We start from the raw sequence: 115,343 nt of genomic DNA, 5'->3' as shown, positions 1-115,343 counted from the left end.
TATGCTTAAATTATTCGAACGTGAGTCTTTCCAAGCTTCTTTAACAGAAACAGAACGCGAATTACGTTTCGGTCACCCAGCATAAAATGTCTGAAAATATTACGATGACATCGAACAAGCCCTATATTGTTGGGGCTTTTTATGATTGGATTTCAGATAATGAGCTTACACCTTATGTTGTTGTAGATGTAAGTGTTTATGGTGTTCAAGTGCCAATGGCCTTTGTTAACGATGGTCAAATTGTACTGAATATATCTTCTGGTGCGGTTGGCAGTATTGTCATGGGCGAAACCGCTATTGAGTTTTCTGCTCGTTTTGGCGGTAAATTAGAACACTTAGTCGTGCCTTATGGTGCGATTGGCGCAATCTATGCGAAAGAAAATGGCGCAGGTACTTCTTTGCCAATAGAGCATCCAGAAATCGAAGAGGTTGAAGAGGTTAAGGCAACACCGCCTAAGCCGACGTTAAAAGGTGTTGATGCTTGTGAAGCAGCATCTAAAGATGCTAAAGACAGTGATGGCAAGCCCAAAGGTCGGCCAAGTCTTAAAGTCATTAAGTAAAATAAAAAGCAGCTATAAGCTGCTTTTTTTATGCCCGCCATAGTCATTCAATAGTAAATCAAAGCATTTTTCAGCCTGTTAATTTTTATGTGGCTTTACTTTAATTAGTCGTGATGATTATCACGATTTGCCAAAGGTCAATTACTCCCTTTAAACAGCAATATGAGACTTTTTATCTTTAAACGCTTTGTTAAAGTAAGAAGTATTACCCTTTTACTAATATTGTTATGAGTGCTTATTTATTAATTAGAGCAACAATTACTGATCCAGAAAACTTTGCACGCTATTCGGCTGTTGTACCCGGTTTAGTTAGCAAGTTTGGCGGTCAGTATATCGTTATGGACAGAGAGCCTGAACAAATAGAAGGTACGCTAGGCTGTCAAAGTATCGTAATGTCAAAATGGCCAGACAAAGCGGCTGCTCAAAAGTTCTGGGACAGCGAGGAGTATCGAACCGCAATTCCACTGCGGGAAGGTACTGGTGAATTTGATGTAACGTTATTAAATGGTTTGTAGGAGGTAGTGATGACGCCGTATTCAGCTTTAGCATTGCAGGCACGATGCTTTGCCATTAATCAGCAAGATACAAACCAAGCCAGAGAGAAAATATTTGCTAATATTGCACGTGTGGCTGGCCATATTAAAGGTGCTAAAGGGTTTATTGGCCCAAGCGTAAAGCTAGTAGTGCTCCCCGAGTACTTTATGACGAGCTTTCCATTTGGTGAATCGATGACACAGTGGCGGAAAAAAGGCGCTATCGACCCTGACGGTATTGAATATCAAAAGTTGGGTGAAATAGCACAGCAGAACCAAATTTATTTGTCGGGAAATGCCTACGAAACCGATAAACACTTTCCTGACTTATACTTTCAAACCTCATTTATTATTAATCCAAGTGGCGATGTCGTCTTGCGATATCGTCGTTTAGTTTCTATGTTTGCGCCCACACCGCATGATGTTTTGGATAAATATCTCGATATATACGGCTATGAAGGTCTATATCCGGTGCATGATTGTGAACTGGGGCGCCTAGCCTGTGTAGCATCGGAAGAAATTTTATACCCAGAGATTTCTCGTTGTTTGACTATGTATGGTGCTGAAGTTTTATTGCATAGTTCTTCTGAAGTGGGGGCTGTAGAGCTTACGCCGAAAGATATCGCTAAGCGCGCTCGGGCAATTGAAAACTTAGCTTATGTTATTTCAGCAAATTCAGCAGGTATTGATGATATTGCATTTCCCGCTGAATCGACTGATGGCTTATCTAAACTGGTCGATTTTAAAGGGCGTGTGATGGCTGAAGCTGGCTTTGGTGAGTCTATGGTAGCTAATGCTGAAATTGATATTGACTCGCTGCGTAGATATCGCAATAAGCCTGGCATGGGGAATATATTGTCTCGTCAACGAAATGAACTTTTTGCGCCGATGTATAAACAAGTCATTTATCCGGCAAATAATATGTTAGATGGCAATAAACAAGAGAAAGCCGTTGCACGAGAGCACTTTATTCAAACTCAAATCGAGACAATTTCTAAGCTTAAAGCATCAGGAAAAATTAAATAGCATGGCAAATAGTATAGCAATTACTAACCCTAGGACGGGAGAGCCGGACTTTCAGTTAATCTGCCATGAGCTAAGTGATGTGATGGCTAAATCCAAGCAGTTGAGACTTGCACAGAAAAAGTGGTGGCAACTATCGCTTCAAGATCGCATCAAATACTTACAGATATTTGCTCAAGCTATTACAGCACTTAAGCCTAGTTTTGTTGAAGCCTTAATTGACGATACTGGTAGAGCAAATGAATCGATGTTGGAAGTTGATGTTGTGATAGGTGCAATTGACCGCTGGTGTCGTCAAGCTCCCGAGTTACTAGCAACACAAGCCGAACGATCAGGTGAAATTCCTTTTCTAGCGATTAAGCAAAGCTATTTGCCTTACCCTGTAGTTGGAATTATCAGCCCATGGAATTTCCCGTTACTCTTATCATTAGTCGATGCAATTCCTGCGTTACTCGCAGGTTGTTCAGTATTATTAAAGCCAAGTGAAGTTACCTCTAGAGTGACTAAGCCATTGATTAAAGCTATAAGTGAAGTGCCGATGTTAGCGGAAGTCTTTTCGGTTGTAACTGGAGGTGGTCAAACCGGCGAAGCCGTTTCAGAAGTAGCAGATTTGATCTGCTTTACCGGCAGTGTCGCAACGGGTCGAAAAGTAGGTGAAGCCTGTGCAAAGCGTTTTATTCCAGCTTTTTTAGAGTTAGGCGGCAAAGATCCTGCAATCGTCTGTGAAGATGCTGATTTAGACGTGGCGGCAAAGGCTTTATGTTGGGGTAGTATGGTTAATGCTGGCCAATCTTGTATGTCGCTAGAGCGAGTATATGTTAATAAAAACATAGCCGACGCGTTTATCGCTAAATTAGTAACCGAAGTTAAGCAATTATCTCATAATTTTCCAAATATAAATCAGGGAGAAATCGGGCCAATTATTGCGCCGTCGCAAGTTGATATAGTTAAACGTCAGTTGGCAGATGCAAAGGTGAAGGGCGCGCAGTTCTTAACCGGGGGGCGAGTTGTAGAGCTTGGTGGCGGCTACTACTGTCAGCCGACCATAGTTAGCAATATTTCTGATGATATGGACATAATCAACCAAGAAACCTTTGCTGCCATTTTGCCTGTTGTAATTGTCGATACTGATCAAGAAGCCATTCGCAAGGCCAATAATTCTGATTTTGGTTTATCTGCTGCAGTATTTAGCCAGAATGTAGAGCACGCCGAACAAATCGCGCTGCAGCTTGAAGCGGGTGCTATTAGTATTAATGATGCTTCTTTAACTGCACTAGTTCATGAAGCAGAAAAACAGTCATTTAAATACTCGGGCTTAGGTGGTTCACGTATGGGCAATGTTTCTATTCATCGTTTTATGCGCAAAAAAGCTTTTATTAGAAATACTGGTGTGCCATCGCCTTGGTGGTTCTAAACTTTCTTTTTTCAATTAAAACTTATAGTCTAAGAAAACGCCCATTTGAAGAAGTGCAGTAGTTTTTGTTTAAGCTTAAGTTATTCTTACTCATTTTATTATCTTTTTCTTGGGAAGTTCACGCCGAGCGCATTCGAGTTGGGGCTACCGAATGGGTTGGTTACACCAATGCTGATGGTACTGGTATTTATAATGACATTATCAAGCATGTTTTCGCTGATGATGAATTAGAGGTTATTTACGATAGTTACCAGCGCAAACTCCATTATTTTGAAAACGGTAGTTATGATTTAATCATAGGTGTGTTTTTAGAGGATCTTGATAGCGGATATATTCCTTATTGGCACCTAGACTATGAATACCCATTGCTTGCTTTCTACAATAAAAAAAACCAGCACATATCCTCGGCTAAAGATTTAAATGGCGCGATGTTGTCTTGGGTGCGAGGGTACCAAATTGCTCAATATATTGATGTTCCTCACCAATCTTATTTGGTGAGTAATGAGCGAAAAGGTTTTGAACTGTTACTTAATAATCGCATCGACGTATTTATTGATTACGAATATAACTTATTTGATCAATACAGAGATAAAGTGAATTTCTTCGAAGTGCTACCTTCAAGAAAACTATATGTCGCTTTTGCTAATACAGCGAAAGGTAAACGTCTTGCGGAAAAGTTTGACAAGAAAATGCTTTCGCTTAGAAACAACGGCGTGTTGGCTAAGATATATCAGGAAGAATATGGCCGTACGCTTTTTGACAGCCTCGATTTAACTTTCCCTAAAATTGAAATACGTACTCGAGATGTCAATTTATTAAGAGGAAATACTCGTTTACTTGAAAATTCACTCGAAGGATCCGTTTTTTCTTCCGTGATCCAATCGATGGAAAGTTACAATTTCGACTTAGTTAAATATAAGAGCTTTACCGATGACGTTAAAGATTTTGGGCAAAGCAATAATACGTGTATCGCTAACAAAGCTAAAAATGAGAAACGACAGGAACACTTCAATTTTAGTGACCCGGTAGTAATGTATCCAGGGTTGCGAATATATAGTAAAGCACCATTGCCTATTAAAAACGGTAAACAGAGTACTAACTTATCAAATCTGTTTAGTGAAAATGTAAGGCTGACAATTGGAGTTCCGCAAGGACAGTTTTTCAGTACTGTACTTAATGAACAAATTGAACAGTTAGCTGCGCATCAAAAAGTGGCGACACCTGCGGATATTCTTACACAACTTGAAGCACTAAATAGGCGAAGGTTCGATATGAAAATTGAATTTCCGTCAGTGATTGAAAACCGTTGGCAATATATTAGTGATACTCCGTTATTTAGTTACCCACTAGCAGGTGCAAGTTCATTTACACTCGGATATTTAATGTGTAGTAAATCCGAAACGAATGATAAGTTTTTAGCGTCGTTTAATCGCGCATTAGCTAACTTAAAACGGAAAAATATATTTTATCAATATCACAGAAGGGCTGCTAAATCGTTAACTGATAGCGAATTTAACGTGTTATTTGAGCAAGCATATGGCGACCCTAGAAAATAACGTTAGCCCCAAAATCCGCTAGAAATCAGCTTTTGGGGCTAATATTTGTATTTAAACGTGCTTTTTAATTTGGCTGATTAATCCGATAGAAATAATAACTAAGACAACAAAGACGGTGAAAGCCGTCTGATAAGTACCGTGCATATCAAACATTTTTCCGGTTAAGAATATCCCTAAGCCGCCACCAAATGCATCTAGTACTGTAATTGTACCTAATAATCTACCAGAGGCACGCAGTCCAAAGTTATCGACGGCATTGAGTTGCAATAAGGTATAAAAACCACCCCAAGCAAAACCTACAACTGCAATGGTAATTAGCACTGTTGTTTTATCTGCAACCAGTAAGCCGATAAGGCCGAGTAGCATCAAGATTAAATTGGCATATAGAATTTTTTTTCCTTTGATTTTATCGGCAATCATACCGAATAAAAATTTACCGATTAGTGCCGGTGTAAATAGCATAGCAAGACCAGCCGCTGCCGACTTAATATCGAAACCTAAATCTTGTAAATGTAGAATTAAGTTCGCTTGTAAGCCTAATAAGGTATAGAAAGTGAACATAGCAATAAAAGCAATGGCCCAAAATGATCGAGTTTGTATTGCTTCACTGTAAGATAAACCGTGTTTAGAAAGATCCGCTTCTTTATGTTCTTCACTAAAGCCGAATGGCTGCAAACCAACGTCAGTAGGCTTGTTTTTTACTAACACGACGGCAAGCAAGAATAGTATAGAAGGAATAACAGCTGCTAATTGAAACGCATCGCGCCAATGCATGCCATCGGCAATCCAACCACCGAATAGTGGTGCTAGTATCGCACCACCAAGCGATGTACCCATTACCGTAATACCAATGGCAGTGCCTCTAAGTTTCACAAACCAGTTTGACACTAGAATAACCGCAACATTTAAACCACAAGCTACGAGGACAATTGAAAATGCCGCATGAATTAAATACATATGGCTAATTTCAGTGATATAGCCGTAACAGAAAAAAGCAATGCTCAGTACAACTGCACCAACCATCATCAGTAATTTAACACCAATTCGGTCAATTAAAATACCAATGAAAGGTGCCAAAATACCGGTAAGTGCTAAGGTGATTAGTCCACGAAGTTTTAAATCTCCCCGCGTCCAGTTGGTAAATTCAGCTAGCATGGCGCTATCAAAAGCAGTTAGACCGGTAATGACCATGCCGTTTGAAATTAACAAGCAAATCATGGCAATAAAAACCATGGTCCAGTGCATAATCTTGCGCTGTTTACTTGGGGTTGATCCCGTCATTGTTGATTGTGCCTGCATAAAACCCTCTATTTATAATAATTTTCTAGGTGCTTATATTGCTATTTAGTACCAGGCCAGTTTTTTCCGCCTACCCAAGTTCCTGCGTAATCGTTAAATACTTGCTGGCTAATGCTCTGCCATATCCCTGCTTGGTGATAAGGATCTTCACTAAGCACTGCTAATGCTTGTTTGGCGCTGTCTGCTTCTACTACATAAACTGAACCAATAATGTTTTGGCTTTTGCTATCTTTTATTGGTCCTGCAACCTTGATTGATTGCATGTTTTGAACGACCCAATCTAAGTGTTGTTGTAATTTTTTTAATCTAAATTGGTGTGCTTTTTCTGGATTATCTATGCAGTAAAAATGAAACAACATGATAGAGCCCTATAATAATTCGACTTTCAGACTACCAAAATCCCGCAACGAAAAAAGTGCTATTTCTCGGCAAATTTGGCTATTTTGATAATTATCAAAATCAAAATGAACAGAAAAGTTTAGTAATTACTAGCCAGATTGATATTGGTCATTGGCTAAAATTTGATTATTTAACAACAATCAATTTAATGCCAATATGATGAAATTAGAAAGCTATTAATGAATCGTTCGTCTTCCCTATCTGAGCAGCTAGTTGAATTAATTGCTACTAAAAAAATTACTCAAGTCGATTTAAACCAAGCCGCTAGCCATATCAAAGACTGGCTTGCTTGTGCCTATGCCGGCGCAAAGAGTGATATTGGCAGTATATATACTGAGCTTGCCAATAGAGAAAACGGTGAGTTTTCAGCTATTGGTGTTGCTAAAACAAGTTGGCAAGCGGCTTTAGGTTTAAATGCTGCTTTAGGGAATGTCTTAGAAATGGACGACATTCACCGTACATCGATACTACACCCTGGCCCTATCGTTATTCCTGCCGCCGTTACGGCGGCACAACATACAGGTGCATCTATTAGCGAGTTTCTTGTGGCAGTGATAAAAGGCTACGAAGCGAGTATTCGCGTTGGCGAAGCCATAGGGCGAAGTCATTATCACTATTTTCACAATACATCGACCTGTGCGACATTTGGTGCTTGTATTGCTGCGGCAAGTCTATTTAAGTTAAACCAAGAACAAACAATTTGGGCGTTGGGTAATGTTGGCAGCCGCACTGGTGGTTTGTGGCAAATGCGAAATGAAATAGTAGACACCAAACAATGGCATAACAGCGAAGCGGCTAAAGCAGGGCTGCAAGCAGTATTGCTAGCCAACGCAGGTGTTAAAGGGCCTGCTTTTATTTTTGAAGGGCCTCAAGGTATTTTCAATGCGCTTTCTAATGACGCAACACCTGAATTAATGGTCGTTGAATCTAAAAGCTGGCGAATCTACGACTGTAGCTTTAAACCTTGGCCAGCATGTCGGCATGCACATGCAGCAATCGATGCAACACTTCAGTTATTAGCTAAAACTAAAATCGACGAAGCAGATATTGATAAAGTTACTGTTCAGACATATCAAGATGCACAAGTGTTTTGTGATAGGAAAACACCCAGCACAGCGCTAGACGCTAAATTCAGTATTCAGCACGCTGTAGCAAGTTGTTTGTTGTTTGGTGAACCATTGTTGGCTCATTATGACGCTGAATATTATTTAAGTGAGAAAGTTAATGATTTACGTAAAAAAGTGACTGTCGTCGTCTCTTCTACATTTGAAGACCAATACCCTCAACATTATGGCGCTGGGATATCAATATTGTGTAGTTCAGGTGAAGAGGTTGCGTGCTCGACCATTGATACACTGGGCGATCCGGAGCGGCCATTGACAGATGACCAATTAAATGCAAAAGCATCCATGCTATTAAGTTTTGCCAAGGTTTCCCCTGACAACATAGAAAAGATCATGCAATTTGATTGGCAAAACCAAGAACAATTTTCGGCATTTGTCGAACTGTTATCACTTTAACAAAGACTCCTATTTAGAAAGATAAATTTTATGACGATTACTGCTATTGATGCCCTTAAGCACCATATATTGACGCTAGAATATGACGATTTACCAGAATCGACAGTTAACGCCGCTAAAGCATTTATTTTTGATTCTATAGGCGTCGGCTTAAGTGGCTCTCGCGTTAAACGTGTTGAACAAGTTATTCACGCTGTGCAACTTGAAGGTGAAGCAAAACAAGCACAAGTGTGGACAACGGGACAATGGCTAAATTCGGGGGCGGCAGCGCTAGTTAATGGTTATCAAATTCATAATCAAGAATGGGACTGTGTGCATGAAGCTGCCGTCGTTCACCCGATGGCAACCATTTTATCTGCGATGATGGCGATAGGACAACAATATGCAGTGTCGGGGAAACAGTTAATTTTAGGGGTAGTCGTTGCTGTCGATGTTGCAACATTAATCGGCCAAAGCGTTACATCTGGCTTACGATTTTTTAGGCCGTCAATGTGCGGAAGTTTAGGCGTTGCTGCTGGTATTTGTGCGATGTTGGGTGAGTCCGAAGATGTTCTTACTAATGCTCTAGGAATTACTTACAGTAAACTTAGCGGCACTATGCAAGCACATGTCGAAGGCTCGCCGACATTAGCATTGCAAATAGGATTAAACGCTCAATCGGCAATACAAGCTTATAATCTTGCAAAAGCCGGATTTGAAGGGCCAAAAGATATATTAGAAGGGCCATATGGTTACTTTAATCTAATCGAAGAGAGTTACGATTTATCGCCGTTTTGGCATAAACTTGGCAAAGAATTTCAAATTGAACAGGTCAGTCATAAGCCTTTTCCAACGGGAAGAGCTGGACATGGTACGGTTGATGGAATATGTCAATTGATGAAACTACACGCTATTTCACCCAATGATATTGTTGCAATTACCGTAACTGCGCCACCATTAATTCATCGGCTTGTTGGTCGCCCTGCGATAGCAAACATGGATGCCAATTATGCTAAGCTGTGTAATGGCTATATCGCGGCAACGGCAGTGCTAACTGGCACAGTAACCGTAGAGGATTTCAGCCCAGAATGTTTAAACGATTCATCGCGCTTATCACTGGCAAATAAAGTCACTACCTTAGTTAATGATGTCTCTGATCCAAATGCGCTCGCGCCAATAACTGTACAGATAAAAATGTTAGACGATACTGTTTACGGCATTGATTTACCACAAGTGCTTGGTCATCCTAAAAGACCACTTAGCATCGATGCGCAGCGGGCTAAATTTATCTCTGCTTGCCATAGTGCAAAGTATCGATATTCCACTGCGCAAATAGATAAATTGATAAATGGCATAGACCAATTAACACATTTGTCGAATATTAATTCTCTAATTCAATTAATGATCAATACCGATAGTAATCACTAATTTCCATCTTGGTATTTCCAGTAAACGAGAGTTGTCATGACCACAAATAACAGCAGTTATCCCACCTATTTTGAAAGCTTTGATTATAAGCAAATGCTTAACGATTATCCTTTAGGTGACGAAGTATTAAATCGCTTTAAAACCATGTCGAAAGCCGACTTAAAAGCACTGCAAAATATGCGTTTTATGAAAGTGGTAGCGCGGGCTTGGCAAATTCCTTTTTATCAACGCATATGGTGCGCTGCTGGCCTAGTACCAGAAGACATAAAAAGCTTAGATGATATTGAAAAGCTGCCGTTAATTTCAAAATCAGACATTATGGATAGTGTAGAGCGACATCCGCCAATAGGTGACTTTCATGGTTTGGATGATATTCCAGTAGAACAACGTCCCCCCTTGGTGTTTCATACCACCAGTGGCACAACCGGTACACCTCAACCTTTGTTATTTGGTCCTAAGAGTCGAGAAATTCAATCATTGCTAGTTGCTCGTTCCTACCGGTTTATGGGGTTAAAAGCGGGTTCAACTATTCAGTCGTGTTATGGCCATGGCATGATCAATGGCGGACATTATATCCGTGAAGCAGTAACCCACTATACCAATTCGATGTTTTTATCGGCAGGAACAGGTGTCGAAACGCGTTCAGTGCAACAAGTCAATTTAATGAAAACGTTTGGCGTGAATGTGTTAGTTGGTTTTGTTGATTACATCAAACGCTTATCTGATGTCGCAAAAGAAGAAGGAATAAAGCCCGGCGAAGATATCAGCATTGATATGATTATTGGCCACTTGGGTATGGAAAGCCGTGAAGCTATTGCCAATGCTTGGGGGAATGCTGAAAAGCAACCAGAATTATTTGATTGGTATGGTGTTGGCGATACAGGCACTATCGCAGCAGAAGGACCAGATCACGATGGTATGCACGTTTGGGAAGACTGCCAGTATTTAGAAATACTCGATCCTGATAGCAATCAAGTCGTTTCACCCGGTGACAAAGGCAATATGGTTGTTACGTGTTTATATAAAGATGATGTATATCCGATTATTCGTTTCAATACACATGATATTACCGAAGAGGTTACTAGCGAAAATAAAATGGGACTGCCATTTATGCGCATCCGCGGTTTTATGGGGCGTTCAGACAATATGTTGAAATTACGTGGCATCAATATATACCCTCAAGGTGTTGGTCCAATGATGGATGAGCGAGATGAATTTCTAGGTGAATATATCTGTCGTGCGGTACGGGACGAAGCCGGTCGTGATGAAATGATCGTCCAAGTTGAAGTCAGTACGCCAGTTGAAAAGCGTGATAGTATCATTGATGAATATAAAGCATTACTCAAACGAAAGATTGGTATTGAGGTGCAGGTTGAACTTGTCGGCGAAGGTGAATTAACGCCACTTACTCAAGTTGATGTGCGCCAAAAACCAATTCGACTGATAGACAATAGATTTAAGTAGCTTAAACAATTAACAAAGTGTTCGTTAATTAACGGTATAAATAAAGGTATAAATAAACGTATGGCAGATTTATCTTTACTGAGTCAGGACTTTACCGCGCAAATAGAGTTGGTCAGTAGTGGACAATTGAGTTTGTCAGAGTTACATACTGCTCAGCAGCAGTTAATTGAACAGGTAAACCCTAAGCTAAATGCCTTTATCCATCAGCCAGAAACAGCAGAGTTATCTAGCTCAAACGGCCCTCTGGCTGGAGTTTCCATTACTGTAAAAGATAATATTGATGTTTTGGGGATGCCGACCACAGCGGGTCTTGAAACTCGTCGTCACTTTCAGCCACAACAAAATGCTTTCGTAATAGAAAAATTTAAACTAGCTGGTGCTAATATAAGCGGCAAGCTCAATATGCATGAAGGCGCTCTTGGTGCGAGTAACCACAATAGTCACTATGGAGATTGCTTTAATCCTTATGATTTTGATTTAACCTCAGGTGGTTCGTCTGGTGGTTCAGGTGCGGCAGTCGCTAGTTGCATGTCTCCGCTGGCACTCGGAACAGATACTATGGGTTCGGTACGAATTCCAGCATCGTATTGTGGCGTCTTTGGTTATAAACCAAGTCGAGGTGCGGTGAGTAACCGAGGCTCCGTGACTTGTTCTCGGGTAATGGACAACATAGGCCCATTGGCTCGCTCAGCTAGAGACTTAACTTTGGCAGCTAATATAATGCTAGGCTTTGATCCGCATTCGGCAGAATCACAACCTATGCACTTTAGTAAGCACTTTCCAGCTAGCGCCAGATTACTAGTACCAGAAAATTTAAAAGAATTAGGTGTTGACCAATCGATTGTTGAAGACTTTGAAAAAGGCTTGAAAGTATTTGAGCAAATGGGTTTTGAAATTAACACCTTTAGCTTCGATGACTTTGGTGCTAGTGCAGAACAGGGCTATGACTTTGGTGCTGCAAGGCGAGCAGGGTTGATAATTTGTGAAGCGGATATGCGAGTTGAGCATGAGCTTGACTGGCAAAAGAATAATGCGGCTTTTTCACCTTACTTAAACTCACTCTTGTCGTACATTGATAGTAAGTCGCCTATGGATGTGATGAAAGCGGAAAGGGTGTTAGAGGAAGCGGTTGTTACTGCTCGAAAATTATTTAGCTTTGGGCATTATTTATTAATGCCGACAACTCCACAACGGGCATTTTCGATGAGTGCTAGAGTACCGCCTAACCAAGCTGACCTTACAAGTTTTGCCAATCAAGCCGGGCTTTGTGCGGTATCTATGCCTATGAAAACTGAGCGTGAATTACCCGCAGGAATGCAGTTAGTTGGTCCACAAGGGAGTGATTTCCAGTTGCTGCAATTGGCGGAGCAATGGCAGCAACACGCAGGTTATCAATATCAAGTACCAACGGCAATTAAAGCCTTGGTCGATAATTAAATAAAGGATCATTATGGCAGGGCCATTAACTGATATAAAAGTATTAGATTTAAGCCGCATTCTCGCAGGTCCTTGGTCTACTCAAGTGCTTGCTGACTATGGTGCAACTGTATGGAAAATTGAACGTCCGACAACCGGTGATGATACACGTCATTGGGGACCTCCGTATGTGAAAAATGAACAAGGTGAGGAAACTGCAGAATCGGCATACTATTTAGCGGCGAATCGTGGAAAGCAATCGATTGAAGTCGATATTACTTGTCCACAAGGGCAAGAAATAATCAAAAAACTAGCTGTGCAAGCAGATATTGTTGTTGAAAATTATAAAGTCGGTGGCTTAGTTAAATACGGTTTAGATTACACGTCACTAAAGGCGATTAATCCAAGATTAATTTACTGTTCGATAACCGGGTTTGGCCAAGACGGGCCGTATGCACAGCAAGCGGGTTATGATGCAATGATCCAAGCCATGGGCGGCTTAATGAGTTTAACGGGAGAAAAAGATGAGTTACCCGGTGGTGGTCCACAGAAAGTAGGCGTTGCAGTTGCCGATCTGATGACGGGAATGTATGCAGTAAGTGGTATTCTTGCTGCGCTACATCATAGAAATCAAACCGGAGAAGGGCAGCATATTGATATTGCCTTACTCGATACGCAAGTGGCCTGGTTAGCCAATCAAGCAAGTAATTATCTAGTGTCAGGTAACGTGCCAAAACGTTTAGGAACAGCACATCCTAATATTGTGCCTTACCAAGCACTGCCGGTTAAAGATGGGTTTATTTTGCTTGCTGTAGGCAATGATGGACAATTTAAAAAATGTTGTGAAATCATTGGCTGTCCAGAGTTAGCAGATCAAATGGAGTTCTCCACTAACGGACAGAGAGTTAAGCACAGAGAGCAGCTTATCCCTCTATTGGAAAGACAGTTTAAGCAACAACCATTAGTGTACTGGTTAGAAGAACTGTCTAGCGCCCATGTGCCTTGTGGCCCAATCAATACCTTGGATAGAGTGTTTGAAAATCCGCAAGTTCAGCATCGTAATATGCAATTTGAGCTTGAACACCCAACTGCTGGCAAAGTGCCTATGGTGGCAAACCCAGTGAACTTTTCACAGACACCAATTGAATATAACCAAGCACCACCAACGTTAGGTGAGCATACCGAACAGGTAAAGAAGTACTTAAAGTAAAACAATAGCGTCTTTAGCTAGTATGAAGACGTTTTTTCTTTCATTATTCGATAAATTTACACATGCCTAAACCTAATAAAGAACCGTCTCGTACATTGTAGCCATAGCGTTGATAAAAGTTTTCTTTGCCTTTCGCCGACAATAAACCAATAGTAACTCCCGGCAGTGCCGATTTAACTAAATAAGACTCTATTTTCTGCATCAGCATGCCGCCAACGCCTTTTCTTTGAAAACTTGGATCTACCACTAAGTCTTGAATGTAGAAAAACATTGCGCCATCACCAATTACACGAGCCATACCGATGACTTCCTCATTGCTTATGGCGATCACATGGAACAATGAGTTATTGAGTGCAGTTTTCGCTTGCTCTGGACTAGTATTACCCCAGCCAACTTTCTTTCTCAGTTCGTTATATGTTGCTACAGATGGACTGATGGTTTTTATGCAAATATCCAATGTGTTTTTAATTCCTGTTGATAAGTATTTAGAATATTTTCTATTAAACGAAAGGTTGGCTACTCACTAGCTTGGTTAGACGTAAACATCGTTTTTTTTCCTTCAAATTCACTGTACAATTTTTCGTGGGCTGCTTTAGAAAAGGTATCTGAACGAGTAGCGTATTGACTAATCCATTTTATAAGCATATTGAGGTTAGCATCTTGAGCCGCTTTACTTTCATATTTATGAGGCTCCCAAGGGCGTTGTTTTGCATTTGAAACACAGGACTCGATAGGCAAATTTAGAAAAATAATTTCTTCGGTAAAAGGAAGTACAGCTGTCAGTAAGTCTGAGTAGCAACCTTCGATAACCCAATTATTATTTTGGCTGAGAAACTGATCTAACAAGGAAATAGACTCTGCAATAGCTCGACGCTGGGGAGGTGACGTTGGTAGCCAAGCTATGGTATCTAAGTCGAAATGTGCCAAGTTGTTATCTGACGCTAATGCTTTTGCTCGTGTTGATTTACCAGAACCAGAATTCCCAAAAATAACGACTCTTGTCAAAATTGCACCTTACTATTTTTTATAATAACTATATCTAATTTAGATGAATTAGCTAAGTGCTTTTCTATATAGCATTATTTTTTGTGTGATTTCATGTTTTAAATTTACTAATTACAATATTTACCATGGCAGTATTGAATGCTTTGATACAAAAATTCAATTCAATGGATCAATTTGACATTTGTTAATGTGTCTAAATGTTGCGGCATTTAGTCTTGTTCATAGTGTTAATTAAGCAAATAACAATAAGGTCTGCTTATGTCATTTATCGAGTTGTACGAGCTACCAATTTTGCGCTGGGTGCATATTGTCGCCATGGTGTATTGGTTGGGTGGTGAATGGGGTGTATTCCAAACGTCATTCCATGTCATTAATCGAAAGCTAGCGATGGCAGAGCGTCGTCGTCATATGGAAACGGCTTATCGCATCGATATTTTGGCTCGTACTGGCATTATTATTTTATTACCGTTAGGTATGCATATGGGACATATCTGGGGGGTTCAGCCTTATGGTGGCGGTTTCCTTGTCGGCATGTGGGTATTTTATGCAGCATGGTTGGCATTATGTTGGGCAGCCTTTGCTAAGCGAGAAACTGATTTAGGCATCAAGTTAACTAAAGCTGACGAGGCGATTCGCTATGTAGTTATTCCAGCTGTATTTATTAGTGCCGCCACTTCTTTGATGGGCTATGGACCATTCCTCGCTGAGCAAGGCCAACAGTGGTTCTCAATTAAGTTGCTTATATTTTCATTATTATTAGTTATTGGTTTATTGCTGCGCTTTATTATGCGTGAATGGACTACCATGTTCCGCCGCTTAGATGAAGAAGGTGATAACCCAGAAGTTGAAGAAATATTAGAAAAATCAATCCGTTTTGGTCGAAGATTAGCATATATCTATTGGATTGGCATTCTTACCGTAGCTTTCTTCGGCGCTGTAAAACCGATGTAAAAATTCCCCCTCGTCCAACTGGTGAATGTTGCATTTAAGCTAGCCCGAGTGGCTAGCTTTTTTTTGCTTTGCTTCAAAGTGGCAAGATACCGCCGCTTTTCTTGATTACTACTATTTTTTTTTACTTTGTTTAATTTGAGTAAGCGGTGCTCCAAAAAATTAATTTAAAAATTAGCCTTGAGTGTAAAGATAAGTGAAGAATCGTCAGTTAACGTAAGAGCAATGTAAAGCTTGACGTCTGTGGATAGAACTGGTCTTAAACTTGCCGATAAAAAGCTGCTTTTAACAATATTAAGGAGAAGCAAGATGAACGTATCAGGCAACATGCCCATGCGACCACCGATGATGTCACCAGAGAAAGCGCAGGAGCGCTTTGAACAGGCAGATAGCGACGAAAGTGGAGGGTTAACGATAGAAGAAATGGCTGCTTCGGCACCAGAAGGAGCAGATCTTTCCAAACTTGAGGAAAGGTTTAGCCAAATGGACGTCGATGGTGATGGTGAAGTAACAACTGCTGAGCATCAGCAAGCGATGGAAGCTCGAATGGAAAAAATGCAGGAAAGGCAACAAAACGCTGGTTATGGCCAACCGTCTGAAAGTGGCAATATGCTGACGACATTGTTGGAGTCGTTAAGTGAAAATGACAGCCTTAATGACGACCAACAATCTAAGCTGCAACAAGCATTGGAGCAATTGGCATCAGGCAAGTCAAAGGATTCTGTCTCGAACGCCTTTAGTTTAATTGAGGAAATAATACCTACCGTCGATTTAACTGCTTAAGGGTAATTATGGCAACATTGGCTAACGTGAGTTTGTTAGCCAATTTATTTCACAATACTATATTCTTCTTACGTTTTCCCTAACCTTTTTCTCCATACTCTGTAACAAAATCAAACGCATGCATGGATAGTTTTTTATGCTAGATTGGATAAGTTAAAACATGGAGACCAATAATGAAAAAAATAACGGTTCTAGCACTTAGCCTGTCTATCGCCTTTACAGCAAGTGCTGAAGTTCAAACAAGAACGGCAAATAACGGCAATTTGGTGATGGAAGATGTACCTGAAATTCCAGCACAAATTGTTCAAGATCTTAATCAATATCAGAATGTTCGAAGTGCTCCTTTTCGTGGCTTCACTCACGATGGCTCTAGTATTTTAGTGTCGACTCGTTTTGGTGAAGTGAGTCAATTACATCGTGTCGATATGGCCGGTGGTGCTCGTCATCAATTAACTTTCTTTAAAGAGCCTATTGGTAGTGTAACTAAGCAACCTAATAGCGATCTTATCGCTTTTACTATGGATGCTGGCGGCAATGAATATGCGCAGATATTCACCTTAAACTCTAAAACAGGTGTAAGTACCATGCTAAGTGATGGCAAGTCACGAAATGGCGCTTTGCAATGGAATACCGATGGTTCAAAACTAGCTTTTCAAAGTACTAGGCGTAATGGGAAATCTAATGATATTTGGATGATGGATCCAAATTCACCTGATAACGCTAGTATTGTCTTAGAGTCTACCGATGGCAGTTGGTGGGGACCAACAGACTGGAGTAATGACAATAAGAAGTTAATTGCGCAACAGTATGTCAGTGCCAGTGATTCGAGGATTTATCTCATTGATGTTGCCACTAAAAAGAAGCAGCTTTTAGCCGGTAATCTCGAACAAGGTACCGCAAACTATGGTCTAGATTTTGATGCTGATAACAAAGGTATGTTTTTTATTACCAATGAATTTAGTGAGTTTCAGCAGCTCGCTTACAAATCTTTTTCAGGTGGTAAAGTTACAGTAATCACTAAAGATATTAATTGGAATGTTAGTGAGTTTGCTTTAGCACCTAAAGGTGACAAAGCCGCTTTTTCGGTGAATGAGAATGGCTTAAATAACGTTTATTTGCTTGATACTAAAAGTTTTGAATTCGTTCAGGTCAAAGGCTTGCCTATTGGTTTAGTTGGTGGAATCGAATTTAGTGATGATGGCTCAAAGCTTGGTTTAACATTAAATACTTCACAATCACCTAGCGATAGCTTCGTTTTAGCGTTAGGTGAAAAGGCCACTGAATACGGCAAACTTAGCCGCTGGACATATAGTGAAGTAGGTGGTTTAGATACCAGCAAGTTTGCAGTACCAGAACTAATTACCTACAAAAGTTTTGACGATCGCACCATTCCAGCCTTTGTTTATAAGCCTGAAAATAAAGTGAAGAATAAGCTACCTGTGATCATTTCTATTCACGGTGGCCCTGAAGGTCAGTTTAGACCAGCGTTTAGAAGTACTTATCAGTTATGGATGGACAAATTAGGTGCGGCGGTTATTGGTCCTAATGTACGTGGCTCGGCGGGTTACGGTAAAGAATATATTAATTTAGATAACGGTTTTAAGCGGGAAGATTCGGTAAAAGACATAGGTGCTTTACTTGATTGGATTAAGACTCAACCAGATTTAGACCCTGAGCGCGTAGCGGTAATCGGCGGAAGCTATGGTGGTTATATGGTACTAGCCAGTGCTGTACATTATAGCGATCGCTTAAAAGCCGCGGTTGATATTGTGGGTATTTCTAACTTTGTTACCTTCCTAGAAAATACCAAGTCTTATCGACGCGATTTGAGACGTGTAGAGTACGGTGATGAACGCGACCCGAAAATGCGTGCTCATTTAGAGAAAATCAGCCCAAATAATCATGTAGATAAAATCAATATTCCAATGTTTGTGGTTCAAGGTGAAAATGACCCTCGTGTACCGGTAACAGAGGCTACACAAGTGGTTGCTGAGTTACGTAAAAACGGTAAAAACGTATGGTATATGAATGCCTTAAATGAAGGGCACGGCTATCGTAAGAAAGAAAACCGTGATGTTTATCAGCAAGCGGTTGTTCAATTCTTTAAACAGTTTTTATAACCAATCGCTAGTGTTCATCTTTGATGAACTTGCTGCAGACGGTATGCCGATAGTTACTGGTATACCGTTTGTTTATTAGCCGCTAACAGTTTTCATACTTCCAATTTCTTCCTTTGCCTTCACTAATCCATTCAATGGCCGTATTTAAGCGTTTTTCCTTAGTTGTTTGGCGTTTGGCACCGTTAATCCAGTCAACATAGTCTTTTTGTTTTGAATAACTCATTTGTTCAAACTGCTCTTGCGCTATACAGTTTTGGGTAAGTGCTTTTTTTAATTCGCTAGGTAAAGTTAAAGTTGATTTATCTTTTCGAGTTACTGTTTTTTTCGGTTTTTCTTGTCGGTTATACACTATGGCTTGTTGAATAAAATCGATGATGATGTCATCTGCTGGCAAGGTGTCGAGTGAAGTGATTTTTATCGAACCTAAATTATTGTTTTCGTTGTCGGTAAACATACCGCTTTTATCGGTTAAATGTTTACCGTTAAAAAATGAAAAGTTGATGTGTTTTTTAAACGCTGCAGTGGCACAAATTAATCCGTTCTTTTCAAAACAAGGTTGGCGCCATTTGATCACTTCATCGATGTCAGGAGCTGCTTGATGAATTAGCGCTCTAAGCTTAATTAGAATTGGTTGGGCAAAGTTACTCGCTTGTTCAATATATTGTGTTATCTCTTCGTTTTCAGCCATATATCCTCGCTAAATCCTGCACTAAACTGATAAGTATCAATTCACCTATTGTCACTATGTTATAGGCTATCAATATAATCAAATAGGTAGTGAAAAAATGTCTAGAGAACATATCGAATTTATTCAATCACAACAACTTGAATGGCTGGCTCACCCTAAATTAATGGACGTTACATACAAGGTGTTGAGCGAAGCAAAAAATGGTAAAGGGTTGACAGCGCTATACACTATTCCTGAAGGTTGGAGCTCTCATCGAGCATTTACCTTACACTGCGACGAAGAGCTTTTTGTGCTGCATGGTGAACTATGGATAAATGATGTGCTACACCGAGAAGGCAGTTATGCTTATTTACCTAGACACTTTGAGCGAAGCGATATTCACTGCTCAAAAGAAGCTTTAGTCATTCGATTAATTGCCGGTCAAGATACGCCTGTTGTTTCATTTGAGCAACCTAGTGCAGATACTCCAGCAATGTTAGGCGTAGATACCATAACGTTACCTTGGGATCACAGTACGATTGATGGCAACTTAAAACACTTGTGTGCAAGCCGCAAAATTTTGCGCATTTGCCCTGTGACTAAAGCAAAAACATTCCTGTATTCAGTTCTGCCACAGACTTTTCCTGAAAATAACGAAGGTAAGCAAGAATATCACCCAACCCCTGAAGAGGCGCTGGTGCTTACTGGTGATTTAATTGGCCCACATGGCAGCATGCGCACAGGGGCCTATTTTTGGCGTCCACCAATGATCCCACACGGGCCGTTTGGATCAAGAACCGGTTGCACATGCTTAATTCGTTTTGTTGGCGGCGAACATATAAATCATTGGACGGAAGCAAAAACAGGCTTCTCGTTTGAAGCACCATATCAACCAATATTACCCGATTCGCTAGCGCACTTATCTGATAAACCTGCAAGGTTGCGAATTAACTTTTAATAAATAGCTAACTCGCTTCAACTAGCTCGATAAACTCCCCGGCAGGGCCTTTTAATAATAAGACCTTAGTACCAGGGTAGTAGTCATCGTTTATCAAATGAATGTTCGAATTAAATCGCTTTGCTATGGCATCGATATTTTTAGTAACGCAAGTAATCAAACCAATGCCCGAAGGTAAACCATTTTCATTACTCACAATAGCCGATGCTTGTGCCACCTGATCGATTTCGAATAAACACTTCCCGTCAAGCTGCAGTGTTGCAACCGGATATTGATGTTCTAACTCTTGTCTCCAAGCGTTATTTAACACACTGACTTTTGTATCAAACTTTAATCCTTGGTCGGCAGCATTTAGTGTTTGATAAAAGTCTAAAGACTTATCTCTGTCTGGTGTTGCTAACACAGGTATAAATAAACCGGCAGTCTCTGCATTGGTCATTGGCAATTCAAATGGCGGTACTTCGCGTTCAATTTGTGTTAAATATGAAACTTCACCAGCTGGACCAATAACTTGCATCGCCTTAATGGCATCACTGACTTGTAAATATGCAGGCTCGCCGATAATGGTAAATCGCTCATCGGTAAAGCGTTTACGCAAGCTATCGACATTGCCAACATTGGTTTCCAACGACATCCAACCATGGCTTTTTAATGGCATGGCAGGCTTGGCTGAATTATCTTCGACAATTCTAAGCCAGCTATTGCCATCACTTGATGCTAATACGTGAAGGTTTGCCTCTTCTAGCTTAGGTGACTGCCAAAGCAATGCTAATTCTTCGGTGACTTGAAATTGAGCGTGTAAGTTAAAGCCTAAAACTTGTTGGTAGCTTTTCGATACATGTTGAAGGTCACTAGTAATCAGCGTTGCACCAACAATAGGGCCTAATTGTCGATTACTCATCGTTTATTTCTCATTTTCTGTGGCTTGATACTTTTGACCTCGGGAAAGAATTTCAGGGGTACCGAGTAATTCGTTTAATCCAGTTAAATCTAGCATGCGTTCACGGTAACTATTGGTATTTCCATTTTGTTTTAGCGCCGCTAAAAATTCCTGCGCCATATAGGTATAGGCACGTACCATTGCACCTGGGAAAATCACTAGGCTATAACCCATATCCGCCAGGTCTTGCGCTTCTTTGATTGGTGTTGAACCACCTTCTACCATATTGGCGAGAAGTGGTACTTTGTCTTTGAAATGCGCATTTATTTGTTGCATCTGCTCTAGTGATTCTGGTGCCTCAATAAATAATAGATCAGCACCTGCTTGATAATAAGCGTCAGCTCGCGCCATTGCTTTCTCAAATCCTTCTACGGCAATACCGTCGGTACGAGCAATAACCACAGTGTCAGGATTGGCTCGTGCATCTATCGCAGCTTTTATTTTGCCAACCATTTCAGCCTTTGACACTAGCGATTTACCTTTTAGATGACCACAACGTTTCGGCATTTGCTGATCTTCAAGTTGAATTGCTGATGCGCCCATTCGCTCAAATAATTTAACCGTTCGTTGCACGTTAATCGCATTACCAAAGCCAGTGTCAGCATCAACAATTACGGGAATATTAGTACGCTCTCGTATAACAGAAATGGTTTCAGCAACTTCACTCATTGATACTAAACCGATATCAGGTCGGCCAAAGCGTGTGTATGCGATACTTGCCCCTGATAAATACATTGCTTTGAAATCTGCCTTTTCGATAAGCGAGGCGGATAAAGCATCATACCCCCCTGGGGCAACGAGAATGTCTTGAGCGGCGATCAGTTGTCGAAGTTTAGCTGCGTGGGTCATTAATTATCCTGATTTGTTTTCTTTAGCGAACTTTGATTTTAAATAAGGCATCAGGCCACCGGCATTGACGATTGTCATTAACTCGGGAGGGATAGGCTCACATTGGAATGTTTGTTGTTTGGTATGATTAGTAACGACACCTGTTTCAGGATTTACTTCAATTTCATCGCCTTTATCTACATTCTCGATGTCAGGGCAGAAGAGTACAGGTAACCCCAAATTTAGCGAGTTCCGATAAAAAATTCGTGCAAATGATTTGGCTACTACGGCTGCCACACCAAGTTCGACTAACGCTTGAGCCGCTTGTTCTCTTGAAGAACCAATGCCAAAAGCATCACCCGCGATTACAATGTCGCCTTTTTTTACTTGGCAGGCGAAACTGGTATCTATTGCTTCCATGCAATGCGCGGCGAGCTCGGCAAGCGATGCTTTCATATAAGGCCCTGGGGCCAAGATGTCGGTATCAATGTTATCGCCGTATACCCATGCATTGCCGATTATTTTCTTTGAATTCATTTTAGTGTCCTTTGGCATTTCTAGGGTTGATTAGTCAGGAATAATCGCGGATCGGCAATTTTTCCGGCAATTGCACTAGCGGCAACCGTGTATGGTGAAGCTAAATAGACATTTGAATCAGGAGAGCCCATTCGGCCTTTAAAATTACGTGATGTTGAAGAAATGCAGTTTTCCCCATTTGCTATTGCTCCTGCCCCCATGCCAGCACAGGCACCACAGCCAGTTGGTAACATAATAGCGCCCGCTTCTGTCAGTAGGCTAAGTGTGCCGTCTTTTGCTGCCATTTCTGTCGTTTTTACTGAAGCTGGCGCAATTAGTAAGCGAGTACCTTGAGCGACTTTTTGACCTTTTAACACTCGCGCAGCCATATGCAAGTCGGAAAGTTTCGCACCAGTACAAGCACCAATATAGGCTTGGTGAACCGTTACATCGGAAAAAACATCAACATTATCGGTATTTTCTGGGCTGTGTGGTGCAGCGACTTGAGGTACTAAATCACTAGCATTGAAATGATAAACCGCTTCGTATTTCGCCTTGTTATCGCTTTGCCAGTCAAGTGCATCAATATCAACAGCTTGTCCGGTACTTTTAATCCACTCGGTGGTGGTTTCATCAGCCTCAATAATGCCAGTTTTTCCACCTAGCTCAGCAGACATGTTACACAGCACCATACGTTCAAACATCGACATAGCGCGCACAGTTTCGCCGCCAAACTCCATTACTTTATAGTTGTTGTTCATACCAAGCTTTTTACATAAAAACAGCATGATATCTTTGGCACTGCAACCATCAGGGAGTTCTCCCGACCAATTAATTCGAATAGTTTCTGGTACTTTTATCCAAATTTCACCAGTTGCGAGAGCTCCGGTCATTTCAGTTGCGCCAATTCCCACCATAAAGGTAGCGAATGCTCCGCCAGTAGGAGAATGAGAGTCACCACCCACTAAGAACATGCCAGGCTTTAAGTGACCTTGTTGCGGTAGCATGACATGACAAATGCCTTGCATATCGTAAAAGTGGTTCACTAAATTATCTTGGGCCCAGCGTCTGGTTAATGCCAATATTTCAGCGCTCTCAGGGTCGGTCGCGGGCACAAAGTGATCACTAACTAACACAATTTTACTTGGGTCAAATACTTTCGCACCCAAGTCTTCTAATCGAGACTTTACTCGACGAGGGCCGCTAGAGTCGTGCATTAGCACTAAGTCGAGCTGACAAGTCACTATTTCCCCTGGGACTACATGTTGTTTACCACTTGCCTTAGCTATGATTTTTTGTGCGAGCGTTTGAGGCGAATTTATTGACATGCCTGATTCCTGTTTATTGGCTCTATAGGGCAATTGCTAGATCGCAAATACTGCCATGATAAAGCTTGTGCTGAGGCTCAATACAATGATATTAGTTTGAACCAAGATATTAATTTATGTTGTTCCATGGCACTTGTGATTACAACGGTTGCCATACTTTGCTTAGGATTTTTTTGATATATGTCAACGGTAGAATTGCAAGTTACCGGCCCAGTCGCCAGGCTGACCATTAAACGAAGTGAAAAATATAACGCACTTACTCAGCAGATGTGGCAAGACATTGAACAATATTGTCAAACACTCAGAGAAAACGCCAACATTCGAATATTAGTAATCAGTGCTGAAGGCGATAAAGCGTTTTGCTCGGGTGCTGATATTCAAGAGCTTACCGATATTATTCGAGATGAATCTCGATTAGTGAAAAACAATCATTTAGTGCAGTCTGTTCAACAAACAATAGAACAACTGCCATTTGCAACTATAGCGGCTATTAATGGTCTTTGCTTCGGTGGTGGAATGGGTATAGCGCTAAGTTGTGATTTTCGCATTGCCGTAGATAAAGCTAAGTTTGCCATTACGCCAGCTAAACTTGGATTGCTTTATAGCATTGAAGATACGCGCCGAGTAATGAATGTAATTGGCAGTGCACGAACCAAAGAAATATTGTTTACCGGAAAAATCTTAGATGCTGAAACCGCGTTTAATTGGGGCATGGTAACGCAAATATGTACCATCGACGCATTATCAGAACAAGTTGAAGAGCTCGTCGAGTCACTGCTTGCTGTAAGTGGTCAATCGATTGCCGGTGTAAAAACGACTATGGGCTTTATCGAACAGACAAATCAAGCAGCAGAACAAGAGGTTCGTGCATTATTTAATGAGGCATTCTCATCACGTGACTTTAAAGAAGGTGCGCAAGCATTTCTAGAAAAACGCACGCCGGATTTTAATCAATGAATAATCAGTACTTAATTGATGCGGGTTTTGAAGTGTGCCAAAAGCAAGAAGGATTTTCCGAACTGTCTGGGCCTTTTTACGAAAAGAAACAAGGCGGTTATTGGCTTAGAGCATTAGTCATTGAAGCTAAGCACTTAAACCCTGAAGGTGTTGTTCACGGTGGCGTATTGCTGTCGATGACCGACTACATTGTTTATCGCGCAATTGGTGATGAGATAACTCACGATATTCAATTTGCGACGATCAATTTAAATACGCAATTTCTTGCAGCAGCAAAATTAGGTGATGTGATATACGGGAAAGGGAAAATTACCCGTAAAACCCACTCGGTAATATTTGCTGAAGGCGAGCTATATACTAACGAAAGGCCAATAATGTCAGGTACCGGTATCTGGAAAATCATTGGACGTTAACCAAGAACAAAATCGATCGATTGAAAAGAGTTGAAACAAATTCACCGAAGTTAGTTTTCTTGATTTGATAAATCTCAAAGCACAACTTGGTGAATACAGGTTAGCTTGTGCAATCGATAGAAGGAAAAGACAACAATGAAAATAAAAAAGTTACTAACATTTATGCTTGCGACAAGCGTGACAACCGCTGCATTTGCATCACATAAAATAGACTTAACTACCGAAGATGGTAATACCGCTGCTATGCGTAAAATACTATGTTCAATGGAAGACAACAAAGTGTCTTATTATAAGTGGCAAGGAAAAGCGTATTCACGTCGTATGGGTGAAGCAGACAAACACTTATTCAATGTTGAAGGAATGAGTGCTCGCCGTTGTGGTACGGTTGACGGTGGCGTGCAAGGTAAAACCTATAAGCTAGTAACGAGAGAAATTCTTCTGTATACCGATCCTAAAACAGGTCAGCCGTTGGAAAAATGGCAAAACCCGTTTACCGGTGAAGAGCTTGACGTAATTCATGTTACTAATGACCCTGTAAATCAAGGCCCAAGTTTTCCACGTAATAAAGAAGGTAAAACCTACCCTTGGAAAAAGAAATTTGGCGGTAGCGTAAATGGGCCAATTTGGTCAATGATGTTTGATGTGCCTCTTTTCTATCACAATGTTTTAGCGGGAGATTACCAAAAGCAAATTGGTGGTGTTTACCATGCAACTGAAATGTTCGACTTTTCAGGTGATACTAATAGTTTAGTGAATGATGAATTTGCTCATACGCATGTTGACTGGGTTCGTATTTCTGACTGGCTACCGTGGATGATGATGACTGGGCGTGAAGGTACCATTTATATTCATGCCTCAGGTACTAAAGAAGCAGATTTTGATGATTTACAGCCGGTAATGAAAGCGTATATTGAAAAGAATGCGCCAGAATATAAAACAGCGCCACCAGTTTCAGATACGCGTAAAAATGAAACGAGTTGGTCAACGTATAAAGATGATGTCAAAGGTGAAAAATTTAAGCGCCCACGTCGTCATTAGTCATTAAACTAAATGAAAAAGCCGCAATTAGCGGCTTTTTTTCTATTCACTTTTTATGAAAATATCGGTTAAACGTAATAGCGCTTCGTTCCATGCCTGTTTTAGCACTTCATTAAAATCGGGATCAAATGCTTCAATACTGCAAAGTAATGTTAAGCGCCATGTTTGGTAATAACTTTCGTCTAAATTCATTTTCTCATGGCGATTGACTAGTTTTTGCAGATGTTCTGGAATTTTTGCATCAGGTTGAGTAAACAATACCGCATGAGTTAGCGATTGAGAGAGTAATTGTTGTTGCTTTCCGACATCCACGTTCTCCATGATTTTAGCGATTTTTTCGTCGGCATTTACAAAGTTTTCATGAAAATGATCATAAAATGCTGAGCCTGCTTCGTTGATTCGTTTATAACTATCAAAAACTAACTCTCGATTAGTTGTCATAGAACTCCCATACAGCGAACATGTTGGCGCTATAGCGCGGGTCATTTAGGCTGAACAAGTAGATGTGGCATTTAATAATGGTTTTATCCAGCTTTTGATGTGACCAGTCAAAGTCACATTTGCCAGTCACATTCGCTTTTTCAATTAATTGTAGTGCCTTGATTGATGAAAGCTGACCGTCGGGTTGGTATTCTGGTGACAGCATATATGGATGCAGAGAAATAATGTCGTCTGGCGAGCTATAACCTAGTTTATTCACCACTTCATCGTTTACGTAAATTATGCGATCTCCACCATTAAATGACAGACCGAGTTGTTCATTTGTTTTATCGGGCAAATATTCATGCAGTAGTTTATTTGCATCTAACTCCACTTAGCTTTCCTTATTTTGAAAGAAAACGAATAGCGACTAATTATTTACTAGTCACCAACTTCTGATGACTCATTGACGCTAGATTCTTCGTTAGCAGTTTGTAAATCGGTGAGTAATTTTTCTCTAAAGTTGACTAGGCCTTGCTGAACAAAGTCATAAGTGCTGTTAATATCTTCGTCTACTTTGCCTTCTAATACTTTTAAGCTTTCTAAAATCCCACGAGCATCCGCAAAGCCTTTCTCAATACCACCATTAATAATGTCATTGAACTTTTCCAACGCTTGCTCTTCATCTAAATCAGGATTGTTTTCTTTAAACGAGGCGAAAAATGCTGTTGAACCGTCAACGATTCTTTTTGCGGTGGCTTTCGGTGAAAAATCGAGGTCACTTTCATAGGCTTTTTCTGCGGCATTTTCGCCCAAATAAGGTGCTAAATGTTCGTTGATTTCTGTAATAGCCGTTTTAAGTAAAAGCTTTTGTGAATTGTCAGCGGCCTCTGAACTTTGTGACAGATGTGCTTTTAAAACGCCTAAGTCTTTGGTTTTTTTTGACAGTTCATAAGCGCTTAAACTTTCAGTTTTTTGGCTTGACGTTTTGCTTACTTCACCGTGTTGATGAAGTGAATGCGAAGAAATTTGCATAATATGCCCGCTTATTCTGAACTGTTGTTACCTTAAGTGTAGCAAAGCTTATAAAGAAAAATGTAGGAATTTGTATCAGTGTATTCAATCTTAAAAACTGCCTATTTTTTAATGATTGTAACAAATATCTAGAGGAACAAAGAGATATTGATTTTAGTCAATGGCATTTGACTCTGGGTTTACAACAATGAAAAAATTCTAACGATAAAAGTGGCTAAACCATGAAAAACACACTTATTACAGTAGCATTTTCTTTTCTTATGCTGGGCTGTGCCAATACCGATAGTACCAGTGCCAGTCAAACCGTAGCAGAAGACCCGTTAAAAGAGCAGCTGTTTCACCAGTGGTTTGCTGCGGAATTCGATAACTACGAACAAAATTGGCAGGACAAAATCGATAAGGAAAAGGATGAAGCACTGCAAGTTCATGAACATATTCATCATGTTTTTGCGCCATTGCCAACACCTGCGTTGGCAGGTGAAACTTATTTCGTAAAACAATACATGGATGGTGATGCCAGCAAGGTATATCGCCAACGCTTATATCAATTTGTTCGCAATAAAGAAAAAGGCGCGATTCAGCTAAATATCTATCGTTTTAAAGACGAAGCTAAGTATGCAGATGCTCATTTAACACCAGAGCTATATCAATCACTAACTAAAGAAGAAATTACTACTTACCCAGGTTGTGAAGTGTATTGGAAGTGGACAGGGGAATATTTTGCTGGCGAAATGGTACATAACGCTTGTGCAATTAAATCGCGTCGTAGTGGAAAAATGCTTTATTTCAATGACACGCTGCGACTAACCGACAATGAAATTTGGATTGCTGATGTCGCGCATGATGAAGATGGAAAGTATGTTTTCGGCAATAAAGCGGGCATTCCTCATATCAACCGCAAAGTGACCTATTTTGAAGGATGGGGCGGAAATCGCTTAGGTGGAAAAGATGCGCCTGAAGATGCAAAGTGGGGTTTTACACGTAAAATTACGATTCACAATGAAGGGCAAATTGTGCCATTAATTGATGATAAAACCGGTAAGAAAACAGGCTATTCTGTGCAATTGGCCAAGTTAACTTATCAAAACACTAAAAATCCAATTCTTAAATTAGGCATTATTGACAACAAGACAGGCAAAACCGTTACTTATATTTGGTCGGATCGAGAGAATGTCAAAACTGGCTTAAACCTACGTTGGTTACAAACAGGGTTAACTAAGAAAGCTAAACGACCACATTTCGCTTTTTAGTATTAATTTATCGCTAATTTAGATAGGCTGAATTTTATTCAGCCTTTTTTATATAAAGAATCATTATGGATCGCCAAACTGTTGTTTTAGCTACGCTTGTTGCATATAAAGTTTTATTAATTGCCATCGGCTTTTGGGCAAGTAGACGCACCCACAGTAGTGAAGATTTTTTCATTGGAGGCAAAACATTAGGGCCTTGGGTAGCAGCAACTAGTTCTTCAGCTAGCGCTTCATCTGCATGGAGCTTACTTGGTGTTAGCGGCGCCGCGTTTACCATGGGGCTGTCGTCATTGTGGCTATTCCCTGCGGTTGTCTTAGGCTATATGTTTAATTGGCTGTGGATAGCACCACGTATAAGGCACTTAGGCAATAAGACAGGTGCTATAACCTTAACAGAACTATTGGCAGGTGAAGATAAGTACTCCAAACTCATTATTTATAGCTGTACCTTTATTATTGTTTTTTCTTTTGCGTTTTACATTGCTGCACAATTTCAAGCGGCGGGTGGCACGTTTGCCACCACCTTCAATATGAATAGCGCTAATGCCATCATGTTGGGAACCGGAATTATTTTGGTTTATACCTTATTAGGGGGCTTCTGGGCGGTAAGTGTGACTGACACTTTGCAAGGTTTGTTGATGGCGCTAACCTCGATTATTTTGCCCATTGCAGCGTTAGTTGCTGTTGGAGGTTTTGGCGAACTATTTGGTCAGCTGCAACATCAGTTTTCTGATGTGCAATTGTCAATTACTGGTGCTCACTCTGGCTGGTTTGCATTGGCATTTGCCATTGGCTTGCTCGGTGTTGGTTTAGGTAACCCAGGACAGCCACATGTGGTCAACCGCTTTATGGCGTTAAAAGATGAAAACGCTGTTCGGGTAGGAAAATACATAGGCATCGCTTGGCCAATTATCGTAATTGGAGGCATGTTAATACTCGGCCTGTGTGCAAGGGTTTTACTCGCCGATGTTAGCGACAACGAACAAGTACTATTTAGCGTAACTAATTTACTCTTTCCGCCTATTATTGCCGGTATTTTTGTCGCCGCTGTTTTATCGGCAATCATGTCGACTGCGGATAGCCAATTACTGGTGTCAGCGTCATCGCTTTCTTATGACTTAAAGCTTAAAGGTTCACCGGAAAAACAACTGTTATTGTCGCGACTAACCGTAGCTGGTATGTGTATTGTCTCGCTATTTATAGCGTTATATGCACCAGAGGCAATTTTTTCTCGCGTGTTATTTGCTTGGGCTGCAATTGGTTCAGCATTTGGGCCATTACTAATTATCTTGTTAATGGGCTACCAGGTTAAAGGCTCAAGTCGTTTGGCAGCAGTTATTATAGGCTTTTCATTAACTGTTTATTTTAATTGGCAGGAAAACTCTCCCGGCGATATTTTAGAGCGGGTATTACCGTTCTTTGTTGCGCTTTTAGTTGCCTATTTAGGCCGTTATAGAACAAACCAAACAAAGGTTAAATAATGACTCAAAGAGATTATCAAGTCAGTGGATTTAGTGAAGCAGTTTTTGTTGTCGCTGACTTGGTAATGCAAAGAGACTTCTACCTTGAGGTTGTCGGCTGGCAAGAAATAGCGAATGATAACGTTCAAGCAAATGAAGCATTAGCTATATTCTGGGATTTACCTGAAGAAGTGACGGTTAAACAAAGCTTACTCGCGGCCCCTAATAGCAACAGTGGCTTCATTCGTCTTATACAAATCGATGGAATTGAACAAGAATATATTCGACCAAATAATCAAATATGGGATAGCGGTGGTATTTTTGATGTTAATACACGTGTGGTGAATAATCATCAGCTGGCTAAGCAATTACATGCACATTATTGGTTTGGTGTAAATGATCCTGTGCCTATGGAATTCGGTCCTTATAAGGTGATTGAGTGGTTAGCAAAAGGGCCCGATGCCATTACTTTCGCCTGTATTGAACGCATTGAACCACCACTAGCAAACAATGATCAAACGGCACTTTTTAGTGCATTATTTAATTCTTCGCTTATCGTTAACGATCACCAAGCTGAATTGGCATTTTTCCAAGAATTATTAGGCTTTGAAATAGCGGTATCACAGCAAGCGTGTTTTGAAAAAGCTTGTACTAATGTTTTTGGCCTACCGCATAATTTAGTTGATAAAACCCCACATAAATTAAGTATGGTGTGTTCACCATTGCATGATGGGGGGTCAATTGAGCTCGCTAGCTTCCCAGAATTACAAGGTGGCGATGTTAGCGAAAAAGTAAAACCCTACAACATTGGTATTAGCACATTGCGCTTTAAAGTGAATGAAATCGATGCTTTCATTCTTGCCTGCCAGCGCGCTAAGCTGATCATTGTCAATGACCTTTGCTTTGAACTCCCTCATTATGGAATGTGTCGCGTTGTGGCTTTAAAAAGTCCACAAGGTAATTGGTTTGAGTTTTACCAACCAATTAGCAAATAACTAATTAACCATCAATTTAACTTAATAGACCCCTTTGGCAGCATTATGAGCGAACAGTTACCTCCCCAATCTCAATCGTTATTTGATGCGCTTTCAAAAGTACTTGATGCCGATAACGTAAGCGAAGAAAGTGCTCGTCGAGTGCTAATGTCACAAGATGTTTTTACTAAATCCATTATCGCCGATTATGTAATTAAGCCTCAAAACACCCAGCAATTAGCTCAAGCTATTAAGCTCTGCCAACAAGCAGGATACGCGGTCATTGCTCGTGGTGGTGGCATGTCATATACCAAAGGGTTCGTACCCGCGACAGAGAAAAGCGTTATTGTTGACATGAGTAGCTTTGATCAAATTGTCGAAATTAATACCGATGATATGTACGTTACGGTCGGCGCTGGGTGTACTTGGCAACAGGTTTATTTAGCATTAAAAGACACTGGTTTTAGAACGCCATTTTGGGGCACGCTATCTGGCATAAGGGCGACAATAGGTGGCGGACTCTCACAAAACGCTATTTTTTGGGGTTCTGGGCAGCACGGTTTTGCTGTAGATTCAGTGTTAGGGCTAGAAGTTGTTTTATCAAACGGTCAGGTGCTTCAAACTGGGGCAGGAGCAAAACAAAATGGCTCACCATTTCTAAGGCATTACGGGCCAGATTTAACCGGAATCTTTTGCGGTGATAGTGCTGCTTTTGCTATTAAAACACAAGTCACTTTAAGATTAATTAAACAGTCCCCGTACACTGGTTCTCTATCGTTTTGTTTTGAAAACTTTGAACAGCAATCCGCTGTTATGTCAGAAGTTGCTCGAAACGGCTTGGCTTCAGAATGTTTTGGCTTTGATCCGTTTTTACAAGCACAGCGACTAAAACGAGAAAGCTTAGCGTCTGATGTTAAATCGCTTGTCGGTGTAATGAAATCGGCAGGTGGCATAGGTAAAGGCTTAAAAGAAGGGATGAAGGTAGCACTTGCTGGGCGACGTTTTGTTGAAGCAGAAAGTTGGTCTGTGCACTTTATGGTCGAAGATATTACCCAAGCAGGTGTTGATGAACGGCTGGCAAGAATTCGACAAATTGCCGAGCAACATGCAGCTAATGAAATAGAAAACACAATTCCCAAAGTGTTACGTGCCAACCCATTTAATCCCTTAAATAATATGATTGGCCCCAATGGGGAGCGATGGGCACCCGTTCATACACTCGTGCCACATTCAAAAGCTAAACAAGCTCATCAAATAAGCGAAGCAATTTTTAGTAAATATAGTAAAAAAATAGCAGAGTTTGGTATTGGCATAGGTTATTTAGTTGCGACAGTTTCGAGTCATGTATTTGTTTTAGAACCGGTATTTTTCTGGCCTGATGAACTTAATGAGCTACATAATGAAGCAGTGGAAAGCGCACATTTAAAGCGACTGGAAGGTTTTAAAGCTAGCCCAGAAGCAAGAGCGGTAGTTAGCGAAATAAGACTAGCGCTTATCGATGGCTACAATGAATTGGGAGGCGTTCATATGCAAATTGGTAAGAGCTATCCCTTTATTGAAGGTATTGCCAAAGAAAATAGAGCATTAATAAAAGGCATAAAAGCGCTTCTTGATAGCGATGGATTAATAAACCCAAAGGCGTTAGGACTTTAAGTGAACGTTATGGAAATATCTCGTCATTTTGTAAAAATATCGGCGTTAAATCAAAAAATTAACGTTCATTATCGTACCGCTGGTGAAAGTCATTTACCTAAACTCATTGTATTACATCCATCGCCACTATCGTCGGAGTTTATGCAAGGTATTATTGAACAGTTTGCTGCAGAGTATCATGTCGTTGCTTGGGATTTACCAGGATATGGAGATTCGGATAAATTAACCCAGTCATCCTTATCATTAGTGGACTACAGTAATTGCCTAGCAACGTTTATGGAAGTGTTGGGCATTTCCAGCGCCATTATTTATGGCAATGCAACAGGCGCTCAACTGGCGATTGAATTTGCAAAGCTATTTCCACAAAAGTCATCAAAATTGTTATTGGAAAATGTCGCTTGGTTTTATCCACAAGAGCGAGAAACTTTGTTGGCAAATTACTTTCCTGATTTGTCTCCGAAGACTGATGGCAGTCATTTAGCATTGATGTGGAAAATGGCCAATCAGCTTTATCAGTACTTCCCTTGGTATGACACATCTGCACAAGCTAAGTTATCTGCACCGATGCCTTCCCAGGAAGTCATTATGCAAACCTTTAAGGGTTACCTCAAAGCGGGCGAAAGATATAGCGATGCATATATTGCAGCGATTAATAATGAAGATCCTAAGCAATTGGCAGCCGTGCCAATTCCAGTAGATATTCTTGTTTGGCAACATAGTATTATTTACCACTATTGTCAGCGTTTATACGATGTTGAACTTCCGGAAAACATTCAAATTCATACAGAAAGCGGTGATCTAATGGCTCGCTATAAGCAGCTAGTGTTGCTGGCAAAAAATCAAAATAAAAGAGAGACGACATGTCACTAATCAATAGCCAAATTTGTTTGAAGAGCTATCCAGAACATTTACCGACGCCAGAAAACTTTGCGCTAAAACAGTCAACAGTTGATGAACTCAATGAAGGCGAAGTGTTATGTAAAACCCTCTTTTTATCACTTGATCCCTATATGCGTAGTCAAATTGCTGGTCGTCACATCACAGCACCGATTAAACCTGGTGATTTAATGTTTGGTGAAACAGTCAGTGAAGTTATTGAAACACGCTCAACGCAATATAGCAAAGGAGATGTTGTTCGTTGCATGGGAGGTTGGCAAAGTTACTCTATTCACAACGCCAACGAGCTATCAGCGCCCATATTACACCCGCAGCCTTCATACGCATTATCAATCTTAGGAATGCCAGGATTAACTGCTTATGCTGGTCTGATATGGCAAGCACAACCTAAACGAGGTGAGGTTGTTGTCATTCCAGCGGCAACCGGTGGTGTAGGCGCAACAGCTGGCCAGTTAGCTAAACAGGCAGGTTGTAAGGTTGTCGGTATCGTGGGTAGTGAAGAGAAACGCCAATACGCGATTAACGAGTTAGGTTATGACGAATGTATCAATCGTAATGCAGAAGTTGTCGCTGAACGATTAGATGAACTGTGCCCTGATGGAATAAATATTTATTTCGACTTGGTTGGCGGCGAACTATTACATCAGGTATCAACACGTTTAGCCATAGGTGCCAGAGTCATTTTATGTGGCCTAGTAGCAGAATATAACAATAAAGAACGAATGCAGGGACCAGCACCAGCTTTATGGATTAAGTCGCGCGCCACCGTTTTTGGATTAGTTGTTTATGACTTTGAGCCTCGTCGGCAAGAGTTTATTAATGCTTGCTTACCGCTTGTCGAACACGGGGAATTAAAAATGCGAGAAGACATTACTTTAGGAATTGAAAATGCGCCTTATGCGTTTGCTAAGTTAATGCAGGGCAATAATCATGGTAAAACACTGGTTAAAGTCGTGGTATAGAGTGAAAAAGCATTTGTTAGCTATTTTCATTAGCTTAAACAAATGCCTATAATGCTGACTGAATAAACAAAGGTGTTGTAGACGTGAAAAATAAAGGTTTTACGCTAATTGAGTTAGTAGTAGTCATTGTCATATTGGGGATTTTAGCGGCGGTAGCGCTTCCTAAGTTTATTGATTTACAAGATGATGCGCGACAAAAAACTGTATTAGCTACCAAAGCAGCGTTAAAAGCGGGCGTTGATTTAGCTAGAAGCAAATGGCTAGTATTAGGCTCTCCAACAGATGCAAACACCCGTGATGACGTAGAAATTTCCAGTGGCGTTGTGATTGACTTTAACAGCCAAGGCTGGCCCTCACAAAGCTATGTAACCGCTGGCGCTGATGCGCTAACGCTAAATAATGTCAATGATTGTCTATCTACATGGCAAGCCTTGATGGAAGAGAATAGTCAAACGGTTGCTAGCAATACTTCTGAAGATTATCAGGCAAGCTATTTAGGTAGCCAGAATTGCCGATTTGTTTTGGTTGAAGATACTGAGCTGGGCTTTGAATATGACAGCCTAACGGGTGAAATTACTAATTACGTACCAGTACCTTAAGCTGCATTAAAATTAATATTAAATATTAAATATTAAATATTAAATATTAAAAAACGGCACTGGGTAGTCACCTAAGTGCCGTTTTAGTTTATTTAATTGCTAGTTGATCGAAATCTTCCTTTTTTCTGTTTCTTGCTCAACTAATTTAGGCGCCGTTAAGGTTAACAGCCCTTTTTCGAATTTCGCATGGATGTCATTAGCGCTGACATTAGTGCCTAATGTAAAGCTTCGGCTAAAGTATCCGGTTCTGCGCTCCCTGCGGATCACTTTATCTTTTTCAGATTTAGATTCTTCACAAGTTTTTGCTTCGATAGTGAGTATGCCGTCATGTAGCTGAACAGATACATCTTCCTTATTAACACCAGGAAGTTCAGCAATAATTTCATAATTGTCCCCTTTGTCAGTTATATCGACTTTCGGGCTAAAGAATGCCTGACCAGCTTCATCTTTTCTTTTATCTGGAAAGAAATGGTCAAAAAAGTGGTCCATATCGAACCATTGCTCGCGAGGTAATAAGCTCATAATATGCTCCTTAGTTTGTGACTATCCCCTAATAAATGTAGTCCAATGTTGGCGCGCTAGTAACGAATGAAAAAGCGTAATTATTATGGATTTGATCCGGCTCAAAAGTTAAGTTAATAAAGTTGGTTTTACTGAAAGCTCGGTATGAAATTTGAACAGGTATTAGGAGGGGAGACAATGAATAAAGGTAGTTGTTTGTGTGGAGCGATTATATTTGAAGTTGCTAAATTCCAGCCATTAATTGGCCATTGTCATTGCAGTATGTGCCGTAAATTTCATGGTGCGGCCTTTTCAACTTTTGGCGAAGTGAAGAGAGAACACTTGCAGTGGATTAGTGGTGTAGAGTTGTTAAGTCACTTTCATGCGAGAAATGATACAACGCGCAGTTTTTGTCGCCATTGTGGTAGTAGCTTATTGTTTGAATCTAAATTTAACCGTGAAGCTGCTACTGTTGAAATCGCTTTGGCGGCATTTGACGACATAGACGATGTTAATCCAGATGCCCATATTTATACTGAAAGTAAAGTGAGTTGGATAGCGCTTAGCGATAACCTGCCTAAATATAAGGGATATCGAGAAATTTAAGGCTAGCGATAAAAGCCAAAACTTAATAATCGAAACGTCATAAACAGCGTGGCAAGAGAAGCCAATATAAAAAACACTAGCAATAAATTCATCACTATTTTGTATAGTTTAAATCGAATACGGGAAAATAAAGACGCTTTTGCTGAGAGTGGGGGCGGTATCTGTACAAAGCTATGAATAAGCAAGGTCAATAACAGACACCATATCATGACTAGTGCCGATAAAAATAAGTAGCTTTGTGGCTGATTTAGCATGAGTAACACAACAAAACTTATTAAGGCAACACCGCCTGCAATGCCAATAAGCTGGCGAAAGCGAAAAAGCTTGCCAGCGACTTGGTGCAACGTAACCAACATAGTGACTTAATCTTCTGCGTAAGCTTTTAACGCATCATAATTTTCTAAGGTGATCTGATAATTATTTTCGATACTAATCAACCCGTCTTTTTTAAGTTTGCTAAAGCCACGGCTGGCGGTTTCTAAAGACATACCTAAATAATCTGCTATGTCTTGCCGACTCATGGGTAAATGAAAAGTTTGTGTACCATGACCTAAGCGATATTTCATATCGAGTAAAAAGTGTGCTAAACGTTGGTGGGCAGTTTTCTGTCCCATGATAAATAACTGATCAAGAATGAGCGTTAAAATGTGACGAGTTACTTCATGGTAACGCTGTGCAATGGCTGGATATTTATCAAAAATATCTAATATAAGTTGCTGGTTAATTTTAATCACAACTGCATTGGTTAGTGTTTTGGCACTGAAACTGTAATTTTTGTGTTCGGAAATACCTAAAATATTGCCTGTGAATAAGAAGGCAAATACTTGGCGCGAACCAGTTAATGTTGCACGCTCCAACATAACAGCACCAGACACTGGAATATATACATAGTCGCTGTCATCTTTTTCGCGAAAAATATATTCATTAATACCTAAATTTACTTCTTCTGCTTTTTCCGCTAGTTCCTCAAAAAAGTCAGTAGCGCCGTCCATTTCTGTACAATTGCTTCCTAAAAAAGAAGATAGTGACGTTTTAATCGCTACCTTATCAATATCTAAAGACATGTTGCTTTCCGAATTATTATTGTCGTTTTTATTGCGGCAATGATTGGTAAAACTCTAACCAATTGCCGTCGGGGGATTTAATAGCAAGCATATCGACTAAACCATAGGGTGGCAAATGAATCTGTGCTGTGTTAACAATTTGTATACCTTTTAATGACAAGTGCTTTTCAAGTGCAGATAAGTTGTCTACCGGTAAGCGTAAAGTAAGAATGCCAAGGTTTGGCGGGACCGCTAAATGACTGACGTCTTTGCCGACTGCTCCATGAAACTGAAGCAGTTCAATTGAACCTTCATTGATACCATCAGGGTGTAGAATATCGACTGAACGTTCAATGTCTGTGGTTAGATTATAAGGTAATCCTAAGACATTTTTACCTGGTGAGCTGCTAGCTCCTTTATGCTCTAAATAAGGTTTAAACCCTAATACTTCGCGATAAAAGTTAGTAGACGTATTAATGTTTCTTACTACTTGAGTTGAATTAAATGTACGACTGAATTCTTTTACATTAGGCCAGCCTTCAAGTGTTGGTTTAATTCGTTCAATTAATGCGAAACTGATACCATCAGGCCCTGTAACAATCCACTCTTTTACGATAAATGGTCCGAAACTAAATTGAACAGGATCTGAGTCAGCACTCCAACCCAATGTTTGTAATTGCTTGAACTTCTTCGCCATGTTGGTGACACGCATGTTGATATCAAAAATACCACCAGTGTCCCAAGATTGTGTATTTGAACGAATGCGTTGCTGACTTACACCATTAATTTGAACTAACCTTATATAGCCACGCTCTTCACCAATATTACCGACAAGGCGTTGTGTTAGTTTTGCGGTTTGTGGCAACTGCCAAAAAACCTTTAGTGCTTTTTCATCTAAGTGTTTGTTTTTCACTTCCCAGCCGGCAATTTTCGTAAAGAAAGTGGTATAACTGTCAATATCGGAAACAATAAATACCGTCTCGGTAAACCCTCCAATTTTAAAGGGTAGTGGCTTAGCTGCGTGAATAGAATTGCTAACCAATATTAGCAGTACGCCAGTAAAAAAACGTTTTAAAAAAAGCATGTTACTTGGCCTCAAATACTTCAATAAGGAAGCCGTTAGGGGCACGCAATGTCGCCACGCTAGCCTTTCCATAAATGGGGCTATTCACATCAATAGGCATTTGCACAATATCACTACCAAACTGTTTAGCATTAGTGATCACTTGTTTTATGTCAGTAACAGGGTAGGTCCACATACCTAAACCCAAATTCGGTAGTGAAGGTGAATTTTTAGGGCGTTTAGGCTTCAAATTTCTAAAATCTACAAATAGCATATGGCCGGTTGTAGCGCCTTTGCTGTAGACGATTGCAAATCGAAATACCGTGCCATTAGGTAAATTCATGGCACCTTTGTCACCAGCTGATTTAAACTCTCGATCTGAACGAATTTCTAGCCCCAATACATCGGTATAAAATTTAAGATGCTGTTCAGAATCTTCGATAATTTGCGCTGAATACGCAGGGCCTCCTAATCCATTGCCATCAATCGGCCCAAGTTGGGCCATGCCACCACCACGCGTAATCGCTACACCATGAAGAAAGTCAGGGCCATTAAATATAGTTTCATCTATTTGATACGTAGAACCATCAGGGCGGGGAATTGGATAGCTTTCCAATGCGTTAAGCGCGCCAAAGCCAGTGTCACGAATAGTTTTATCTAAGGCAATGGTATCGGTATTTGGAAAACCTAGTGAGAACGGCCCTAGCTCTGTAGAGTCCCAACTATCATGGATACTTGGCATAGCTTTATCTAAAACAAGTAACTGAATATTTATCGCTTCTGGTACTCCTTTACGAAATAGATGATAGGTTTGCCAATTAAGGTCTTTAGGTAATTGCCATAACTGACGTTGCTGGGCGGTTTGCTTATCAGTTAGTGTTATCGGCCCTTTAACTGCAAGCCCCAAAGCATCACGATAAAAAAGTAAGCTTTGCTGTAGTGAAACCGTAGCAATGGTAGCAGTATGAAGTGGGAGGGCTAATGCATCTTCTACTTTTGATTTGGGCGCTAAAGCGTCATTAGACGCAGCAGCATTGCAAATACATGCAATTGACAAAAAAGCCACTGCTACTAATTTGCCAAATGGCAAAAAGTCACACTTTGAGATCATGATTCGTATCCGTAGATTAATTTAAAGCGGTAAAGTGATAGCACGAAACTTAAATAAAGAGATACACAATTATGCGACTTGCCCTATTCGGATTGATATTTGTCATTTTATCAGCCACAACTAAAGCCAATGAAATATCGCCACCCAATACAGGAGTAAGCGGCGTTTATGAGGTAATGATAGGTACAGATGAACCTGAGCCTTTATTAACATTTTTAAATCAGTTTGGATTCGAGGTAATCGACAAAGGCGCGCTTTCTGCGGAGCAAGCGAATAAGGTCTACGGCGTTCAAAGTAAGTTAAATAGCTACCGACTGCAAAATAATGATATTGACAGCCATGGCTTAATCCGGATTTTACATTGGGATAAACCGATAAGTAATGGCGTAGGATATGCGCAGCCTGAAACCGTAGGGCAACGTATGATGGTGATGCGAACTAAAGATATTTTTCATCTGAATGATATTTTTAATGATGCCAGATATTCCGGTGAGAAATGGTTTGCTACACAGCCTGTTTATGATGATCTTTATGATATGACTGAAGGCAAACTGAATGTTATTAATCGTCGCATTGGTGTGCGAGAAATGGCGGCTTATGGAGAGTTGATGAATATAGTGTTTTATCAGCGCTATGGATATACCATTCCTGGTTACGGCACAATTGACGACGATTCTCCTTTGGCGACAAGTGAAATTACCCATAATGATTTTATTCTCGCGGGTTCGTCAAAAGAAGACATGTATAGGCAAACTGATTACTACCGTGACGTTTTAGGATTTAAACCGGAAGGGCCTGTAGTACTTGATGGTGACTGGCAAGCTGGGCCCAAGGCGGTATTTAATATGGCTGATGGTGCTAGCCATTGGTACCGAGGCTTTGTTAGCCCAAATAATATTGCAGGAAAGCTTAAGTTTTTCGTCAATCCTGACCCTCGCCCCGATCGTAGCCATGAACAACGAGCAGGTGCTAAAGGTATTACACTCCACTCAGTATTTACTGACAAGTTGTCGACGATTCATCAGTTGGCAATTAAACATCAGTTGAAAACCACCTCAATTATAGACAATGAATTCAATGAAAAAGCCTTTACTTTCGTTGGTGACGACGGCTCGACTTGGCAAGTTTTGCAACAACCTAAACTCAAAAATCCAGCTGTCACAGAACTAAATTTCTTAAAAAAATAATCGTTTTTGCAAAATAACCCGCCATGAATTGGCTAAATTTCACTCAGGTGCTAGTTATTGATATATATCAAAAACGATAACTAGTGCCGATTTTCTAGTCCCAAGTTTTGTGTAATTGTAAGTTCAGAGTGTTTATTTGCTAATCATTTTGTTAGCCAATTGAACGACCTAAAAATAATAAAAATTAAAATTTTAATAACTAGAATATCTGTCAAACGGGAACAAGGTCATGAATAATTTATCGTCACCCAGCTTTTTAGTGCAGTCAATTAAGGCCGCATTATTAAGCTCTGTATTTGCAATACCAACAGCGTTTGCTGCTGAAAATGATGACGCAGCCAAGGATGAAAATTCAGCTAGTGAAATCGAACATATCGAAGTAACTTCTCGTTTGAGAAAAGAATCAATTGATAAAATTCCAGTCTCGGTAATTTCATTTAACCTTGAAGATATGGAAAAAGCAGGCATGGAAGATATCAATGATATCGCTAGTAATGCTATTGGTTTCTCGATGGAGAAAACTTTCGGTAGACAAGCGGATATCCCTGTAATGCGTGGTGTATCTTGGATACCTGGATTTGGTACGCAAAAAGCTTCTTACTTTATTGATGGCGTATATTTCTCGGGTTCCATACAAAGTTTACCGCTTGACTTAATAGAGCGTGTAGAAATCATAAAAGGTCCACAATCTGCACTGTATGGACGAAGTACGTTCTCAGGCGCGATTAACTTAATTACCCGTAAACCTGGCGATAAAGCATCTGGTTACGTTACGGCAACTTACGGCAAGAATGGAAACCAACAACTTGCTGGCGGTATTTCATCAAAAATTACCGACACATTGTCGTTTAGAGCATCTGGTTCATTAGATCAGTATGACGGCGATTGGAAAAATGAAAAAGAGGGTGGCCCTAGTTTAGGTGGTGAAAAAACTAAATCGGCAATGTTAGGTCTTTACTATAATAGTGAAAGAACTGACGTCGCTTTGAACTTCATCTATAACGAAAATGATGATGAGCACTCTGTGTTCATGTTCCAAGATCCGAGTTACAACAATTGTTACCTAGATACACGCGCTTATTATTGTGGTGAGGCTAAGACGGACTTACCAATTAATATTGGTGGTATTTTAGATAACAGTGATTACGGTTTGCGCTCAGAGCGAGAACATATCAGCCTAAAAATAGATCATTCTTTTGATTTTGGTGATTTGAGCTGGAGCACCGCAATCAACACTTACGATACAGAAAATGGTGTTGACCAAACTTATACTGGCTATGAGCAAGCCTTTAGTTTTGGTTTCTTCTTTGGCGGCCCATATTTCGGCAGTGCAGCAGGCTGGCATACGCTTGGTGAAGGTCAATCAGACGAAATTAGCCATGAAGTGCGTTTTAGCTCGACAGCATTTGATGATCGTTTGTATTGGATGGTTGGTGCATATTATTGGGAATGGGAAGATGATCCAGAAGATGCAGATGCGTTCGTTGCTAAGAATAGCAACCAAGCGTTAATGGCTTCTGTGTCATACGATATTACAGACGACTTTAATATCTCGGTTGAAGCTCGAAAAGCGACAGATGAAATTGAAACCCAAGCTTATGAAAATTTAATTCAAGACCCTACATATGCGGATGTAGACAATGAGTTTGACAGCACGACGACACGTATCATCGCCGAATATAATTGGGACGAGCACTTATTTTACTTAACTCGTTCTGAGGGTAATAGCCCTGGGGACTTTAATAGCGACTCAAATTTGCCAATTGAGCTGATTAAAGTTGAAGAAGAAGAAATGGTGATGTACGAGTTTGGTTGGAAATCAACGTTACTTGATGGCGCGCTTTACCTATCAACAGCGGCATTCTTTATGGATTGGGATGATCAGCAATTAACTGATAGCTATATCGACGAAAGTGCCGGTGGTGGCGATGTACCAATTTCTTATATTTCTAACAAAGGTGAAACTGAAGTTAAAGGTGTTGAAATACAAGGTAAGTGGTTAGTGAATGAAAACTTCGATATTGATTTTGGTTTCTCATACACTAATTCAGAGTTTGTTGAAGCATTCGATGGCAACCATTGTCGCATTATTTCTGGTTTAAGTTCATCAGAATGTAATCAGCCTGCGAATTTAACAACTTATGGTGATATTTCGGGTAATACACCACCTCAAGTACCAGAGAAAGAAGCAAACCTTGCATTCAATTATAAAGGTGAAATAGATGAAGATACGGGTTGGTTTGCGCGTTTAAGTGCAAGTTATGATTCTTCTCGTTATGCACATATCCATAACTTTATTGAAACAGGTAGTCGCACTAAAGTTGACTTGCGAGCAGGCATTAATCATGGCGGCGTTACGTTAACAGCTTGGGCTAAAAACCTTACTGATGATGAAACACCAACCTATATTTTCCGTTACATTGATGCACAGAGTTTTGCGTTTAGTTCTCGCGCATTCCCAATTGCACCATCTCGTGGCCGTGAATTTGGCGTAACAATGAAATATTCGTTTTAAGTATTACGCATAGTGCGAGGTATCGCACAATAAGGTATAAAGGCTAACTGTTACCAGTTGGCCTTTTTATTTTTAGGTGTTTTAGTCAATGATTTTCGATCACTTTAATATCAGTGCCCCAAAAGAATTACTCGCACAAGTACGTGATTTTTATTGTGAGTTATTTGAACTTGAAGTTGGCCAAAGGCCTAATTTTAACTTTGATGGCTATTGGCTATATTGTCAGTCGCAAGCAGTTATTCATTTAACTCAGAGTGATGCTCATAGTGCTAGTAATAGCTTGCATTATCACGATCATATCGCTTTTCGGATGCAAAATTATCAGCAGTTTAAAACTAGATTAACGCGACTAAAAATAGACTTCAAAGAACAAACGGTTCCGGGTACCAATACTATTCAGTTATTTTTTTATGATCCGGCAGACGGTAAAATTGAAGTATTATTTAGGTGAGTGTTCGACTAACTGATTCTGTAAATTGAGAATAGACAAGCGTATTGGAAAGTGCGCTAATAATTTGTAGCGCACTCCAATAGAAAAACTTTTATTTAGCCAGTTCAATAAACGCTGCGGTATACATTTTTAAATTCAACTTAAACTGTTCAACAGTAATAAATTCATGTTCAGAATGACCTGAATACGCTTTTCCTGGCATTGAAGGGCCAAAGCTTACCGCCGTCGGAAATAATCGTGAATTCGTACCACCGCCTATCGCAATAGGTTTCGCATCCTTAATGCCAGTGAAGTGACTAAACACATCCAACAAGGTTTGGGTTTGTGGGGCATTGTCTTGAATAAATGGGTTACCAACATAGTGTTCAAGTTGCGTAGCCGCTACTTGATGCTCTTGCTGCCATTGGTTAAATGCTGCGTTTACTTCTCTTAGCAATTGCTCTTTGGATTTGCCTCTTGGGCGACGAATATTGATATGAACATCAATTGATTTTTCCTGCTGTTTAATCACCGTTGGTGATACGGTCATAGGTCCCATAAAATCATCGCTATAGGCGATATTACCAAATAATTTTCCTTCCAAGCCTAAACCTATATTGGCATTAATAAAATTTACTAATGAACCCGCGCCATTATTCGGCCATTTAATCCCGTCGACGTGAGCTATCTTGGCTAAGTGGGTAATGGCATTAATGCCTTCTTGAGGCTTAGATGAATGTGCGGATTTTCCTCGTGCAGTAATGGTTAATTCGGTTGAATTAATGTCAAATTTATAGTCGACCTCTGTATCCAATTGAGCAACAGCACGTAAAGTTCGTACAACATCGTTCGTGGCGTTTTTTATTACCATTTTAGCATCTTCTGGTATTTGGCTAGCAAAAAAACCACCTTTAAAGTTGCTAATATAAGGCGTTTTTTCCTTTATACTTTTCTTTTCAAACGCAAACTTTAATAACCCCCAGCCTTTTTCTGCTGTAACCACAGGATACTCTGCATCTATTGTGATATTGGTTTGAGGTAAGGAGTTATGCTTAATAAACTCTTCAAGTGGACCCCAATCGGACTCTTCGGCCATATAAACATAAAGCTCAATGCGTTTGTTTAATTTGATTCCTTTGTCTTGAATTGCTTTCATCGCATACAACGCTGTAGAAATTGGTCCTTTATCATCTTCTGTGCCGCGAGCAATTAATTTGCCAGGCTCTGACGTTTTATCCAATTCAAATGGAGATTTTTGCCATTTGCTTTTATCTACAGGTTGAATATCTCCATGGGTAATTACTCCTAAGCGCTCTTTGCTATTTCCAAGGCCGATAATGACGACATAACCGTGATCGCTATAGTCTAATCCTAGTTGCTCTGCTTGACGTTTTAATGCCGCTTTAAAAGCAATATGTACAGGGTTATCGGTTGATTTTACGCCGTCGATTGCAACAGTGTTAAAAGTGACTAGCTCGGCAAGGCTATCAATCATGTCATTTGAATAACGTTCTACCGCGTACTCTGCAGTATTGTTAGCCAAAGGTGATACTGCTGTATTTGCCTGACTGCTAAATGAAATAAATAAAGCGGTGAAATAAAAAGTAATTAAGCGAAAAATTAACACTGTAGCTCCTTTAACGGTAAGTTATAGCAGCATAATAACGACTTTTTTATAACTCGCACAGCTACAAAATTGCATATTTTGTAGCTGCACAGTTGTGGGTTTCGAGTAAAAATTAAAGGTTAATAAATGGTTGGGTACCTAAACCTGGGCCATAAACAATTGCATTTAGAAGTAACCTTGCCGTACCTTTGCTGGCTCCTCTAAAGTTGGGTTCGCCAGCAAATAGTATGATTTGTCCTTTACCCTTTGCTTCGCGAGTTAGGTATGCTGCATTGGTAATACGCTGTGCAGCTTCAGGCCACAATAAGCCGCTCATGCGCAAGTATACGTCGTTTGCTGCAGGAATTGTTGACCAGCCAATTTGGCTAGCCTCTGCTTTACTATTGCTAACGTATTGGCCAAATCGTACGACCGCGTCACTACCTCCTTTACTCATTAACAATGGGAGGTTACTGGTCAATACCGGAAGTTGCTCTGGTACACCATAAGTTAGCCAATGTTTTTGGTCCGTTCGTGTCGCGGTGATTGCGCCAGATGGCATAAAGCGTTGATTCCAGTTGTTCCACTGTTTCAACGCTTTCTCATCCATTGGTTTTAGGGCTTTAATATCTTGCCACGGATACCAAATATCGTTACTGACCTTATTAGCTGCTACTTGCTTAGCGTTTGAGATCGTACTCTGTTTGGCTAACCACTCTTGAAATAAAGCAAGGTTGTATTCTTCACTTTCTTTAAAGCTATCTTTGAGTAATTTAACTTGGGTAAATTTTTCAGTAGCTAATAATTGGTTTGCGGAGCTTCCGCTAACGATTAACGTGCCACCGTTAGTCACCCATTGCCCAATCTGCTTAACGACATGTTTAGGTAATTCGCCATAAAAACGAGACGGTAATACCAATACGTTGTAGGCGCGTAAATCGGTATTTGCTAAAAACTCTTGATTGAGGTGGGAATGTCTAATGCCTAATTCAGTATCAAGCAAGTGCCAAATTGACCCTAGGTCGTAAAAATTAATACCATTTTGCGAGATTAATCCAACTTTAGGTGCTGTTAGCAGTTTAAAGCTTTCACCACCAATATCAGGCAAATCGCCGTCACCTAAACCTTGGTTAATGGCAACTAATGAACTATTTGTCTCGTTTGCCGTTTGCTTAACTAAAGTTTTTAGTTTGGATTTGTCCATTGTGTTGTCATAGTGATAAACAACAACACTGCCTCGGGCAAAACCTTGCTGATTAAATTTACCTTCTTTATCTAATACCCGTACCTTTACGCCTTGCTCTAGTAAACGAGCGGCAAATGCAACAGAGCTGTCTGTAGCGCCATCAACTAAGTAAGCAATGGTATTTTCTCGCTCGGTAAATTGAGGTGTTGGTGCTTGGTAATTCGTTAAGTTTTTGGTGATGTTTTCATTGACTTCTAACGCTTCTAAACCATACATCATGGTAATGTTCCATGCTGTAGTGTCGTACATTACCGAACTGCCGTTTCGTAGTGTTTTTTGACGCTCTTCAATCAGTACTTGGTCTTTTATTTCAGTATCAAACTCTAACAGTGTTGCCAGCAAAGGTGCGTCATATTGACGATTGTTAATGACGATACTACCTTTAGGAACTGTGACTTTAGTTAGGTTTTGACCTAGTTGGTTTTTCGCTTTACTTACGGTAAAGCTTTTAGTGGTTTGCTGGTATTCAAAGCCTTGGATATCTAGCAAATCAAGAAATCGCTGTGTGCGGTAGTGATTACCTGTTGGTAAGACGACAAAGCTACGGTTACTGTACTGGCCTTTAGTCGCAACGTGCCCTTTTCTAAATTGAACGAAATCTTGATACATTGCCTTGCTGTGCTTTGACAGTGTGGTTAGGTTTGCCATTGAACTGGTAAATTGATGATCTACGGCTTCTTTAAAGGTGCGAATTTTACCACTTGCTAGCTTGATGCCGTCTTCATCAGTACTCGCTTGCTCATATAATATATGCATAGAGCCTTTATATTCTGCGTAGTTCGAATAGCCAGGATAGAGGTTTTCAAACCATTCACCGGTGTAATAGGGCCAGTTGTTTTCGTCAAATTTTTCGGCGTGATCTAGTGAAAATACTTTACTCCACTTACGTGTGCTTGCTGGAATATGTACGTTAAGTGGCTCTCGAGGAGGGCCAAATAAATAGGTATCTTGTGGACCCATTTCATGACCATCAATCATTAACTGCGGAAACCATTGGTTAATAGCTTTTATACGACCGCGAGACTCCGGATTTACGGCAAAATAAAAGTCTCGATTAAGATCGAAATAGTAGTGATTAGTACGACCGAAAGGCCAAGTGCCACTATGTAGCAGCGAATTGTCGTCGATGTTAGGCGCTGTGCCTCTAGACTCTTCTAATCGTTTAGTAAATCGTGCGCGACCATCAGGGTTCATCATCGGATCAACCAACACAACCATATTGGCCAAAAGTTCATTTACATCGTTATTTTTTGAGGCGATCAAATGATAAATCAATGCTAAAGCGCCATCAGCACCAGAGTTTTCATTGCCATGAATACTATAAGCCATCCATGCCGTGGCCGGAGTATCCTCAATAAGTTGCTTGATCTTACTAGCAGATAACTTCGCAGGTTCACTTAATTGAGCAATATTGGCTTTAATGTCAGGTAAGCGTGATAGGTTGTTCGGAGTACTTATCATTAAGTAGTGAAGTGCTCGATTTTCGTAACTTCGGGCATATTCGACAATTTGAACTTTGTCGCTTTCTTTAGCCCACAAATTTACTAAAGCATTAATTTGCTCGGGTGATGCTGTACGTTCTCCTAATTTGAATCCTAAAAACGTTTCTGGCGTGGTTATATTTTCCTGGTAAGCACCTGACAAGATATCTGGGTATTCTAACCCTGTTAACGGTGTCGGCTTCATTAGCACTGTGGCATTAGTAAATTGGGTTACTAATACCAAAGCTAAGAAAACAAAGATTAGACGTAAGTTGCTCATGGCATTCCTTTTTATTATTTTCACGATCGTCACTAACTATAGATAGGTTTAGGTTAAAGCGAAAGTATTCAAATGCCTTAGTAACCAGTGGCTTACTACATTCGTCCCATTAAGCCTATATCTTCAAGTGATACGCGTGCAGGACGAGTAAGTACATACTCCGCTGCATCAGCTAAATCGGAAGTCTGCAACCAGCCTTCAGTCATTTCTTTTGAAGATTTAGGTGCTGGTACCTGAGTTAGCGCAGGCATCAGGTTATGTACTTGGATGTTGTAATCCCTAACTTCTTCTTGTAGTGCTTTGGCAAAACCCATTAGACCAAACTTAGCGGCGCAATAAGGGCCTGCGTTTGGGTAACCGTTTTTAGCAGCTTGCGAGGAAATATTAATAATAAACCCAGATTTTTTTTCTATCATTTGGGGCAGCACAGCCTGCGAAACTAAAAAAGGCCCTTTTAATGTAGTATTAATAACTAAGTTCCATCGGTCTTCTGGGCAATCAATTAGCAAGTCAGTTACACCGACACCAGCGTTGTTAATGAGTACATCAATAGTAGAGAACTCCTGTGGAAGCCTGTTTATTGACTCTGTTATTGAATTTTTGTCGGTGACATCCAAGGTTAAGGCGAGTGCGCTATGACTTCGTTGTTGATTTAATTTATCAACTTGAGTGTTAATAAGTGAGGTGCGACGCGATGCGATGATTACCTTCATACCTAAACTATGTAATCGCTCACTAATAGCTAAACCTATACCAGTTGCACCACCGGTGATTAAGGCAATTTGATTCGTTCTATCAATTGTTTCCATATGAATATCTATTTGACCTTTAAGGTAAAGCGTTGCCACGGGCGCTTACATAGAGTTTGTACCAATCTTCGCGTGATAGGTTTACCTCTAGTGCGGCAACACAGCGCTTGATGCGCTCTATGTTAGTGGTGCCAATAACTGGCTGGATATTCGCGGGATGACGCATAAGCCATGCAAGTACGATGGCGTCAGGGTTAGATTGATATTGTTCCGCTAGTTTGTTAACTAAAGTAGATGTTGCTTGAATATGATGAGCTTCGCTGCTGTTATCACGACCAGAAAATAGTCCTTGTGCTAAGCTACCCCATGCCTGAATCTGAATATTGTTAAGCTGACAATATTCCAAAGTGCCGGGGGTGAAATTCCCGTGCTCTCCATTCGGGTTTCCTGCCAATACGCCATGCTCAAGCCAACCCAATTGCTTTAAACTTATTTCAATTTGGTTGGCTACAATAGGTGTTTTAATTGCAGATTGTAGATAGGCTATTTGGTGATGGTTCATATTAGAGGCACCAAAGTGCTTCACTTTGCCGCTTGCTTGTAATTTTTCAAAGCTAGGCGCAACTTCTTCAATATTCATTAAAGGATCTGGGCGGTGAAGCTGTAAAATATCTAAAGTCTCAATATTTAGTCGCGATAAAATGCCATCTACTGATTCTTCTATCCATTTACTTGAAAAGTCGTAACGACCTGGCCCTGATTCATCGTCAAAGCGAATTCCGCACTTTGATTGAATAATCATTTGATCTCTAAGAGTGGGCTGTTCAATTAACACTTGGCCAAAAACTCGCTCTGCTTTGCCTAAGGTGTAGATATCAGCATGATCAAAAAAGTTAATGCCATTTGTTAATGCTGTTTCAATTATTGATTGTGCTTGGTATTTGTCAGTAGAAGCCAGTTCATTGTTTTCCCAACTACCGCCTAAGCCCATGCAGCCATATGCGAGTTTACTGGCACGAGGAAAATGTTGCTGTATTGCGTAAGTGCTCATAGTTTACCTACAGAATTTTGACGAATTAACGTCATTTTAGTTGGACCTCTTCCTTTACCCTAGCAACAATTTGCAAATACATTGTATGATATATAAAACAATTTAAGGTTATTGTAATGTATAGTCGAGAGCACAAAAAGATTGAACGTTTGTTCTTATTTGGTGAAGTGGCAAATCAATTAAGCTTTACGAAGGCAGCTAAAACACTGGGGATGTCAAAAGGGTATTTATCTGCTCAAATTAAGCAATTAGAACAAGAGTTGGCATTGCCTTTGTTAGTGCGTTCTACTCGCAGTGTAAGGTTAACAGCAAGTGGTCGAGATATTGTTAGGCAAATAGCCTCTATGCGTCGCTCTCTTTTGTCTGTTGAGCGATATGCGCGCGATGATCAATCCGAAGTGACAGGCCGATTACGTATTACTGCGCCAATTCAGTTTACCAATGGTGTATTAATTGAGCTATGCAAACAATTTAACCAGCGATATCCTAAAATAAGTTTTGAAATTGACAGTAGCTATACCAATTACGACTTAATGGCAGACGATTTTGATTTGGCTTTTAGAGCGACCAATCAACCGCCAAAAAATTTAATTGCTAAAAAAATAATGTCCTATCGACATATTTGTTGTGCTTCGCCAACATACTTAGCAGAGTTCGGCAGGCCAACAACTCCAGAAGAATTGATTCAGTATCAGTGCTTGCCGTCGTTAGATCATACTATTTGGCAGTTTTCCACAGGCAATATCACAGTAAAAGGTTGGCTGTCCGCTAATGACAATAGCGTTTTAAAACAGCAAGGCATTGATGGCTTGGGGATTGTTCGTTTACCTAGCTATTATGTAGAAAAAGCAATTAACAATAAGCTATTGATACCAATACTTACTGATTTTGAATTAAGAGGCCAGTCGATATATTTATTACAGCCACAGTTAATTCGCCCTGCGCAAAAAGTTGTCACATTTTCACAGTTTGTGCAGCAGAAAATTGCATTACCAGATTGATTGCATAAACTTTAAAACTAGCAATACATAGATAAGGTTAAGGATTTCTTATTGAGTATTAATTATTCTATTCATGGCAGCTCACACATCGTCGCTAAAGGTAATATCATGGTGATAGATGCCGTCGGGCCGTGGAATGACGAGTTCTTCCCGCAGTTACATAAAAAAATTGTTGCTGTTCGTAAACACTTTGATGCTAATAATTATGGTGTTTTACTTAACTTGCACGGAGAAGCTGTTACGTCGCCCAGTAATTTACGCAGTCATATTGCTTTTATTCGTCAAGGAGGTGCGCGGGCAGCAGCTGTGAATATAAGTGACTGTACGACTAAAGCTATTTCTCAAGAGTTAATATCACAAGCCTACGGTAGCATTAACCTTAAATATGCGTTTTTTAATAATAACAGTGACGCCACCATTTGGTTACAAACTTATCTCGACTAAATTTATCATTTTTGTGTATTTCGCATAGGTGAAATATTTCAATTTTGCTACACTAAATGTAAGCGAGTTGCTCAACCCTTTAGATTTCCAATAAAGCTAAAAGTGAAGAAATTATGGAATATGAATTTAGAAATGATCCTACCTCAGGACAGGCGAAAGCGCTTTTTTCGCTAGAGCAACAAATGATTGGTCCATGGTTGGAAGTAGAGGTAGGGCAGAATACCGAAATGCTGTCAGCACTTCTTGTTGCGATTGAAAAAATAGAAAATCAACATCAGCATGAAATCACCGTGACTGGTAGTGAGTACTCGGTAACTTTCACTCATGATGATGTGTTTGTTCAGCCAAATACCAACCTAAATGGCATTGAAGATATGCCTGAAGAGCTTATTTCTGAACAACTAAATATAGACAGTCAAGCAATCAGTGCTTGTGGGTTAGATGACTTTCGTCAAATCTTATTATCTTGGGCAAAGTTTACAAAAAATTAACTGATTGAAATACCGCGTCTTAATAATTAACATATTGAAACTTCTGTTTTTTAACCTTGGTAATATCCATGTCTGAATCTAATTCGCCTACGCAAAAAACTAAACGTATGGTGCCGCTTCGTTACGTATTAACACCGATAGCTATTATCTTTTTGGCGATATTCGTATTGATCATTGCCGGTGCTTTGGCGCCAAAACCTGCGAAAAAGCCGGTTACAGTAAGAGCACCATTAGTGGATGTCGTATCACTTTCTCCAACTGACGTGCAATTTTCGATAAGCAGTCAGGGTTCGGTAATGCCACGCACGGCGACGAATTTAGTGTCAGAAGTATCAGGTATGGTGATGTCCGTATCGGAGAAGTACGTTGTTGGTGGCTTTTTTAAAAAAGGTGAAGAGCTTTTACAAATTGACGACATTACCTACCAGGTTGCAGTACTTCAAGCGCAATCGCGACTTGGTGCAATGGAGTCAGAATTAGTAACTGCGAAAGCTCGAGCAAAGCAAGCGGAAGATGAGTGGTTGTTAACAGGGAAGCCGTTAAGTGAAGCGCCTATTCTGGCGCTGAAAATTCCTCAATTGCAAAAAGCAGAAGCAGATCTTATTGCAGCACAAGCAGACTTGAAAGAAGCTCAAACTAAGTTAGCGCGTACCAGCATTGTTGCACCTTACGATGCAATGTTAAAAGCTAAAAATGTTGATGTTGGTCAGTATGTCACTATAGGTACATCACTCGCTGAAACTTTTGCGGTTGATTATGCCGAAGTCAGGTTACCGATAAAGCAACGTGATGTCGCTTTTTTAAATTTACCTAAGATTAATCAAACAATTGAAAAGTTATCAAACGTTGAATTGTTTTATCAATTAGAAGGTCAGAAATTTACTTGGTCATCAAAAATTTCACGTTATGAAGGTGTAGTCGATACGGCTAGCAGAGTTCATTATATCGTGGCGCAATTAGTAGACCCATATAACGTGGTTGAAGACGATGGAAATCAAAATGAAATTCGTATTGGTACCTTTGTTAATGCCAACATCGGCGGTAAAGAAATTAGTGGAATTACCGCTATTCCAAGAGGTGCTGTACATGGCGCAAATACGCTTTATTTGATCGATGAAGAATATAAGCTGCATATCACAGATGTCGACGTTCTTCGTTCAGATATCGACTATGTATACACGCAACAAGCGATTGATAACGATAAGCGTTTAATTTTAACTAATCTAGAAACACCTGTTGCAGGTATGACACTGCGAGTTAATGGTGAAGTTGAAATCGAGCAAGAAACTGATGAAATTGTAAATCAGGACGAAGATGCTACGGCAGGTGAAGATTCATGAGCCAAGAAAAAGAAGACTTAACTGGCATTATTGCTTGGTTTACTCGCAATAGCGTCGCAGCAAACCTGTTAATGATTTTTATTCTTGTAGCAGGTTTCTTTTCATTTCAGGGACTCAATAAAAAAATGTTCCCTGAATTCAATCCCAATAGTATTCAAATTATCATTCCTCATTTAGGTGCAGCACCGGAAGAAGTTGAGCAATCTGTCATCCTTAAAGTAGAAGAAGCAATTGAAAACATTGAGGGCATAAAGCGATTAACTTCTACAGCCAATGAAGGCATGGGAAGGGTGATCATTGAGTTGCAGTCTGGCTATTCAATGTCAGAAAAGCTTGATGAAGTGCAAATGCAAATTGACACGATAACGACTTTCCCAGAACAAGCAGAAAAGCCAATAGTCACTAAACAAGAATTCAAAGGCCAGGTCATGTGGTTGTCGGTCAGTGGACCAATGGAGCGTCGCGCTCGCCAAGTAATGGCACAAGACATTCGCGATGAAATTATGACCTTACAAAGTGTGAATAATGCGGAAGTGGTAGGAAGTCGAGACTACGAAATTAGTATAGAGATATCTGAAGAAAAGTTACAAAAATTTGGCTTAACATTCGACGAAGTCACGCAAGCAGTGCGCCGTTCATCGATTGATTTGCCAGGCGGTACAATTAAAACTAACGGTGGTGATATTGCGCTAAGGGTAGAAGGCCAAGCTTATACCGGTAAAGAGTATAGTGACTTAGTATTAAGAACTGCTCAAGATGGTACACGCCTTGTGCTTTCAGACATCGCTAATATAGTTGACGGCTTTGTTGAACGTGAAGATTTTGCACGTTTTAATGGAGAAAACACATCGAGCATCATGGTGCAATCAACAGGTGACCAAAATGACTTAGCCATCGCTGATGAAGTACACCAGTACGTAGAAGCAAAAAACAAATCTTTACCACAAGGTGCAAAACTTACTGCGTGGGGCGATTCTTCTTATTATCTCAAAGAACGCCTCGATATGATGATCACCAATATGTTAATGGGGGCAGGGTTAGTCTTTTTAGTACTGACTTTGTTCTTGAGAATACGTGTGGCATTTTGGGTAATGGTCGGTATTCCGATCAGCTTCTTCGGTGCATTTATTTTAATGCCAGTAATGGGGGAATGGTCGGTCTCAATTAATATGTTGAGCCTGTTTGCTTTTATTATGGTGTTGGGGATTGTTGTTGATGATGCAATCGTTATAGGTGAAAGTGCTTATACCGAAATGCAGCAATATGGTCACTCTACCGACAATATTATTCGTGGCACGATGAAAGTTGCTATGCCAGCGACTTTTGGCGTTTTGACCACAATGGCTGCATTTGCACCTTTACTGTTTATAGATGCAACCTTTGCCGCATTTTTTAGGGCTATCGCGTTAGTCGTTGTTTTCTGTTTAATATTCTCACTGATTGAATCGAAGTGGATATTGCCAGCTCATTTGGCTCATATGAAATATGTGCCATTAACAGAAGATAACGCTAACTTTATTGAGCGTTTTCAAATGCGCTTTAAAGATGGTTTAGATAACTTTATTCAGAACGTATATCGCCCATTTTTACATAAAGCGTTAGTGGCGCGTTATAACACGATGGCGACATTTATCGCGGTATTAACGATCTCGGTAAGTTTAATCGTAGCCTCATTGGTTAAAGTTGAGGTGTTTCCGAATGTGCCCGGTGACTTTATTCAAGGTAATTTGACGTTAATTGATGGCAGCGCTGTAAGTGAACGTAATAAGGCGATTGAAAAAGTCATGCAAGCGGCCCACGAAATGGCTGATGAAAATCTGACTGATGGAAAAACGTTTATTAAGCACTCGATGATATTTACCAATGGTAATACTCAAGCAACTTTCTTATTAGAGCTAGTAAAACCAGAACATCGCCAGCTTGATGCCTATGCAATAGAAAAGTTATGGCGAGATAAAATAGGTGAAATCCCTGGCACAAAAGAGCTACGTTTCTTTGCTGGCACGAATGTTGGTGGTGGTGCAGCGTTAGAGTTTCAACTAACAGGTAAAAATGATGTAGAGCTAGAGTCGGCTGCTGAACAGATTATGACAAAACTTGGTGAGTATGATGGTGTTTATGACATACGTAATTCATTTAGCCGAGGCTCACAGGAAATCAAATTAAGTATTAAACCTGAAGCAGAAGTACTTGGATTAACATTGACAGACTTAGCGAGACAAGTACGCCAAGCGTTCTACGGAGAAGAAGCACAACGTATTCAACGTGGTCGAGACGAGCTAAAGGTGATGGTGCGTTACCCTAAAGAAGATCGTTTATCGGTGACTGATCTTGAAGATATGTGGATTCGAACTCAGTCGGGTGAGCAAGTACCATTTTACCAAGTAGCAGATGTTAGTATTGGCCATGGCTTCTCTGCCATCACTCGCGTTAACCAGAAACGTTCAATAACCGTCTCGGCTGATATTGATAGTGAAAAAGTTGAATCGCGCCGTGTACTAAATGAAATGAATGAGCAATATATCCCGGACATACTGGCCGATTTTCCGTCAGTAAGTTATGGCGTTGAAGGCGCGAGTAAAGAACAGGCGGACTTCTTGAGACAGCTTGGTATGGCTGGCTTAGGAGCCTTATTTTTGATTTACGGTTTAATAGCTATTCCAACGAAATCATACGCGCAGCCATTGGTGATTATGTCGGTAATTCCATTTGGTATTATTGGCGCGATAGTGGGGCATTTTATTATGGGGAAAACCATTAATATGATGTCTATCTATGGTTTTATTGCATTAACCGGTGTTGTCGTTAATGACAGTTTGATATTAGTTGACTTTATCAACCGTGCTAAAGGGACTGGTAAGAAAATGATAGATATCGTAAAAGATGCAGGTTGTCAGCGCTTTAGAGCGATATTGTTAACTTCGTTAACCACCTTTTTTGGTATTTTTCCGCTTTACTTTGAAGGTAGTTTGCAAGCTCAATTTATTATTCCGATGGCAATTTCTTTAGGGTTTGGTATCGTTTTCGCGACAGTTATCACTTTGTTCTTAATACCCGCTCTGTATTTGATTAAAGAAGATATACACCGCCTATTTCAAGGCAAAAAAGCTGATGGGCAGTCGCCTGTTGAGCAAAACTAATTTTGTTGAGTAAGATGAAATGTTGCATAAAAAAATAAAGTTGATTGTAATTTCACTTTCAATTCTTTGGATTAATAATAGCTTGGCTTATAAAGAGCAGGATATTGCCAGTGCAAAGAGCGAACAACATTATGTTGCAAATCTCGTTGCAAAAGGTGTTGAAGTTCCTTGGGCAATGGTTCAGTTACCAAACGGCGATATCTTAGTTACTGAGCGCAAAGGTGAACTGAGAGTGATAAGTCAAGGTAAGCTTGTCGCTAAGAAAGTCTCTGGGCTTCCAAATATCCATGCCAATGGTCAAGGTGGCTTATTGGATTTAGTGCTACACCCAGAGTATATGAACAATGGATGGTTATATTTTACTTTTTCAAGCGTTGAAGGCAAAGGTGATGGTAGTAATACAGCATTAATGCGAGCTAAGTTTGACCGTGAAAATATGACATTAACACATCAAGAAATGTTGTATAAGGGCAGTGATAATACGACTTCTACACGCCACTATGGCAGTCGAATTGCGTTTGATAATCAAGGTTATGTGTACTTTTCTATTGGCGATAGAGCTGAGCGCGATAGCAAACCCCAAGATCTAACATTAGACGGCGGAAAAATTTACCGTTTGCATGATGATGGTGCTATACCTTCTGACAACCCTTTTGTTGGTCAAGACGGTGTAAAGACTGCTACTTATTCATACGGGCACAGAAACCCGCAAGGAATGGCAAAGCACCCTGAAACGGGTGCTATTTGGTCACATGAACATGGTCCACGTGGTGGTGATGAAGTTAACATTGTCGCTAAAGGGAAGAACTATGGTTGGCCAGTAATTAGCTACGGTATTAATTACAGTGGCACTTCCTTTACGGACTTAACGGCAAAACCTGGAATGGAACAGCCTATTCATTATTGGGACCCGTCTATTGCGCCATCGGGCATGGTATTTGTGACTAGTGATAAATACCCTCATTGGCAAGGTAAGTTACTTGTTGGTTCGTTAAAATTTCATTATTTAGTCTTGCTTGATGTAGCCGACAATAAAATTGTTGACCAGCATAAAATTTTTGAAGGCATAGGTCGCTTAAGAAGTATCATGCAGGGTAACGATGGTTACTTGTATGTCGGCATCGACGGTGGCGGCATTAAACGAATAGAGCCAAAAAAATAAAAAGACGATTAAATTGAACAATTTTTCTAAGCTTTTCGCATTTATAGCGTTTATGTCAATGTCATTGAGTGTTAATGCCAATAACATTGACATTGAAGACCCTCATATTTGTAAAAATACCTTAGCTAATTTTCCTCAGCCGATTGTCCAGCCTCTGTCTTCCGTGGATGCGTTGATAAATGCGGTCAGGTTACACTGCTTAGATCAACATAAGTCATCAGTCGAAACATTATCGCCGGTATTGACTCAGCCGGGTGGATTATCAACGGCGCAGTTAACCTATGCCTATATTTTGCATAGCATTAATTTGAATAATCTGGCAGATGATCAAAGTTGTGAAGCAGCAAAGTTATCAATGGCACACGCTGCAAATGCGGACAGCGTAAAATTAGCGATAAGGGCTGAGCTGAATTATTTTTCTTTTTGCGATGTATATGACGAAAACACACCTCATGCACTAAAACGTTTGTATGAATTAAGTAAAGTAGCTATCGATATTGATAGCCTTTATTTACAGATGACCATTCACAATCAAATTTCTTATGTTTACTACATGTTGGATCAGAATCAATTATCTGCTGAAGAAGGCGAAAAAGCGCTGGCATTAAGCAAGGCGATGCAATCTGATGACTATTTTATTATTTTGTTTAATTTGATTGATGCATACTTAGATGCAGGTGAAGTTGAACTTGCTGAGCAAAAAATTAGCCTCTTTGGGAAAGATCTTTCTGATAAAAGTACAAAATGGGAACGTTATCTTTACCACTATGCGCAATCTTATTTGGCTTTTCTAAGAAAAGACTACCAGCAAGTATTAGACATAGACCAAGCTCATTTTCAACAAGGTAGTTCAGACTCGGCTTCTTTCGTAGAAAAGCTAGCAGTGTTTAAAGGTATTTCATGTGCGGAACTAAAGAATATGAGCTGTGTACAAGCGACAATTGAGCAGTACTTTTCTCAGCCAGATTGGCAGCAAATAAACCGGTTAACGCTGTTAGAGTTATACATAAAATGGTTTAGTCATCAGCAAGACTTGCCAAATTTATCTCAAGCCCAGCAGCGGTATTTTGATGTGACCTATCAAAAACTAATTAAACAGCAACAAGCTGCTAAAGTGCTTGGTGTCGCGAAGTTGAATAATGAAATCATACGGTTAAACTCCGAAGAAACGTTAAAGCAGCTTGCCTATCAAAATGAGATTAACCGAGTTTATTTAATTGCGCTGTTGTTTGCTGGCGGATTATTGCTGGTATTTATTATGGCTTACGTATTACTTAAACGCAGAGTAAAGCAACAAGTTATTACCGTAAAAAAAAGTAATAAAGCCTAAAGAATATCGTCTAAGTCTTCTAGTAAGTCTTGATAGTCATAATCATCACAATCAAGAACAGTCAAAACCGTATCTTGAATATAGCTCCAGTCAGAAGCTGGCGTAAAATGTTTATGTTGGTGGACAATGTTTTCCGCCATTTTCAATATCGCAAAACAGGTTTGCTCTTCAGAGCCGTCTAATTTATCCAAATATTTACGTTCGTGATGTCTTAAAATCAACTGACACATGTCAGTAGGTAGTCGCCAAGAAGAAGCTACGTAATAACCTATAGTGGCATGACTCACTTTATACGCTCTTTCTTCAAATGAGGTTAGAGAAGCGCTAGGGTTTTTTTCTGCATGTTCAAGGATGGATTGATAATTTCCATATTTCATTGCCATGACAGGAATACCGCAATCGTGAAATAACCCGAGGGTGAATAATTTGTCCTTTGCAACTCGACGTTTTAATTTTTCACCAATAAACACCGCGGTATTTGCAATATTAGTGGCATTGTCCCAGAACTCTTCTAAGGCGATGCTACAAGTATTTTGATCAAAACTCTTACGGATCAAATTGCTAGTGATTAGGGAAACTATGCCAGTTAAGCCTATATACTTTACCGACTTGGGAATGTCAGTAATTGTGCGTGCTAAACCATACATAGGGCTGTTAATGGTTTTAAGTATCTTAGCGCTAATACCGACATCTCGCGAAATTAAACTGGCGATTTCGTCTAGGTCAGGATCGTCATTTTTAATAATTTCTTGTAATTGCAACAATAGCGTAGGCTGTGCAGGCACTGAGAAGCCTCGCCCAATATCTGCCAATACTTTTTCGTCAACTTCTAACATTACGAGAAATTAGCCTTTAATTGATTAAAAACACTTTAATGATTAATAGTAAAACCCTAAGCGTAAAAAATCATGTAAAAATTTTGTATTTTGTATACTTTAATGCTGTTGCTTGTGATTTATATTTTATAGAATTCAGCTTAAACACGTAATAATGAGAATATATATGAAGCGCTGTGCGATTTTATCTATGGATAGTCTTGAAGAGTTTGAAGCTTATGACGACTTATTAGAGCAACCTCTTGCCGACTTAGGGTGGCAAATGTCGTTTGTTTCTTGGCGCGACAAGAATGTTAACTGGGATGACTTTAATGCGGTCATAATACGTTCACCTTGGGACTACCAAGATGATGCAGAAGCATTTTTATCAGTGCTTGAAGATATCGAGAGCTCTAGTGCACATCTTGAAAATTCACTAGATATTGTCAAATGGAATATCGACAAAGAATACTTAAAAGAGCTAGCAGATAAAGCAGTGAATATAGTGCCAACGCTGTGGCGAGAATCATTCAATGTCGATGAACTTTCAGGATTTTTTGAGCACTTTTCACAACAGCAAATTGTCCTGAAACCTCGTATTAGTGCAAATGCTGACAACACCTTTTGGTTAACTAAAGACAATGTTAAAGGGATGACGGCCCAACTAGCTAAAGCCTTTGAATCACGAAACTTTATGGTTCAGCCTTTTATGCAAAGTGTTATTGATGAAGGAGAGTTTTCGTTATTTTATTTTGACGGTCGATATAGCCACGCCATTTTAAAAACGCCTAAACAAGATGACTTTCGAGTTCAAGAAGAGCACGGCGGCCGCTTAAAAACCGTTGAACCAGAGCCTGAATTGATACGTCAGGCAGAAATAGCACTTAGAGCAATTGATAGCATGCCTCTCTACGCTAGAGTAGACTTTGTTCGACACGGTAGTAGCTTTGCATTAATGGAAGCGGAACTGATAGAACCGTCACTTTATTTTAATATGGATGCGGCGTCTCCAAAACGTTTTGCACAAGCTTTTGCAGCGAAAATGCAGAAACTTGCAATATAAATAACGGAAATAGCGGCAATAATTAAATAGCTATCAATTGAAATTTTCTTAAAATTTCGTTAGTTTTAAAAGAAAAACAATAATAAAGGACTACCATGAAGTGCCGTTTTTCTTCATTTATTGCGCTAGCATTTTTAGCTGGGTGCGGCAGTACGAGCTCTAACACTGCCCCTAAAGCGACAACAAATATTGCCTCGTTAAATTTCTATCCTGATTGCGAATTTACCATCGTTGATACGATTAAAGTACACAGTGGTATAGTGAATAAGGATCTTTCACCAGCAGATAAAAAAAATTTCCAGTTTAGTGAACAGTATAATCAAACGGTTGGTAGCCCTAAGTTAACTTACGGTAAGTTACAACAACGCGCAAAAAGAAATGATGTAGATGCTGTGGCAATCATCGATTATTTCGTTGATAAGGGAACTATTCGGTTAACAAAAGGCAAAAACGTCTACGGTGAGAAACACACCATGCGTGCTGAGCTGATAAAGTTTTATAATTGTCCTGCAAATAAAGTAAATGATCCTCGAGGTAAATTGGTTAAATTTAATCGACAAGGTGAAAGAAACTTCAGGGATACCAGCAATGTTGTTGCTGAATTTGACCAACTTCATATCATTGAAAATGAACAAACTGACCAAGTGTTAACTAACAATATAGTGGTTAATGAACAAGTATTGGGTTTTGGCTTTGAAACGACTAAGAATCAGTTAGCCAGTGTACTGGGCGCACCTTCAGCTATGATAAAAACTAAGCAAGGAAACTTAGTTTTTCTTTACGGTCGCAAATATTTATTTATGTTTAAAGGTGATGAACTTATCGGTTTTGAACATGCGAGAAAAATACTACCAACCCATTTAAGTAACCGTGTATCTTTTAATGAAGAATTCGAAGAACTAGCACCGCAAATGAACCAGCAAGTAAGCTTAGGGGATAACGCGAATAAAGTGCTTACAGCGCTTTCGTTAAATGCTGATCAATTTAAAAAACACCTTGTTAGTATTAAAGGTAATGAATTAACGACTTACTTGCGATTTGGTAAGTCGCATCGCTACGCTAAGCAACTGAAAGATTTTGAACTGGCTGGCATTGCTATGTACCGTAAAGGCGTCAAACCGTTTAATTGGCAAGCTATTGCCCAAACTAAGAAAAAAGTTAGCTATATCGATATGGAACGTAGCTTTTTAGGCAAGGGTAATGCGATAGACAGAGCTACGGTAGCGGCTGCGCTTGGAACGCCTGATTTAAAAATATTGAAATCGGATATCAAGGAAGTGTGGGCATATGGCAATGAATTGATTTTTGACTTTTATCGTGGCCATTTGAGCAAATATCGATTTGAAAGTGTTAGTAAAAATAAGGCTCAGTCTTGTGTAAAATGTATTTACTTAGGACAAGCTAAAATTGACTTACCAAGTAAGTACATTACACGACGTTCTGAAAGTCAGTATACTTTGGAAAATAAACAGTTTTCGTATTTAGTCGAGTTTTCCAACGAACAAAAAGTTGATGATATCGAAGTGTTTATAAAGCAATAGCAGGCTTTTAATAAAATAGAAATGCCAGGCAGTTTTAAAAAGCTGGCTGGCATTTTTTACGAATAAAAATAGGGGCAATATACGTTTCTTTTAGGTCACTTGAAAATATTTACTTTTACATCATTGCTTAAACGAACCTGCCATTTTCATAATCTTTGAAAGCTTGCAAGACTTCTTGCTGAGTATTCATTACAAACGGACCGCCTTTGGCTACCGGTTCGTTTAGTGGTTGCGCAGACAGCAGCAATATTCGGCTTTCTTTTACGGCGTTTAAACTAACGGCATCACCCTGGGTTAATACGCCAAGTTGTTTAGCCACTAATGTCCGTTTCTTCATTCCAATGCTGATCTCACCATCGATGACGTAAATAAAGCTATTGTCCAACGCGGAAAGCGATTGTGTAAACTCAGTACCTTGGGGCAAAGAAATATCCATATAAGTTGGCTTAACGAAATTGTTCTGCACAGCACCTTTGGTACCGTTATCCGTCACACCAGCAACAACACGATTGAGCTGCCCTTGAGCGCCTTGTTCGGTCGCGATCTTAGTTGCAGGAAAGTCCTGATAGGCAGGTGCCGACATTTTGTGACTGGCAGGTAGGTTTATCCATAGCTGGAAACCTTGCATTAGGCCTGACTCTTGCTCTGGCATCTCTGAATGGATGATGCCTTTACCAGCAGTCATCCATTGAACGCCATTTTTTTCTATAACACCCTCATTGCCTGCACTATCTTTATGGCGCATTTTACCGGCTAGCATATAAGTCACAGTTTCAAAGCCTCGATGCGGGTGAGGGGGGAAACCTGCAATATAATCTTGTGCTTGGTCCGACTCAAAGCTATCTAACATTAAAAAAGGATCTAATATATTTATATCAGGTGTACCAATTAACCTAGTTAGCTTAACTCCGGCGCCATCAGAAGCTGGCATACCGTTGGTTATCTGTCTTAACTCTTTTATACGTGCCATAACGGTTTCCTAACTTGCTTTAGTATTTTGAGCGTAGTTGTCAATTGAGTAGCTACCAGCACCGTGAACAAATAGTGCGATAAAGCCACCTGCAATTGCTATATTTTTCATAAAGCTGATCATTTCTGCCTGATTGGCGAAATCAGCGTGGAATAAGATAGCTGACAATATGCTGAAGCCTGCAAGCGCAAAAGCCGCCAATTTAGTTCGGTAGCCAAGCATAATTGCGAGCCCACCAAAAAGCTCTGTAATGATGACCAGTGGTAATAAGAAACCCGGTACACCCATCATATCCATATAACCTTGTGTTCCTTCATACTGTGCGATTTTATTTACCCCTGACATTACAAAAATTAATGCTAAGAAAATGCGTGCTAAAGGTGCTGAGAATTCAGTTAATTTATTCATTGTTTCTCTCCAAAACTTACGTGTTTAATTTAATGTACTCAGTTTAATTGACTGATGATTAGGAAAAAATGGGGTGAAAGTTGAAATACTATTTCCATATGACGCGTAATTGGAAGGGTGAGTAAAATGCAAAAAAACAGTGATAAATCGGCTGGTATCAGGGATAAGTGGTATTTTTAATAAAAAATATGTAAGTTAGCTTGTTATTAACTATTTAATTTGTAAGGGAATATAATGAATAAAAGTCTTACTGTACTATTGATATTGACCTTACAGGCTTGTGTAAGTACCGAGCAACAAGCTGAAATCGACAACCACACAAACATAGTCGTATTGAAATATTACCCAGAATGCGAATATAAAATATTAGGCACGGTGACCGGTCGTAGTGGCGCTTCTGAAGCAGATCATAATTATAACGAAAATATGCTCTTTAAGCGTACAACGTCATTTCGAAATGCTAAGGGAACGCCGGAGTTGGCAGTTAAGCAAGCAAAAGAGCGTGCAGCAAAGCTAGGTGCAGACGCCGTTGCTATTATTGATTATCGTGCTACCCAACAACGATTAAAACTCGGTAAAGGACGAGCGGTCAACGCAGAAAAGCACACGATGAGGGTACAAGCCATCAAATTGTGTGATGATGCCACCGTAAAAATAAATGCAAAAAATGACAAGCCAGTAAAATATAACGAACATGGCCAACGCAATCACGGCAAAGTGTTTACTTCAACTGTGTCGTTTAATATGCATAAGGTTGATAAGAAAAAAGACGCGCAAAGCAAAGGGCTAATAAGCGAAAATATTGATATTAATGGTGATGTGCTAGGCATGCCGCTAGGTATTAGTAAAAAGGCTTTAATAAATCAGCTAGGAGTTCCATCTGCAATAATAACGGTTAAAACACATCAACAAGCTTTGCTCTATGGCCGTAAACACTTGTTTTTTGTTAATCAAGATATAGTAGTAGGCTACGAGCATACTTCTTGGTTTTTACCTCCGCATATTAGCAATCGAGTTAGTTATCATGATGACTTTGATGAAGCAGATATTACTATTGCTAACGAGTTAGCGATGGAAAACTCTCTTCAGCAAGTCGTTGAAAAATTAAAATTAATTGCGCCTAAGCTACGTGGTAATGCCATTACTATACAAAATCAGTCTCACATTACCCTTTTAACCTTTATTAGAAAAAGGGACTTATACGATAATGTAAACAACTATCAACTAAATGGTATCTCTGTTTATCAACGTGGCTTTCAACCTTTTAATTGGCATAAATTACTGGCAGAACAGCCAATAGTTCCTTATTTAGATTTAAATAAAAGTTTGTTGGACAATAAATCCGTAATTGATAAGTCAGATGTCATCGCTAAATTAGGCATGCCGACTGCCACGATCAAAAAATCAGCACTTAAAGATACATGGGTATACGGAGAAGAGCTCATCATCGATTTTCTGAGAGACGGATTAGTCAAGTTTACATTGGAAACGACTAACTCAAAATATACTCGTCAGAATTGTACTCAATGCCTTTATTTAGGGCAGCTAAAACGTGAAATTCCGGTGCAGTATGTTACTACGCACGGCCAACGGAAAATGACATTAGAAAGTAATGGCTTTTCCTATTTAGTGGCATTTTCGGAAGGTAAATCGCCAAAAATTGATGATATTAAAGTATTTCTGACACCATAAAAAAGCCCACAGTAAATGTGGGCAAGGGTAGGGTCGCATCTAAAACAAAAGTCACAAAAGATGCTGTCAAAGTAAGGTGCTCTACCGTCATTGAGCGCCTTTTTCCATCGAGAGAAGATGAAACTGTTTAATTTAGTGTCCTTAAATGAGGGTAGCTCAACCAAAAGGCAATGATTATGAGGGCACACACTGCATCGCCAATTGGTTGAGCTGGCTTGGAAACTAAACTTGAATTTTAAGTTAATCCTTATCGTTAAAATGCCACGTTAATACTTGCAGCAAAGCTACGACCTGATGCAGCTAAGTGTTCAAATGAATCATCTGCTGCATGACCAGCAGCATTTGAATAACGTACGTATTCTTTATCCGTTAGGTTAGTGATAGATAAGTTAACGCGAACATCATTGGTAATATCATAGTTAATCAGCCAATCTAACGAACCATAACCGGCAACTTCTGCATTACCTTCGTTTACTTTATCCATGCGATCTGCCCAGTTCAAAATTAACTCTGTTGAAAAATTCTCGCCGTCGAAGCTAACACCAGCAATTCCTGATAATGGTGAAATACTCGTGATGTAATCACCTGTTTCGTCATTTTCGCCGTCTTGATACGTTGCGTTAGCAAATACAGACCATTGGTTGTTGATGTAGTACGTTAGTGCTAGTTCTGCGCCATCGATTGTTACCGACTCAAGGTTTTGATATTGGAATTTATCGTGTTGATACAAAAAGCTACCTTGATCATCGAATACTTGGTCACTAGCGATTAGTTCTGTTGATAAAAAGTTTTCATATTCGTTGTGATAGATAGCTGCACTGACAACAAAGTCACCTATATGACCACGTAAACCAATTTCGTAAGTATCACTTTCTTCTGGATCTAAATCTTCACTCGGTACAATTTCATAAATGTAGGTAGACGTCGCTTGGTTATAATGCTCAATGTAAGCTAAATCGTACGCAGGCACCTTAAAGCCTTGGCCATATTGCGCGAAAATATTAAGCATGTCGTTGACTTGGTAAAGTGCGCCGATGTTAAACGACGTATGGTTTTCGTCGAATTTTTTGAATTCAGTACCATCAGTTTTTAGTGCACCATTAGGATCCATTTCGTAAGTATCAAATCGTACGCCTGGAGTAACGGTTAACTGGCCGTTCATTAAGCTAATTTCATCGTTGACGAATACGCCAGTACGGAAAGTTTCTGTCTTAGGAAATTTGTCGGTTTCTTGCGGATAACCAGGCTTAGGTGTGCCTTCAACTTCGTATAACTTAAACTCGTTACGTTTAGATTCAGTTTTTTCAATGTCTAAACCGTATCCTAGTGTATGGGTCTCGTTAATTTTTAATGTCGCATTTGATAAAAAGCCGACCGTTTCTTGTTTATAGCTGGAGTTTTTAAACATGTCACGCATTTCAACAACACCAAACATTGGCGCGTTAATGTTTAATAATGCATATTCTTTATCGATCTGTTCACTAGTATTTGAGTAAACATTGACGTTTAACTGATCATAAAAGCGAGTATTTTCGCCGTGATAGCTCAATTTAAATGAATCAGTTGTTTGCTCAGTGTTTGAGTTTTCGGTATCAACCATGTAGCCGAATGCTTCTAAGCCACGGAAGTAGGCTAGTAAGCCATCTGCGCTGTCACCTTTAGCTTCCTGCTCCCAAATATCAACCGTTAGTGTCAAATTATCGGTGTCAGAAAGGTTGTATTTTGCTTTGTACAAAATTGAATATGAATCGACATCGAATGGGTCTTCACTCTCTACATAGTTTTGCTGCTCTTCACCGTCACGCACAGTTGCATTTAGTAAATGCTCAAAATCACCAGTAATGGTTGCTAAGGTACCGCCAACACTATATTTATTATCAACATCGCTATAACCAAATTTAAGGTTACCTGCTAATGTCTCATCATCAGAAAGGTAATCAGAAGCGTCTTTAGTTGTAAAAACAATTATGCCGCCTAAAGCATCTGAGCCGTAAAGTGAGGACGCTGCTCCTTTAGCTACTTCCACTTGTTTTAACGTATCTGTATCAATGAAGCCACGACCAACAATATCGTTTAAGCCATTGGCACCGTATCCTTCGTTCATACGCATGCCGTCTTTAATCATTAATACTCGATCGCCGCCCATGCCGCGAACCGTAATGTTTTGTGCCTTACCTGTTTGACCAGTTACTTGTACGCTTGGGTCATATTTGAATAACTGATTCATGTCGCTAACGACTTGTTTTTCGATATCTTCCTGACTGATAACTGAAATACTTCCTGCCACATCTTTTAATGCTTTCTCAGTGCGAGAGCCACTAACTACAATTACTTCTAAATCATCAGCACTAGCGCCTACGGTTGAATCATCTAATTCATCTGCAATCGCCAGCGGAGCAACTAGCATTGAAGATAATGCAGCAGCTACAGCACTCGCTAGCATCTTCGGCTTAAACATAACTTCTATTTTCCTATTTTTAAAAAACGATACCTAAAGGCATTAATCTGCGCACCAGGGGGATGGTTTGCTAAGTGATGGGCTAAAACACTTATGATTAAACAACTGCCTTTTCGGTATCTCTCGGGCTTCAATCGTCAGGTTTCGATTAACTTATTACTAAATTAACGTCCTGACATTTTCTAATCGCTTTTTAGAATACACACTATTTTTAGAATGTAAATACAAATGAGAATAATTATTATTTGAATTCAAGTGTGGGATCGGATAAAGTTCTGGTCGCTTGGAAATAAACCTCCAGTTTTCGAAGTATTAGAGGTAGTAAAAAATGAATATTCAAACAATTGAATCGTTAATGGCAAATGTTTCTGAGTTACTGATGACTCCAGTAATTCTAACGATTGTCGTTTTGTTAATTTATGCGTTATACGCGTTGGGTCGTTTTATTTCACAGTGGTTAGTGCGTAAAAAAAATGCAATTGGCTACTTAAGGCAGGTAGAGAAAAAACACGGTGAATGGTTAGCTGGTTATCCAATTCACAATTATTTCATCAAGAATCCAAATGCAAGTGAAGATGAGTTGGAAGTTTTTGCATTAAAACAGCTTGAAAACTTGCGAATTGTTACCCGTATCTCGCCAATGTTAGGCCTTATTGCCACTATGATCCCAATGGGACCGGCATTACAGGCACTTGCTGATGGAAATATTCAAGGTATTAGTGAGAACTTAATTATTGCTTTTGCTGCTGTAATTTGGGGACTGGTAATCGCATCACTTACATTCTGGCCTGCATCAGTGAAAAAACGTTGGTGTGCAAACGAACTGATCAATATTCGTAAAATTAGAGGAGAAGCGTAGTGCGTTTCCTTGATGAAGACGAAGAGTTAAACCCAATTGTTAGTGCGGTTAACTTGGTTGATGTTTTTTTGGTAATTATTGCAGCCTTGCTTATTGCATTAGCGCAGAACCCGCTTAATGTTTTTTCCTCTGACAATGTAACAGTTGTTAAAAATGCTGGTAAACCGAATATGGAAGTGATCGTTAAAGAAGGTAAAGAAATTAAACAATATAAATCAACGGGTGATATCGGCTCAGGTGAAGGAATGCGCGCAGGTGTTGCTTATAAGATGGCTGATGGCAGTTTTGTCTATGTTCCTGAAGGTGAAAAGCAAGCTGTTAATGGTGGAAATACAAATGAATAAAACATCAAAAAGCATCAAGCAATCTAGATATCTATTAATTGCTTTTCAGCTGATGGCTGTAGCAATAAGCTTTTTATTTTACACTTCTGCATTTGCTGCCTCAAAGCCAAAAGTATTATTGGTAATGTCGTCACATGCTGCAAAACCTAAAGGTGATTTGCTACTAGAGATGGCAAAAGATCAGCCGTTTGATTTGGTTAATTATTCCACAAAAGGTAAGTCAGAAGACGAAATTAAAGCTGACTGGCAGAGTGCCGATTTAGTGCTGCTAGATGGTATTAATCCCGCCTTATCAAAATTCATGTTCGCGAAGTATCAAAGTCACTTAAGCTTGTTTCCTCAAGTGCCGGTAGTGTCATTAGGGGATTTAGCTAACAAAAAGATGAACCAAGGGTTAAGTGACGAGCAGCGAACGACCATAGGCAGTTATTACAAAAATGCAGGTCGCAGTAACTATCGTAACTTAATGATTTATTTATCGAATAATGTTTTTACATTAAGTCAAACAATTGCCAAGGCACCAGTAGTAGTACCCAATGTTGGCTTGTATCACTATGCACTGGCTGATACCGAAGGTTTTGATAGTCAAGTTACAAGTAACGAAGAAGCATTTTTTACTTTTCTTGAACAAAACAACTCGTCAGACAAATTTACAGAAATTAGCAAACAACCTGTTATTGCTATTGGGTTCCATCGCAGTGCAGTTGATTATGAACAACAACAAATTGTTGATGAACTAATTAAAGGTTTAGAAGCAAAAGGTGCGAAAGCACTTGGTTTCTTTTTTGAAGGTGAAGATGAAGCGCTTAACTACACTGACTTGTTGATGACTAGCGACCCAACAACAGGTCAGGAGCGCGCCCGCGTTGATTTACTGATCAATTATCGCTCTCTACACTACGTTGAAAAACGTCGTGATGAATTTGAAAAACTTGGTGTTCCAGTGATTCATGCACTTAACTACACTGAGGGAACTCAAGCGGAATTTGAAGCAGATAATGCGGGTATCTCTCCCTCTCTTACACCATTTTTCTTAGTCATGCCAGAAGATACCGGTAGTACAGATCCTTCGATCATTGCTGCTAACGAAAATGGTACAAAAGTGGTTATTGATTATCAAATGAACGCCTTAGTTGAGCGAGCATTCAACCATGCGAATTTAAAACATATTGCCAACAGTGACAAAAAGATAGCGACGTTTATCTGGAATTACCCTCCTGGGGAAAAAAATATTGGTGCAGCATTTTTAGATGTCCCTAGTTCAATAGAGCAAATTGCTAAAGCCATGAAAGCTAATGGCTACAGTGTTGATGTCAAAGAAGCTAAATATTTAATTGAAGCTGCGGGCAAACTGCTTCGCCCGTATTATCGTGGCGAAGATGCACAAGCGTTAATTGCGCAAGATTTGGCTGAATACATGCCACTAGAAACCTATACTGCTTGGTTTAATGCATTACCTGAAAGTGTAACTACTCCTATTATTGAGCGTTGGGGTAAGCCTGAAGAAAGTGGCATGCTGCGAGAGACTACTATTAATGGTCAATTGTCAAAAGCCTTTGTCATTCCACGCATGAATTTAGGTAATATGATTGTTTTACCGCAAGGTGTGCGAGGTGAAAATGCAAAAGAGCATTCTTCGCTTTATCACTCAACGAAAACTGCGATAAATCACAGCTATTTGGCCATTTATTTATTTGCCCGTGAAACTTTCGGTACCGATGCGTATATCCATTTAGGTACTCATGGCTCTCAAGAGTGGTTAACCGGTAAAGAACGTGGCTTGTCTGTTTACGATGCGCCAAGTTTAGCTATTGGTAATAAGCCGGTATTTTATCCATACATTATCGATAATGTAGGTGAAGCAATGCAGGCTAAACGTCGAGGTCGTGCGACTATGGTAAGCCATTTAACCCCTGGTTTTGCTAAAGCAGGGCTTTATACAGAAGTGGCAGAGCTTAGTGAAAAAATCGCCAACTACATGATGTTGGAAGAAGGTCAAACAAAAGCTAATACCCAAGCAGAAATCATTAACATGGCTGAACAGCTTAATATGCTAAATGATTTGTCTCTTGATAAAGCAACATTTGAACAAAGCTTCGACAACCATTTAGCCAAAGTGCAAGATCACTTAAATGCCTTAGCACAAATGAGCCAGCCGCTTGGTGTACATACCTTTGGTAAGTTACCCAAAGAAGCCCATTTGTATTCTACTATGCTGCAAATGTTAGGTGATGATTTCACTTCTCGTGCAGCACAGTTTGAGCAAAAGCATGGACTAGCACTTCCTGAATCCAAACACTTTGATGAAAGAAATGTCCGAAATCTTGAAGCACTTGATGGCTACCAGCTGCTTAACGCTTATATCCAGCAACCTGATAACGTGGCTGAACTTGATGATCAGTTAGCAGCTGATTTAACGTTAGCCCAAGATTATTGGGATAATTTCCAAGGCATTGCTGAAATTACTAACTTGTTATCAGCGCTGGAAGCGAACTATATTCCAGTAAGTTATGGTGGTGATCCCATTCGTAACCCAGATGCAGCGCCTACTGGTCGCAACCTAATTGGATTTAACCCAGCAAAAGTTCCGTCAAAAGAAGCCTACGATGCTGGTGTGACTTTGATGAACCAAACCATTGACGCCTATGTAGAAAAACACGGTAAGTTTCCTGAAAAGTTAGCCTTCTCACTTTGGTCGCTAGAAACGATGCGTCACCAAGGTGCATTAGAAGCACAAATTCTACATGCGCTTGGCTTGAAGCCTAAATGGAACCGTCAAGGTAATGTCGTTGATACTGAAGTTATCCCTATGAGTGAGCTAAAGCGTCCGCGTATTGATGTCGTCATTTCCGCCACAGGTTTGTATCGCGATGCGTTTCCTAACGTCATGTTATGGCTAGCTAAAGCAATTGATAAAATTGCAAAAATGAAAGAAGAAAATAACTTTGTTTATCGCCATGCCAATGCGCTTCGCACAGAATTGTTGGCGCAAGGTAAAACCGAAGAAGATGCTAATTACTTATCATCAATTCGAATTTTCTCTAATGAAACGGGTAACTATGGTACTGGTTTAGCTGGTAGTGCACTAGCGTCAGACACTTGGGAAACCGATGACAAACTGGCTGATTTATACTTAGACCGTATGGGCTATGCCTTTGGCCATGATGAAAAACGCTGGTCAGAGAATGTAGGCGATGTATTTGGTGATGGAGAGGGGCTGTACAATAAAGTTCTTTCTGGCACTGATGGAGTAATTTTTTCGCGCTCTACTAATTTGTATGCGTTGATGACCAATGATGATCCATTCCAATACTTTGGTGGTATTGGCTTAGCAGTGCGCCACCTAGACGGTAAAACCCCTGAAATGTATGTATCTAATTTGCGTAAGAAAGACCAAATTAAAACACAAACCTTAGATGAGTTTGTAAACCAAGAAATGCGTAGTCGTTATTTCCACCCTCGCTGGATTAAAGCGATGCAGGACTCAGGTTATGCTGGTGCAACAGCTATATTAGATCGCATGAATAACATGTGGGGCTGGGAGGTAATGACACCTGAGGCAATACGTGACGACCAATGGCAAGAGTTCTTCGAAGTCTATGTCGAAGATAAATACCAAATGGATATGCGTGAATTTTTCGAACAAGCTAACCCAGAAAGTTTGGCACAAATTCTAGAGCGAATGATAGAAGCCGTACGCAAAGGTTATTGGCAAGCAGACGAAGAAACGCTGAAAAAAATGGTAGAAACATATACTGAAATTGCCACTGAATTCGATGTTGCGACAGACAATGAAAAATTCAACGAGTATATGGATGCAACTGCCACTGGTTTTGGACTAGCACCACTTTCTCAAGCGCTGACACAAGCGCTTGCACAGCCACAACAAGCAGCTCAGGTAAGCCAGCAAGTCAGTGGTCAAAAATTGGAAGAACAAGCTAAATCAGAGCCAATAGAAACAGACTACACACCACTTTGGTGGCTATTAGCCATCTTCCTGGCTGGCGGCGTGCATCAATGGTTTGAGCGTAGACCTGTTTATGCAACTCAGGTACTAGACAAGGCGTTAATACTAAAAAAAGTGGCATAAAATTAGCCGATTATAAATGAGAAGGCACTTGGTTATTTATGTGCCTTTATGATATGACTCACCAGTAAACTTTTTAATTACGATGCTTTAAAACTCTCTAACTTTTTATTTTTATGTAACCAAAGAGTTAATGAAGTGTTAATAAATTTTACATTTGATAAAGGCTTTACATTGAGGGTTCTTTTAACTCTTTGTTTTATTGGGTTATTTTTATTTGGCTGAATAATTGCTTAACCAATTGAAAATAACAATAAGGGTTAGAAATGAAAATATTTATGAGAAAGTTACTATTAGTAATTTCGCTAATGACGTGTACTTTGTCAGCAAGCGCTGGCTTATTCAATGTTACAGTCAATAATCAAGGTGGGTTGACTGCAACTCAAGCGAGTTCTTTTGAACTAGCGTCGCTATTTTGGAATTATCATTTGGTGGGTATTCAGGAAGACGCTAACTTAAATTTAGTTATTGATGCTTCAGGTCCCGTCATAGACGGTGTTGGTGGTATACTAGGTCAAGCCGGACCAAGAAGTGTTGGCTCAGCAGACGGTAACTTCTTGTACGCGACATATGGTGTAATGGAGTTTGATTCGGCTGATTTAGCTAATTTAGAAACTGAAGGTTCTTTATTCGATGTTATTTTGCATGAGATGGCTCATGTAATTGGTTTTGGAAGCCTTTGGAACCCTGAAATTTATGGCATACCAGGTTTCCAAAATGTGTATGAACAAAACACCGGTCGTTATACTGGACAGTATGCTTTAGACATGTTTCGAGAAGAGTTTGACCCAACAGCAGAGTTTGTACCAGTCGAATTGGATGGCGGTCCTGGGACTGCAAATGGACATTGGGATGAAAGTTGGTTAGGTGGCACATTTGATTCGGATTTAATGACCGGTTATCTAGATTTTCCGACAACGTTAAGTAACACTACGTTAGCGTCTTTTGCCGATATTGGTTATATCGTGCGATTAAATGATGGACGTATCTTAGGTTTGACTGAAGTTCCTGTTCCTGCAACATTACTCTTATTTGTTACAGGTATTGTTTTACTTGGGCGAAGAAGAAAGTAGCGATCCGCGCCGATGTATTAATACATTAAAATAAAAAGGGCTCCTAAGAGCCCCTTTTTAAACCAATTTAATTTACCCTTCCATTTGCTCTAACTCTTTACCTTTGGTTTCATAAACAAACTTAATAACGAAGCCAATAGAGATAAACGCACATATCGTATAGAAACCATAGGCGGCTGCTAAACCAACACTTGCTAGCATGATAGGGAAGGTCATGGTAATAGCAAAATTAGAGAGCCACTGTGCAAGACCAGCAATCGCTAATCCTGAACCTCGAATTTGGTTCGGGAACATCTCGCCAAGCATTACCCACATTACCGGGCCCCATGACATATTGAAAAAGAATACATAAACATTGGCTGAGATTAGCGCAAATGTCCCCATATCACCCAACATTAAATTGCCGTTAACGTCGGTGCCAGCATTTGCAAATGCTAATACTAAGCCAAGTAGGGAAATCGCCATACCAATTGAACCAAGTAATAGAAATGGCTTACGACCGACTTTATCAATCAGGTACATAGTGATCACACAAGCTGCAATGCTAACGCCACCACTGATAATGTTAATCAACAACGCATCAGCTTCTGAAAAGCCCACAGCTTGCCAAAGCACAGCGCCATAATAAAACACTACATTGATGCCCACTAATTGTTGGAAAGTTGCTAAACCAATGCCAATCCAAACAATTGGTCGAACTTTACCTGTAACTTTGCTAATAAGGTCAGCCAGCCTAGGTTGATGATGATCGCTATCAAGAGAAGCTTCAATTTCTGTATATTTTGTTACTGAAATAGTATCGCCATATAGTTTGCCTAACACGATAGTCGCTTGCTCCTTACGTTGAGTGATGACTAAGTACCGCGGGCTTTCAGGAATGAAAAATAATAAGATTAAAAACAGTGAAGCAGGAATGAGTTCCATCCAAAACATCCAACGCCATGCTTCAAATCCCAACCAAAATTCAGCGGTAGATACACCTGCGGTTTCAGCTAAAGAATAGTTACTAACAAAGGCAGCGAATAATCCTGAAATAATCGCAATTTGTTGAATGGTAGCTAAGCTGCCACGAAGTCTTGCGGGTGCAATCTCACTAATGTAAGCAGGTGCAAGAACAGAAGCTGCGCCGACAGCAATACCACCAAGAATTCGATAAAACACAAACTCCATAGAGCTTGATGAAATGCCAGAACCCCAAGCACTAATGATAAAAAAAATTGCAGTGATTATTAGTAAGGTTTTACGGCCATATTTGTCGGCTAAGCGACCGGCGAAAAAAGCACCGAATGCACAGCCAAGCAGCATACTAGCAACATTGAAACCAGTGCCAATATCGTTAGAATTAAATGCGGTTGATAAACCATCTACCGTGCCATTTATTACGCCACTATCGAAACCAAATAAAAAGCCTCCAATTGTAGCAATACAGCTAATAAGTATTATAAACAGCATGTTTTCTTGTTGTTGTGAAGTATCCAAACTCCCCCCTTACCCTTTCTTTGTTTTTATTATTAATTTTATACACTGATCAACAGTAAAAAATTATCGTTTAGGCTGCAACCGCTGATATTAGCGTATTTATTGAATACGTATGTGGAAAGTGAATATTACTGTAAAGGTTAAGAAATTTTCCTACTAATATTGGCAATCAACTCAATTTATACTAATTAAATGAGTAGGCTATCGAAACTCTTGCGAATAGATGTTTGAAATATTCTTGACTTTAAGATCGTTGAACGTGAATCTAATAGCCCAAATAACTAAGTGATTTGATATCAATTGAATTAACTTAATAAATCTTTGGTCGAAGTAACCAGTAACAATGAATAGGGTTAATTTATGGAGTTGCGTTCATTTGTACTTTGTAATGCCAGTGGTGATGAAGTTTGTATCTCTAATTATGGAGCTCGATTATTACAATGGCATACACAAGTAGGTAATGAAGACCGAAATATCATTCTCGGTTATTCTTCGTTAAGTGAGTATTTAGACGATCCCTTTTATCATGGCGCCATTGCCGGGCCATTTGCGAATCGCATAGGCGGTGCTAGTTTTAGCATCGACAACAATGAGTTTAAATTACAAGCCAATGAAGGAAAAAATCATCTTCATGGCGGGGATAAATCTATAAGTGATCAATTCTGGGAAATTGTCGCACAAGAAGAACAGGTAATAACGCTAAAATGTGAGTTAGAAGATGGTTTTAATGGTTATCCAGGTGCCATGAATTTTTGGGTAACTTATCACTTAAATAATGACAGTTCATTAGACATTGATATTAAAGTAACCACAGAACAAGCTACCGTGGTTGGCCCAACGACGCATCCGTACTTTAACCTTGCCGGAATAGAAAGTGAGGCTAGTGGCCATATATTGCAGATATTTGCTGAAAACTACACTGAAATAGACTCCGCTAGCATACCTACAGGCGAAATCGTTCCTGTTGACGGCACTCCACTTGATTTTCGTCAACCGAGGCGATTAGACCCTAAGCAATCTAAAGATAATTTGGATCATAATTTCGTGGTCAGTCGGTCAGCGGAAGAGTCACAAGCCATTTTAATTAGTCCAGATAAAAAACTGCAATTGCATGTTTCAAGTGGTTATCCTGGACTGCAAGTATATACAGGCAAGCATTTGTCTGGAAAGTTTGAAAGTAGTAGTGGTATATGTTTAGAGCCCCAGTTTTATCCAAACAGCCCAAATGTCGATAATTTTCCATTCTATTTAACGACGCCGGAAGAGCCTTTTAGTATGAGGATCAGCTATAAGTTAGTGAAAATGGTCCAGCAAGAAGAGACAGAATAAAATTAGAGTATTACTTGGTTAATCGCTAGCAATACTCACCTTATCTTTACCTGAACCTTTAGCGCGGTATAAAGCATTATCAGCACTGGTAAACCAAGATTCTTGGCTATCATCATAACCTAACTCAGCAATACCTATGCTACAGGTAATAGGATCAGCACAGGCATGTTCTGCTGTTGCTAACGCCTCTCTAAATCGATTCGCTAGATGCAACGCATCATGTAAGTTAGTTTCAGGACAAATAATTACAAATTCTTCACCACCCCATCGAGCAGTAAAGTCAGTTTCTCTGGCACATAGTTCTAATGTTCTGGCTAAGGTAACAAGTACGTCGTCACCAATTTGATGACCATAAGAATCATTGAACTGCTTAAAGTCATCAATATCAATCAACAACAAGCAACATTCTGTTTTATAGCGTTTTTTAGAGTTTATACATTCAGCAACTTTGCCAGATAAATAACTGCGATTATGAAGTTGAGTCAGGTGATCTTTTACGGCAAGTTCTTCTAGCTGCTTATTCTTTTTCTCTAATGCTCTATGCAGGCGCTCGAGTGCACTGTTTTTTCTAGCAAGTGCTTTGCGTTGTTTGAGGCTGTAATAATGTCTTGAAGCCAGTATCACCAGTAGTAATGAGCCAATCGCCGCTATTTCCCATGCTAAGCTGTAATTGGTTTGTGTTATCACCTTTACAGGCTCAAGCATGATGAATGCTTTGTGATGATCTTCATGACTTAATTTTTCGATACTAGCATTGAGTCTTGGAATTAAATCTTTATGGGCATGTCTGACGCCAAACCTAAGCTGATCTTTTACTTCAGCAATACCAACAATACGCATGTTGGTTAAATTGTGCTGATGAATTAAGTAATTAGCGGCATAAAAAGAGCTGACAAACAAATCTAACTTTTGATTATTAACACGAGTTAAGCCATCTAACTCTGAGTTAACTTGTACCAAATCTGCTTCAGGGTAATGACCTTTAAGGTAATCAACTAAACGGTAACCTTTTACAACGCCGATACTTTCATCGCTTACTTTAGATAAACCAGCGACCAATTGATGTTGGTAGTGTGCAAAAATAACATTAGGGGCATAAAAGTATGGTTTAGAAAAGCTTATAGTCTTTGCTCTACTCTCAGAATAATTGAGTAATGGTGTGATATCACAGTGACCATTTTCAATTGCGGAAAGCGATTCTTGCCAGCTGTCTGTTTTTAAAAAGGTAAGTTGAAGGTTGGTTAATTCGCTGATTCTTTTTAAATAATACGCTGAAATACCCTTGTGTTGCTCAGCTTCAATGTACTCATAAGGTGCCCAATTAGGGTCAATACAATAAGTAAGCGATTGCGCTTTAGCAATTGCCGAATATGCTAATAAGGTGGTAAATAACATTAACCTTAAAACAAGCAAGTTTTTTGTCTCCCAAGACAGTGCAAGGCTACCAGACAACTTACTTGGTAGTGAATGTTCTTTAATTATTGATTATCTCATCACTTAAAATTAATGGTTAACTAGCTTATTTGCAATTAATTTGGCTTATTGACCTTATTAATTGCTTTAAATGTCATTATAGGCCCAATAATTTCAAAAAATATTGTTGATGTGATTACAGCGGCAAGCAATAAATTACCGTACTCAGGGAGTAAGTTAGCAGCAACTAACCCCATACCAATTGCAACTCCTGCTTGGGGTAAAAGTGCAGGGCCTGTCCATTGTTGTGCCCCTTGGTTAACGCCACCAACTTTGGCACCAATATATGCGCCAATAAACTTGCCAACAACCCTTAAGACAATGTAACTGACACCTATAATGCCTAGGCTTGCAACGGTATCAAATGACAATGTTGCACCAGCTAAAATGAAAAATATCAGCATAAATTGTTCTTCAATGCCTTCAATAGCATGAAAAGGGTATTCATGGTGTTTAGCGAAGTTTGCAATGACTGCACCCAATACCATGGCTGAAATTAAGAAAGAAACATTAAAATATAGTGCAAGTCCGCCACATAAAAACACAACGCCTAAGGCCTCTGACATCACGGGTTTTCCTGGCTTTAAACGTCCCGTCAAAAAAGCAGCGGGAACACCAAGTAATATGCCGAGCATTAGGCCACCACCAACGTCTTTTATCGCATGAAGTAACACACCGTTGTCATTATTGCCGGTAATCGCAAATACGATAGACATACCTAGACCAAATAGTATTAATGCCCATGCATCGTCTAGTGCAACAACAGACAGCAACATTGATTTAAATTTTGTCAACGGTGTTGATTGATTAATTACATCAAACACAGCGGTTGCATCGGTGGCAGCAGCAATGCAACCTAAAATTATTGCCAAAGGAATAGGCACCCCTATCACTAAAAGGCCCAGTGTCACGATAAGTGTTGTTAGTAATGAGGCGCCAATAGAAATGGCAATGATCGCTTTTGAAGACTCCTCAATAGCGGACTTGGTTAACTTGCCTCCAATTAAAAAGCCGACCATCAATAGCGCGATTTGCGCGATAATATCAAATTGTCGGGTAACGATATCTGGAATAAGGCCAATACCTTCAGGGCCGACAAGAATGCCGAAACCAATAAGCAAGGTTACTCGAGGAAATAACGTTCTCTGGCCAACTAAGGAAATTGTCAAACCGGCGAGAAGTAAGCTACCGAGTGAAATCAGAAATATCGTTTGTGTATCCATAAACTTTACAATCTTCTCGCTACTGTTCAATAAATACGCGTTATATTATTCATAGTGGATGAGAAAGGAAGAAAACTCAACAACCTATAATTGCGCTAAATCAAGGTGTTGTATGGTTAAGTTACCTCAAACTGAACAAATTAGAATTGATCTTTTAGAAATTGCTGGCGGACATCTTCATCGAATTTTTCGATGGCATAGCGCAGCATGGTGCGGGGCATTTGTCGAAAGTAGCATTTAAGAAAGTCATATTCGACTTGATAATCGCGATTACCAATTTCCCTTAACATCCAACCAACGGCTTTATGAATGAGATCTTCTTGGTCTGCTAATAGCAACTTACTTAGTGCCAAAGCGTCATCAAAATCGTCTCGTTTAATAAAATGATAAGTCGCAATAATGGCAATTCGTCTTCGCCATAAATTGTCACTTTTAGCAAGTTCGAATAATAACGTTCTTTCTTTATCAACTAAGTACCCACCAACAATTGGGTGAGCAGAACTATCGACTAAATCCCAATTGTTCACGAATTTTAGGTTATTGATGTATAAGTCAAATATAGCTTGATGTTCACTGCAGCGTTTTAACTTAAAACGTGAAACAAGTATGAGTAGGGCGCATAACCTAATTTCATGAAATTCATTAGTAAGTAATTTTTCTACTTCGTCAAGTGGGGTGTTTTTACATTGCTTAATAATCTGCCTTATTTGAGGGATCCTAATGCCGAGGAATTTATCTCCAGCGCCATATTCACCTTCTGCAGTTTTAAAAAAACGTTGTGAGTGCTCGGCTATCTGTTTATTTGCAACTTCATGTAAAGCATTAGTTATTTCGTGAGCAGTATCCATACTATACGCCTTTCCGCTCTACGCGCCACGGTGGGTTTTTCCGGTTATCACCTGCCCAGAATAACTTGATCTTGTTATCGGCCGGATCGTTTAATATCGCCTCTCGCCAAAGGTAGCGTTGGTCGGTAGGTGGTTGAGTGAAAGTAAAACCAGCCTTAACAAGTTGTTCAACTCTTTCATCTAAATTTACGCATTCAAAATAGATTACAGTAGGATTTTCTTGTTTGTGTTCGGCTAACGATAAGGAAAATGTCGCGTCACCTTCAGGGCATTCAAATCTAGCATAGTGCTCAGTATCAACAATCTGTAAAAAGCCCATTCCTCGATAAAATCTAGTAGAAGATGCCATATCAATGGCTGGAATTGTGACTTGATTTAGGTTCATAGAGGTTACTTAGTTAGTGCTGATTATCTCGTTCAACTATTGTTAGCAAAATAGTTTGGACGATGTAAAGCTATTTACGCAGCATAGGTTTATTTAGTGGTAAGGGTCTCCTTGACCAGATTCAAGGTATTTTTTAAGGCTATTAAGATAATGCTGCCACCCATCACGACAAATGGGATAACAACTAAGAGAGGGGATTAACCCATCGTGAAGCAAGGAAATTTGTGTTGAAAACTTTTGTTCTGTTAGCCGCCAAATAATGTTGGTGCCTAGCCATTCGTCTTTGTTTGGTAGATTGTGAAGATCATGAAAAGCTTCAGTGACATGCCATACCAATGATTGACAAGGTGACGCCTCAGCTATCGTCATTACCCAATGAGTGTTGTCCTCAAAGCGAACATTCAATAAATCGCCAACGTTACAGGCACAAGTAGCCTGCTCAGTCCACCATTTACACACATCGTTAGTTAGTGCGTTATAAACGGTTGATGGCTTGGCAGCAACCGTAAAGTTACTATTGAAACTCTGCTCCATACGCTGCACATAATGTTAGTTAGATAAAACCAATACATTAAGTTTAGTTCATGGAGGTCAACCTGTCACAATGTGGAATCAGCTGGATGATTTTCGCTGAAATAAACCATAAACATAAGGCCGAGGAGCGCCAAAGGGATTAATGAAGGTATAGGCTTCTTGACTGAGCAGAGAAAACTCATCGCCAAGCCTTGATTGCATTTCTTCAATTGAATATTGATGTAAGGGCAGTCCTGCACATTTTTTTGCGCCTTGGGTAGAAAACTCAGCCAATAGTACATAGCCATTTTTTTTGACCGAATTCTTTAAGTTATTAAAGTAGCCATTTATTTCATTTTCTGTCAGCAAAAAGTGCAATACAGCACGGTCAATCCATACATCAATCGAATATTTTTGGGTGAATTTTAAGGCGATATTCGATACGGAATAGGTTTTGTTTTCTTCACCAACGCGCTCTTTGAGTGTGGTAAGTGCTTGCTTACTCAAATCGTTTAAAATTAGGTGACAGTTAAGTTTTGCTAATTCATCAACCAATAGTGATGTACCGGCACCCGGTATAAAAACAGTACTTTTTTCACTAATATTGCACTGATTTAAGAACTTGATTGTTTGATATGCATCAGCTTCAAACCAACCTAACTGACAGTCATCTTTAAGTTGGTAAATATCGTCCCAATGTTGCGAAGAGTTCGTCATGCTAGATGCGTTTTCAGTTTATTTAACCCAAGCTTATCGTATTTAACTCAGTGCATAAATGACTACCGGCAAACAATATTGGCTTAATTGAACATCATGACAGAATTTAATTTTACCTGCTAAACGGAAACCGTGATGGTTGCACCTTGTTCTGTTGATAGTATTGCTAAATCATATTGCCATCGCTCACACAGTCGTTGAACTAGTGATAGACCGATACCAAACCCTTTACTATCTATGTGCTTAGCCATTATTTGAGTCGCTTGTTCAGCAGGCATGTCGAATCCTGAGCCAGTATCGCTAACGCTAAAGCTACTTTCATCTGCACTGATGGTAATTTCATTCGCATTGCTATGCTCTAGCGCATTATCTATTAGATTCGTCAGAATGATGCCAAATGTCGCTTTATCGATACATAATTTTGCTTTGGAGGGCACATTTATCGTAAGTGCGGCATGTTTATTCGTAATTTTATCGGCTAAAGAGACAATTACCTCTTCTACCTGGGGTAACAACAATAATAGTTCTGTCGGATCCGAGGTTTCGGGCTCTCTAGCAAGCGACAATAATGTATTTATCGTTTGCTCCATTTGCCAATTAGCCTGTTCTACTCGAGAAAGCAGTGTGAGTTGTTGTGCTGAAAGTGGGTGTGACTTAAGTAACTCGATACTATTTTTAACAATCGCAACTGGTGTTCTAAGCTCGTGGCTAGCATCGCGAGTAAAATGTTGTTCTCTATTGATAAAGTGACGAATTCGAGTCATTGATTGTTCAATATTTTTAGCGAGAAAGCCGATTTCGTTTCGAGGAAATTGCGCAGAAAAATTAACCGGTAAATGTTCAGGCGACATATCTTTAACAAGCTCTGTTAGCGTGCTTAAAGGTTGAGTGGCTCTTCTAGCAAGCCAATAGCTAATGGCAATAGCGATCAAAACAACGATTGCCGTACAAAATGCTAAGAATTTAAAAATTTGATTGCGGATAGGGCGTACGACTAAATACTGGCTGACTTCACCAAGCACCACAAATTTGGGGGATTGGTTAATGTGCACATGATAATGTCTGCCGTTTTGCCCTGCAAACTCACGGCGCTTGGGCTGATTGTGATAAAGTGCTACAAACTCTGCAGGAGCTTGCTCAATAGTTCGATAGGCTTTTAAAAATGGTCGTTTTGGCTGCGTTAGCTGGTTGTTTTGTTTTAGCTGAGTTGCGATTAACTCTGCTTCTTCTTTAATGACATGTTCAAAAAAATTATCTTCAACATTATACATAAATAAAAAATTAAAGAGACTGAATAAGGCTGAAATCATTAGTGCTAATAATGCAAAACTGATGACTATTCGGCTTTTGATACTCATTGATTTAAACATGGTTATTTGGCCTCTAACTTAAATCCAACCCCATGCACAGTCGCGATAAGTGGTTGTTTAAAAGGTTTATCTAATGCCTTTCTAAGTTGATAAATATGTGAACGAAGTGCGTCAGAATCGGTTGGTTCATCTCCCCAAAGGCGCTGACATAATTCAGAGCGGGTGACTACTCTTGGATGCTCTTCTGCTAGAATCTTAAGTATCTCGTAAGGCAAGTGCTGTAAAGAAATAGCTTGTTCATCACGACTCACTGTTTTACTTGTTGTATCAATTATCACGTCTTCAACTTGGATAAGGTGTGATTGATTTAGCTGTTGTCGTTTACAAAGTGCAAGCACTCTCATTTCTAATTCTTGTAATGCAAAAGGTTTGGTTAAGTAATCATCAGCGCCTAACTCAAAACCTTTAATTTTATCTGGCAAGCTGTCGCGCGCGGTGAGCATTAGAATAGGGATATGGCGACTCGCTTGTTTACGCAACAGCTTACATACATCCCAGCCATCTAATTTAGGTAGCATTAAATCTAAAACCACTACGTCATAATAGTTAGTTAACGCTAGGTCTAGCCCTTGTTGACCATCGGTAGCAAAGTCGAGGATAAACCCTCGACTTTCCATGTGTTCGGCAACATTACTGGCAATTGCACTATTATCTTCCACTATAAGTAAGTGGAGGGGGTGGTCTTTATTCATTGTTAACTGTTCGAGCTTATTTTGTTAAGTAAGGTTTTTGCGTCTTCAAATTCAGGGTTAGTCGCAAGTAACTCATTTAATGTTAATTTAGCTTGCTGGTAATTCCCTAGTTTTTCATAACCTTTAGCAATAGCAAGGGATAATTTAGGGTGCTTCATATAAGGCTTTGATGCTTCCATTAATTTTACGGCTTGGGCAATAGCGTGTTTATCGGCCGCAGTTTTTAAGTGAAAGAAGCCGTACATGGCGATTAACTTAGGGTCATAAAGTGAGGTGTTTTCTGCTAATGCTTTGCTGATATCTTGATTATTTACCAATAAGTTATTAACTAACTCCATGCTTGCTTCGTCAGCAAAGTGCATTGCTTTTGGTGTAATACCCAAAGAGCGCACTACTTCAATGGCTGTTTTACCTGTCGACATAGGGTTTTGTCCAGTAACAAGCCTGTTGTCGATAGCGACATAGCCTAACATTTTCCCTGCTTTTTCAAACTTGGCACCACGCTCGATTAAACGGTCTTCAAGTAAAAAATCAAAATGCTTTACCCACTTTTTACCGAAAACTTTTTCTTCTTCATTGGTAAAACCGTTTACTTTTTTATTAGCAACAAGATATTCACCGTTAGCAAGCTTTACTTCTGTAAGTGCTGCAGGGCCGTGACATACTGCTGAAACCGTACCTTGATTTTGATAGATGTCCGCAATAATTGCTTGCAAGTGCTTATCGTAAGGTAAATCAAACATTGCCCCCTTACCGCCAACCACGAACACGGCTTGATAATCCTGCGCATTAATCTCGCTTAGCGCAATTGTCTGAGCAATTTGTTGGTTGGCTTGTTCATCAGCTAATAATTTAGCGTTAAAAGGCTTGCTAGCATCATATTCATCAGCTTCAACTAATCCGCCTTTCGGGCTGGCAACATCGATAGCTAAACCATTTTGTTTGAAAACTAAATAAGCTTTGGCAAATTCATCAAACTCATAGCCTGGCTTTGTTTTACCTTGGTCTTCGCCATAGCTACTAACGACCATCAATACTTTAGGGTTTTGCTTTGCACTGGCAAAAGGCATATAGCCCATTACTGCAATAAAAAGCGTAATACATAGCGTAAATATTATGTTTCTCATATTCGTTTCCTTGCGATTAAACTGACGCTAGTTTCGCAAAGTCGATGTGAAACAAATGTGAAGTGTCCGGTGAAAATACGTTGAAGCTATTATTCTTATACAACGTAACTGAATCGTGAATATTTAAGACCAATACTTAAACTCGTTTAATCTAAAAGTATTAAGAGAATAATAATCATTTGATAAGAATGGATTATGGCTTATGGCCAGTATGGAACAATACGATTTGAGAAAAACTGGATCCAATTTAAATTTTCTGGTTATTGAGGAGGTTAATTTGACTATTACTACTTTGCAGTCTACATATTATATTGTCAGGTAAACAAGGATAGTTATGGAGTTTTTTAGATCCTTGGGTCGCTAAGACAATATTATCGATGGTGCGTATTGTTTTGCTTCCTATAGGCTATGTTGTTCTACTTATTACCGGCATATATGGAATTGATGCAACATTCACTTTACTTATCGTCATGTTTTATTCTGTTGCCGACTGGTTACCCCAAATAATATTCTTGTCAAAATCTACTAAGTAGTATTTAAAAAAGGCGATTTATCAGTCGTTAAATAAGTAGGCTACCCGTGTTTTAACTCGCGTATTAGGTTTGTTCTTTGCGTGGCTGTTCGTTAATTCAATAAAATCGTGAAGGTGATTAAGCCTATTGAAATTTGCCTAATTTAAGTTTTTGCATAAATCACATGGAGATGAATTATGAATAAAATTTGTTTTTACTTTTTGGTAGCTGCAATTGTGCAGCTACCACTTATTTCTGTTGCTCAAGTACAAGGACCTCTTTCTTCTGTAAATATAGGAGGAGTGAATATGTACTGTACTACAGCACAAGGGCAATTGGCAGCTATCTACGTAGACCCTTCAGTAAATCAGTTTATCGGAAGAGCCTCACATAATGGATATCCTACTATACAGTTAGGCCCAGGTTTTTTTAATAGTGTTCCAGGCTTTGTCGGGCAGTTTTGGTTTTTACATGAGTGTGCTCATCACGTAGTCGGAGGGAATGAAGCTGCATCTGACTGCTTTGCTATTCGTAATATGCGTAGCCTCGGTCTTATTTACCATCCGAATCAGGTGGCTACTCTACTCAACCAGATTTCTCAGATGCCAGGGAGTTATACACATCTACCTGGTCCAGCTAGAGCACAAAATATTTATGCTTGCCTTAATGGTTAAGAGAAAAGGATTAAAAATGGCAAATACAGATGAAAAATTAGAGAACCTAAAGGGGGAGGTTGACGCCTTACAGATTGAGGTGATGAGCCAGAGAAGCCCTTGGTTTAAAAATATTTCTATTTGGGTATCAATTGCAGCGCTGCTTTTCTCATTTGGCACCACTGTTGTGTCTTTTAAAAGAACCGAAATGCAGGATATTCAGAATACGAAGTCAGAATTAAGGAGCATTCTGCAGAGGTTGACGGTGTTGCCAACTACTCAGTTTGAACTTTCAAAAAAATATGAATGTGATAAAAATGCTATTGGTTTTTTGGGAGCTCAAATAAGTCAAGAGAGTACACTTTTGGCTAAGCAAGCAGCATACTTAGCGGAAAAACTACCTCATGACGTAATTTCTTCTACTGAATACGGTTCAATTGCACTTGCTCTGCAAAATGCTTATCAATTAAATGATGCTGAGAAATATTATAAATTGGCGAAAGCGACTTCAGAGAGTGTAAATGATGAAGTCGCAGCATTACGAGGAGTTGCAAATCTCAAGCTTTTGTCTGGAGAGGTCGAACTAGGACGAATGAATTTTAATGAAGCTTTGAAAGTATTTGACAACTACCCTGAGCACAATACTTATACAGTTTCTAGCACACATATTTGGACTTACTTGATATGGTCAACAGCGGAAGCTGGGGTAGGAAGACTAGATTTCGCTAATATTAGGTTGAACGAAGCTCAACAGATTGCTAGTCAGTTAATGCTTAGCCCAGGACGTAACTTGCTTGAAGGTCAGATAGCTCAAACGAAGGCCCAGTTAAATTCGTCTAACAAGATAAAGCTGGCAAATACAGCAAGCTGTAAATCTGAACTTAGCGTTAGTTGAGGCTTGGTGTAAGCCTATTATTGGAACTGTTAAGAAAAGAACTCTTTATGGAGAGAGCAACCTTTCAGATTATAGCTAGCCTTGCATTATGCTGTGCTAGCTCTGGTACGTCTTTAAAAAAGTTAAGATAACCAGCCTGTTCTAAATGAAACACCGACAGCGACAAACAGCACAGAAAAGAACGTAACAGGAATAATGTGCCAGGCCATATCGATTAAGTTCTTTTCTGACAGTTTAGGAATTACTCTAAACCTTGCATCTATGGCAAAACAAACGGTGAGCAAAAGTAAGGTTAATTTAGCGGCAATAGGGTGAGCAGCAGGATTGCTCATATCAAACCAAAGGCTAAAGTCGGGAATTAGGCGATACGCCAGCATAACGCCGGTAACAACTTGTATAATAAGTGCTGGCATGCCAATTTTTTCATAGGCGGATTCAAATCGCAGTAGCTGCTCTGGCGAGCGTTCTTTTAGTACCCTAGGTAGCACAACACAAGATAAAACGATATGACCACCAGTCCAAATTGTGGCGGCTAATATGTGGAGCAACAGTAGAGTGCCGTACATGAACGTTCCTGAAGTTTTAAGAAAAAGTAACGGCTAAAATATACAGTTAATTTTATCGTTATTATATATTTAGCTTTTAATTCAGTGAATTAAATCGCTTTTTTCATAATACCTGCAAACTCTAAACCTCCTTCAAGTTCGCGGAAATCAACATTAACTAGTTCCCAGCCTTCTGCACCCAAAGAGTTTAAGTACTGCTCGACATCTTCTCGCTTTCTTCCTTTAAAAATTCCAGCTGTTTCTACATCTCTTGTATCGACAATTTTGTATTTGAACATTGATATCTCTCTTTATTCATCTTGTTTGGTTACGACGTTACCTGATTTATCTAAGCTTGCTTTTAATTCGGTGAGTTCTTTTTTTACATTTGCAACTTGGCCTAATGCTATTAGTGCGAAAGTCATCCCTGCACCACCAAGCATAAACCCCATAATTCCCATTGATTCCATAACTATCTCCTAATGTGATCTATTAGAACCGCTGAACGAATGCCTATTAGTTATATTGAGCCAACTAAGGCTAACACCAGTGCTAATATAAAGTATTGATAACTTTGTTTATTAAAACCTACATTGCCTTTAAACCACTCTTTCATGGGGGTATTCAGCATAAAAGGTGACAGTAACAAGCCGCGTAAAAATGCCAAAATAGCGATTGTGCTAGCAAACTCGCCTAAATCGAATACTTGAGTTTGACTATATTGAAGGACGAATAACAGCAAGGTCAATGCCATCAGGCATTTTAACAATAAGTTACTGCGTTTAATTTTAAGGGCGTGAGTATCCATTTCATTTTGTTCCGTTTAATTGTGGTTTAAAGTGTTACCGATATTTGGCAGATGTTATAAACTCACCAAAGCTTTCACACCACACGACCACTGTATTAAATTGCTGTAAATCTATCGACTCAGAATATTTCACGATGAAGTTGTCGAAGGTGTTTACGTTACCTACCATTTTCATTGTGTGTTTTAAACGCTTAAATTCAGCTTCTGTTTCTACAAACGTTGGCGACAAATAAAGCTTGTAATCAGGACCGGGTGCAAGGCTACCTAATAGTGATATATGATCGTCCCCAATAGCGACTTCTCCTTCTCCCCAGTGAAGCGCGTCACTGCCTTTTAAGTCTTTAGTAAATTCTGCGGTAAATACGGCAGATTTAGACAGCACACTAAGTTCATTGGCTTGAGGTGCTGGCGGAGCAGTTAAGATGGGAAGGGCATAAATTCCTAAGCCAAACCCTATTACACCGACTAATAAATGTGTGACAGTAAGAGAAAATATCGTTTTAAAACTCATAATGCCTCTTATAAATGGTGAGTATAATTCTCGTTCAATTTGTTATTGAACTTTATTTATTAGCAATTCAAATGATTGCTTACCAATTTCTAGCTCAACCTTTTTATCTAATGGTAAGGAGAGCTCTGTGCTCCTGGTCATTTCCCCTTCTTTAGTCGCCAAATTAAGCAAAACCTGTGATGCAGACTCAGGTGTTATTAATACACTAACACTGTATTTATCCGCTACTGAAATATTGGCAAGTTCACCGGCATTTACAATCAATACCGGGCTACCAATGGTTTGTTCATTGACGTCAATTTTCGATGAAATTTGGTAACTTTGAGCACAAACGCTGCCTGAAACTGCAAGCATAAGGCCAGTGAATAATAAATTTTTCATTTGTATATCCTTATTCAAAAGAGGAATTCCATATATGCATCATACCGAATAGATTATCTATTGCTACAAATCCTTGACCATGAAGTATTTACAGCCTGTTTTAGGATAGTCTTCTTGTACCCACTGTACTTGGTAACCATGTTTTTCATAAAAGGGCATGGCTTGAAAGTTTAAGGTGTCCAGTAAACATTTAATGCAGCCTCTTTGTTTACCCGCTTGCTCTATTTTTTCCAATATTTGACTACCAATATTTTGGCCGCGAAGCTCGTCAGACACCCAAAGTGTATTTAATAATAGCCAATTGCCAAAAGTGCGGGCACCAGCACCTGCAATCACGTCACCGTCATCATTTTTTATTTGAATGGCTAAGGGCAGTCTTTCTTCAACTTCCCAGTGACGCCAATTAAAATCAGCAATTTTTTTATCTAAATAATCTAATAATTCTCTATCTGGATTATCTAAAACTTCAATTTTCATTAAATTTCCTTGCAAAGCTGTTGTTTCTGTTACGCTTTACGCTACCCGTGATGTCGGCGTATTCGCTTTATTTTTTTATTTTCGTCAAATTCTAACGAAACTACATTGGTACTTTTGTATTCAATAACTTTATCTAAATGACTTGGCTTTACTTTGCCTTTTTCAGTCATTTTTATCATCACAACGTTCGCACCTGTCATTGTTTGATTAATCGTAATTGAGCTATAAATGACCTCGTCTGCCATTTTAGCAATCATCCCTTTTCTAAGCTCTGCCTTGCTGGTAATAGTTACGCCAAATTTCACATGTTCATCAATAAATTCATCTGCTAGCAGTGAGATATAGTGTTCGACATCTTGCTCGGTAGTATCAGGTTGTTGGCGAGCATTTTTAGCTGTAACAAACTCATTTGCTAGTATGACAAGTTGTTCTTCGCTATAGGTTTTTGCGATGGTACCCACCGAAAATAACAAGATGAATATGGCTGCTACTAGCTGATACATTGAATTATCCTTTAGAAAAATAACATCACTTAATAAAGTAAGCGCTTAATGGGTCTTTGATATAATGTCATAAAGTAAGAAGCTTCACGTCATTGTTTTATAAAGTTAAATGTATCGAAAAGTAAAATACGAGGCAGTACTGTTTAGTATGATAAGACGTTGTTATGGTTAATCTGTGCTAAATAAAGAAGCTTTCTATAAATTACATTGTGCGTTCATACGGTGCCTTTTGTGCTTTCGCATTTTGATACCCCAACAGAAACAAACACCGGAACTTGCCGCTGAAATTGCAAATAAAATTATCGCAATGAAAGGGCTATTGCACCTGCTTTGAAACTGAAAAGACTCACTTTCACAAAAACCTGCTGTAATATTAGCGGACGAGAATGCCCAAGTTAAACACCAGATCGCAACTGTTAAAAACAATGCAGAAAGCGTTAACAGAATAATGGCTTTCATTCGACAGTTCATATTTTAATTATAATTTCCATGCGATTTCATTCCTAAGTTTTTCGACTAGCTTTACGTCAGCACCTGCAACAGCAGTATATACAAAGGTTTGCTCATTCACCTGTACGCATTTAATTGCGGCGCGGTTCATATTGAAATTACCATAAACATAGTTGCCGTTTTTAATCACAGAGTTGAATCCTAGGGAAGTCAAAATACTTACGCCTTTTTCCGCACATAACGCTGGAGTTTCATTTAGTAATTGATGATGCGACCACAATTGAGGTGTGTAGCTTTTTTTTGCTGTCACCAACTTTGTTTTGGTAACAACGTTAGGCTCAGGCATGATATTTTTAACGCTAGTACAGCCAGCTAATATAAAAATAAGGCTTAATGCTAAGTATTTGATGATATGCTCCTTGCGAATCAAAGCATAACTAATTTGCTAGATATGCCTTGCAAATTAGTTATGGTTACTAAAATACTTCGCCAAGCTCCAACGTCATAAATCGGCTATGCGGATCGTCTTTGTAATTTGCAAACGGCTTGCAATAAGTGAATCCAAACTTTTCATATAAAGTTCGAGCCGGTCGGAAAAATTCTTGTGAGCCCGTTTCTAAACTCACTTTTTTATATCCTAACTCAATGGCTGCATTTAATGCGTGTTTGAGTAACTTGGTTGCCACGCCTGATTTTCTAGCTAAGTTACTCGTTCGCATTGATTTTAGTTCAATGTGTTCAGCGTCAATTTTTTTTATTGCCAAGCAGCCTTGTAATTTATCCTCAACCCAGCCACTGAAAAATGTAATGTCTGGTGATTTCAGGCTTTCTACATCTAGTGCATGGACACTTTCTGGAGGAGATGTGGCGTACATGTCTGCTAAGTGTTCTTCGAGCAATTTGATGACTTCACCGCCTGATAAGTCGTCAATTTTTATTTTCATTTCGCCATTACTCCTAACTCTGTATTACTTGCTTTAAAAGGTTATCTGTTAGCTAGTCTTTATCTTTTGAATTGTTTTTCCGAGATTTTTTACATTTTAATTGATCATCAGGATGTCCATGCGAGCATGGCTCAGAAAGTTCACCAATGATTAGTGCTACACCAACATAAATAGCTGCATCTATTGGGTTATTACTGCTTACAGTAGGGTGTGTTATATGATGTGTTAATTCATTTTTTGTGCACCCTGCTGTGAGTAATATAGTGACGATAAAAGCTAAATTCTTCAATATACTTCCTTGTGTAAAAATTTGGTCGAAGTTAAATGTTGTATGTTTAATTCAGTTATCGCTTCTTGATGTCTAAACGTTACTTGCGCTGCGCTAACTAATTGTCTTCACGTTAGGGCATTGGTTTTAAAGAAAACATAAATAAACATAACCACAAATTAGCCAACATAATACAGCCATATATCGCATTTCTAGCAAATGAAGGGACTTCAGTAGCGTAGTAAAGGTACCAAATTGTAATTAATTGAAGTAAAGCACCAAATAGAGCTAACCAGAAAAAGCTTGCTCTTGTTTCCAGTCCTGGCGTGTTAAATATCGCAAGTCCTACCGCTAAAATGGTTAGCAAAGAAACTAAGCTATAGAAAAGTACACCAACCACTCTACGGAAGCGGCTATAAGAGGTATTAAGCATCTTTTCTTTTAGTTGGCGCAATGCTTTATGCAAACTGTTTATATGCTAACGACTTTAGGTAGTTTGATAAGCGACTTTTAACTTGAGGAGTCAAACCTAAGCTAATTAAGAAAGTTGAAAATATCGAGATAAAAAAGATGCTTTTAATGATTTTTGCACCTGTTAATAAAGCGACTATTATCAGTAAAGCTACATAGCCTAAACCAATTAACCCTAAGAAAAGGCAAATCCCTTTAACATCATTATTCATAGTAAGTCCTTTGTTGAATAGTAGCATTAGTCAATATTAACCTAAGTTGATAAAAGGTGCGAGGAAGAGCAAAAATCTATGTATAAGCCTGCATTTACCTAGTTATTGCTTATGTAATAACTTGTTCCATATAGTAAAACCTACCATCTTCACTAGTTATCTTAAAGCCAGTTCGTTGGTATAAATGGTGTGCGGGGCTAATCTTGAAAACCTTTAAGCTGAGTTTGTTCGCGCCTGAATTCAGTGCCAAACGTGTCGACTCTGCAAGCGCCATAGCGCCAATTCCTTTATTTTGAAATCGCTTATTTACTTGAAGATCTCTTAGGTGACAGGTGTCTCTGTCGAATGAAAGGCGCAGCGCGCCAATTACTTGGCCATCAAATAAAATATCCCAATTATCTAAATCAATTATTTGCTCTAATATTTTGGATTGCGGCCAATCTACGTCGTAATGTTCGTAATACGAGCGCATATTGTTATAAGTGATTTCTGCTGATTTCGATAAATTTTTAGCGGGTTGATAAGAGATCATTCATTATTCCTAACACGTTATTTTCAGCTAAAGGTAGTTAGCTGCGCATATTCAAAGCGCAAGTTCCATTTTAAAATAAGCCACATCCGCTTTATAAAAACGTTCACTACATTTTTTCATGCCAAGCTTTTGATAAATACCTAAGGCAGACTCCCTTGCATCGCACCAAAAAAACTCTGTTTGGATTTTTTTTAGGTATTGAACAATGTGATTTAACATTATCGAGCCCACTCCTTGGCCTTGATAACTAGTATCTGTAGCAAATTTACGTAATCGCGCTTTGTTTTTATCTACATATATCGACGCTACACAAACAAGTATTTCATTAACGAAGGCGCCAAAATGCATAGCTTCAGCATCTCCGTCAATATGGCAAAATTCGGGTGGCTTGTCAGGCCATAACACACGATGCCGAATAGGCATTGTTTGCTCCCAAGATATAGCGTTTATTTTGATATTAGATAGCACGTTGTTTTGATGTTCCATTTCGCGGTAATAATTTCTACGCAGTATTTAAAAATTACATTGCCCAATACATTTTAAGGAAATTCGGTAGCTCTAAATCGTATGTGGTTTACTGTCCAAAAGGGTGTTGTTTTGACAATGCGACTAGCGTTTCTCTTACGGGCATGAGTTGACTCGAATAGATAGCTAAGCTTTGTAAACCAACCAATAAACGAGACTGCACTTGAGAGAATCTGTTTTCAAGTGTCGGGCCCCATGCATGCGCTAAAAACTCGTCAACATTTTGAATAATTGCATGTAGCGGCAACCAAGTAAGGTGACTATTCTTGCCAGTATATCCTTTTAATAGCGATATAGGGTTGCTACCTCCACTCGAAGCAGACACACCAATGGCAAAGGCAGGTTTATGCCCTAAAGGTAACCCATTTGCTGAACCATTAGCCGACAATAGAATTAAATTTACAAGTGCAGGTGGGATCATGCCTCCCCATTCAGGCACAACAAAGACTACGGCATCACAACTGTACATTAGTGCTAAGGCTTGCTCCTTTTCATTCGCTAATGAAGTCGAATCATCTCTACCTACGCCGTAATGGTCTAATAAAAAAGGGTATTGTGATAAATCTAATATCGACGATTCAATGCCTTCCATCTCATCTAATATATTGGTTTGTACGTACCTCGACACATCAAAACTCTTAGCGTTTTCTCTTTGGCTGCAACTTACGATCAGAATATTCAAATACATCTCCTAGAAATAAAATCCCACTTTAAGGGGAGTTATTGTTGGGTTAAGTGGTTTGTTTAATAGTGTTCAGCCAATAATTAGGTTTTTGATAGCAACTAAAAACTAGTTGCCGATAGAGTCTACACCAGCGCCTATGACTATATTCCATTCTCTGACCGTCCAATGTTTGACTAGACCATGAATTACATAAGGGTCATTAAGTGCAAAATCTCGCGCAACTTTTTCAGAAGTTCCTTTGAAAAGTAATACAGCGGAATCAGTGGGGTTTGACAACGCACCCCCTAAACAGAGCTCGCCAGATTCAGCGGAAGTTCGAGCTAATTGAATATGCTGCTCACGGTATTGCTCTCTTGCACTTAAATAGTCAGGAACAACGTCATAAGTGAGTAAAAAATACATGTAACTCTCCATGTCTGTGCGCATAACACCTTGTTTTTTTGATAAATTTGTTAGCTAAAGTGCATTGCAGCTAACGATATTTTACGTAGAAAAACCGATTGCTTTATTAAACCGCTACTGCTGACGCAAGGAGTGAACGGTCTTCTCTAATTCTATAATTCTATTTTCGAGCTCTTCAACTTTAGAGGAAGAATCTTTTAACAATTTAATATCTTCGATTAGCTTCCTAGGTTCCATCATATAATTTAAGATAAGCATGAGCACGCCCATTGCTAGCATAATTGATACAAATTCCCACATAATATTGCTCCATGTTTGGTAGGTAAATTAATATAACGTCAAGCCAAATTGAAAAATAACCGTTATTTATAGAATCATAAACACTATTGCGGTACCAATCGCTGAGCCAATGGCAGGCCCTGCAATTGCGCAATGTAGCTCAATTGCTAAATTTTCTTTTGTAGATTTAGCGACCCACCATGACAAAGCACTACGTTCTATACTTTTATAACCTATAGATTCCAATAAATTCATCATTTCCTCCTTGAGTTAATCCAAGTCGTTAAATTTTCGGTGTTAAATAAACATATTCATAACGATTAGGTAGGGCCATTAATGTGTAGTTTCAACCTTTAATGAAAAGTGAAGGCCTAGTTAATTTGCCTGTCATTGACAGCACATAAGGTAGTAAAGCCAAGCCTAGCTAAGGCTTAGCAGTTTGGTTTAGAAATCTAGCTATGTGCAATTATTCGCCACTACCACCGCCGTCTCCGCCACCTGTACCACCTTCGCCACCGCCATAATATGAAGAGCTGAAAATAGCGCCAAATAGTCCAATGCCAGATAGCGAGGCAATAGCACTGTTCATTGAGTCAATAGATTCATCTTTAGGGGTATTGGCTTCATAAGTAGCAGCGTCGCAATACATTAAATATGCGTAATGAATATGCCTTTTATCAATCCCCATTTCATCCACGGTTTTATCAACCTGTTCCTTCGTGTATGTTGCTGACCCGCCATAGCTTTTAGCTAATGCGGGTCTAAGTCTGTACTTATATTTTTTAATAGTCGAATTTTTACCAAACATTGATGAAACTCCATTTACACATAATGCCCTGTTAACGGGCGGTTTGGACATGGCTATAATCGTGGGCAATGAACGTCAGCCATGCGTTAGACGTCCATGCCTTTAACTTCTTGTTCTGTTTATCTACTTTCTTAACTTCGGTGGTCATCAGGTAAGTCATTGCATATAGCACAACTGATGTTTTTTCGATAATTATAAATGCGCCTAATTGCGAAGATAGCTACTGATATTAATGACCACAAAATACCGAACGCTAGTGAATCAACTACGCTACTACCTTTTAAGTATTGAACACCCGCTAACATAATAAAAATTATAGGCACTGCTATCGCATATTGAAAAATCCATTTGTTAATTGGCATATTCTTTCCTGAAAACTCCTAGCTAATAGTAAGCATAGTTCCCTAATAATCGGTTGATTAATAGTAGGCTAAAAAGTATAGCGAAGCGAAACTAAGCCAAACATTAGCAACGAAAGAGCAAAAGCCAATTACAACGCATTCGCACCTTCATGCGTTGCTACGTGGCTAACCGTTCAAAGCTAGAAGTAGGTGTAGCTTGATGAAACCTAACTTGCCAGTTACCTAATTCTTTTTGCCAAATCGAGGTACGAATTGAATGACGACTCAATTTACCTTGCGCATCCAAACGTGCTTCTTTGTACATAACTTGCACTATATTTTCTGCAAGCTCAATGAATTGATATTCTTGAGACCAAACAATGTATGTTGGCTTAGCTTCATTTAATAAGGATTCTAAAATATCCGATTTGGCATATACTGTACCTGAATAACCTATTTCGATAAATGAAGTATGAATGAGTTGGTCAATACGAGAAAAGTTTGAACGCGTTTCAAATTGATGCAGTTCAACTTCTAGTGTTCTTAGTTGTTCCATTGACACTCCATTGTAAATATCACCATAGCTTTTTCCATGGATCGTGACTTGTAATTACCCATACATGAGACTCGATATCCTCACATATGAAGGTTTCACCGCCGAACTCAAATTTTTCTAATTCTTGAATGATTTTTACACCAGCAGCAAGGGCTCTATCATAAATTACGGCTGGATTGTTAACGACGATAGAAGTGCATTGTGTAACACCTTGAACAATTTGTGGCGCTTTAAATTTAGTTTCAAATTCACCATTACGATCTAAAGACGCAAGCATTATCATATTAGAACCTAATACTAGTCTTGCATGCTCAACGTTATTGTTGTTTCCAGGAACTTCTAAAAAAATTTCAAAACCAATGATTTCACAAAACCATGACATCGCTTTTTTAGCATTCTTGTACCTGATGATTGGAATCGTCGTCGAATTCATTATTTAAACACCTGTGCCGGTTTCTTACTACTCTTGTTCATAGTTAAGTGTTAGCGTTTATTGTGGCTGTCACTTTTGCAACTCAATATGCTAATTGTTGTGGCTAATTTTTGTAAAGCCACGGTTGGGACAAAATGTGTAATTGTTATCCATATTTTTACGTTCACCTTTACCAATTACCCATCGAAACGTAAGGCAATGGTCAGGGCCATTAAGCTCAATAATTTCAATTTTTGTCGGTCTCCGTGATTCATAGACACGTACTTCACCTTGCTGCCAGTAACCAAGCGGAAATTTACTGCCAAGGCCACTATAAGTTCTGGCACCCCATTGTTTTCGCTTATCGTAAATCCTTACTAGCCCATCCCTTGAATTATTAATGGTAAAAAAAGACTCTACCTTTCCCATTCGTCGGGTGCTAAATGTTCTTAAATAATAAGGTATTTCATTGCTAGCCCATTCAATTTTGGTGTCATTTTTTTCTGTTTTAAAAGGGCCTGTGACATAATATTTATCGCATCGCTTGCCACTGGATGATGCACACGCAATAGTAGACACTTCTTTGAATGTTAATTGATGTTCCCCATCCCATTTTGCTCCTGTAAAAAGCTCTACAGGAATATACCTTTGCTTTGTTTTGCTGTTATAAGCGTTATCCCAAACGGTTTTTCCATCACCGGCAAATGCGCTGCTGCTGAAGAGTATTATGGATAAAAAACGAATTAACAAAAACTTCAAATATTGGTTCATGTCCGAAAATCCCTAGTAACATAACGCCTTGTTTGACAATTTGTTAAGGTTGTTTAAATTTATTCCACTTCACTACCATGTCACCTACTGTAGATATAACTAAATACGGAATACAGTTTAGTAAAAGGTAAATAATGAAGTTTATGCCAATATTGATGACACCAAAGTCGGCATGTGAATTAGTAGATTCAAAATACATGTAGATTGACACTAATAAAACACCAACAAATAAAGATATGTAAGCAAACTTTGCTGGTAGATTCTTAGCAATACAAAAAATTTTGGTTAGCGCTGCGATAGTGCCGGGTAAAAACAGAAGGATTATTGACAACGTCATGCGATACCTCTTTAACTCTAACCGCCAGATAATAGCTCGCTAAAATGGGAAGCGAAATTGAGTAAATTGTTAGCTGTAATACTTAATTGCCCAATTAGGCGACCTTACACCAATGCATACACTACAGCTATAACCATAAGAATGGCGAATACTACACGAATTATTCTTGCTTGTTTGGGATTCGAAAATATTGGCCGTAATAGGCCGCCAAACATTAACCAAAGCGTATCAACTAAAGCAGCCACCATTAGACAAGTAAAGCCAGTAACAATGTAACCAATAGTAGAGTCAGAAAAAGACAACAAGAACTGGGAAAAAATAGCTAAAAATGCAGCGTAAGCTTTGGGGTTAAGTAAATTAAGAATAAAGCCATCTTTGAAGTTGGGAGCAATGTTAGTTTTATGAGAATCAATAACAGGCGCTGAAGCAATTTTAAATGCGATATATAAAATGTAAGCCCCGCCAATAACTTGGCATATAACACGAAAACTTGGAAATTGAGAAAATAACGCAGCCAATCCAGCGGTGGCACCAACAATTGCAACACTAAGCCCTACTAATATTCCAGCTAAAAACGGAATACCTTTTTTAATACCAAATGTCGCCCCCGTTGCCGCCAATGCTAACGGTGCTGGCCCAGGTGAACCAAGTAAAAGAGCCGTAGCTGAGATTAATACAATAAATGATTCTACCAATGGTTAATTCCTTTTAAATACATCGAAATGAGAGGTCGCTTAATGGCCACTAAGCGGCTGATAATCGTTTGTTAACATGTGTATTGTAATCGAGCCAACTGCTACAAATTCAACTTCAAGGCTTTGCTATAAGTGCAATTACACCAACATACCGGTTATTAAAAATGCGGGCAATTAAAATATTAAGGCAAGTGGTGTAACGCAATAAGCGTACTGTGTTGTCGAAGGTAATTTAACTCATATAATTTGTATGGTATAATGTATACAATTAAGTTTGAGCTAGAGGAAATATGATGGTAACAAATAGTACGGATTGGCGAAATACGGTGATGCCGGCCGTGTTTACATGGCTTAAAGAGTCAGAAGCCGGTGCCCTTGAAATTGATTTTGAAGCAACACAAAAATATGCCGAAGGTATTTTAAAGGTTCAAGGAAAAGGCGGAACCCAAATGGGGGGGCTAGTCGGCTCTGGTACGCTAGGTGAGAATAGCTACCTAAGCGCTGAGCAGCGTCTTTCTTTACTTAAAGCGCTTTCTGATGTTGCTAAAAAATACAATGTTCCACTAATCAGTGGAGCTGCGGCAGAAACGAAAGAAGAATTGGCGGAAATTGTTAAAGAACTAGCAACGGTTGGCGTGGATACAGTAATGGTGATGCCACCCAAAACGAAAGAAGCTCCTTCTGAAGAAGAAATGTATGCGTACTATGCACTTTCTGCAACAGCTGCAAAAGAAGCAGGCATAACTATAATGCCTTATAACAACCCTGATGCAGCCGGGTATCATGCACTTTCAACTGATATTCTTAGAAAGCTTACTGCGCTACCAGAAGTTACTGCGCTTAAGATATCGACGACAGATGTTTCAGTTATTGAAACCCTGATGCTAGAAAACAAAGATTCAAAAATTTTGGCAGGTGTTGACACGGTAACTGTACATGCCGGACTTGCGGGCGCATGTGGTGGAATTACAGGGGTAGGGTGCATATTCCCAAAAGCCAGTGTGACTATGCAGGAGTATGTTAATAATGGAGAGTGGGCAGAGGCAAACAAAATCTCTCAAGCGATGAATTCCATATCATACCTTGACGCTCAGCCGTTGCTTTTAGAATATCTTAAGTTTGCTTTTGGCGTTCATCACAATGATGCCGCAGGAGGGCTTCGCACCTTTGGTAAAAAATTAACGCAAGCGCAAATTGATGATGTTCGCGCAAGATATATGCTAGCAAAAGAAAGGCTTGAACTACTGGGTTTAGACGACTAATCCGTCAAATTGTTCGAAAAGGGAAGGCACTGTTTTTACAGGGCTTTCCTTTTTTTTGTCTTTGGATTAGCAGCAAATTAACACATGGAGCGTGTCCACTAAAACGGGGGAAGACTATTGTCCCGCTTGAACGACTTGTTATGTGTTTTATTAGCTGGCTTGAATTATATCCGTGTAGTCAAAAATACTACCTTTAATTGGTAATGATATTTCATTACTTATTGATGATTTTGCTCCATCATACTCTTTCGGCATGACAGTCTTAATAGTAAATACTCTTGCTTCTTGGTTGCGAATATTTTTACCTGTTTCCATAACTACAGGTATAAAAAGATCATTTATCAAAACATATCCTTCATTTTTTACTTTTTGAGATTTGATGCTTTTACTCCATAATGCGCAACAAGATAATATAAGTTTTTTGCAAATACTATCTAAAAAACTACGCAATTGAGTAGAGTTTTTTAACTCGACATGACTTCTCATAATTAGCCTAACAAGTGCGTGTTTGGATAGATGTAAATAAAAGAATTTGTCTCGCTGGCCTTCAGGAGTATCAATAATTAGATCAAAACCGACCGTGTCATATTCAAGTCCACTTAAACTGCCTGTATTCTTTCCTGAAAGAGACCATTCCCCATATATAACTTCACATTTTGCACTTTCTTGGTAGCGCTGTTCGATAAATGATAACTGATTAATTCGCTTGGATAATTTAACTAGCTCTCTACTTTGTTTTTTTCTCTTATAATTCCCTAGTTGAGAGAATTCATGATTATCTCCAGAATGTTTAAACCCTCGCATTATACGATTCACTAATCCTTCAGCTTGGCTTTTATCAATCAAACTCAAATTAAGCTCCTTATTTGAGAAACACATAACGCCCAATTAACAGGCAAAAAATAGTTGGCTAAAATAAGTGAACGTAGTGAACAAAAAGCCAACTGTTTTTTGTGATCTTGTCCCGCTTGAACAGCTTGTTATATTTTTTTACACACCGTAATTTCGTTAGTTTCACTATTAATTTGAACCCAACGATTTTCATTTATGGACTTAGTAATAGTTGACGCTGTGTAAGCTAACATAGCTTTTCTCAGGCTTTCTTCTGCACCTGTAAGAAAACCGGTCTCATCTTTAATTATTGCTATTTCGATTGATTCTATCTGCTCTTTAACTGTAAGAGACTCTACTTGAAAAGTACCTACAGTAGTAGATTCTAAAATGGATTCGACTCCATCTTTTTGTATAAATGTAACCTTACCATTATGCGTAAAGCTCATGTCTTGAGTACGATATTCGACAATACTAATGAGTGCCATTTCACCATTTGCTTCAGGTGAGCAATCCCACTTACCATTTATTTTCCATAGGTCATTTTCGAACGCAAAACTATTAAGACTAAATAACATAAATAAAACTAGAATTTTGCGCATACGTTTCCTAAAAATATAATGCTAAGCTAAGCGGAAAAATACAGTTTGGCTAAACTGCGCGAAACGCGAGCCAACTGTAATTTTTCCGTTTAAGCGCCTTGTTATATTTTTTTTGCTGTAATTTGAATTTTGTAGACAGCAACACCTTCAGTACCTACTTCTATAGTTGCTGGCTCGTCAAGCTTAACCATTAACTTAGGCTCTTGAAACTTATTGTAAGCACCATTTTCATATTTATGCATGACAGAAGTTAAAGTTACGATATCGTCATTTAATGTAGGAGTTACATCAAATTTAATTACTTCGTCAGCTGTAACGGTATGCATTTTACCATCTTCTGTTTTTACAACTTGAGACTTAACAAGTTGATTGTTTAGAAACAGATTTAAATCTAACTCTAAAGTTTCAGCAACTGATGTGGCAAAGGCTGCCAAAGATAAAACTAAAATTCCTAATTTTTTCATTTCATTTTCCTTAATGGTTGATATGCACCAAGTGGTACGATTAAAAAATATAGCGCCCCAATAAGGGGCTGATAAATGCTTGGCTAAACTTGTGTAGCGGAGCGAAACTGAGCCAAGCTTTAGCAGTCCCGCGCTTAATTGGCTTGTTATGTACCAATTGTCTCAATAGTCTGACCACAGTGAATACAAACAACTTGCCCCTTGAACCAATGGAAAGCTACCTCAGTTCCATTTTCACAAGGTGAATTCTTATGAATATGCTTTGACCAAGAGAACATTAACAGTTTACGGCAACTAGGACATCTAACTGCGAGAGCCAATCCATAATGCAGAAAGCATAGGGCAACACCTGAAAACAACAACATAATAGCGATCGTATCTATAGCCTCAACATCGGTAAAGTAAGCAATAGGAAGGAATATAAACACTGCTATTAGAAGGCAGGCTGCTCCAGCGAAAGCCGCTATTGAACAATACTTTCCTAGTTTAGGTGCCTTCATCACAAGTTCATCCTTGGTACATAACGCCCAAATAAGGGGCTAAAAATTGTTTGCTAAAATGTTGAGGAACGAAAACAGCTAACTGTTTTTAGTCCTGCTTGATTGCCTTGTTAGTAAGATATTTAGCACCAATTCCAATAGGGTCTACCTCAACTTGTGACGTAAACCTTGGGTCAGCTAAATTTACAGTACCAATTTTAATAAATTCTGAGACTATTGAATAAGCATCTTCAAGCGACGATTCTGCTAAGTTATTTTCGTTACAATAAATTAATACAGTATCAGAGTTTATTGATGAAAAAAGTAACTGATTAAACTTAGTTTTATCTAGGCTATCGTTATCATCAAATACTGAAACCCAATCACCACTTGGTCCAAGATGGCGACAAGATAATTTATGCATTAATGTGATGATTTCTCGATTATTCATTTATCTTACTAACGCCCGCATAAGGTGCTAAAAAATAGTTGGCTAAACTTTAGCGAGGAACGAGCGACAAGCCAACTATTTTGTGTCCCGTTACTTAATGCGCTTGTTATGTGTTCAATGACCACGTATATGGTCTTAGATCAGAAAGCTTTTTCTTTGTGACTAATTCATTATCTAATAATGATTGCAGTATTCGTCTAGTGTAGTTTGGATGAATTCCCAGATTTTGACTAATTTCAGTTGCTGTTGCCGACCTTTCACTAAGAAAACCTAAAATTTGTTCCTTTCGAGAATTATTAGTACTTTCGTCAATCGAATTATTCAAACTATTCTTTGCGTTATCGATTTCTTCCTTTGTAAGCCTTTCTCCTGATTTATTAATCTCAGAAAAGATTGCATCAAACTTCTGGCTCAGAGTTTCTTTCACTTGGTTTGCTTCTAAGTAGTGATCTTGATTTGCGTAATCGCCCGGAGCGTATAGAACCGTATTCTTAAAATATAAGACGGCAAAAAATAACAAAACGATGCCAGTTGGAAATGCCATTACAAAATATACGAATATTGACTGTATAGACTCTGGTAATTGAATTAGAGCAACTGTCGCCAATGCTTCAGCCAAACCGGCGAATATTGCGATAATAGTTAATGGGTTACTTACTTTCAATTTGCTTCCCTTCTCAAAGTATTAGACTGAACTTTATGAACACATAACGCCAAACTTTAAAATTCCTTGCTTGAGCGCCTTGTTATATTTTTTAACCACTTTGGTCTGAATAAATAAACACCGCCGAATGATATTAACATTATCAATAGCTGCATTAAAAATGTAGCCCCATTGAATCTATAAATAACAGATTGACTCGGGCTATTTGGATTTACATAAACATTAATTGTCTGTTTAGACACATATTTTTCGTTAGGGTCTGAAAAAAAGCGTACGAACCCAAAGGATTCTCTATCTGATAAAAACTCTTGCCCAAAATAGCTATATTTATAAGATACCTTCCTTTCATATGTGTCTTGTCTGCCTTGGCTATCATCGTGTCTAACAAAGTTAACACTAACCACTTGTGAAGGCGTTTCAACCCAGTCATAAGAATTCAAGTAACTATAAATTACATATATAGAATGTACGGCCCAGAAAAAACCGAAAGCTAGCATTAACAGAAAAAGTAAAAACTCGTATATTTTAGATAAAGTTCGCATAGCTCAAGAAAAAATATAACGCCCAACTAAGGGGCAAATTAATGCTTGGCTATAATTTGGAACGCAGTGACAAAAGCCAAGCTTTATTTGTCCCGCTTAAGTTACTTGTTAGGTGCTACTCTTCTCCACACTAAAAGCTAAATTTTCTAACATTAAAGATAAAGCCTTGCTTACAGCATTTAGTTCAAAATACCCGAAAATAACTCGTTCCTCGGCTTTTAGTAAAACCTGCTTAGTATTTGATGAATGAATCTCTAAATCAAAACCAACTTTAGCATAGTGTTTTGGATTAGCTTTTTGAGCAATAACAACCTTTGTAGCTCGCAAATCTGCAAAGAAATTACCTTTGATTCTAAATTTGGCTATTGAACCGTTATTGCTCAAAAACTTGTGACGTTTTGCTAGATTATCAATGAAATCATCATAGCTACTGTTCAATTCAAAATTAAGTTCTGCTTTAGCTTTTGGAGCAACTAAATTTAGAATTAATGACACCATGCTATAAGTACACCTAACGCCCCAATAAGGGGCTGATAATGCTTGGCTAAAATTGTGTAGCGAAGTGGAACTGAGCCAAGCTTTAGCAGTCCCATCACTTTATTGGCTTGTTATATGCTGATTACGCTTGTGCTTAAAATCACCATTACTGTATAATACTTAACCATTAGAGACCGCGGCCAATTCCATTGGTTATTCGCATCAAGGCCAATAGTAGCGCCTTACCTTAGATCTTCAGAGACAGATCCATAAACAGAGACTCCTGCCTTTAGTTGGCTTAACCTTTTTAACGAAGGAGCTGTCATGGATATTTATATTTCCATCGAATTAGCTTTTAGTGGCAGAGAATTATTAATTCTTGCAATGCTACTAATTAAGCTACGTCGTTCAAAAAAATAAAACATATATCTGTCGCGACTACTATAAATTATTCGCGGCAGAATTTTTACTGCACTACAAATGGCATATAACGCCCTACTAATGGGCTTTTTACAGCTTGCTATAATTTGAGCGTAAGCGAAACAGCAAGCTGTTAAAAGTCCCGCTTAAGTAGCTTGTTATATGCACTTTTATTATTAATCTGATAAAACATCTTTTTGCTCTTCAAGGCAATCTTGAATGTATTCTTTCATACTACTACAAAGTTCCAGATCTTCGATATCTGATGGCACAAACTCTTCTTCGTGATCTGCAAAGTAGATTGTTTCATCAAACTCTTTAACATTTATAAAGGTGAAATTTCCGAACCCGTCATGCCCAATAGCAAAAAAATGACTTGGCCAAGTATTGCCAAAGAATGAACACTCTCTTAGCTCAATATTTGTTTGAATTAACCACTCTTCATCGTTTACCAAGTTATCTTCAACAAAGTCTAAATTGTCGAGTGCTTTAAATGGGTAATTAGAAATAGCTGATTTATAGTATTCAGGGAGTGAAATAGATAACTTGCTTTCTATTATTTCAAAATCCAATTTAAAATTCCTTTTAAATGCTCAATAGTTGAACGGACTTCTGTGCATATAACGCCCGCATAAGGGGCTAAAAAATTGTTGGCTAAACTTTAGCGAGGAACGAGCAACAAGCCAACTGTTTTGTGTCCCGTTACTTGATGCGCTTGTTATGTTTTCTTTTGAAATCCAATACTTAATACTTCCAATTGGCCCAAATCACCAAAGTTAAATTTGTAATGATTATAACCTTCACCGTCATAAATAATATTCTGATTAATATGATCGCGTAACCAACCTGAGTTTTCGATCACGTAGCAAGAATTGACTTTCTCATTTTCTAGTAGATGGATACATTCTTGCCAGTTGAACGCAATGGTTTCACCGAAGTACACCTCAACTCTTTCGCCAATGTTATCTTCAAACTTTAGCGTCAATTCACCTCCACTTTTTTCAAATGTAGGATATTCGGAGTCTGTTAAAGAGAAATCGGCTTCGATCAAAGTTGCGTATTGCATGGCCACTCGTGAAAACATAACGCCCTAATAATGGGCAAAAAATTGTTTGCTAAAATGTTGAGGAACGAAAACAGCAAACTGTTTTTTGTCCTTATTAATTAGCTTGTTATAAAGCATGTTCACCCAAGTACGCATTAATGTCACGTAAAAAGTCTGTTGGTTTTGAAACGTCAGCACCTTCTGGGAAAACCAGCACTCCAGTATTTTCTAAAGCTATTGCAGCTTGGTAGCAAGCAACTGGATTCGTTTTTTGTGAATTTTTCATCACTTCGATATAGAGCTTCGAATTAGAGCTATCATAAGATTTGCCAAGAGCAAACAATGCGCTTGATAGGAGTTCAGTTTCAGAGGTTATATGTGACTTAATATAAGAGGTAAGCAGCTTTGCAACTTCCTCTACAGTTTTGTCAGATAAGCCGGAATCCTCCAACCTAGATTCAAAAAATGAATCAAGTTGACCTCTTTCTTTCTCAAATCTAAATGCCGAAGCTAGAATTAATTCACTATCCATATTGATGCTTTATAACAGCTTATTAGAAGGCAAATTGCCTTGTTTAAACAGTGCATTTTGCCTCCTTTCTACAAAATTATTAATACTTATTATGCACTAAGCCTATAAATTCTCTAGCTTAATTTTATTTTGCCTCCTTTCTCCGTTGTGGAAAGGGGGCAATTTGCCTTGTATCTTGCATTTTCCCTAATGACAACTAAGCTGTATAAATATACAGTATTTAATTGGAGGAATATAAATGTTTATGGACTATGTGAAGGAGCAATTAATTGCGAGAAATTATGCGTTAAGTACTGTGCACTCATATTGCTATTGGATAAAAGGCTTTATTATTTTCACTGGGAAAAAACACCCATCTAAATGTCATAATAGAGAAGTTGAGTGTTACTTAACTTATTTAGCAAATCAAATGAACGTTGCACCGAAAACACAGGCTATTGCTTTAAATGCATTGGTACTTATGTATAGAGAACTTTTAAACAAACCGCTTAGCATTTCTATGCAGTTTATGAAAAGTAAAACTCAACCTAAGTTGCCAGTAGTGATGACAAAAATTGAAGTGTCTAAGTTGCTGAATAATATAAATAATACGTATCTGCTTCCTTGCCAGTTAATGTATGGCAGTGGCCTTCGGCTAATGGAAGTGTTGCGGTTAAGGGTACAGGATATTGATTTTGATTATGCGGCTATTCAAGTGTGGAATGGTAAAGGCTCTAAGCATCGGCGCGTAACTGTGGCTCCAGAGCTATTTCGATCGTTAAAGCTACAAATTAGCGCGGCAAAAGTGTTATTTGAGCAAGACAGGCGAAACCCAAATTATAAAGGGGTTAGTTTGCCTTTTGCGCTTGCTAGGAAATATCCGGAAGCTAGTTTTGATTTTGGTTGGCACTTTCTCTTTCCATCTAGCAGGCTAAGCCTTGATCCAAAAGTAAAAGTACTTCGGCGACATCATATTGATCGCACATGTCTTAGAAAGGCAGTAAAAAAAGCAAAAGAAAAGGCGGCGATAGACAAACAAATCACATGCCATACCTTTAGGCATTGTTTTGCTACGCATTTATTGCTGCGCGGTGCTGATATTCGTACAGTGCAGGAACAATTAGGGCATAGCGATGTACGAACTACACAAATTTATACGCATGTTATTCAACATGGTGCAAATGGCGTGCGTAGTCCGTTGTCAGATTTAAACCACTAACTTGGTTTATGCAGGATTAAAGTTACCATGAAAACCCAACGGTAAATGGTAAGGCAGCCAAGCGCGGGCGATGGGTCCTGATGCTACGTTGCTAGCGTCAAAAATGTTCAGACATGTTCGTTTGCTGGGTACATGTAATGCGGTACCAATAACATAACCCGTGCCTTCAATGCCTTTAGGGCAAACGGGTATGTGCTCTTCAACTAAAAAATCGCGGCCAAACTCATACACAGCTTCTTTCCCTGTTTGGGTATCAATGCAGGCCACGCTATCGCTCCACAAGCTATCGGTTTTAGCTGATAAATGATAAAGGTAACGATTTTTAAGGCCTGTTAGGTGGTTGCAAATCCTTGGGAATTCGCTGTAGCTGTCAATACTGTATTGTTCGGTCGTGCCATTAGGTTTTAGCATGAAAAATGTCGTTTTGCTGCGGGCGTTAGCATTGCGCATTTTGCCGTGCATAACGCCACTTAAGTCATGCAACACTTGAATATCGTCATATAAACTGGCGTCAAAGCCAATAGTACCATCTTGCTCTATCCATGCGTTACCAAAATGAAATGCAAAGCCTGGTGGCAGTTCGTAGCGCTTTTGTAATGTAAGGGTATTTTTGTCTACCACCAATACTTGCATGGCTTGGTTTTTATCAAATTGGGTGCGAGCAAAATAGCCTTTAATATTATGGTTGGCCACTAATGAAGGCAAAATGAGCAGTATATGCTTTTCGGTAATGAGAAAGTCGTGCAACATTCCGCCTCGGTATTCGGCATTTACAATACCGACATTATTAATTTGTCCTTTAGGCGTTAAATGATATAGCACAATGTGGCCGCTACCATTTAAACCAAAGTTCCAAATATCGCCGTTTGGGTCAATTTTAGGATGAGCAGAAAACGGTAACCCTTTTAACGACTTCCCATATTTGCTGCCGTTGCCTAAATCGACATGTTGTTTAAAAGCCAGTGTTTCACCGTCAAGTTGGCTGGCAGAGCCAGCTTCCCATAATGCCCATAGGTCGTCACCTACCGGAATAATATTGGTGTTAGCGGTATTAACCATGTCGCTGCTAGACACCGGTAACGCATTGGTTATTTTGGTATCGGGGCCAGAATACAAAAATTTTCCAGCCGCTTGATCACGGGTAAACTTAGGCGTTTGAATAAATTTACCTTGGTGCTGAATTTGCCCGTTATTTATATCAAAACGCTGTATCATGCCATCACCTTCAAATAGGTGTTTATAACGAATTTCACCACGCTCGTGTTTGCCTGGGCCATTGCGATAGAAACAGCCAGTTAAATCTTTGGGTATTTGTCCTTCAATGGCTAAGGTTTGTCGTTCAAAGTTGGTATCAATATTGGCAAAGCCAATTAAACTTGGCTCGTTTGCCAATGCTTGGTTAAATTGTTGTTTAACATTAATAGCACTTGTTGCGCTTGCTTGTTTGGTTAAACTTTTTGCAATGCTGGTTACAGGCAAAGTGCTTGTTACGCTTAGTGCAGCCATAGATTTAAGTAAGTGACGTCGTTGCATGAAATAGCTCCCGCTTAGTCGTGTTAATTGGTAAAGCTAATTAGTAAATAACGCTTGTTGTGTTAACCACTTTTTCTTCATTTTCGGTAACTTGAAATTTAATCTCGTCATAGCTCACTGGGCCAAAATTGGGTTTGGCATTATTGGAAAAACCATAGCCTTCGGTAGGTAGGCCGAATAAGTTGGTTTCTAGTTGGCCATTGTTGTTTTCGTCATGAAAAAAGCGCAACGCGTATTCACCTGTTTCAATGTCGTTAAAGGTCACTGTCACTTTTTCGGCTTTTGCGCTAACGATAGTCGCCGCCGCAGGTTTACCTTGTTGGTAGTTTTCTTGTCCTTTAAACAGTTGCACATAGAGCTTAGTTTGACTGTCGCTAACATTTTGATTAATTCCCTGTATTTGGAAACTAATCTCTTTTGCTAATACTCTGTCGGCCATCGACGATAGAATTAAACTCAACACAATTATTTTAATTAACTGGCATTTTAGTGTTTGTGCTTTCATTTTTATGTCCTTTAAATCAGTTTATGTAATTGGCGGTTTGCCTTGCTTGCAACAAACGATAAAATAGTGAAAAGGTTACCAACAACCGACTTTACGTTAGTGGTAGCAAATTCTTCGTAAATTGAACTGAAAAGGGCGTTGTGCATTTGGCGAATCGTGAATTACCTCAAGAAAATCAAGCGGTAGAGCCGTTGTTTACTAAAAAGAAATTAAGTAATGATTTATTGGTAGCACTGGCTGTTGGCTGTTTTATTGGCTTTTTGGCGCCATTTGGTATGGATAGATTACCGGTATGGTTGTCTATTTCATATTGGGTATTTACCTGCATGGTTGGCTATTTTATTTTTACGCCAATGGTATATTTTGGCAATTTAACATTAGGAAATATCGTCACCACTCATTGGCATCGAGTCGCAGTTTCAGCACTGCTAGCCAGTGTGTTAATGAGCTTTGCCGTTCCGGTTATTACTTGGTTGTTTTTTTCACAACCTATTCAATTTTCTAAGCAGTTTTTCGCGGTATTTCCTAAAGCTGTCGTTATAGGTGGTGTAATCACCTTTATAAGTATGGTGCGCGACTATATCAAGGCTCAGCAGCAACAGTTGTCTGAATCGAGTGAGCAATTAGAAGCGCATCAACAACTGCTTACAACCACTGAAAAAGCAGGAGCTGATAAGATCATGCAGCAATTACCCGTGGAAAAACGCGGTGAATTATTGTGTTTAGAGATGTCGGATCATTACCTGAAAGTGTATACAGACAAAGGTCATCATTTAATTTTAATGCGCTTTAAAGACGCGTTGACCCAATTAACTGATTATCCAGGTTTGCAAACACATCGCTCTTGGTGGGTTGCAACAGAAGCGGTAACGTCAGTTACCAAGGAGAATCGAAAAGTTGTGTTGCAGCTAAGCAATGAAGTCTCTGTACCTGTTTCTAGAACATACCTTGAGGCGGTAAAAAATGCGGGGTTAACTTAGCGGCATTTCGTTAGCCATATCGGAAGCCATAATCAACGTCATATTTTCGCCACTTTTAATCATTAGATTGCCTTTTTCCTGCCCATTAAATCCCTAATTGTTTTGCTTCAATTGTCCATACCGCATGGAGATTGGAGCAACTCGTGATTAATACTAAGAAAAATCTACAATTATTGGACTATCAAGGTTCATATTTTTACCAAAAACAACGGCAAAAAAAGCGAAAAATAAAACTACTTGTTGTTATTTTATTGTTGCTATTTGTCGCTTTACCACTATTTCTAGTTAACAAGGTTAACGCTGAGTCTAGCGTAAAACATGTTGGAAATAACCCTTATCAACATGGACCTCAGCTATCGTTTAATCACCCCAATCCGGAAATGCGTATGGCAGTTCCTGTCGATATGGAGGCAAATGTCGAAATAAATGGCTTAATCGCCTATACCGAGCTTAAGCAAGTGTTTTTAAATCCACACTCGTTAAGCTTGGAAGGAAGGTATCAATTTCCTTTGCCTGAAAACGCCGCTGTAAATTATTTAAAGGTCGAAATCGGTGACAGGGTAATTGAAGGAAAAATCATGGAGAAAAAGGCGGCAAAAGTCGCGTACCAAAAAGCGAAAAGGGCGGGTAAAAAGGCAAGCCTGGTTCAACAACAACGACCAAACTTATTTACCAATAATATCGCAAATATTCCAGCAAACTCTGCGGTCGTGGTAACAATAAAATTCATTACCCCTATTAGTTATGAACAAGGGAAATTTGGTTTGAATTTGCCACTGGCGATGACCCAACGTTATGTGCCGACAAGTTACCAAAAATCGCCTGCAGAACTAGATACAGAATTGCTACCACCATTGGCTAAAGCGCTAGCAAAAAGCCAAGCGTCTATTAATATAAATCTTAACGCTGGTTTACCAATCACCTTAGTGAGTAGTGACAGCCATGCAATCAAAACAAGTGCCCTCGATTCATCAAATAGCCAATTTTTAATTCGTTTAGATAAACAACAAGCGATAGCCGATCGTAGCTTTGTTTTAAATTGGCAACTAAGCGACAGTCACTTACCTCAAGTCGCTAATTTCACTGAGCAAGTGAATAATGATTACTACACGCTATTAACGTTATTTCCGCCCCAATCTACCGACAATAGTGTTCGTCACAATGAATTGGCTCGCGACATTATTTTCGTTATTGATACATCGGGCTCAATGCAAGGGCAATCAATCGCTCAAGCCAAAGCCAGTTTAAAACAAGCGCTCCAATTGTTAACGAGCAAAGATAGCTTCAATGTCATCGCTTTTGATAGTGCAAGTGAACAATTATTTAGTCAAACCGAAATGGTATCCGATGCCAGTATCAATCGCGCAAAACACTTTATTGAACGCTTAACGGCTGATGGCGGCACTGAAATGTATCGACCGTTAAGTCAAGCTCTGATGATGTCGACAGCTAGCGACCAAGTTGAAAAGGCAATTAGGCAAATTGTATTTATTACCGACGGGGCAGTGGCAAATGAATTTGAATTGATGAAATTACTTAACAATGGCAAAGGGAATTACCGCCTGTTTACCGTCGGCATTGGTGCTGCACCCAATGGCTACTTTATGAAGAAAGCGGCACAGTTTGGCCGTGGTAGTTATGTGTTCATTCAAGACACCAGACAAGTAAAAGAGGCTATTGCACTATTAATGGATAGAATAAGCCAGCCTGCAGTGACGAATGTTCAGTTGATGTTTGATAAGCAGGTGCACGACCAACTCGATATTTATCCTAAGCAGATACCCGATTTATATCATGGTAAGCCATTGCAAGTCGTAGTGAAGTCGAAAATTCCGATTAATAGCGTGCAAGTACTCGGTGATATGGCAAATGTAGCTTGGTACCGCCAATTGATTATCGATGAAAATAACACAGCAAATTCTGTTTCAACCCTGTGGGCTCGTCAGAAAATAGAAGATTTGATGGATAGTTTGGTCGCAGGTGCAGAGCCCAAATTAGTAAAAGAGCAGGTGATTAACACCTCTATCGCTCATCAAATTATCTCGCCCTATACCAGCTTTATCGCATTGGAGCAGGCACCTGCAACAAGGTCTTTATTTGCTGCGAATAATGCATCGAAAAGCAAGATGGCGCAAATAAGCGAGAGCTTGTCTGTAGCTATGCCAAAAACAGCACTTGGTTGGCAACAACAGTTATTAATTAGCATATTGGTGTTATTGATTAGTCGGCTAGTTATTGTTTATTTGGGGCGAAAGCATGGTTAAACATGTGATGTTCGCTACATCGATGCTGGCTTTGGTTTTTGCCATACATGCGCTATGGATCCCGGCTAAAGCTTGGTTATCTCAGCAATTAATTCACCATAGCTGGCAACAATTTCAATTAACTGGTAAGCCGTTAAAACCTTGGCCGTGGGCAGACACCCACGCCATCGCAGCACTTAGTTTTGAACGTATTCAAAAAGACATGGTGGTGCTAAACGGCGGCGATGCAACCTCGCTTGCTTTTTCTGCCAGTGCTGTTGCACCGTTTAATCGACCCAACATTTCACTTCCGTTTGTTGTTGCTGGCCATCGTGATAGCCACTTTTCTTTTCTGTCGGAGGTGTATATGGAAGACATTATTTCATTAACTGACAAAGATGGCCGAGGCCAACTCTACATTGTTGAAGCAATAGACATTGTTGATGCAAGTACAAACGAGCAGTTAACCGTTGAGGAAGAAAGCTTAGTGTTAATCACTTGCTATCCGTTTAATGACGCTGGTGGAGAGAGTGAACAACGCTATGTAATAAAAGCGCGGCGATTAACGTGAAAAGTAGGCTATATTTAAAAGAATGACTTTGTTACTGTGAAGTTACTAATAGTTAACAAAAGGCCAACTTCGATATATGGCAAATCGATTAAATTTAGATGGTGAAGACTTACAAAACCAATTAGTGGCAATGCGCTCTGTGCTTGACCATATTGGTGCTTACGTCTTTATAAAAGATTTAGCGGGCAATTATACTTATGCTAATGAACTGGTTTGCCAACTATTTAATCAGCCATTGGAAAAAATTATTGGCTTGGATGATAGTCACTTTTTTTCTTTAGAACACTCAGATGACATAAAACGTAATGATAGAAAAGTGCTCGATCTTGGTGAGACGATTGAAGCAGAAGAACGCAATATAATTGCTGAGACTGGTGAAGCACTTTATTTTATGACAGTGAAAAAACCACTTAGGAACGATGCTGGCGAGATTGTCGGTATGTTTGGTGTTTCAACAGACATTACTGAACGCAAAGAAATGGAGATTAAACTGCAAAATAGTAATGCAATGCTTGATTCTATTTTGTCGAATATTGATGCGTTTGTTTATAAGAAAGATCGAGACTTTCGTTTTCAATATATAAACAGTAAAACAGCGGAAATATTTGGTTTATCAGAAGAGGAAATTTTGGGGCAAAGTCATTCTGAGCTGTTTCCGGAGAGTAGCCAAGACTTTACGAAAATGGACGAAGAAGTCTTTTCGACACAACAAAAGCAAGTCGGTGAAGAGCACTTTATTACGCCTACAGGCGAGAAACGTTACTATTGGTCGACCA

The 115,343-nt window shown here is 39.3% G+C and carries 124 protein-coding genes (2 of these 124 cut by a window edge); 52 read left to right on the top strand and 72 right to left on the bottom strand.

What is annotated here, in order from left to right; translation table 11 throughout:
- The 6 genes from sspA to HII17_RS01055 all read left to right on the top strand — a co-directional run.
- Nucleotides 1–85 carry the 3' end of a stringent starvation protein SspA gene (gene sspA, locus HII17_RS01080; protein WP_169073481.1) on the top strand. Its footprint begins 557 nt before the window's first position, so 85 of the gene's 642 nt are visible here — the last part of the coding sequence; the start codon falls outside the window, past its left edge; it ends in the stop codon at nt 83–85.
- A gap of 1 nt (nt 86) precedes the next feature.
- Nucleotides 87–560, top strand: coding sequence for a ClpXP protease specificity-enhancing factor (locus tag HII17_RS01075; RefSeq protein ID WP_169073480.1), 474 nt, complete (start codon nt 87–89; stop codon nt 558–560).
- Between the two features lie 227 nt (nt 561–787).
- Nucleotides 788–1,075, top strand: coding sequence for a DUF1330 domain-containing protein (locus HII17_RS01070; protein WP_169073479.1), 288 nt, complete (start codon nt 788–790; stop codon nt 1,073–1,075).
- Nucleotides 1,076–1,084: 9 nt separating this feature from the next.
- Complete coding sequence (locus tag HII17_RS01065) at nt 1,085–2,119, top strand: nitrilase-related carbon-nitrogen hydrolase (protein ID WP_211185209.1); 1,035 nt, start codon at nt 1,085–1,087, stop codon at nt 2,117–2,119.
- Between the two features lies 1 nt (nt 2,120).
- Entirely contained in the window at nt 2,121–3,530 is a 1,410-nt protein-coding gene (locus HII17_RS01060; RefSeq protein WP_169073477.1) for an aldehyde dehydrogenase family protein, read from the top strand.
- A gap of 65 nt (nt 3,531–3,595) precedes the next feature.
- Nucleotides 3,596–5,086 carry a type 2 periplasmic-binding domain-containing protein gene (locus HII17_RS01055; protein ID WP_169073476.1) on the top strand — a complete coding sequence of 497 codons (1,491 nt, stop codon included), beginning with the start codon at nt 3,596–3,598 and terminating at the stop codon, nt 5,084–5,086.
- Nucleotides 5,087–5,137: 51 nt separating this feature from the next.
- On the opposite strand, the gene HII17_RS01050 is transcribed toward HII17_RS01055, so the two are convergent.
- Both HII17_RS01050 and HII17_RS01045 read right to left on the bottom strand, forming a co-directional pair.
- Entirely contained in the window at nt 5,138–6,367 is a 1,230-nt protein-coding gene (locus HII17_RS01050) for an MFS transporter (protein WP_235938605.1), read from the bottom strand.
- 59 nt (nt 6,368–6,426) lie between these two features.
- Nucleotides 6,427–6,744: a YciI family protein gene (locus HII17_RS01045; RefSeq protein ID WP_169073474.1), complete on the bottom strand. Its 318-nt coding sequence runs from the start codon at nt 6,742–6,744 to the stop codon at nt 6,427–6,429.
- A 219-nt stretch (nt 6,745–6,963) separates the two neighbouring features.
- On the opposite strand from HII17_RS01045, the gene HII17_RS01040 reads away from it, so the two are divergent.
- Genes HII17_RS01040 through HII17_RS01020 form a run of 5 tightly spaced genes read left to right on the top strand, consistent with a single transcriptional unit; the run spans nt 6,964 to nt 13,801 of the window.
- Nucleotides 6,964–8,304, top strand: coding sequence for an MmgE/PrpD family protein (locus tag HII17_RS01040; RefSeq protein ID WP_169073473.1), 1,341 nt, complete (start codon nt 6,964–6,966; stop codon nt 8,302–8,304).
- A gap of 30 nt (nt 8,305–8,334) precedes the next feature.
- On the top strand, nt 8,335–9,711 hold the full coding sequence (locus HII17_RS01035) for an MmgE/PrpD family protein (protein ID WP_169073472.1): 1,377 nt from the start codon (nt 8,335–8,337) through the stop codon (nt 9,709–9,711).
- Nucleotides 9,712–9,747: 36 nt separating this feature from the next.
- Entirely contained in the window at nt 9,748–11,175 is a 1,428-nt protein-coding gene (locus HII17_RS01030; RefSeq protein ID WP_169073471.1) for a phenylacetate--CoA ligase family protein, read from the top strand.
- Between the two features lie 60 nt (nt 11,176–11,235).
- Nucleotides 11,236–12,612: an amidase gene (locus HII17_RS01025; RefSeq protein WP_169073470.1), complete on the top strand. Its 1,377-nt coding sequence runs from the start codon at nt 11,236–11,238 to the stop codon at nt 12,610–12,612.
- Nucleotides 12,613–12,625: 13 nt separating this feature from the next.
- A complete protein-coding gene (locus HII17_RS01020; protein WP_169073469.1) occupies nt 12,626–13,801 on the top strand; it encodes a CaiB/BaiF CoA transferase family protein in 1,176 nt (391 codons plus the stop codon).
- Nucleotides 13,802–13,844: 43 nt separating this feature from the next.
- Here the strand turns inward: HII17_RS01020 and HII17_RS01015 are convergent, their stop codons facing one another.
- Nucleotides 13,845–14,258 (bottom strand): GNAT family N-acetyltransferase, encoded by a 414-nt coding sequence (locus HII17_RS01015; RefSeq protein ID WP_211185208.1) that lies wholly within the window; start codon nt 14,256–14,258, stop codon nt 13,845–13,847.
- A gap of 59 nt (nt 14,259–14,317) precedes the next feature.
- A complete protein-coding gene (locus HII17_RS01010) occupies nt 14,318–14,806 on the bottom strand; it encodes a P-loop NTPase family protein (protein ID WP_169073468.1) in 489 nt (162 codons plus the stop codon).
- Nucleotides 14,807–15,064: 258 nt separating this feature from the next.
- On the opposite strand from HII17_RS01010, the gene HII17_RS01005 reads away from it, so the two are divergent.
- The 3 genes from HII17_RS01005 to HII17_RS00995 all read left to right on the top strand — a co-directional run bounded on the left by HII17_RS01005 (nt 15,065) and on the right by HII17_RS00995 (nt 18,657).
- Nucleotides 15,065–15,757 (top strand): hypothetical protein, encoded by a 693-nt coding sequence (locus HII17_RS01005; RefSeq protein WP_169073467.1) that lies wholly within the window; start codon nt 15,065–15,067, stop codon nt 15,755–15,757.
- A gap of 306 nt (nt 15,758–16,063) precedes the next feature.
- A complete protein-coding gene (locus HII17_RS01000) occupies nt 16,064–16,537 on the top strand; it encodes an EF-hand domain-containing protein (RefSeq protein ID WP_169073466.1) in 474 nt (157 codons plus the stop codon).
- 173 nt (nt 16,538–16,710) lie between these two features.
- The gene (locus HII17_RS00995; protein ID WP_169073465.1) at nt 16,711–18,657 is read left to right on the top strand and encodes a S9 family peptidase; all 1,947 of its coding nucleotides are present in this window, start codon (nt 16,711–16,713) and stop codon (nt 18,655–18,657) included.
- A gap of 82 nt (nt 18,658–18,739) precedes the next feature.
- On the opposite strand, the gene HII17_RS00990 is transcribed toward HII17_RS00995, so the two are convergent.
- Complete coding sequence (locus HII17_RS00990) at nt 18,740–19,345, bottom strand: YdeI/OmpD-associated family protein (RefSeq protein WP_169073464.1); 606 nt, start codon at nt 19,343–19,345, stop codon at nt 18,740–18,742.
- Between the two features lie 97 nt (nt 19,346–19,442).
- Here HII17_RS00990 and HII17_RS00985 point away from each other — a divergent pair, with 97 nt between their 5' ends.
- Nucleotides 19,443–20,282, top strand: coding sequence for a cupin domain-containing protein (locus HII17_RS00985; RefSeq protein WP_169073463.1), 840 nt, complete (start codon nt 19,443–19,445; stop codon nt 20,280–20,282).
- Nucleotides 20,283–20,289: 7 nt separating this feature from the next.
- On the opposite strand, the gene HII17_RS00980 is transcribed toward HII17_RS00985, so the two are convergent.
- The 4 genes from HII17_RS00980 to HII17_RS00965 are packed head-to-tail and all read right to left on the bottom strand — an operon-like array spanning nt 20,290 to nt 23,894.
- Complete coding sequence (locus tag HII17_RS00980; RefSeq protein ID WP_169073462.1) at nt 20,290–21,183, bottom strand: VOC family protein; 894 nt, start codon at nt 21,181–21,183, stop codon at nt 20,290–20,292.
- A 3-nt stretch (nt 21,184–21,186) separates the two neighbouring features.
- Nucleotides 21,187–22,071 (bottom strand): isocitrate lyase/PEP mutase family protein, encoded by an 885-nt coding sequence (locus tag HII17_RS00975; protein WP_169073461.1) that lies wholly within the window; start codon nt 22,069–22,071, stop codon nt 21,187–21,189.
- Nucleotides 22,072–22,074: 3 nt separating this feature from the next.
- Nucleotides 22,075–22,587, bottom strand: coding sequence for a 3-isopropylmalate dehydratase small subunit (locus HII17_RS00970; protein ID WP_169073460.1), 513 nt, complete (start codon nt 22,585–22,587; stop codon nt 22,075–22,077).
- Nucleotides 22,588–22,607: 20 nt separating this feature from the next.
- Entirely contained in the window at nt 22,608–23,894 is a 1,287-nt protein-coding gene (locus HII17_RS00965) for a 3-isopropylmalate dehydratase large subunit (RefSeq protein WP_211185207.1), read from the bottom strand.
- Nucleotides 23,895–24,074: 180 nt separating this feature from the next.
- Here HII17_RS00965 and HII17_RS00960 point away from each other — a divergent pair, with 180 nt between their 5' ends.
- From HII17_RS00960 to HII17_RS00950, 3 genes are all read left to right on the top strand, one after another.
- Nucleotides 24,075–24,851, top strand: coding sequence for an enoyl-CoA hydratase/isomerase family protein (locus HII17_RS00960; RefSeq protein WP_169073459.1), 777 nt, complete (start codon nt 24,075–24,077; stop codon nt 24,849–24,851).
- Nucleotides 24,848–25,264, top strand: coding sequence for a PaaI family thioesterase (locus HII17_RS00955; protein WP_169073458.1), 417 nt, complete (start codon nt 24,848–24,850; stop codon nt 25,262–25,264). Before HII17_RS00960 ends, HII17_RS00955 begins: the two co-directional genes overlap by 4 nt.
- A 135-nt stretch (nt 25,265–25,399) precedes the next feature.
- On the top strand, nt 25,400–26,302 hold the full coding sequence (locus HII17_RS00950; RefSeq protein ID WP_169073457.1) for a DUF1838 family protein: 903 nt from the start codon (nt 25,400–25,402) through the stop codon (nt 26,300–26,302).
- 42 nt (nt 26,303–26,344) lie between these two features.
- Here HII17_RS00950 and HII17_RS00945 read toward each other — a convergent pair whose 3' ends face one another.
- From HII17_RS00945 to HII17_RS00935, 3 genes are read right to left on the bottom strand one after another with little or no spacing between them, the layout of a single operon-like run.
- Nucleotides 26,345–26,743, bottom strand: a complete 399-nt coding sequence (locus HII17_RS00945; protein WP_169073456.1) for a globin domain-containing protein — start codon at nt 26,741–26,743, stop codon at nt 26,345–26,347.
- Nucleotides 26,733–27,116, bottom strand: a complete 384-nt coding sequence (locus HII17_RS00940; protein ID WP_169073455.1) for a hypothetical protein — start codon at nt 27,114–27,116, stop codon at nt 26,733–26,735. Before HII17_RS00940 ends, HII17_RS00945 begins: the two co-directional genes overlap by 11 nt.
- A gap of 47 nt (nt 27,117–27,163) precedes the next feature.
- On the bottom strand, nt 27,164–27,757 hold the full coding sequence (locus tag HII17_RS00935) for a DUF5610 domain-containing protein (protein WP_169073454.1): 594 nt from the start codon (nt 27,755–27,757) through the stop codon (nt 27,164–27,166).
- A 221-nt stretch (nt 27,758–27,978) separates the two neighbouring features.
- Between HII17_RS00935 and HII17_RS00930 the strand changes: the two genes are divergently transcribed.
- The 7 genes from HII17_RS00930 to HII17_RS19280 all read left to right on the top strand — a co-directional run bounded on the left by HII17_RS00930 (nt 27,979) and on the right by HII17_RS19280 (nt 35,552).
- Nucleotides 27,979–29,007 (top strand): chromophore lyase CpcT/CpeT, encoded by a 1,029-nt coding sequence (locus HII17_RS00930; protein ID WP_169073453.1) that lies wholly within the window; start codon nt 27,979–27,981, stop codon nt 29,005–29,007.
- 65 nt (nt 29,008–29,072) lie between these two features.
- Nucleotides 29,073–30,488 (top strand): sodium/proline symporter, encoded by a 1,416-nt coding sequence (locus tag HII17_RS00925; RefSeq protein ID WP_169073452.1) that lies wholly within the window; start codon nt 29,073–29,075, stop codon nt 30,486–30,488.
- Nucleotides 30,488–31,462, top strand: coding sequence for a VOC family protein (locus tag HII17_RS00920; protein WP_169073451.1), 975 nt, complete (start codon nt 30,488–30,490; stop codon nt 31,460–31,462). Before HII17_RS00925 ends, HII17_RS00920 begins: the two co-directional genes overlap by 1 nt.
- A 45-nt stretch (nt 31,463–31,507) precedes the next feature.
- Nucleotides 31,508–33,094 carry an FAD-binding oxidoreductase gene (locus tag HII17_RS00915; RefSeq protein ID WP_169073450.1) on the top strand — a complete coding sequence of 529 codons (1,587 nt, stop codon included), beginning with the start codon at nt 31,508–31,510 and terminating at the stop codon, nt 33,092–33,094.
- Between the two features lie 9 nt (nt 33,095–33,103).
- Nucleotides 33,104–33,964 carry an alpha/beta fold hydrolase gene (locus tag HII17_RS00910; RefSeq protein ID WP_169073449.1) on the top strand — a complete coding sequence of 287 codons (861 nt, stop codon included), beginning with the start codon at nt 33,104–33,106 and terminating at the stop codon, nt 33,962–33,964.
- Nucleotides 33,955–34,953 (top strand): NADP-dependent oxidoreductase, encoded by a 999-nt coding sequence (locus tag HII17_RS00905; RefSeq protein ID WP_169073448.1) that lies wholly within the window; start codon nt 33,955–33,957, stop codon nt 34,951–34,953. The genes HII17_RS00910 and HII17_RS00905 overlap by 10 nt, the downstream gene beginning before the upstream one ends.
- An 83-nt stretch (nt 34,954–35,036) precedes the next feature.
- The gene (locus tag HII17_RS19280; protein WP_328824434.1) at nt 35,037–35,552 is read left to right on the top strand and encodes a prepilin-type N-terminal cleavage/methylation domain-containing protein; all 516 of its coding nucleotides are present in this window, start codon (nt 35,037–35,039) and stop codon (nt 35,550–35,552) included.
- A 99-nt stretch (nt 35,553–35,651) separates the two neighbouring features.
- On the opposite strand, the gene HII17_RS00895 is transcribed toward HII17_RS19280, so the two are convergent.
- Nucleotides 35,652–36,074 carry an Hsp20/alpha crystallin family protein gene (locus tag HII17_RS00895; protein WP_169073447.1) on the bottom strand — a complete coding sequence of 141 codons (423 nt, stop codon included), beginning with the start codon at nt 36,072–36,074 and terminating at the stop codon, nt 35,652–35,654.
- A gap of 177 nt (nt 36,075–36,251) precedes the next feature.
- Here HII17_RS00895 and HII17_RS00890 point away from each other — a divergent pair, with 177 nt between their 5' ends.
- Nucleotides 36,252–36,659, top strand: a complete 408-nt coding sequence (locus tag HII17_RS00890) for a GFA family protein (protein WP_169073446.1) — start codon at nt 36,252–36,254, stop codon at nt 36,657–36,659.
- A 2-nt stretch (nt 36,660–36,661) separates the two neighbouring features.
- On the opposite strand, the gene HII17_RS00885 is transcribed toward HII17_RS00890, so the two are convergent.
- From HII17_RS00885 to HII17_RS00870, 4 genes are read right to left on the bottom strand one after another with little or no spacing between them, the layout of a single operon-like run.
- Nucleotides 36,662–37,015 carry a hypothetical protein gene (locus HII17_RS00885; protein ID WP_169073445.1) on the bottom strand — a complete coding sequence of 118 codons (354 nt, stop codon included), beginning with the start codon at nt 37,013–37,015 and terminating at the stop codon, nt 36,662–36,664.
- Nucleotides 37,016–37,021: 6 nt separating this feature from the next.
- On the bottom strand, nt 37,022–37,723 hold the full coding sequence (locus HII17_RS00880; protein ID WP_169073444.1) for a Crp/Fnr family transcriptional regulator: 702 nt from the start codon (nt 37,721–37,723) through the stop codon (nt 37,022–37,024).
- A 28-nt stretch (nt 37,724–37,751) separates the two neighbouring features.
- The gene (locus HII17_RS00875; protein ID WP_169073443.1) at nt 37,752–38,786 is read right to left on the bottom strand and encodes a VOC family protein; all 1,035 of its coding nucleotides are present in this window, start codon (nt 38,784–38,786) and stop codon (nt 37,752–37,754) included.
- Nucleotide 38,787: 1 nt separating this feature from the next.
- A complete protein-coding gene (locus HII17_RS00870) occupies nt 38,788–39,876 on the bottom strand; it encodes a VOC family protein (protein WP_169073442.1) in 1,089 nt (362 codons plus the stop codon).
- Between the two features lie 71 nt (nt 39,877–39,947).
- Between HII17_RS00870 and HII17_RS00865 the strand changes: the two genes are divergently transcribed.
- The 3 genes from HII17_RS00865 to HII17_RS00855 all read left to right on the top strand — a co-directional run bounded on the left by HII17_RS00865 (nt 39,948) and on the right by HII17_RS00855 (nt 44,029).
- A complete protein-coding gene (locus tag HII17_RS00865; RefSeq protein ID WP_169073441.1) occupies nt 39,948–41,063 on the top strand; it encodes a hypothetical protein in 1,116 nt (371 codons plus the stop codon).
- Between the two features lie 229 nt (nt 41,064–41,292).
- Nucleotides 41,293–43,578, top strand: a complete 2,286-nt coding sequence (locus HII17_RS00860; RefSeq protein WP_169073440.1) for a TonB-dependent receptor — start codon at nt 41,293–41,295, stop codon at nt 43,576–43,578.
- Between the two features lie 88 nt (nt 43,579–43,666).
- Nucleotides 43,667–44,029 (top strand): VOC family protein, encoded by a 363-nt coding sequence (locus tag HII17_RS00855; RefSeq protein ID WP_169073439.1) that lies wholly within the window; start codon nt 43,667–43,669, stop codon nt 44,027–44,029.
- A 91-nt stretch (nt 44,030–44,120) separates the two neighbouring features.
- On the opposite strand, the gene HII17_RS00850 is transcribed toward HII17_RS00855, so the two are convergent.
- The 4 genes from HII17_RS00850 to HII17_RS00835 form a co-directional block, all read right to left on the bottom strand.
- Complete coding sequence (locus HII17_RS00850) at nt 44,121–45,635, bottom strand: dipeptidase (protein WP_328824433.1); 1,515 nt, start codon at nt 45,633–45,635, stop codon at nt 44,121–44,123.
- A 112-nt stretch (nt 45,636–45,747) separates the two neighbouring features.
- Nucleotides 45,748–48,621, bottom strand: a complete 2,874-nt coding sequence (locus HII17_RS00845) for a M14 family zinc carboxypeptidase (RefSeq protein ID WP_169073438.1) — start codon at nt 48,619–48,621, stop codon at nt 45,748–45,750.
- Between the two features lie 95 nt (nt 48,622–48,716).
- Nucleotides 48,717–49,469, bottom strand: a complete 753-nt coding sequence (locus tag HII17_RS00840) for an SDR family oxidoreductase (protein ID WP_211185206.1) — start codon at nt 49,467–49,469, stop codon at nt 48,717–48,719.
- A complete protein-coding gene (locus tag HII17_RS00835; RefSeq protein ID WP_169073437.1) occupies nt 49,450–50,421 on the bottom strand; it encodes an aldo/keto reductase in 972 nt (323 codons plus the stop codon). Before HII17_RS00835 ends, HII17_RS00840 begins: the two co-directional genes overlap by 20 nt.
- Before the next feature lie 116 nt (nt 50,422–50,537).
- On the opposite strand from HII17_RS00835, the gene HII17_RS00830 reads away from it, so the two are divergent.
- The 7 genes from HII17_RS00830 (at nt 50,538) to HII17_RS00800 (ending at nt 59,329) form a co-directional block, all read left to right on the top strand.
- Complete coding sequence (locus HII17_RS00830) at nt 50,538–51,422, top strand: LysR family transcriptional regulator (RefSeq protein ID WP_169073436.1); 885 nt, start codon at nt 50,538–50,540, stop codon at nt 51,420–51,422.
- A 51-nt stretch (nt 51,423–51,473) separates the two neighbouring features.
- Nucleotides 51,474–51,866 (top strand): hypothetical protein, encoded by a 393-nt coding sequence (locus tag HII17_RS00825; protein ID WP_169073435.1) that lies wholly within the window; start codon nt 51,474–51,476, stop codon nt 51,864–51,866.
- Nucleotides 51,867–51,979: 113 nt separating this feature from the next.
- Entirely contained in the window at nt 51,980–52,357 is a 378-nt protein-coding gene (locus HII17_RS00820; RefSeq protein WP_169073434.1) for a YacL family protein, read from the top strand.
- Between the two features lie 68 nt (nt 52,358–52,425).
- Entirely contained in the window at nt 52,426–53,697 is a 1,272-nt protein-coding gene (locus tag HII17_RS00815) for an efflux RND transporter periplasmic adaptor subunit (protein WP_169073433.1), read from the top strand.
- Nucleotides 53,694–56,837 (top strand): efflux RND transporter permease subunit, encoded by a 3,144-nt coding sequence (locus tag HII17_RS00810; RefSeq protein WP_169073432.1) that lies wholly within the window; start codon nt 53,694–53,696, stop codon nt 56,835–56,837. Before HII17_RS00815 ends, HII17_RS00810 begins: the two co-directional genes overlap by 4 nt.
- A gap of 19 nt (nt 56,838–56,856) precedes the next feature.
- Nucleotides 56,857–57,999 (top strand): PQQ-dependent sugar dehydrogenase, encoded by a 1,143-nt coding sequence (locus HII17_RS00805; protein WP_169073431.1) that lies wholly within the window; start codon nt 56,857–56,859, stop codon nt 57,997–57,999.
- Between the two features lie 58 nt (nt 58,000–58,057).
- The gene (locus tag HII17_RS00800) at nt 58,058–59,329 is read left to right on the top strand and encodes a hypothetical protein (protein ID WP_211185205.1); all 1,272 of its coding nucleotides are present in this window, start codon (nt 58,058–58,060) and stop codon (nt 59,327–59,329) included.
- On the opposite strand, the gene HII17_RS00795 is transcribed toward HII17_RS00800, so the two are convergent.
- Nucleotides 59,326–60,165, bottom strand: coding sequence for an HDOD domain-containing protein (locus HII17_RS00795; protein WP_169073429.1), 840 nt, complete (start codon nt 60,163–60,165; stop codon nt 59,326–59,328). The genes HII17_RS00800 and HII17_RS00795 overlap by 4 nt on opposite strands.
- 166 nt (nt 60,166–60,331) lie before the next feature.
- Between HII17_RS00795 and HII17_RS00790 the strand changes: the two genes are divergently transcribed.
- Both HII17_RS00790 and HII17_RS00785 read left to right on the top strand, forming a co-directional pair.
- Nucleotides 60,332–61,207, top strand: a complete 876-nt coding sequence (locus tag HII17_RS00790; protein ID WP_169073428.1) for an ATP-grasp domain-containing protein — start codon at nt 60,332–60,334, stop codon at nt 61,205–61,207.
- A gap of 95 nt (nt 61,208–61,302) precedes the next feature.
- The gene (locus tag HII17_RS00785) at nt 61,303–62,748 is read left to right on the top strand and encodes a hypothetical protein (RefSeq protein WP_169073427.1); all 1,446 of its coding nucleotides are present in this window, start codon (nt 61,303–61,305) and stop codon (nt 62,746–62,748) included.
- 127 nt (nt 62,749–62,875) lie between these two features.
- Here the strand turns inward: HII17_RS00785 and HII17_RS00780 are convergent, their stop codons facing one another.
- Nucleotides 62,876–63,718 carry a pirin family protein gene (locus HII17_RS00780; RefSeq protein ID WP_169073426.1) on the bottom strand — a complete coding sequence of 281 codons (843 nt, stop codon included), beginning with the start codon at nt 63,716–63,718 and terminating at the stop codon, nt 62,876–62,878.
- A gap of 9 nt (nt 63,719–63,727) precedes the next feature.
- Nucleotides 63,728–64,126 (bottom strand): DoxX family protein, encoded by a 399-nt coding sequence (locus HII17_RS00775; protein ID WP_169073425.1) that lies wholly within the window; start codon nt 64,124–64,126, stop codon nt 63,728–63,730.
- A gap of 234 nt (nt 64,127–64,360) precedes the next feature.
- On the opposite strand from HII17_RS00775, the gene HII17_RS00770 reads away from it, so the two are divergent.
- The gene (locus tag HII17_RS00770; RefSeq protein ID WP_169073424.1) at nt 64,361–65,818 is read left to right on the top strand and encodes a hypothetical protein; all 1,458 of its coding nucleotides are present in this window, start codon (nt 64,361–64,363) and stop codon (nt 65,816–65,818) included.
- Between the two features lie 253 nt (nt 65,819–66,071).
- On the opposite strand, the gene HII17_RS00765 is transcribed toward HII17_RS00770, so the two are convergent.
- Nucleotides 66,072–68,276 (bottom strand): TonB-dependent hemoglobin/transferrin/lactoferrin family receptor, encoded by a 2,205-nt coding sequence (locus HII17_RS00765; protein WP_235938604.1) that lies wholly within the window; start codon nt 68,274–68,276, stop codon nt 66,072–66,074.
- A gap of 328 nt (nt 68,277–68,604) precedes the next feature.
- Here HII17_RS00765 and HII17_RS00760 point away from each other — a divergent pair, with 328 nt between their 5' ends.
- The 4 genes from HII17_RS00760 to HII17_RS00745 all read left to right on the top strand — a co-directional run bounded on the left by HII17_RS00760 (nt 68,605) and on the right by HII17_RS00745 (nt 74,639).
- Nucleotides 68,605–69,135 (top strand): MotA/TolQ/ExbB proton channel family protein, encoded by a 531-nt coding sequence (locus tag HII17_RS00760; protein ID WP_169073423.1) that lies wholly within the window; start codon nt 68,605–68,607, stop codon nt 69,133–69,135.
- Nucleotides 69,135–69,479, top strand: a complete 345-nt coding sequence (locus HII17_RS00755; protein WP_169073422.1) for a DUF2149 domain-containing protein — start codon at nt 69,135–69,137, stop codon at nt 69,477–69,479. Before HII17_RS00760 ends, HII17_RS00755 begins: the two co-directional genes overlap by 1 nt.
- Nucleotides 69,472–73,569 (top strand): cobaltochelatase subunit CobN, encoded by a 4,098-nt coding sequence (cobN, locus tag HII17_RS00750; protein ID WP_235938603.1) that lies wholly within the window; start codon nt 69,472–69,474, stop codon nt 73,567–73,569. The genes HII17_RS00755 and cobN overlap by 8 nt, the downstream gene beginning before the upstream one ends.
- 263 nt (nt 73,570–73,832) lie before the next feature.
- Nucleotides 73,833–74,639 (top strand): leishmanolysin-related zinc metalloendopeptidase, encoded by an 807-nt coding sequence (locus tag HII17_RS00745; RefSeq protein ID WP_211185204.1) that lies wholly within the window; start codon nt 73,833–73,835, stop codon nt 74,637–74,639.
- Nucleotides 74,640–74,711: 72 nt separating this feature from the next.
- Here HII17_RS00745 and HII17_RS00740 read toward each other — a convergent pair whose 3' ends face one another.
- Nucleotides 74,712–76,118, bottom strand: coding sequence for a sugar porter family MFS transporter (locus HII17_RS00740; RefSeq protein ID WP_268969117.1), 1,407 nt, complete (start codon nt 76,116–76,118; stop codon nt 74,712–74,714).
- A gap of 360 nt (nt 76,119–76,478) precedes the next feature.
- On the opposite strand from HII17_RS00740, the gene HII17_RS00735 reads away from it, so the two are divergent.
- Nucleotides 76,479–77,447 carry an aldose epimerase family protein gene (locus tag HII17_RS00735; protein WP_169073421.1) on the top strand — a complete coding sequence of 323 codons (969 nt, stop codon included), beginning with the start codon at nt 76,479–76,481 and terminating at the stop codon, nt 77,445–77,447.
- Between the two features lie 18 nt (nt 77,448–77,465).
- Here the strand turns inward: HII17_RS00735 and HII17_RS00730 are convergent, their stop codons facing one another.
- The 9 genes from HII17_RS00730 to HII17_RS00690 all read right to left on the bottom strand — a co-directional run bounded on the left by HII17_RS00730 (nt 77,466) and on the right by HII17_RS00690 (nt 85,795).
- Nucleotides 77,466–78,860, bottom strand: a complete 1,395-nt coding sequence (locus HII17_RS00730; RefSeq protein WP_169073420.1) for a transporter substrate-binding domain-containing diguanylate cyclase — start codon at nt 78,858–78,860, stop codon at nt 77,466–77,468.
- 116 nt (nt 78,861–78,976) lie between these two features.
- Complete coding sequence (locus HII17_RS00725; RefSeq protein WP_169073419.1) at nt 78,977–80,143, bottom strand: cation:proton antiporter; 1,167 nt, start codon at nt 80,141–80,143, stop codon at nt 78,977–78,979.
- A gap of 140 nt (nt 80,144–80,283) precedes the next feature.
- The gene (locus tag HII17_RS00720; RefSeq protein ID WP_169073418.1) at nt 80,284–80,991 is read right to left on the bottom strand and encodes a DNA alkylation repair protein; all 708 of its coding nucleotides are present in this window, start codon (nt 80,989–80,991) and stop codon (nt 80,284–80,286) included.
- 1 nt (nt 80,992) lies between these two features.
- On the bottom strand, nt 80,993–81,376 hold the full coding sequence (locus tag HII17_RS00715; protein WP_169073417.1) for a VOC family protein: 384 nt from the start codon (nt 81,374–81,376) through the stop codon (nt 80,993–80,995).
- Between the two features lie 93 nt (nt 81,377–81,469).
- Entirely contained in the window at nt 81,470–81,910 is a 441-nt protein-coding gene (locus HII17_RS00710; RefSeq protein ID WP_169073416.1) for an SRPBCC family protein, read from the bottom strand.
- 78 nt (nt 81,911–81,988) lie between these two features.
- Entirely contained in the window at nt 81,989–82,606 is a 618-nt protein-coding gene (locus HII17_RS00705; RefSeq protein ID WP_169073415.1) for a methyltransferase, read from the bottom strand.
- Between the two features lie 119 nt (nt 82,607–82,725).
- Nucleotides 82,726–83,976 (bottom strand): sensor histidine kinase, encoded by a 1,251-nt coding sequence (locus HII17_RS00700; protein ID WP_169073414.1) that lies wholly within the window; start codon nt 83,974–83,976, stop codon nt 82,726–82,728.
- Between the two features lie 2 nt (nt 83,977–83,978).
- Complete coding sequence (locus HII17_RS00695; protein WP_169073413.1) at nt 83,979–84,668, bottom strand: response regulator transcription factor; 690 nt, start codon at nt 84,666–84,668, stop codon at nt 83,979–83,981.
- Between the two features lie 2 nt (nt 84,669–84,670).
- On the bottom strand, nt 84,671–85,795 hold the full coding sequence (locus HII17_RS00690; protein ID WP_169073412.1) for a DJ-1/PfpI family protein: 1,125 nt from the start codon (nt 85,793–85,795) through the stop codon (nt 84,671–84,673).
- 709 nt (nt 85,796–86,504) lie between these two features.
- Here HII17_RS00690 and HII17_RS00685 point away from each other — a divergent pair.
- Both HII17_RS00685 and HII17_RS00680 read left to right on the top strand, forming a co-directional pair.
- The gene (locus tag HII17_RS00685; RefSeq protein ID WP_169073411.1) at nt 86,505–86,981 is read left to right on the top strand and encodes a hypothetical protein; all 477 of its coding nucleotides are present in this window, start codon (nt 86,505–86,507) and stop codon (nt 86,979–86,981) included.
- A gap of 16 nt (nt 86,982–86,997) precedes the next feature.
- On the top strand, nt 86,998–87,855 hold the full coding sequence (locus HII17_RS00680) for a hypothetical protein (protein ID WP_169073410.1): 858 nt from the start codon (nt 86,998–87,000) through the stop codon (nt 87,853–87,855).
- 122 nt (nt 87,856–87,977) lie between these two features.
- Here the strand turns inward: HII17_RS00680 and HII17_RS00675 are convergent, their stop codons facing one another.
- From HII17_RS00675 to HII17_RS00555, 25 genes are all read right to left on the bottom strand, one after another.
- Nucleotides 87,978–88,421: a CopD family protein gene (locus tag HII17_RS00675; RefSeq protein ID WP_169073409.1), complete on the bottom strand. Its 444-nt coding sequence runs from the start codon at nt 88,419–88,421 to the stop codon at nt 87,978–87,980.
- 89 nt (nt 88,422–88,510) lie between these two features.
- Complete coding sequence (locus HII17_RS00670; protein WP_169073408.1) at nt 88,511–88,699, bottom strand: DUF4177 domain-containing protein; 189 nt, start codon at nt 88,697–88,699, stop codon at nt 88,511–88,513.
- A gap of 12 nt (nt 88,700–88,711) precedes the next feature.
- On the bottom strand, nt 88,712–88,870 hold the full coding sequence (locus HII17_RS00665; RefSeq protein WP_169073407.1) for a hypothetical protein: 159 nt from the start codon (nt 88,868–88,870) through the stop codon (nt 88,712–88,714).
- 50 nt (nt 88,871–88,920) lie between these two features.
- Entirely contained in the window at nt 88,921–89,208 is a 288-nt protein-coding gene (locus tag HII17_RS00660) for a hypothetical protein (RefSeq protein ID WP_169073406.1), read from the bottom strand.
- 34 nt (nt 89,209–89,242) lie between these two features.
- Complete coding sequence (locus HII17_RS00655; protein ID WP_169073405.1) at nt 89,243–89,719, bottom strand: DM13 domain-containing protein; 477 nt, start codon at nt 89,717–89,719, stop codon at nt 89,243–89,245.
- A gap of 42 nt (nt 89,720–89,761) precedes the next feature.
- Complete coding sequence (locus tag HII17_RS00650) at nt 89,762–90,100, bottom strand: hypothetical protein (RefSeq protein ID WP_169073404.1); 339 nt, start codon at nt 90,098–90,100, stop codon at nt 89,762–89,764.
- A gap of 63 nt (nt 90,101–90,163) precedes the next feature.
- Nucleotides 90,164–90,577, bottom strand: a complete 414-nt coding sequence (locus tag HII17_RS00645; protein ID WP_169073403.1) for a GNAT family N-acetyltransferase — start codon at nt 90,575–90,577, stop codon at nt 90,164–90,166.
- Between the two features lie 41 nt (nt 90,578–90,618).
- Entirely contained in the window at nt 90,619–91,080 is a 462-nt protein-coding gene (locus HII17_RS00640) for a nuclear transport factor 2 family protein (protein WP_169073402.1), read from the bottom strand.
- Between the two features lie 478 nt (nt 91,081–91,558).
- Nucleotides 91,559–91,840 (bottom strand): hypothetical protein, encoded by a 282-nt coding sequence (locus tag HII17_RS00635; protein ID WP_211185203.1) that lies wholly within the window; start codon nt 91,838–91,840, stop codon nt 91,559–91,561.
- 166 nt (nt 91,841–92,006) lie between these two features.
- Nucleotides 92,007–92,474: a GNAT family N-acetyltransferase gene (locus tag HII17_RS00630; protein WP_169073400.1), complete on the bottom strand. Its 468-nt coding sequence runs from the start codon at nt 92,472–92,474 to the stop codon at nt 92,007–92,009.
- Nucleotides 92,475–92,526: 52 nt separating this feature from the next.
- Nucleotides 92,527–92,763, bottom strand: coding sequence for a hypothetical protein (locus tag HII17_RS00625; protein ID WP_169073399.1), 237 nt, complete (start codon nt 92,761–92,763; stop codon nt 92,527–92,529).
- Between the two features lie 112 nt (nt 92,764–92,875).
- The gene (locus HII17_RS00620) at nt 92,876–93,175 is read right to left on the bottom strand and encodes a hypothetical protein (RefSeq protein WP_169073398.1); all 300 of its coding nucleotides are present in this window, start codon (nt 93,173–93,175) and stop codon (nt 92,876–92,878) included.
- Between the two features lie 25 nt (nt 93,176–93,200).
- A complete protein-coding gene (locus HII17_RS00615) occupies nt 93,201–93,425 on the bottom strand; it encodes a hypothetical protein (protein ID WP_169073397.1) in 225 nt (74 codons plus the stop codon).
- Between the two features lie 109 nt (nt 93,426–93,534).
- Nucleotides 93,535–93,957 (bottom strand): GNAT family N-acetyltransferase, encoded by a 423-nt coding sequence (locus HII17_RS00610; RefSeq protein ID WP_169073396.1) that lies wholly within the window; start codon nt 93,955–93,957, stop codon nt 93,535–93,537.
- 51 nt (nt 93,958–94,008) lie between these two features.
- Nucleotides 94,009–94,380: a GNAT family N-acetyltransferase gene (locus tag HII17_RS00605; RefSeq protein ID WP_235938602.1), complete on the bottom strand. Its 372-nt coding sequence runs from the start codon at nt 94,378–94,380 to the stop codon at nt 94,009–94,011.
- Between the two features lie 151 nt (nt 94,381–94,531).
- A complete protein-coding gene (locus tag HII17_RS00600; RefSeq protein ID WP_169073394.1) occupies nt 94,532–95,164 on the bottom strand; it encodes an NAD(P)H-dependent oxidoreductase in 633 nt (210 codons plus the stop codon).
- A 108-nt stretch (nt 95,165–95,272) separates the two neighbouring features.
- Nucleotides 95,273–95,569 carry a YciI-like protein gene (locus HII17_RS00595; protein ID WP_169073393.1) on the bottom strand — a complete coding sequence of 99 codons (297 nt, stop codon included), beginning with the start codon at nt 95,567–95,569 and terminating at the stop codon, nt 95,273–95,275.
- Between the two features lie 366 nt (nt 95,570–95,935).
- Nucleotides 95,936–96,106: a hypothetical protein gene (locus tag HII17_RS00590; protein ID WP_169073392.1), complete on the bottom strand. Its 171-nt coding sequence runs from the start codon at nt 96,104–96,106 to the stop codon at nt 95,936–95,938.
- Nucleotides 96,107–96,314: 208 nt separating this feature from the next.
- Nucleotides 96,315–96,656 carry a DUF6559 family protein gene (locus HII17_RS00585; RefSeq protein WP_169073391.1) on the bottom strand — a complete coding sequence of 114 codons (342 nt, stop codon included), beginning with the start codon at nt 96,654–96,656 and terminating at the stop codon, nt 96,315–96,317.
- Between the two features lie 131 nt (nt 96,657–96,787).
- Nucleotides 96,788–97,018: a hypothetical protein gene (locus HII17_RS00580; RefSeq protein ID WP_169073390.1), complete on the bottom strand. Its 231-nt coding sequence runs from the start codon at nt 97,016–97,018 to the stop codon at nt 96,788–96,790.
- A gap of 157 nt (nt 97,019–97,175) precedes the next feature.
- Nucleotides 97,176–97,553 carry a nuclear transport factor 2 family protein gene (locus HII17_RS00575; RefSeq protein WP_169073389.1) on the bottom strand — a complete coding sequence of 126 codons (378 nt, stop codon included), beginning with the start codon at nt 97,551–97,553 and terminating at the stop codon, nt 97,176–97,178.
- A gap of 19 nt (nt 97,554–97,572) precedes the next feature.
- Nucleotides 97,573–97,986, bottom strand: coding sequence for a VOC family protein (locus HII17_RS18990; protein ID WP_169073388.1), 414 nt, complete (start codon nt 97,984–97,986; stop codon nt 97,573–97,575).
- 90 nt (nt 97,987–98,076) lie between these two features.
- A complete protein-coding gene (locus HII17_RS00565) occupies nt 98,077–98,736 on the bottom strand; it encodes a hypothetical protein (RefSeq protein WP_169073387.1) in 660 nt (219 codons plus the stop codon).
- 43 nt (nt 98,737–98,779) lie between these two features.
- Complete coding sequence (locus HII17_RS00560; RefSeq protein WP_169073386.1) at nt 98,780–99,073, bottom strand: hypothetical protein; 294 nt, start codon at nt 99,071–99,073, stop codon at nt 98,780–98,782.
- Between the two features lie 104 nt (nt 99,074–99,177).
- Nucleotides 99,178–99,768, bottom strand: a complete 591-nt coding sequence (locus tag HII17_RS00555) for a LysE family translocator (RefSeq protein ID WP_169073385.1) — start codon at nt 99,766–99,768, stop codon at nt 99,178–99,180.
- Between the two features lie 293 nt (nt 99,769–100,061).
- Here HII17_RS00555 and HII17_RS00550 point away from each other — a divergent pair, with 293 nt between their 5' ends.
- Nucleotides 100,062–101,030, top strand: a complete 969-nt coding sequence (locus tag HII17_RS00550) for a dihydrodipicolinate synthase family protein (protein WP_169074113.1) — start codon at nt 100,062–100,064, stop codon at nt 101,028–101,030.
- 150 nt (nt 101,031–101,180) lie between these two features.
- On the opposite strand, the gene HII17_RS00545 is transcribed toward HII17_RS00550, so the two are convergent.
- The 10 genes from HII17_RS00545 to HII17_RS00500 all read right to left on the bottom strand — a co-directional run bounded on the left by HII17_RS00545 (nt 101,181) and on the right by HII17_RS00500 (nt 107,537).
- Nucleotides 101,181–101,882: a hypothetical protein gene (locus tag HII17_RS00545; RefSeq protein ID WP_169073384.1), complete on the bottom strand. Its 702-nt coding sequence runs from the start codon at nt 101,880–101,882 to the stop codon at nt 101,181–101,183.
- Between the two features lie 128 nt (nt 101,883–102,010).
- Entirely contained in the window at nt 102,011–102,463 is a 453-nt protein-coding gene (locus HII17_RS00540) for a hypothetical protein (RefSeq protein ID WP_169073383.1), read from the bottom strand.
- Nucleotides 102,464–102,564: 101 nt separating this feature from the next.
- Nucleotides 102,565–102,927 carry a hypothetical protein gene (locus HII17_RS00535; protein WP_169073382.1) on the bottom strand — a complete coding sequence of 121 codons (363 nt, stop codon included), beginning with the start codon at nt 102,925–102,927 and terminating at the stop codon, nt 102,565–102,567.
- Nucleotides 102,928–103,515: 588 nt separating this feature from the next.
- Nucleotides 103,516–103,857, bottom strand: a complete 342-nt coding sequence (locus tag HII17_RS00530; RefSeq protein WP_169073381.1) for a hypothetical protein — start codon at nt 103,855–103,857, stop codon at nt 103,516–103,518.
- A gap of 106 nt (nt 103,858–103,963) precedes the next feature.
- Nucleotides 103,964–104,521 carry a winged helix-turn-helix domain-containing protein gene (locus tag HII17_RS00525; RefSeq protein ID WP_169073380.1) on the bottom strand — a complete coding sequence of 186 codons (558 nt, stop codon included), beginning with the start codon at nt 104,519–104,521 and terminating at the stop codon, nt 103,964–103,966.
- A 56-nt stretch (nt 104,522–104,577) separates the two neighbouring features.
- Nucleotides 104,578–105,018 (bottom strand): DUF3592 domain-containing protein, encoded by a 441-nt coding sequence (locus HII17_RS19365; RefSeq protein WP_456243349.1) that lies wholly within the window; start codon nt 105,016–105,018, stop codon nt 104,578–104,580.
- Nucleotides 105,019–105,171: 153 nt separating this feature from the next.
- Nucleotides 105,172–105,561 carry a hypothetical protein gene (locus HII17_RS00515; protein ID WP_169073378.1) on the bottom strand — a complete coding sequence of 130 codons (390 nt, stop codon included), beginning with the start codon at nt 105,559–105,561 and terminating at the stop codon, nt 105,172–105,174.
- A 575-nt stretch (nt 105,562–106,136) separates the two neighbouring features.
- Entirely contained in the window at nt 106,137–106,532 is a 396-nt protein-coding gene (locus tag HII17_RS00510; RefSeq protein WP_169073377.1) for an SMI1/KNR4 family protein, read from the bottom strand.
- 146 nt (nt 106,533–106,678) lie between these two features.
- Nucleotides 106,679–107,026, bottom strand: coding sequence for a hypothetical protein (locus tag HII17_RS00505; RefSeq protein ID WP_169073376.1), 348 nt, complete (start codon nt 107,024–107,026; stop codon nt 106,679–106,681).
- 106 nt (nt 107,027–107,132) lie between these two features.
- Nucleotides 107,133–107,537, bottom strand: coding sequence for a hypothetical protein (locus HII17_RS00500; RefSeq protein ID WP_169073375.1), 405 nt, complete (start codon nt 107,535–107,537; stop codon nt 107,133–107,135).
- Nucleotides 107,538–107,775: 238 nt separating this feature from the next.
- Between HII17_RS00500 and HII17_RS00495 the strand changes: the two genes are divergently transcribed.
- A complete protein-coding gene (locus HII17_RS00495) occupies nt 107,776–108,735 on the top strand; it encodes an integron integrase (RefSeq protein WP_169073374.1) in 960 nt (319 codons plus the stop codon).
- A 6-nt stretch (nt 108,736–108,741) separates the two neighbouring features.
- On the opposite strand, the gene HII17_RS00490 is transcribed toward HII17_RS00495, so the two are convergent.
- Nucleotides 108,742–110,268 carry a carotenoid oxygenase family protein gene (locus tag HII17_RS00490; RefSeq protein WP_169073373.1) on the bottom strand — a complete coding sequence of 509 codons (1,527 nt, stop codon included), beginning with the start codon at nt 110,266–110,268 and terminating at the stop codon, nt 108,742–108,744.
- 40 nt (nt 110,269–110,308) lie between these two features.
- Nucleotides 110,309–110,773 carry a DUF2141 domain-containing protein gene (locus HII17_RS00485; RefSeq protein WP_211185202.1) on the bottom strand — a complete coding sequence of 155 codons (465 nt, stop codon included), beginning with the start codon at nt 110,771–110,773 and terminating at the stop codon, nt 110,309–110,311.
- A gap of 146 nt (nt 110,774–110,919) precedes the next feature.
- Between HII17_RS00485 and HII17_RS00480 the strand changes: the two genes are divergently transcribed.
- The 4 genes from HII17_RS00480 to HII17_RS00465 all read left to right on the top strand — a co-directional run.
- On the top strand, nt 110,920–111,753 hold the full coding sequence (locus HII17_RS00480; RefSeq protein ID WP_169073372.1) for a LytTR family DNA-binding domain-containing protein: 834 nt from the start codon (nt 110,920–110,922) through the stop codon (nt 111,751–111,753).
- Nucleotides 111,754–111,896: 143 nt separating this feature from the next.
- Complete coding sequence (locus HII17_RS00475) at nt 111,897–114,017, top strand: marine proteobacterial sortase target protein (protein WP_169073371.1); 2,121 nt, start codon at nt 111,897–111,899, stop codon at nt 114,015–114,017.
- Nucleotides 114,010–114,567, top strand: a complete 558-nt coding sequence (locus tag HII17_RS00470; RefSeq protein ID WP_169073370.1) for a class GN sortase — start codon at nt 114,010–114,012, stop codon at nt 114,565–114,567. Before HII17_RS00475 ends, HII17_RS00470 begins: the two co-directional genes overlap by 8 nt.
- 76 nt (nt 114,568–114,643) lie before the next feature.
- Nucleotides 114,644–115,343, top strand: the 5' portion of a protein-coding gene (locus HII17_RS00465) for a sensor domain-containing diguanylate cyclase (protein ID WP_169073369.1). It continues 617 nt past the right edge of the window; the window shows 700 of its 1,317 coding nt (coding positions 1–700); the start codon lies at nt 114,644–114,646; its stop codon lies beyond the right edge, outside the window.

Origin of the sequence: Thalassotalea algicola (assembly GCF_012932965.1) — a bacterium.
Lineage (GTDB): Bacteria > Pseudomonadota > Gammaproteobacteria > Enterobacterales > Alteromonadaceae > Thalassotalea_F > Thalassotalea_F algicola.
Note: the sequence above shows the minus strand (reverse complement) of the source record. Positions and strands in the feature narration are given on the sequence as shown.

Coding starts and splice junctions, on each gene's coding strand:
- HII17_RS01075 (WP_169073480.1), top strand. CDS start 87: ATGTCTGAAAATATTACGATGACATCGAACAAGCCCTATATTGTTGGG.
- HII17_RS01070 (WP_169073479.1), top strand. CDS start 788: ATGAGTGCTTATTTATTAATTAGAGCAACAATTACTGATCCAGAAAAC.
- HII17_RS01065 (WP_211185209.1), top strand. CDS start 1,085: ATGACGCCGTATTCAGCTTTAGCATTGCAGGCACGATGCTTTGCCATT.
- HII17_RS01060 (WP_169073477.1), top strand. CDS start 2,121: ATGGCAAATAGTATAGCAATTACTAACCCTAGGACGGGAGAGCCGGAC.
- HII17_RS01050 (WP_235938605.1), bottom strand. CDS start 6,367: ATGACGGGATCAACCCCAAGTAAACAGCGCAAGATTATGCACTGGACC.
- HII17_RS01045 (WP_169073474.1), bottom strand. CDS start 6,744: ATGTTGTTTCATTTTTACTGCATAGATAATCCAGAAAAAGCACACCAA.
- HII17_RS01040 (WP_169073473.1), top strand. CDS start 6,964: ATGAATCGTTCGTCTTCCCTATCTGAGCAGCTAGTTGAATTAATTGCT.
- HII17_RS01035 (WP_169073472.1), top strand. CDS start 8,335: ATGACGATTACTGCTATTGATGCCCTTAAGCACCATATATTGACGCTA.
- HII17_RS01030 (WP_169073471.1), top strand. CDS start 9,748: ATGACCACAAATAACAGCAGTTATCCCACCTATTTTGAAAGCTTTGAT.
- HII17_RS01025 (WP_169073470.1), top strand. CDS start 11,236: ATGGCAGATTTATCTTTACTGAGTCAGGACTTTACCGCGCAAATAGAG.
- HII17_RS01020 (WP_169073469.1), top strand. CDS start 12,626: ATGGCAGGGCCATTAACTGATATAAAAGTATTAGATTTAAGCCGCATT.
- HII17_RS01005 (WP_169073467.1), top strand. CDS start 15,065: ATGTCATTTATCGAGTTGTACGAGCTACCAATTTTGCGCTGGGTGCAT.
- HII17_RS01000 (WP_169073466.1), top strand. CDS start 16,064: ATGAACGTATCAGGCAACATGCCCATGCGACCACCGATGATGTCACCA.
- HII17_RS00995 (WP_169073465.1), top strand. CDS start 16,711: ATGAAAAAAATAACGGTTCTAGCACTTAGCCTGTCTATCGCCTTTACA.
- HII17_RS00990 (WP_169073464.1), bottom strand. CDS start 19,345: ATGGCTGAAAACGAAGAGATAACACAATATATTGAACAAGCGAGTAAC.
- HII17_RS00985 (WP_169073463.1), top strand. CDS start 19,443: ATGTCTAGAGAACATATCGAATTTATTCAATCACAACAACTTGAATGG.
- HII17_RS00980 (WP_169073462.1), bottom strand. CDS start 21,183: ATGAGTAATCGACAATTAGGCCCTATTGTTGGTGCAACGCTGATTACT.
- HII17_RS00975 (WP_169073461.1), bottom strand. CDS start 22,071: ATGACCCACGCAGCTAAACTTCGACAACTGATCGCCGCTCAAGACATT.
- HII17_RS00970 (WP_169073460.1), bottom strand. CDS start 22,587: ATGAATTCAAAGAAAATAATCGGCAATGCATGGGTATACGGCGATAAC.
- HII17_RS00965 (WP_211185207.1), bottom strand. CDS start 23,894: ATGTCAATAAATTCGCCTCAAACGCTCGCACAAAAAATCATAGCTAAG.
- HII17_RS00960 (WP_169073459.1), top strand. CDS start 24,075: ATGTCAACGGTAGAATTGCAAGTTACCGGCCCAGTCGCCAGGCTGACC.
- HII17_RS00955 (WP_169073458.1), top strand. CDS start 24,848: ATGAATAATCAGTACTTAATTGATGCGGGTTTTGAAGTGTGCCAAAAG.
- HII17_RS00950 (WP_169073457.1), top strand. CDS start 25,400: ATGAAAATAAAAAAGTTACTAACATTTATGCTTGCGACAAGCGTGACA.
- HII17_RS00945 (WP_169073456.1), bottom strand. CDS start 26,743: ATGACAACTAATCGAGAGTTAGTTTTTGATAGTTATAAACGAATCAAC.
- HII17_RS00935 (WP_169073454.1), bottom strand. CDS start 27,757: ATGCAAATTTCTTCGCATTCACTTCATCAACACGGTGAAGTAAGCAAA.
- HII17_RS00930 (WP_169073453.1), top strand. CDS start 27,979: ATGAAAAACACACTTATTACAGTAGCATTTTCTTTTCTTATGCTGGGC.
- HII17_RS00925 (WP_169073452.1), top strand. CDS start 29,073: ATGGATCGCCAAACTGTTGTTTTAGCTACGCTTGTTGCATATAAAGTT.
- HII17_RS00920 (WP_169073451.1), top strand. CDS start 30,488: ATGACTCAAAGAGATTATCAAGTCAGTGGATTTAGTGAAGCAGTTTTT.
- HII17_RS00915 (WP_169073450.1), top strand. CDS start 31,508: ATGAGCGAACAGTTACCTCCCCAATCTCAATCGTTATTTGATGCGCTT.
- HII17_RS00910 (WP_169073449.1), top strand. CDS start 33,104: ATGGAAATATCTCGTCATTTTGTAAAAATATCGGCGTTAAATCAAAAA.
- HII17_RS00905 (WP_169073448.1), top strand. CDS start 33,955: ATGTCACTAATCAATAGCCAAATTTGTTTGAAGAGCTATCCAGAACAT.
- HII17_RS00895 (WP_169073447.1), bottom strand. CDS start 36,074: ATGAGCTTATTACCTCGCGAGCAATGGTTCGATATGGACCACTTTTTT.
- HII17_RS00890 (WP_169073446.1), top strand. CDS start 36,252: ATGAATAAAGGTAGTTGTTTGTGTGGAGCGATTATATTTGAAGTTGCT.
- HII17_RS00885 (WP_169073445.1), bottom strand. CDS start 37,015: ATGTTGGTTACGTTGCACCAAGTCGCTGGCAAGCTTTTTCGCTTTCGC.
- HII17_RS00880 (WP_169073444.1), bottom strand. CDS start 37,723: ATGTCTTTAGATATTGATAAGGTAGCGATTAAAACGTCACTATCTTCT.
- HII17_RS00875 (WP_169073443.1), bottom strand. CDS start 38,786: ATGCTTTTTTTAAAACGTTTTTTTACTGGCGTACTGCTAATATTGGTT.
- HII17_RS00870 (WP_169073442.1), bottom strand. CDS start 39,876: ATGATCTCAAAGTGTGACTTTTTGCCATTTGGCAAATTAGTAGCAGTG.
- HII17_RS00865 (WP_169073441.1), top strand. CDS start 39,948: ATGCGACTTGCCCTATTCGGATTGATATTTGTCATTTTATCAGCCACA.
- HII17_RS00860 (WP_169073440.1), top strand. CDS start 41,293: ATGAATAATTTATCGTCACCCAGCTTTTTAGTGCAGTCAATTAAGGCC.
- HII17_RS00855 (WP_169073439.1), top strand. CDS start 43,667: ATGATTTTCGATCACTTTAATATCAGTGCCCCAAAAGAATTACTCGCA.
- HII17_RS00845 (WP_169073438.1), bottom strand. CDS start 48,621: ATGAGCAACTTACGTCTAATCTTTGTTTTCTTAGCTTTGGTATTAGTA.
- HII17_RS00835 (WP_169073437.1), bottom strand. CDS start 50,421: ATGAGCACTTACGCAATACAGCAACATTTTCCTCGTGCCAGTAAACTC.
- HII17_RS00830 (WP_169073436.1), top strand. CDS start 50,538: ATGTATAGTCGAGAGCACAAAAAGATTGAACGTTTGTTCTTATTTGGT.
- HII17_RS00820 (WP_169073434.1), top strand. CDS start 51,980: ATGGAATATGAATTTAGAAATGATCCTACCTCAGGACAGGCGAAAGCG.
- HII17_RS00815 (WP_169073433.1), top strand. CDS start 52,426: ATGTCTGAATCTAATTCGCCTACGCAAAAAACTAAACGTATGGTGCCG.
- HII17_RS00810 (WP_169073432.1), top strand. CDS start 53,694: ATGAGCCAAGAAAAAGAAGACTTAACTGGCATTATTGCTTGGTTTACT.
- HII17_RS00805 (WP_169073431.1), top strand. CDS start 56,857: ATGTTGCATAAAAAAATAAAGTTGATTGTAATTTCACTTTCAATTCTT.
- HII17_RS00800 (WP_211185205.1), top strand. CDS start 58,058: ATGTCATTGAGTGTTAATGCCAATAACATTGACATTGAAGACCCTCAT.
- HII17_RS00795 (WP_169073429.1), bottom strand. CDS start 60,165: ATGTTAGAAGTTGACGAAAAAGTATTGGCAGATATTGGGCGAGGCTTC.
- HII17_RS00790 (WP_169073428.1), top strand. CDS start 60,332: ATGAAGCGCTGTGCGATTTTATCTATGGATAGTCTTGAAGAGTTTGAA.
- HII17_RS00785 (WP_169073427.1), top strand. CDS start 61,303: ATGAAGTGCCGTTTTTCTTCATTTATTGCGCTAGCATTTTTAGCTGGG.
- HII17_RS00780 (WP_169073426.1), bottom strand. CDS start 63,718: ATGGCACGTATAAAAGAGTTAAGACAGATAACCAACGGTATGCCAGCT.
- HII17_RS00775 (WP_169073425.1), bottom strand. CDS start 64,126: ATGAATAAATTAACTGAATTCTCAGCACCTTTAGCACGCATTTTCTTA.
- HII17_RS00770 (WP_169073424.1), top strand. CDS start 64,361: ATGAATAAAAGTCTTACTGTACTATTGATATTGACCTTACAGGCTTGT.
- HII17_RS00765 (WP_235938604.1), bottom strand. CDS start 68,276: ATGTTTAAGCCGAAGATGCTAGCGAGTGCTGTAGCTGCTGCATTATCT.
- HII17_RS00760 (WP_169073423.1), top strand. CDS start 68,605: ATGAATATTCAAACAATTGAATCGTTAATGGCAAATGTTTCTGAGTTA.
- cobN (WP_235938603.1), top strand. CDS start 69,472: ATGAATAAAACATCAAAAAGCATCAAGCAATCTAGATATCTATTAATT.
- HII17_RS00745 (WP_211185204.1), top strand. CDS start 73,833: ATGAAAATATTTATGAGAAAGTTACTATTAGTAATTTCGCTAATGACG.
- HII17_RS00735 (WP_169073421.1), top strand. CDS start 76,479: ATGGAGTTGCGTTCATTTGTACTTTGTAATGCCAGTGGTGATGAAGTT.
- HII17_RS00725 (WP_169073419.1), bottom strand. CDS start 80,143: ATGGATACACAAACGATATTTCTGATTTCACTCGGTAGCTTACTTCTC.
- HII17_RS00720 (WP_169073418.1), bottom strand. CDS start 80,991: ATGGATACTGCTCACGAAATAACTAATGCTTTACATGAAGTTGCAAAT.
- HII17_RS00715 (WP_169073417.1), bottom strand. CDS start 81,376: ATGAACCTAAATCAAGTCACAATTCCAGCCATTGATATGGCATCTTCT.
- HII17_RS00710 (WP_169073416.1), bottom strand. CDS start 81,910: ATGGAGCAGAGTTTCAATAGTAACTTTACGGTTGCTGCCAAGCCATCA.
- HII17_RS00705 (WP_169073415.1), bottom strand. CDS start 82,606: ATGACGAACTCTTCGCAACATTGGGACGATATTTACCAACTTAAAGAT.
- HII17_RS00700 (WP_169073414.1), bottom strand. CDS start 83,976: ATGTTTAAATCAATGAGTATCAAAAGCCGAATAGTCATCAGTTTTGCA.
- HII17_RS00695 (WP_169073413.1), bottom strand. CDS start 84,668: ATGAATAAAGACCACCCCCTCCACTTACTTATAGTGGAAGATAATAGT.
- HII17_RS00690 (WP_169073412.1), bottom strand. CDS start 85,795: ATGAGAAACATAATATTTACGCTATGTATTACGCTTTTTATTGCAGTA.
- HII17_RS00685 (WP_169073411.1), top strand. CDS start 86,505: ATGAATAAAATTTGTTTTTACTTTTTGGTAGCTGCAATTGTGCAGCTA.
- HII17_RS00680 (WP_169073410.1), top strand. CDS start 86,998: ATGGCAAATACAGATGAAAAATTAGAGAACCTAAAGGGGGAGGTTGAC.
- HII17_RS00675 (WP_169073409.1), bottom strand. CDS start 88,421: ATGTACGGCACTCTACTGTTGCTCCACATATTAGCCGCCACAATTTGG.
- HII17_RS00670 (WP_169073408.1), bottom strand. CDS start 88,699: ATGTTCAAATACAAAATTGTCGATACAAGAGATGTAGAAACAGCTGGA.
- HII17_RS00665 (WP_169073407.1), bottom strand. CDS start 88,870: ATGGAATCAATGGGAATTATGGGGTTTATGCTTGGTGGTGCAGGGATG.
- HII17_RS00660 (WP_169073406.1), bottom strand. CDS start 89,208: ATGGATACTCACGCCCTTAAAATTAAACGCAGTAACTTATTGTTAAAA.
- HII17_RS00655 (WP_169073405.1), bottom strand. CDS start 89,719: ATGAGTTTTAAAACGATATTTTCTCTTACTGTCACACATTTATTAGTC.
- HII17_RS00650 (WP_169073404.1), bottom strand. CDS start 90,100: ATGAAAAATTTATTATTCACTGGCCTTATGCTTGCAGTTTCAGGCAGC.
- HII17_RS00645 (WP_169073403.1), bottom strand. CDS start 90,577: ATGAAAATTGAAGTTTTAGATAATCCAGATAGAGAATTATTAGATTAT.
- HII17_RS00640 (WP_169073402.1), bottom strand. CDS start 91,080: ATGTATCAGCTAGTAGCAGCCATATTCATCTTGTTATTTTCGGTGGGT.
- HII17_RS00630 (WP_169073400.1), bottom strand. CDS start 92,474: ATGAAAATAAAAATTGACGACTTATCAGGCGGTGAAGTCATCAAATTG.
- HII17_RS00620 (WP_169073398.1), bottom strand. CDS start 93,175: ATGCTTAATACCTCTTATAGCCGCTTCCGTAGAGTGGTTGGTGTACTT.
- HII17_RS00615 (WP_169073397.1), bottom strand. CDS start 93,425: ATGAATAATGATGTTAAAGGGATTTGCCTTTTCTTAGGGTTAATTGGT.
- HII17_RS00610 (WP_169073396.1), bottom strand. CDS start 93,957: ATGATCTCTTATCAACCCGCTAAAAATTTATCGAAATCAGCAGAAATC.
- HII17_RS00605 (WP_235938602.1), bottom strand. CDS start 94,380: ATGCCTATTCGGCATCGTGTGTTATGGCCTGACAAGCCACCCGAATTT.
- HII17_RS00595 (WP_169073393.1), bottom strand. CDS start 95,569: ATGTATTTTTTACTCACTTATGACGTTGTTCCTGACTATTTAAGTGCA.
- HII17_RS00590 (WP_169073392.1), bottom strand. CDS start 96,106: ATGATGAATTTATTGGAATCTATAGGTTATAAAAGTATAGAACGTAGT.
- HII17_RS00585 (WP_169073391.1), bottom strand. CDS start 96,656: ATGTTTGGTAAAAATTCGACTATTAAAAAATATAAGTACAGACTTAGA.
- HII17_RS00580 (WP_169073390.1), bottom strand. CDS start 97,018: ATGCCAATTAACAAATGGATTTTTCAATATGCGATAGCAGTGCCTATA.
- HII17_RS00575 (WP_169073389.1), bottom strand. CDS start 97,553: ATGGAACAACTAAGAACACTAGAAGTTGAACTGCATCAATTTGAAACG.
- HII17_RS18990 (WP_169073388.1), bottom strand. CDS start 97,986: ATGAATTCGACGACGATTCCAATCATCAGGTACAAGAATGCTAAAAAA.
- HII17_RS00565 (WP_169073387.1), bottom strand. CDS start 98,736: ATGAACCAATATTTGAAGTTTTTGTTAATTCGTTTTTTATCCATAATA.
- HII17_RS00560 (WP_169073386.1), bottom strand. CDS start 99,073: ATGACGTTGTCAATAATCCTTCTGTTTTTACCCGGCACTATCGCAGCG.
- HII17_RS00550 (WP_169074113.1), top strand. CDS start 100,062: ATGGTAACAAATAGTACGGATTGGCGAAATACGGTGATGCCGGCCGTG.
- HII17_RS00540 (WP_169073383.1), bottom strand. CDS start 102,463: ATGCGCAAAATTCTAGTTTTATTTATGTTATTTAGTCTTAATAGTTTT.
- HII17_RS00535 (WP_169073382.1), bottom strand. CDS start 102,927: ATGAAAAAATTAGGAATTTTAGTTTTATCTTTGGCAGCCTTTGCCACA.
- HII17_RS00530 (WP_169073381.1), bottom strand. CDS start 103,857: ATGAATAATCGAGAAATCATCACATTAATGCATAAATTATCTTGTCGC.
- HII17_RS19365 (WP_456243349.1), bottom strand. CDS start 105,018: ATGCTAGCTTTCGGTTTTTTCTGGGCCGTACATTCTATATATGTAATT.
- HII17_RS00515 (WP_169073378.1), bottom strand. CDS start 105,561: ATGGTGTCATTAATTCTAAATTTAGTTGCTCCAAAAGCTAAAGCAGAA.
- HII17_RS00505 (WP_169073376.1), bottom strand. CDS start 107,026: ATGCAATACGCAACTTTGATCGAAGCCGATTTCTCTTTAACAGACTCC.
- HII17_RS00500 (WP_169073375.1), bottom strand. CDS start 107,537: ATGGATAGTGAATTAATTCTAGCTTCGGCATTTAGATTTGAGAAAGAA.
- HII17_RS00495 (WP_169073374.1), top strand. CDS start 107,776: ATGTTTATGGACTATGTGAAGGAGCAATTAATTGCGAGAAATTATGCG.
- HII17_RS00490 (WP_169073373.1), bottom strand. CDS start 110,268: ATGCAACGACGTCACTTACTTAAATCTATGGCTGCACTAAGCGTAACA.
- HII17_RS00485 (WP_211185202.1), bottom strand. CDS start 110,773: ATGAAAGCACAAACACTAAAATGCCAGTTAATTAAAATAATTGTGTTG.
- HII17_RS00470 (WP_169073370.1), top strand. CDS start 114,010: ATGGTTAAACATGTGATGTTCGCTACATCGATGCTGGCTTTGGTTTTT.